The sequence below is a fragment of the Marivita sp. genome (assembly GCF_020055635.1).
Lineage (GTDB): Bacteria > Pseudomonadota > Alphaproteobacteria > Rhodobacterales > Rhodobacteraceae > Marivita.
In genome coordinates this window covers 54,706-164,755 of the sequence record NZ_JAIPUT010000002.1, presented here as the reverse complement: position 1 = coordinate 164,755, position 110,050 = coordinate 54,706, and the positions used below count along the sequence as shown (strand labels likewise).

Sequence of the window (110,050 nt, the reverse complement as noted above, 5' to 3'; positions counted from 1 at the left end):
TGATCGACGATGCGGCGCTGGTCGATGCTCTCGACAGCGGTCAGGTCGCGCATGCCACGCTCGACGTGTTCCGCACCGAACCCTTGCCGCAGGATCATCCCTTCTGGGCACATCCCAAGGTCACCGTGACACCCCATATCGCGTCCGAAACCCGCGCGCCCAGCGCGGCGCGCGTGATCGTCGAAAACATCCGGCGCGGAGAATCGGGCGAGCCGTTCTTGTACCTTGTGGATCGCGACGCAGGCTACTAAGTCGGCCTCAGACAATCCGGAGCTGCTTTCATGACATTTGACCGTTCGGTAAAAATCGCCCCGTCGATCCTCTCGGCCGACTTCGCCAATTTCGGCGCCGAGATCGAGGCCGTCGAGGCGCAGGGCGCGGACTGGATTCACGTCGATGTCATGGACGGGCATTTCGTGCCCAACATCACCTTCGGCCCGGCCACCTGTGCCGCGATCCGTCCGCACATCAAGACCGTGATGGACGTGCATCTCATGGTCGCGCCGGTCGATCCCTATATCCAGGCCTTCGCCGATGCGGGCGCCGACATCATCACCGCCCATGTCGAGGCCGGCCCTCATATCCACCGCACGTTGCAAGCCATCCGCGCAAGCGGCGCCAAGGCCGGTCTGGCGCTCAACCCCGGCACCCCCGCCGAGGCCGCCGCACCGCTTCTCGACATGGTGGACCTGATCTGCGTGATGACCGTGAACCCCGGCTTCGGCGGGCAGAAATTCATCCACTCCTGCGTCCAGAAGGTCACCGAACTGCGCGAGATGATCGGTGATCGCGAGGTCCATATCGAGATCGACGGCGGTGTCGATCCGTCAACCGCGCCGCTGGTCGTGGCTGCTGGCGCCGATGTGCTGGTGGCGGGCTCTGCCGTGTTCAAGGGCGGGTCGGTTCAAAACCCCGCGCCTTACGGCGACAACATCCGCGCGATCCGCACCGCCGCCGGATAACGCAGTTTCCGCACAAGACGCCCTCGCAGCGGTGGCTTTCGATAACCCGTGTTTGAAATCACAGATCGTGATGTCATGAACACCCCATGACATCCGACTGGCGGCAAAAGACTATGCGGATGACGACGACCGCAAGGGCCTGCTCGATCTTCTGAGCGCCATGAAGTCCTAGTCATCTGCCAGCTAGCCCGGGGTGCCGACCTCGAACATGTTGATCCATTGCGCCACAAGCGCCGGCCGGTCAGCCCCGTCGACCTGCACCACGACATCCCATGTCACGTCAAGCCGCCCCGGCTTTTCGACCACGTCGGCAACGCTGAACCGGCCGCGGATTCGCTGCCCTGCCCGCACCGGGCTGACAAAGCGGATGCGGTCGAACCCATAGTTCACCCCCTGCAGGAGACCCGGAATTTCGGGTTGTACGTCGTAGGCCATGGCCGACAGCATCGACAGCGTGAGGAATCCATGCGCCATCGTCCCGCCCTGCGGCGCCATGCGGTCTTCGTCCAGGTGGATGAACTGCCAATCCTCGGTCACGTCGGCAAAACCGGTGATCCGGTCCTGCCCGATCTCATACCAGCGCGACAGGCTGGTCGGCATGTTTCGCAAACCCTCAGCGGACATCCGGCAGCACGTAATCCGCGAATTTTCGGCGCAGGGTCAGCTTTGACACCTTCCCGGTCGCGGTCAGCGGCAGGGCGTCGATGAACACCAGGTCATCCGGCAATTGCCACTTGGCGAAATGCTCGGACATCAGGTCATGAAACTCCTGCAACGTCGGTTCGCAGCCCTCTTTCGGGACAACCACAAGAACCGGCCGTTCGTCCCATTTCGGATGCGCAATCGCGATCACCGCGCAATTGGCCACGTCGGGATGGGACATGGCGATGTTTTCAAGATCAATCGAACTGATCCATTCACCACCCGACTTGATCAGGTCCTTCGACCGGTCCTGAATGCTCAGATAGCCGTTCGGGGAAATGCTCGCCACATCACCGGTCCCGAACCAGCATTCGGAATCCATTGCCGCCTTGGTCGCCGCCTCATCGTTGAAATACCCCGAGATCACGGCATTGCCCCGCACGTAAAGCTCTCCGACGGCCTTGCCATCCTGCGGCAAGCGCTGACCCGCCTCGTCGACGATCTTGAGATCGACGCCGAAAATCCGCCGGCCCTGAAGGGATTTGCGCGCCACGCGATCCTCGAACGTCACATCGCTGTCCGAATTGGGGATCTGACCGGTCGTGCCCACCGGGCTCATCTCGGTCATGCCCCAGGCGTGGCAAACATCGACACCCTGCGTCTCGAAAAACGCGATCATGCTGCGCGGCGCGGCAGAGCCACCGATCACCACCTGATCCAGTGCCGATGGCGGCTTGCCCCGCGCCTCGATCTCGGCCCGCAGGCCCAGCCAGACGGTCGGCACACCCCAGCTTGCCGTGACGTTTTCGCTTTCCATCAGGTCATACAGCGACGGCCCATCCAGCTTGCCCCCCGGCATGATCAGCGACGCGCCGACGATGGGCGCGGCATAGGGCATGCCCCAGGAATTGACGTGGAACATCGGCACCACCGGCAAGAGCCGCGCGCCTTCGTGCAGGGATCGCGGCAGCGTCACCGCGATGAACAGCGCATGCAGCACGGTGGACCGATGCGAATAAAGCGACCCCTTGGGGTTGCCCGTCGTGCCGGACGTATAACACAGCCCCGCCGCGGTCTCTTCGGGCAGATCGGGCCAGTCGTACTCGGTCGGATGCGGCGCGATCAGGTCTTCATAGCATTCAAGGTCCAATGCCGACTCGGGGCTATGTGCGGCATCGGTCATCACCACCAGCCTCAGATTGGCCGGCAAATGATCCTTCAACGCCTCAAGGATCGGCACAAAGGTCAGATCGACAAACAGCACCCGGTCTTCGGCATGATTGAGGATGAACAGCATCTGTTCAGCCGACAGGCGCGGGTTGATCGTGTGGCACACCGCCCCCATGCCGGAAATCGCGTAATACAATTCGAAATGCCGATACCCGTTCCACGCCAGCGTCGCGACCCGGTCTCCCGGCTCGATGCCCAAAGCCGCAAGCCCATGCGCCAGTTGCGCCGTGCGTTCGAAGGTCCGGGCATAGTCTTGCCGATGCAAATCGCCCTCTGTCCGCACAGAGACGATTTCCTCGTTGCTGTGGATCTCGGCGGCATAGCGAAGCAGGTCTATCACCGCCAACGGGCGGTTCATCATCAATCCTTGCATCGGGCCCTCCCTTGCCTTCTGCCTGTGCGTTCCGGATACACTGGTCATCCGACCAATTTGGCGCAACCCCAAACCGTGAGGAAGAGAATTCATGTCCGACACGATGTCCCGCATCACCCTGGCCCGTCGCCCCGAGGGCGCGCCGGTACCGGAAGACTTCAAGCTGGCAAAAGACCCGCTTCCCACCCCAGCCGAAGGCGAGGTTCTGGTCGAGGTGACACACCTGTCGCTTGATCCCTACATGCGCGGCCGCATGGATGACGCCAAGAGCTATGCGCCCCCGGTCGACCTGGGGGCCACCATGACCGGTCAGGGCGTGGGACGTGTCCTGCAAAGCAACGCAGATGGCTTCGAGGCCGGGGACACCGTGACCGGCATGACGGGCTGGGCCAGCCACGCCTGCCTGCCCGGCTCCGACCTGCGCAAGCTTGACCCGTCGCTTCCGCCCTCGACGGCACTGGGTGTTCTGGGCATGCCCGGTCTGACGGGCTGGGTCGGCCTGCACAGCTTCGGCAAACCCAAGGCGGGTGAAACGCTGGTCGTGGCGGCCGCCACCGGACCGGTCGGATCCATGGTCGGCCAATTGGCCAAGCAGCGTGGCCTGCGCACCATCGCCATCGCGGGCGGGGCCGAGAAATGCCGCCTTGCAACCGAAACCTTCGGCTTTGACGCCGCCATCGACCACCGTGCCCATGACGACGCCACATCCCTGCGCGCCGCGATTGCCGAGGCTGCGCCCGACGGGGTCGACATCTACTGGGAAAATGTCGGCGGCAAGGTGCTTGAGGCGGTGATGCCGCTGATGAATGTCCATGGCCGCATCCCGGTCTGCGGCATGATCGGGTGGTATGGCGGATCGAACATCGCCGAGACCAACCAGCTGCCCGCCATGTGGCGCAACATCCTGGTCAAGCGGCTCGAGGTGTCGGGCTTCATCATCTTCGACCACTGGGATCAATACCCGGCCTTCCTCAAGGATGTCGCGCCCAAGGTCGCGGCCCAAGAGATCGTCCATCTGGAAGACGTGGCCGAAGGTCTGGAAAACGCTCCAGATGCGTTTATCGCGATGCTCGAGGGCGGCAACACCGGCAAGCAAATCGTCAAACTCTAGAAATCGGCTTCAACCTCGAGCGCCAGCCGCGCCGCGGGCGTGGCCCTCAGATCATCGACCTGCAAAGGTCCGGTGGGTTTCGACAGACGGTTGCGGACAACCCAGTGCAACCGCGTCGAAGCCCGCGTGATCGCCACGTAAGCCAGCCGTTTCCAAAGCGGCTGGCCCGCCTCGCTCCGCCCCATGCGGGCCGCCACTTCAAGGTCGGGCGCGAACACCTGAACCGTGTCCCATTGCGACCCTTGCGCCTTGTGGATCGTCACGGCGGCCCCGTGCAGGAATGTCGCGCCCATGCGCGCGGCAAAGGGGATGAACGGCTCTTCCTCTCCCGGTTTCTCGATCTTCACGATGGATGCCGCCGACACTTGCGGGTCTTCCGCCCCCATGACGTGCAGGCGCGAAAAGCCCGGCTTGCGCCCCGGCCCGAGATAGATCACCTGCGCCCCCTTGATCAGGCCACGCGCCTCCAGATCCAGCCGTTTCTTGCGATGCTTCAACGGCAATTCCAGCCCGTCACAGATCAGCGGCTCGCCCTCCAGAAGCGAATCCTCGGGCGCGTCATGGACGGACCGGAACGCATTGATCAGCCGGATGCGCGTTGCGTTGGTCCAGACCAGAACCGGCGACCGCGCCATCAGGTCGACCTCGACGCGCTGGCCCCAGATCACGCGGTCATCGGTGCGGGAAATCTCTTCGACCATCTGCTCGAATCCCCGGAAATCCAGCTGCGGATCAGCCAGCGCATGCGCCAGGTCAAGGATCGGATTGTCCGCGTCCTGCCGGTGGATGCGGTTCAGGTTGAGCACCTGTTCGGGCTCCAGCGTCTCGAACACCATCTTGCCGGACTGGTTCACAGGCGCCAACTGCGCCGGGTCGCCGAACAGCAGCAAGTTCGGGAATAGCTCGCGCAGATCCGCGACCTGTCGCTCATCCAGCATCGACGCCTCATCGACAAAGCCGATATCCAGCGGGTCTTCGCGGCGCTTCCAGCCGGTGATGAAATCCGATCCGCGAAGCCCGGCGGCCGCCAGGGCGGCAGGAACCGACTTGTGCGCCTCGAAGGACAGCTGCGCCCGCGCCAGGGCTTCTTCCGTCAGGCCCTCGACCTCGGGCTTGTCATCGTTGCCCATCAGCCATTCGGCGATCCGTTCGTATTCCGGATCGTAGACCGGCGTGTAGATGATGCGGTGAATGGTGGTTGCCGGCACGCCCCGCATCCGCAACACGCTTGCCGCCTTGTTGGTCGGTGCCAGCACGGCCAGCGTCCGCCGATCCTTGCGCCGCCGGCCCTCGTAATCGCCCGAAACGATCTCGACCCCGGCAGCCTGCAATGCCTTGCACAGTTCGGCCAACAGCAGCGTCTTGCCCGACCCGGCCTTGCCGGTGATCGCCATGATGTCGGCCTTGCCGTCCCGCGGCGGCAACACGAGGCCGTTCTCCAGATCGACACCCGCCGCGCGCAGCATCTCGGCCACCCGGTCATGCGCGGCAGCCTGGTCTTCGGAATATGTCAAAGCGGGCAAGGTCATGCCCGGACATTACAGAAGCCCGGAGTCGGGCACCAGCATCAGGCAGCACTTATGAAGGGTTGTGGCACATCGGTTCCGAACGCCGCGTCGAACCAGGATCGCGACGCGGCCAAAGGTACACCGGCCACGCGAGACACCTGTTTCTGCGCCGCCTCGGAAAACTCCCAGAGGCCGACGCTGATCGCCTGCCGACCCTCGCCCTGCGATCCCAGCACCTCGGGTGCGGCGCCGATCCGGGTGTAGATCCGCACCATCCGCGCGTCGAACACGCCAACGAAATGCCGGATACCAAAGCCCTGCATGATCTCCCCGCCCGCCAGCATGAGCGCCGCGGCCGTGCCCGCCTCGGTGTTGCGCGACAGGCAGAAGCGCGTGCATTCCCAGATCAACGGGCTTTGGAACGGCACGCCGTGGGTCAGGTTAACGAAATGATCATTCACCATGGTGCGACCGGTCGTCGGCAGAAACCGCATCGATCCGCCATGGACACCGCTCGCCGTCTCCCAGATCACGTAAAGCGGATTCAGATCGTCATAATCGTCGCGTTCCTGCCCTTCGGCGTCGACGCTCACGTCCCAGCCAAGCCGCGTCCGGAACTGATCCGCCCGATCCTCGAACATGGTCCGCGCAAGATGCGGAAATTTCGCCAGTTGATCACCATAGACGTACCGAATCATGAGCATGCCCTCCGTTGCTGGCGGACAGGCTGAGGTTCAAAGGTGAATCGTTTCTTTCCAGAGCGTGCGGACGCTGTTTCACGGCAGATTGTCGCGCATATGGAAACAGCAATTGCGCCGTGCTCACACCACGATCTGCCCGCGCGCGATCGCCCGCGCCACGGCATGGGTGGTGTTCATCGCCCCCAGTTTGAACCGCGCGCTTTCGATATAGACCCGCAAGGTATGTTCCGAGATCGACAGCGTTTCCGCCACTTGCGCACGGCTGTATCCCACCGCCAGAAGCGTCATCGTCTCGACCTCGCGCGGTGACAGCGGTTGTGTCGGCTCCGGCGTCCGGCCCGGCTCGAGCTTGAGCGCGGTCTGGTTGAAGTAATGCGCCAGCAGGATGAGATCACGGCGATGAATCTCGGTAAAACTTTCCCATTCCGCGTCGTCGCAACTGTGACTGACGGTGAAAAGCGCGAATTGGCCGTTGGGGCCGCGAATGGGGATCGAATAGCCCTGATTGCCGACCCCATGTGCGACCGCATCGTTCAGGAACGCGCGCGCGGCCTTGCCTGACCAATCCAGCCGCTTCCAGTCGACCGGGTGAAACCGCTGGTAGCAGCCAAGCACAACCGGATCGATGCGAAGATAGCCTTTCTCCAGGTATCTCTGAACCCAGGCCGGGTCATAGGTTCCGCATCCGTACTGTGTGCCATTGCTCGACACCCAGTGATACACCATGTCATCGACCGCGTAGTGATCCCGCAGCCATTCGATGACGCTTTGCAGTTCCTCAAGATGTTCGGCGCACTCCAACTGCCCGATCACATCGTCCAATTGAAGCACTTTCTCCAAGAATCCCACGGCCTATCCCCTTGCCGTGCGACACAAGCTCAGCCCGCGCCACCAACTGCGTATCATCCAATTTGGCAGCCAGCGCATCGAGATCGTTCGCTAGCGCAAACGACTTGAGGTCGGTCAACACGTCTATGATCCAATCATGTCCCATTTCAGCGTCACCTCCAGATAGTTAACGAAACGTTAATACAACCATAACATGCGCGAGATTCGAAAGAAATTCCCTGATTCCAACTCCCCAGATATAGCGAGGCGCCGGAATCTACGGCATTGAATTGGCTGCACCGATTCCTTGAACATGCAAAACCCGCGAACCGGAGTGGCCCGCGGGTCTGTCTTAGCAACAAGACGTAATCAGTTCGTTACGATCTGGCCGCCAGCGCATCCTCAAAAGTGCGCAGCCCGGTTTTCGGCGATTGCACCAGAACCGCCATGTTTCCCGGCTTGTGTTCGTTGCGCAGCATCTTGGTATGCGCCTGCGGAATTTCCTCCCACGGGAACACTTCCGACATGCACGGATCAAGCCGGCGTTCGACCATCAGCTGGTTCGCCGAAGCGGCCTGCTTGAGATGCGCAAAATGCGAGCCCTGAAGGCGCTTCTGGTGCATCCACATGTAGCGCACGTCGAAGGTACAGTTGAACCCGGTTGTGCCCGCACAGATCACCACCATGCCGCCCTTCTTGCAGACCAGCGTCGACACCGGGAACGTCGACTCGCCGGGATGTTCGAACACCATGTCGACGTTCTTGCCTTTGCCGGTGATGTCCCAGATCGCCTTGCCGAACTTGCGCGCCTCGGTGAACCATTCCTTGTATTCAGGCGTGTTCACCGTGGGCAACTGACCCCAACACTTGAAATCCTTGCGGTTGATGACGCCCTTGGCGCCCATCGACATGACGAAATCGCGCTTGTCCTCGTCCGAAATGACACCGATCGCATTGGCACCCGCCGTATTGGCCAGCTGGATGGCATACGACCCCAGACCGCCAGACGCGCCCCAGACCAGCACGTTCTGACCCGGCTTCAGCTCGTGCGGTGCATGACCAAACAGCATCCGGTAAGCGGTGGCCAGCGTCAGCGTGTAACACGCGCTTTCTTCCCAGGTCAGGTGCTTGGGCCGCGGCATCAACTGCTGGGCCTGCACGCGCGTGAACTGCGAAAACGCGCCATCCGGTGTCTCGTAGCCCCAGATCCGCTGGGTCGGAGACATCATCGGATCGCCGCCGTTGCATTCCTCATCGTCACCATCATCCTGGTTGCAGTGGATGACAACCTCGTCGCCGACCTTCCAGCGCTTTACCTTGTCCCCGACCTTCCAGACGATGCCCGACGCATCGGACCCGGCAATATGGTAATCGGCCTTGTGGCCATCGAACGGGCTGATCGGCTGTCCAAGACCGGCCCAGACGCCATTATAGTTCACACCCGCCGCCATCACGAGAACCAGCACCTCGTGACTGTCGATATCCCATGTATCGACGACTTCGACCTCGAAAGACTGTTCCGGTTCGCCGTGACGTTCGCGACGAATGGCCCATGAATACATCTGCTTGGGCACATAGCCGAGAGGGGGCATTTCGCCGATTTCGTACAAGTCTTTTTCAGGCGCATCATACGCGGCGATGCCGGTGTGCTGATCCAGTGCCATCGGGGCCTCCTAAGCGTCATCTCTGGTTCGTGCCGCAATGCAGAATCGCGGCTTCTAGGGTTGAAATATGGGCGCGCTTGAAATTATGCAACAAGATTCAGGTATTTTTTGTAACTTTATGACCGAGCGATTGCAGAAAATCCTTTCGCACCCGCGGAATCCCCTACAGCAGATGGCGGATCGAATTGGCATAGAACCGGGCAAGCCCGGCCTTGTGGGCAGGGATGGTCAGCATGTCCCGATCCGTTTCGACGATCCCGCGCTCCTGCAAGTTCCGCAGCCCGAATTCCACGGCGTAATCGCGGTTGTTGCGCGGCAGATGCAACCTGCCGCTTTCGAGCGCCTTCAACGATTTCGCGAATGCCACTTCGAGAGTGTCTCGGGTCATCGGTCCGTCGCGCAACAACAGCGCCGCCACCAGAGGCACCGGCAGAACCGGAACCGCATCCGCGATGCGGGTCATGATGAGCCGGGACAACGCCTCGGGCTTGTGCGGCGCGCTCCCGATGTCACTCAGAAGCAGCGGCTCGCCAAAACTGACCGCCGCATAGCCGAAGCGGTGAAAGCGGCCTGTCACGCGCAACCAGACCTGCCGCAGGATGGCGCGGAACACGACGCTGATCCGGGCGCCGAACCGACGCGTCCCGGTGTCATGCGCCCGACACAGGATCGTATCCTCAAGCACGCGGTCATAATTCAGCGCCACGGGCACGAACACCACGTCCCGCTCGGCCGAGGCCGCGCCTTCGAGGATGTATTTCAGGATGCCGACCTTCGGCAGAGAAAGCCCCCCGTCAAGGCTCAGCCCGCCTTCCGGAAAGACCGCTTGCGTGACCCCGGCCGCCGTCGCCTGTTGCACGTATTTGCCCAGAACCTTGCGATACAGGTCATTCCGCGACTTGCGGCGGATGAAATAGGCGCCCATCGCCCGGATCAGACGTGACAGCGGCCAGACATGCGCCCATTCCCCGACCGCGTAAGACAGCGCCGACCGGTCCGCCGCGAGGTAGGTGACCAGCACATAATCCATGTTCGACCGGTGGTTCATCACGAACACCACGGTCGCCTCGGGATCGACATCGGCCAGCCCTGTGTCGTGATGCACCATCCGCACCCGGTAAAGAGATGTGCTCAACAGCTTTGCCGCGCGGATCGCAAACCCGAAATAGGCCCAGGCCGAAAAGGACGGGACGATCTCTTTTGCATAGCGACGCGCGCGTTCAAAGGCCACGTCCTCGCGCACGCCCTCGGCCTTTGCATGCTCGACGATCGCCTGCGTCACCTCGGGATCATAGACAAGCCGCTGGATCATGTCCTGTCGGCGCAAGAGCTTGAACGGCTGGATCGGTCGCTCCAGGCGTTTGTTCAACCGCCTGACCGCGCGCTCCATCCGGCGACGAAAGAACCAGCGAACCGAAGGAAACAGGAAATGGGATGCAAAGGTCACTGCCGCAAAGGTCAGGATCAGGACAAAGGCCCATAAAGGTAATGTCACCTGCGAGGTCATTCCTGCACTCTCGCAACGAAGCTGCGCTTGGTAAACAACTTATGGCGCGCAACAACGCGACAGACACATGAAAATCACGACACCGGTCGCCCTCTGTAACCTTCTGTGCGGCATCGCTTTGCCTATTCCAATGCCACGGGCATGGGATATGCTGTTACGCAGAAAAAATCGGGACGCCGCAGTGCGGCGAATTGACAGCGACACAAAATTTCACGTATGCATCGCGAAACGCAACAAGATTACCGGGCGAATCTCGCCGTTGACGGAGCCGACATGACCGACGCACAGACACCGACCCGTGACAAACCCTGGCTCATCCGCACCTATGCGGGCCACTCCACCGCGCAGGCCTCGAACGCGCTCTACCGGTCGAACCTGTCCAAGGGCCAGACCGGCCTGTCGGTCGCCTTCGACCTGCCCACGCAGACCGGCTATGATAGCGATCATGTCCTGGCGCGCGGCGAGGTCGGCAAGGTGGGCGTTCCGGTCAGCCATCTGGGCGACATGCGGACCTTGTTCGATCAGATCCCGCTCGATCAGATGAACACCTCCATGACGATCAACGCGACCGCGCCGTGGCTGCTGGCGCTTTATGTCGCCGTGGCCGAGGAACAGGGCGCGGACGTGTCACAACTTCAAGGCACCGTGCAGAACGATCTGATCAAGGAATACCTGTCGCGCGGCACCTATATCTGCCCGCCGAAACCGTCGCTCAAGATGATCGGGGACGTGGCGGAATATTGCTACACGCATATTCCCAAGTGGAACCCGATGAACGTCTGTTCCTACCATCTGCAAGAGGCGGGCGCGACGCCCGAACAGGAACTCTCATTCGCGCTGGCCACCGCCGTCGCCGTTCTGGATGAACTCAAACCCCGTGTTCCCGACGCAGACTTCCCGGCGCTCTGCGGTCGGATCAGTTTCTTCGTCAACGCCGGCATCCGGTTCGTCACCGAGATGTGCAAGATGCGCGCCTTTGTTGATCTGTGGGATGAAATCCTCGAAACCCGATACGGCGTCACCGATCCCAAATTCCGCCGTTTCCGCTATGGCGTGCAGGTCAATTCCCTTGGCCTGACCGAACAGCAGCCGGAAAACAACGTCTACCGCATCCTGATCGAGATGCTGGCCGTCACGCTGTCGAAAAAAGCCCGCGCCCGCGCCGTGCAGCTTCCTGCCTGGAACGAAGCGCTCGGCCTGCCCCGCCCGTGGGATCAGCAATGGTCGATGCGGATGCAACAGATCCTCGCCTATGAAACCGACCTTCTGGAATTCGATGACCTCTTCGAGGGCAACCCCGCCGTCGATGCCAAGGTCGAACAACTCAAGCAAGGTGCCCGCGCCGAACTTGCGAACCTCGATTCAATGGGCGGCGCCATCGGTGCCATCGACTACATGAAGGGCCGTCTGGTTGATTCAAACGCCGACCGCCTGAACAGGATCGAACGCAACGAAACCATCGTCGTCGGCGTGAACAAATGGATCGAAGGCGAACCCTCCCCGCTCCAGAGCGAAGACGGCGGCATCATGACGGTCGATCCTGCGGTCGAGCAGGAGCAGATCGACCGCCTGAACGCGTGGCGCGCAGAGCGTGACAACGACGCGGCACAAAAAGCCTTGGACGACCTGCGTACGGCGGCCAAAGACGGCGCAAACATCATGCCCGCCTCGATCGCCTGCGCCAAGGCCGGCGTCACCACCGGTGAATGGGCCGGCGAAATGCGCGCCGTCTACGGCGAATACCGTGGCCCGACCGGCGTGTCGAAATCCGTGTCCAACAAGACCGAAGGGCTGGACGACATCCGCGAAGCGGTCAACGCCGTCAGCGACAAGCTCGGCCGCCGACTCAAGTTCCTTGTCGGCAAGCCCGGCCTTGACGGTCATTCCAACGGCGCAGAACAGATCGCCTTCCGCGCCCGCGATTGCGGCATGGAGATCGACTACGAAGGCATCCGCCTCACCCCGGATCAGATCGTCGCTGCGGCGCAGGAGAACGAGGTTCATGTCGTCGGCCTGTCGATCCTGTCGGGCAGCCATATTCCCCTGGTCGAAGACATGATGACCAGGATGCGTGATGCCGGGCTTGGTCATATCCCGGTCATCGTCGGCGGAATCATTCCCGACGAAGATGCAAAGCGCCTGCGCTCGATGGGCGTGGCGAAAGTCTACACGCCCAAGGATTTCGAATTGAATACGATCATGATGGATATCGTCACCCTTGCCGATCCAAAGGCAGTGGCAGCCGAATAACCGGCCGACCGTCTTTCAGACCCTGACCGCAGCGGGTATGGTGCAAGCCATACCCGTTTTTTATCAGGAGATTGCATGAAACAGGTTTTGGCCGCCGCACTTTTCGCCATGCTGCCCGGCGCAGTCCTTGCGGAAACCCAGCTTGACCGCCTCGAAAGCGTGTCCGAACGCATGATGTCCGCGACTCTCGACGCGATGGTCAGGATGGTCGAAAAGGAAGGCGGAAACCCCGACCCGTTGCGCGCGGCGCTTCCCGATATGGACTGGGACGCAGAATACCGAGAGGCGGGCGCATGTATGCTCGAACGCTTCGTCGACGCTTCGAGCAAATCCGCTGTCGACCAGATGCTGGACGATATGGAAGTCTTTATTCCGAAAATGGCGGAAATGGACATCGACGACATGGATCAAAATGCGAATTTCCTACCTGACGGCGTTTCCGAAGCCTATTCGATGTCCGTGAATGAAGATTGCGGCACCACGGCACTCCTGCTGAAACGCTTGGAAGAATCGGGTTTCATGGCCGCCATGATGCAATCAATGGCGCAGAACTGACGCGAATAAGCGTCAATTCGATCTCGATTTGTAAACCACTTTGGTGAATTGACTTCGCTTTCAATAAGAGTATTGCAGAGCCACCCCTCAAAAAGCATCTGGAGAGATTCATGAGCGTCGACCTGAACAACATGTCCAAAGAAGAGCTGAAAAAGCTGATCAGGGAAGCGGAAAAAGCGCTGAAAACCATAGAAACGCGGCGCCTTACGCAGGCCAAGAAAGCAGCCGAATCCGCCGCGAAAGAGTATGGTTTCTCGCTCGACGAACTGCTTGGAAGCGCGCCCGCAAAGGGCAAGAAAGGCTCCAAGGGCGTTGCCCAATACCAGAATCCGGAAAGCCCGGACCAGACTTGGACCGGAAAAGGCCGCAAGCCGAACTGGGTGATCGAGGCATTGGCTTCGGGAAAGACCATGGAAGACCTGAAGATCTGACATGACCATCCATATCGGAGCCCAACCCGGCGAGATTGCCGAAACTGTTCTGCTTCCCGGCGATCCCTATCGCGCGAAATGGGCGGCGGAAACGTTTCTGAAAGACGTGGCATGTGTGAACCAGGTCCGCGGAATGCTTGGTTTCACCGGAACGTGGAACGGCAATCGAGTGACCATTCAAGGCTCCGGAATGGGCATGCCGTCACTGTCGATCTATGCCAATGAACTGATCCGGGAGTACGGCGCGAAAACGCTGATCCGGATCGGCTCATGCGGCGGAATGCAACCGCATGTGGGAATCCGCGATCTGATCCTCGCAATGACGGCCAGCAGCCTGTCGACCCCCTCCAGCGGTATCTTCAGGGAATTGAATTTCGCACCCTGCGCCGATTGGGGACTGCTTCGCGCAGCCGCAATCGCTGCCGAGGCGAAAGCGACAAAGTTCCATGTTGGCGGCATATATTCGTCCGATGTTTTCTACGATGAACGCCCGGATTTGAACGAACAGATGACACGCCACGGGATACTCGGGGTCGAAATGGAGGCAGCGGAACTTTACAATCTCGCCGCACGCCACTCCGTTCGCGCCCTGGCAATACTGACAGTGTCGGATCACCTCGCGACCGGTGAAGCGCTGCCACCCGAAGACCGGGAACGCAGCTTTGGCGATATGGTCGAGATCGCCCTGACGGCGGCGTTTCCCTGAGCTCCGGACGAAATGAAAACAAGGCAGACCTGTTCTGCCTTTTTTCCGCACCGACCTGACCGATTGTCGATCGGACTTTTCCCAATTGTGCGTCGGCCGCCCAAAGATTTCCGCATTTGCGCCACATTTCTCTGCGACGCCTGTCGTATGCCACATTGGGTAATCGACATATATGTCCTGCTGACAAGCCGCGTGCCAATTCCACGCATGCTTTTCCTGTTCAGCGTCATCACCCTCTCGCTGTTCACGATAACGGCCCATCACCAAGAAACGCTGGCGCAGTTCGGGCTGGTTCTGCCGGTCATGTGCGCGCTCTTCGGCCACGTGGCGGTCATCGCGGTCAAGCTGCCCGAGTCGCTTCATACCTACGAACGCATCGGAATCGCGAATGCCGGGGGCAAACTGGTCCTGATCTGCCTGGCCGCCTATGCCGGGGTGATGGCCCTGCCCTCTCTGGCGGCGGCACAGGCCGCCCTGAGCCTTGGCATCGGCATCTACCTGGCGATGTTCGCCGTGGTCTTCTACATGTTCGGCGATGGCGACAAGATCGGCTGGTTCGCCCGCGACTGGGACGACGGGAAACAGAATGCCGCGAACTGGAATATCACCCGGCTTGTCGCGCTGATCCTGCTGAACGAGATCACCGCAAGATACGGCACACCGTTCGACTGGATCATTGCCATCACACTCGGCCCCATAGCCCTGCATTACCTGATGTACTGGACAATCCTCGCCACACATCCCCACGACAAGGCCACGCCGTCGGACTAAGCGCCGTGGCTGCGATCATAGCCATTGACACGCGGGGCGACCCACCCCTCCAGCGCACCCGCCGCGGGCTGCAACACCTCCACCCGCAACGGATAGCAGGCCGCCAGATCACTGGTATGCTCTGCCGAACAATCCCCACCCGGACAGGCCGACAGGGCTCCCAACAGGTCGATCTCGGCAAAGAAGGTCAGATGGTCTCCAGGCCGCACCGGGCTGGCCTTCATGAAATACTGCCCCGTGTCGCGCGTGAACCCGGTGCACATGAACACGTTGAGCACATCATGCACATGGCGCTCCGCCTCGGTCAGCGACAGGCCGGTGGCCGCCGCCAAGGCCCGCGTCAGGTTCGAATGACAGCAATGATGGTACTGCACCCCCGACAGCAGGTTGCCCGTATAGGGATCGCAGCGCGTGCCGATCACGTCATGCACAGACCCGCCGAACGCGTCGATCCCGTACCAGCCCAAACTGTCCTCGACGATGGTCGCCATCGGACGCAGCGTCGGGAAAGAAGACCAGAGGCGTTCTCCGGTTGTCACATGCGTCCCATGCAGCGCGCGGGTCTTGCCCGAGTAGAACCGCTCGGACAGATCATGCGCGTTCCACAGGTTCAGGTCTCCGACCTGCGGCCCCTCGGTGCTGACGATCCGAAAGAACGCCCCCGCAGGCACCCGAAACGTACAGGCCTCACGCGGTTCCGCGATGGCCACGTCCACCATGTCGGCCCCTGCCAGAGCCTTTGCATAAAGAGCAAGATCGGGCACCGGCAGGCTGTCATTCGGATAGCAGATGACCGGGGCAACCGCGCGGCGGGCCTCGGCATCGTCAGGGGCTTTGGTCATGGCAATCTCCGTTTTCCGCAAACGGGCAGGAGTACCGCGCGAAACGCCGGCGCGGGTCGGACAGTTCGGCCCGACCCGCAGCGCTCACATGTGGATTGCACCATCGCCGCAGGCGAGCGCCGCCTCGCGCACCGCCTCGGAATAGGTCGGGTGCGCATGGCAGGTCAGCGCCAGATCCTCCGCCGACGCGCCGAATTCCATCGCGACACAAATCTCGTGGATGAGATCGCCCGCCATCGGCCCGATGATATGCGCACCCAGGATGCGGTCGGAGTCCTTGTCGGCAAGGATCTTGACGAACCCGTCTGCGGCGAAATTCGCCTTGGCACGCCCATTGCCCATGAAGCTGAACTTGCCGACCTTGTAATTGCGGCCCGCTTCCTTGAGCTGTTCTTCGGTCTGGCCGACATTGGCGACCTCCGGGTGCGTGTAGATCACGCCCGGGATGACGCCGTAATTCACATGGCCATGCTTGCCGGCAATGACCTCGGCGCAGGCCATGCCCTCGTCCTCGGCCTTGTGCGCCAGCATCGGCCCATCGATGCAATCGCCGATGGCGTAGATGCCTTTGACATTGGTCTGCCAATGCGCGTCGGTCTTGATCTGGCCGCGCTGCGACATCTCGATGCCCAGCGCATCGAGGCCCAGACCATCGGTGTAGGGGCGACGCCCGGTCGAGACCAGCACCACATCCGCGTCCATCACGTGTTCGCTGTCATCCTTGCGCAGCTTGTAGGTGACCTTCGCCTTGGTCTTGGTGGCGTCGACCTTTTGCACGGCGGCCCCCATGGTAAAGCCAAGGCCCTGCTTTTGAAGCAGCTTCTGGAACGCTTTCTGCACCTCGCCATCCATGCCGGGTGTGATCGCATCGAGGAATTCGATCACCTGCACCTCGGTGCCCAGGCGGCTGTAGACCGACCCAAGCTCGAGCCCGATCACGCCCGCGCCGATCACGATCATCTTTTTCGGAATCTTCGACAACTCGAGCGCGCCGGTCGATGTCACGACCACCTTCTCGTCGATCTCGACCCCGGGCAGGCTGCTGGCCTCGGAGCCCGAGGCCACGATGATGTTCCTGGCCTCGTGCACGTCGTCGCCGACCTTGACGCGGCCCGCCTCGGGGATCGACCCCCAGCCCTTGATCCAGTCGATCTTGTTCTTCTTGAACAGGAACTCGATGCCCTTGGTGTTCTGGCCGATCACGTCATCCTTGTAGGCCAGCATCTGGTTCCAGTCGACCGAGGGGCTCTTGCCCTTGAGGCCCATCTTGGCAAAATTGTGCTCGGCCTCGTGCAACTGGTGGCTGGCATGCAGAAGCGCTTTCGATGGGATACAACCGACGTTCAGACAGGTCCCGCCCAATGTCTCGCGGCCTTCGACACAGGCGGTCTTGAGGCCAAGCTGCGCGCAGCGGATCGCGGCCACGTAGCCGCCGGGGCCGGAACCGATGACGATGACGTCGTATTGTGCCATTTCGTGTTTTCCTTTGCATTGCCGGGGTCCCTGGGGGCTCTGCCCCCGCGCCTTCGGCGCTCCCCCGGGATATTTTCGAACCAGAGAAGTTACATCAGGGCAGTGAGTAGCAGGTAGAGCGTGGCCAGGAAACCGACCGCCCAGATCAGCGACCGCCAGGGCACCCAGCCGAACACGTAGGCCGGAATGTAGAGGATGCGAGCCAGCAGATAGACCCCGCAGGCCAGAGCCGTCTTGTCGGTGTTCTGGCCGGAATAGGTGATCACCATCACCGCGATGCCAAAGAGGATCAGCCCTTCGAAATGGTTGTCCATGGCGCGTTTGAGGCGTCCTGCGGTGCCGGTGAGTTCGATCGCCTCGTCGCGGGGTTTCAGCGCGGCCTTCGTTCCGGCCTGCTTTTGACCGGCAACGGAATAAAGCGCCAGTTGGATCACCTGGAGCAACGCGGCAAGGGTAAGGGCGGTGAGTTCGGGGGTCATGTCCACTCCGGCAAGGTGCGTGAGATCACGCACCCTACATGTCCGTAGGGTGCGTGCCGGCACGCACCGTCCTTACAAATCCATCAACAACCGACGCGGATCCTCGAGCGCTTCCTTGACGCGGACGAGGAAGGTCACGGCACCTTTGCCGTCGACGATGCGGTGGTCGTAGCTGAGCGCGAGATACATCATCGGGCGGATCTTGATCTCGCCATTGATGACCATCGGGCGGTCCTGGATCTTGTGCATGCCCAGGATGCCCGATTGCGGCGGGTTCAGGATCGGCGAGGACATCAGCGAGCCGTAGACGCCGCCGTTCGAGATGGTGAAGGTGCCGCCCTGCATTTCCGCCATCGACAGCTTGCCATCGCGGGCGCGGCGGCCTTTCTCGGCAATCGCCTTTTCAATCTCGGCAAAGCTCATCTGGTCGGCATCGCGGATGACCGGAACAACCAGACCCTGCGGCGTGCCGGCGGCAACGCCCATGTGGACGAAGTTCTTGTAGACGATGTCGGTGCCGTCGATCTCGGCATTGACCTCTGGCACCTCTTTCAGCGCATGGCAGCAGGCCTTGGTGAAGAAGGACATGAAGCCAAGGCGCACGCCGTGCTTCTTTTCGAACAGGTCCTTGTATTCCGACCGCAGCGCCATCGTTTCGGTCATGTCCACCTCGTTATAGGTGGTCAGGATCGCGGCGGTGTTCTGCGCGTCCTTGAGACGGCGGGCGATGGTCTGGCGCAGGCGGGTCATCTTGACCCGTTCTTCACGCGCGGCGTCATCGGCGCTGACCGGCGCACGCGGCGCAGAGGCAGGTGCGGATGTCTGGGCGGCGGGCGCGCTGGAGGCGGCAGCAACCGCCTTGGCCACGTCTTCCTTCATGACGCGCCCGTCGCGGCCCGACCCCTGGACCTGATCGCGGCTCACACCGGCTTCGGCCATCGCCTTTTTCGCCGAGGGCGCGTCTTCGACATCGCCGCCGCTGGTCGAGGACGGCTGCGCCGCCGGGGCGGGTGCGGTTTCCTGCGCCGTGGCCGAGGCCGCAGCGCCTGCCCCGGCGCCGATCACGCCAAGCTTGCCGCCGGCTTCCACGGTGCTGCCTTCGTCGGCCAGGATTTCGGTCAGCGTACCGGCACTGGGCGCGGGCACCTCGACGGACACCTTGTCGGTTTCCAGCTCGCACAGCATCTCGTCCTGGGCGACCGTGTCTCCGACCTTCTTGAACCAGGTCGACACGGTGGCTTCGGATACCGATTCCCCAAGGGTCGGCACCATCACGTCGATCGTGGAACCGCTGTCATCCGATGCCGGGGCCGGGGCCGGCTTGGCCTCTTCCGACGGGCGTTTTTCCGGCACGGTCGCGCCGGCATCGCCGGCTTCGGCGATATTCGCCAAAAGCGCATCGACGCCGACGGTATCGCCTTCGTTGGCCACGATATCCGCCAGCTTGCCGGACGCGGGCGCCGGTACTTCCACCGTCACCTTGTCGGTTTCCAGCTCGCACAGCATCTCGTCCACGGCCACGCTGTCGCCCGGCTTCTTGAACCATGTGGCAACCGTGGCCTCTGTCACGGACTCGCCCAGGGTGGGCACTCGCACTTCGGTGGTCATTCTTCAGTTCCCTTCGATCGTCAGCGCATCGTTCACGAGCGCGGCTTGCTGTGCTTTGTGTTGGCTGGCCAGACCCGTCGCGGGCGAGGCCGATGTGGCGCGGCCCACGTAGCGCGGGCGCGGGTACTTTGCGTTGATCCGCCCCAGAACCCATTCGAGGTTCGGTTCCATGAACGTCCAACCACCCTGGTTCTTGGGCTCTTCCTGGCACCAGATCATCTCGGCATTCGGGAAACGTTCCAGTTCCTTCACGGCCGAAATCGCCGGGAACGGATAGAACTGTTCGAACCGCAGGATGTAGATGTCGTCGATCCCGCGCGCATCGCGTTCTTCCAGCAGGTCGTAATAGACCTTGCCGGAACACATGACCACGCGCTTGATCTTGTCGTCGCCGACAAGCTGGGTGTCGGAAAGTCCGTATTGCGCATCATCCCACAGCACCCGGTGGAAGCTTGAGCCGGTTGTGAACTCCTCGGCCTTCGACACTGCCAGCTTGTGCCGCAGCAGCGATTTCGGCGTCATCAGGATGAGCGGCTTGCGGAACGACCGGTGCAGCTGGCGACGCAGGATGTGGAAATAGTTGGCCGGTGTGGTGCAATTGGCGACGATCCAGTTGTCCTGACCGCATTGCTGCAGGAACCGTTCAAGCCGGGCGGAGGAATGTTCCGGCCCCTGCCCTTCGAACCCGTGCGGCAACAGGCAGACAAGACCCGACATGCGCAGCCACTTGCTTTCGCCCGAGCTGATGAACTGGTCGAACATGATCTGAGCGCCGTTTGCGAAGTCGCCGAACTGCGCCTCCCAGAGCGTCAGCGCGTTCGGTTCGGCCAGGGAGTAGCCATATTCGAACCCGAGCACCGCGTATTCCGACAAGGCGGAATCGATCACTTCGAACCGGGCCTGCCCGTCGCGGATATGGTTGAGCGGATAATAGCGTTCCTCGGTGTCCTGGTTGATCAGGCCCGAATGACGCTGGCTGAACGTACCGCGGGTGGAATCCTGTCCGGCAAGGCGCACCGGATAGCCTTCAGTCAGAAGCGATCCGAACGCGATGGCCTCGGCGGTCGCCCAGTCGTACCCGGCGCCACTGTCGAACATCTCCTTGCGGCTGTCCAGAAGCCGCCCGATGGTCTTGTGCAGCGGAAAGCCGTCCGGCATCCGGGTGAGCGCCTCGCCCACCTGCTTCAGGGTCTCGGGTTTGATCGCGGTCTGGCCGCGTTGGTAATCGTCCTTGTCCTGACGGTCGAGATGGCTCCAGCGCCCGTCAAGCCAATCGGCCTTGTTGGGCTTGTAGGTCTTGCCGCTCTCGAACTCCTCGTTGAGATGCGACTGGAAGGCCGCCTTCATGTCCTCGATCTCGCCCTCGGGAATCAGCCCATCCTTGACCAGCCGTTCGGTATAGATCGACAGGGTCGTCTTCTGCTGCTTGATCTTCTTGTACATCAACGGGTTGGTGAACATCGGTTCATCCCCCTCGTTGTGACCGAAGCGGCGATAGCAGAACATGTCGATGACCACGTCCTTGCCGAACTTCTGGCGGAACTCGGTCGCAACCTTGGCGGCATGGACCACCGCTTCGGGATCGTCGCCGTTGACGTGAAAGATCGGCGCTTCGACCACCAGCGCGTTGTCCGTCGGGTAGGGCGACGAGCGCGAGAAATGCGGCGCGGTCGTAAAGCCGATCTGGTTGTTCACGACGATATGGATCGTGCCGCCGGTGCGATGACCGCGCAGACCCGACAGGGCGAAACATTCCGCCACGACGCCCTGACCGGCGAAGGCCGCGTCGCCATGCAGCAGGATCGGCATGACCTGGCGGCGTTCGCTGTCGCCCATCTGGTCCTGCTTGGCGCGGACCTTGCCCAGAACCACCGGGTTCACCGCCTCGAGATGCGACGGGTTGGCAGTCAGCGACAGGTGCACGGTGTTGTTGTCGAATTCGCGGTCCGAACTGGCGCCAAGGTGATACTTCACGTCGCCCGATCCATCGACATCCTCGGGCTTGAAGCTGCCGCCCTGGAATTCGTTGAAGATCGCGCGGTACGGCTTCTGCATCACGTTGGCCAGAACCGAAAGACGACCCCGGTGCGGCATCCCGATGACAACCTCTTTCACACCCAGGTTGCCACCGCGCTTGATGATCTGCTCCATCGCGGGGATCAGGCTTTCGCCGCCATCAAGACCGAACCGCTTGGTGCCCATGTACTTGACATGCAGGAACTTCTCGAAGCCCTCGGCCTCGACCATCTTGTTCAGGATCGCCTTGCGGCCTTCGCGGGTGAACGCGACTTCCTTGCCGTAGCCTTCGATCCGTTCCTTGAGCCAGGCCGACTGTTCGGGATCGGAAATGTGCATGTACTGCAGCGCGAAGGTGCCGCAATAGGTGCGCTTCACGATGTCGAGGATCTCGCGCATCGACGCGATCTGAAGGCCCAGGACGTTGTCGATGAAAACCGGGCGATCCATGTCGGCTTCGGTGAACCCATAGGATTTCGGATCAAGCTCGGGATGCGGCGTTTCCTCGCGCATGCCCAGCGGATCCAGATCGGCGGCAAGGTGGCCGCGGATGCGGTAGGCGCGGATGATCATCAGGGCGCGGATGCTGTCGAGCACGGCGCGCTGGATGGCGTCGTCGGTGACCTCGACGCCTTTTTCCTGCGCCTTGGCCTTGATCTTGTCGCCTGCGGCCTTGGCCTCGACGGGGGCCACGGGCCATTGCCCGTCCAGCGCGGCGGTCAGGTCGTCATTTGGCAGGGGCGGCCAGTCGGCGCGCGCCCAGCTCGGGCCGGTGGCCTCTTTCTTGACGCTGATGTCGTCGTCGCCAAGTTGCCGGAAAAACGCCTGCCACGCCTCGTCGACCGCGTTGGGGTCATTGGCATAGCGTGCGTACATCTGTTCGAGATACGCGGCGTTGTGCCCCTGCATGAAGCTCGAGGCGTGAAAAAGGTCGTTGGGGCTCTGGTCGGTCATGACGTCACCTCATTGGGGTTGGGACCGTATCTGTTGGGGCCGGGTTGGGACGGGGCGGTGAGCCAGATGAGCATCACGCAAACAACCGCCAGCATGACCACACTGGCGGACATGAAATAGATGGAATCGTCAAGCAGGTCGTCGCGGACCGCCATCGCGGAGGCGGCCGATGCGATCCAGATCAGAAGCCAGGCGGGCGTGACCAGAAGGGGCAGCACCAGCCACCAGGCAGAACGCCCGGCATCGTGCAACCGGCGCGCCGCTGCCGCGAAACCGGGCATGCCGGACAGCAGCAGGAACGCGCCCGCGACGAGGGGTGCGATCACGAAGCTCAGAATCTGGCCCACGAAAAGAAAGCCCGCAAAAACCCAATACTCCGGCCGCGAGGTGCGACCGGAGAACCGGGCATAGTTGCGATAGCCCGCCTTGATGTGGGCAACCGCGTCCATTACTTGCCGATCGCTTCAAGCACCGCTTCGCCAAGCTGTGCCGGGCTTTCGGCGACGACGATGCCCGCGGACTTCATCGCTTCGATCTTGTCGTCGGCACCGCCCTTGCCACCGGCGACGATGGCACCGGCATGGCCCATGCGACGGCCCGGAGGCGCTGTGCGGCCCGCGATGAAACCGGCGGTGGGCTTCCAGCGACCGCGCTTCTTTTCATCTGCCAGGAACTGCGCCGCTTCTTCCTCGGCCGATCCACCGATCTCGCCGATCATGATGATGCTCTCGGTCTCGTCATCGGCAAGGAACCATTCCAGCACGTCGATATGCTCGGTGCCCTTGATCGGGTCACCACCGATGCCGACGCAGGTGGACTGGCCGAGGCCCACATCCGTGGTCTGCTTGACCGCCTCGTAGGTGAGCGTGCCCGAACGGGACACGACGCCGACGGTGCCACGCTTGTGGATGTGCCCGGGCATGATGCCGATCTTGCAGGCGTCCGGCGTGATGACACCGGGACAGTTCGGACCAATCAGGATCGAATTCGAGGTCTCGAGCGCGCGCTTGACCTTCATCATGTCCATCACCGGGATGCCTTCGGTGATGCAGCAGATCACGTCCATCTCCGCATCGATCGCCTCGAGGATCGAATCCGCGGCAAAGGGCGGCGGCACATAGATCACCGAGGCGTTGGCGCCGGTCACATGCTTGGCCTCGTGGACCGAGTTGAAGACCGGCAGGTCGAGATGCGTCATCCCGCCCTTGCCCGGCGTCACGCCGCCGACCATCTTGGTGCCATAGGCGATGGCCTGTTCGGTGTGAAACGTTCCCTGCGAGCCGGTGAGGCCCTGGCAGATGACTTTGGTGTTTTCGTCGATAAGTACGGCCATCTGCTTAGCCCTTCACTGCTTTTACGATTTTCTGGGCGCCGTCCTTGAGGTCGTCGGCGGCGATCACGTCGAGGCCGGAGTTCTGGATGATCTCCTTGCCCTTCTCGACATTTGTGCCTTCCAGACGCACCACCAGCGGCACCTTGAGTCCGACCTCCTTGACCGCGGCGATCACGCCTTCCGCGATCACGTCGCAGCGCATGATGCCGCCGAAGATGTTGACCAGAATGCCTTTGACCTGCGGGTCCGAGGTGATGATCTTGAACGCCTCGGTGACCTTTTCCTTGGTCGCACCGCCGCCCACGTCGAGGAAGTTGGCAGGCTCGGCGCCATAGAGCTTGATGATGTCCATCGTCGCCATGGCAAGGCCCGCACCGTTCACCATGCAGCCGATCTCACCGTCCAGGGCGATGTAGTTGAGGTCGTACTTGGACGCCTCGAGCTCCTTGGAATCTTCCTCGGTGGTGTCGCGCAGCTCGGCGATATCCGCATGGCGATACATGGCGTTGCCGTCAAAGCTCATCTTGGCGTCGAGGCATTTCAGATCGCCTGCGTCGGTGACGATCAGCGGGTTGATCTCGAGCATCTCCATGTCGTTCTCGACGAACATCTTGTAAAGTGTGCCCATCAGCGCAACGCATTGCTTCACCTGCTTGCCTTCGAGGCCGAGGTTGAAGGCGATGCGACGACCGTGAAACGGCTGGTAGCCGGTGGCCGGATCGACAGAGAAGCTCAGGATCTTGTCGGGCGTGTTCTCGGCGACTTCCTCGATGTCCATGCCGCCTTCGGTGGAGGCCACGAAAGACACGCGGGATGTCTGACGGTCCACGAGAAGGGCAAGGTACATCTCGGTCTCGATGCCCGATCCGTCCTCGATATAGATGCGGTTGACCTGCTTGCCCGCCTCGCCTGTCTGCTTGGTCACCAGAGTGCGGCCCAGCATCTTCTTGGCTTCTTCAGCCGCTTCCTCGACCGACTTGGCAAGGCGGACACCGCCGGCCTCACCGGCCGACTCTTCCTTGAACTTGCCCTTGCCGCGACCACCCGCGTGGATCTGCGCCTTGACCACCCAGAGCGGGCCGTCCATTTCGCCTGCCTTGGTCTTGGCCTCTTCAGCCTTGAGAACCACGCGGCCGTCCGACACCGGGGCGCCGTAGCTGCGTAGCAGAGCTTTCGCCTGATACTCGTGGATGTTCATCGGTCAACTGTCCCGTCTATTGCTGCGATTTTGGCCGATATAAGAGGCAGGTGTACGAATACTTAATGGTTTTTTTGCCGCACCGGGCCTTTCGGGCGGAAAAAGCGACATTTGTGATCACACTCAAAAATCGTGTGATCACAAACTATCGCACTTGAGAGGGAATCATCGCTTCGGGCTGCGCTGCACCGGCTTTGCAACGAAGACCGTTCCTTGGGTGATGCCGCTTTTTAACGCACCATGCAGCAGGGCGATGGATGCGACCATCCTCGGTCACCCCAGCGTTTTGGGAACGAATCCTGCGTCGGTGCGTTTGCAGTTCAAGCTGAAACCTTATCAAATTTTCGAGAACACGGAGTGTGACTATGGCGTCTGATGACACCTCATCCGACAAGAAGATTTTAGGCCTTGGCCTTGTGGCCGCAATCGGGATTCTGCTCGCTGTCTATTTCGGCGTCTCGCAATCCCGCATGGAACAATCCCTGAACCGCGAGATCACCGAGGCCCAGGCCCTTCTGACAGAGCAGAGCGAACTGTCCGGAACCGCCGAAGAGCTTCGCACCGAGATCGGCGGGCTGGAGCCGGAAGTGGAGGAACTCACCGGGCAGCGCGACGAACTCCAGAGCCAGGTCGATACGCTTGAAACCGAAGTCTCGGACGCGCAATCGCGCCGCGATACGCTCCAGACCGAGGTCTCGGATGCCGAAACGCGGTTGTCGAACCTGCGCGACGAGGCCGCGCCCCTTCAGGAGACGATCGAAACCTTCGAGACCCGCGCAGCCGAGCTTGAAGAGCAGATCTCCACGCGCACGGCAGAGCTTCAGGAGGTGTCGACCCGTCTGGACGAGGCCCGCCAGAACGAAGCGCAATTGCGCGAGACCCTTTCCGAACTGAACGAGGAAAGCGCCACAGTCGCCGACCGCCTCGCCCAGTCACAGGACGAGATGCAGTCGCTGACCGACCGTCAAACCGAAGTCGAACAGTCACTCACGGACATGGAAAGCCGGGCTGCCGAACTGGAAAGCCAGCGCGAAGAAATGCAGTCCAACGTCGAACGTCTGTCGACCCAGAGCCAGTCGCTCCGCGAGGACGTGCAGAACGCACGCGAACAGCGCGAGGAAATCCAGTCGATCCTCACCAATCTGACCCAGCAGGTCGAAACCCGCAGCGCCCGCCTGCGCGAGATCGAACAGGGCATCCTGGCCGAAGTCAGTTCCGATTCCGAAAGCGGCGACGCAGGCTCGGGTGAGGCTGAGTCCGCAGCGTCCGGCAGCGAAGCCACTGGCAGCGAAGGCCAGCAGCAAGACCAGACACAGGACGGCGGCAGCAATGCGGAAACGCAAGGTGCGCAAGGCAGCCAGACGACAGGAACCGCCGCTGGAACATCCGGGCAGGAGACCTCCGGCCAAGGCGATGCCGGTTCGCAAGCCGCGCCCACGAACCAGTCCGGAACGGATCAGGGCTCCGGCCCTGCAGAAGACTCGGGCCAGACGCAGGACAACCAGTCGTCAGATGACGCCGGGGCATCGACCCCGTCACAGACTGACGGTCAGACCGGCGCCAGCGGATCGACCCGGCAAGACGGCTCGACCAGCGCCCAATCGGGAACCACGTCTCAGACCGGCTCTGCCGCGACGGAGAATGGCACGCAGACCGGCCAGTCCGGGTCCGATAGCGCAGACCAGAGCGACCCATCCGCGACCGGTGAAACCGGATCCGAAGGGGACACGACCCAGTCGGATGGCAGCGGCACGGAGACTGGCGCGGAGAATGGCGGAACCGACAATAATGCCACCACGGGCGCTGACACGAATGACGGCGCGGCCAGTTCCGACCAGAATGGTGCAGCTTCGGGTGGCTCCGACCAGAGTGGCGCAGCCTCGGACGGCTCCGACCAGAGTGGCGAAGCCTCGGATGGCTCCGACCAGAATGGCGCAGCCTCGGACGGCTCCGACCAGAGTGGTGCAGCCTCGGATGGCTCCGACCAGAGTGGTGCAGCCTCGGATGGCTCCGACCAGAGTGGTGCAGCCTCGGATGGCTCAAACCAGAATGGCGAAGCCTCGGATGGCTCTCAATCGCAGAGCGGGTCAGGCACGCAGCAAGGCGATGAAAACGACACCGACAGCGACTCCGAACAGGACACAGACACGTCCGAAGACGAGTTGCTGAACGAAGACGAAACCTGATTCCGCCCCACTCACGAAAAAAGCGCCCCAAGGATCATCTTGGGGCGCTTTTTGCGTTTCGTCACGACACGCGCGGTTATGCGAGGCTTTCGTCGATGCCCTTGCACGCGTCGACAAGGCCCTTCACGGCGTTCACCGAATTGTCGAACATCACCTGCTCGTCTTTCGACAGCTTGATGTCCACGACCTTCTCGATGCCACCGGCGCCGATGATCGTGGGCACGCCGACATAGAAACCATCAAGGCCGAATTCACCGTCGCAATAGGCCGCGCAGGGCAGCAGGCGCCGCTGATCCTTGAGGTAGGACTCGGCCATTTCGATGGCCGATGTCGCGGGCGCGTAGAAGGCAGACCCTGTCTTGAGCAGGCCGACGATTTCGGCGCCGCCGTCACGGGTGCGCTGCACGATCGCGTCGAGCTTGTCCTGCGTGGTCCAGCCCATCTTGACCAGGTCCGGCAGCGGGATACCGGCAACCGTGGAATAGCGCGTCAGCGGCACCATCGTGTCGCCATGGCCGCCAAGTACGAAGGCAGTGACGTCCTTCATCGAGACGTCGAATTCGAGCGACAGGAAGTGGCGGAAGCGGGCGCTGTCCAGAACACCGGCCATCCCGCAGACCTTGTTGGTCGGCAGGCCCGAGAATTTCTGAAGCGCCCAGACCATCGCATCCAGCGGGTTGGTGATGCAGATCACGAACGCGTCCGGTGCGTTGGCGGCGATGCCTTCGCCCACCGATTTCATGACCTTGAGGTTGATGCCCAGCAGGTCGTCGCGGCTCATGCCCGGCTTGCGCGGCACACCGGCGGTGACGATGCAGACATCCGCACCGGCGATGTCGGCGTAATCCTGCGTGCCCTTCAGCTTGGCGTCGAACCCTTCGGACGGGCCGGATTCGGCAATGTCGAGAGCCTTGCCCTCGGGGGTGCCTTCGGCGATGTCGAAAAGCACGACATCGCCCAGTTCTTTGAGTGCCACGAGGTGGGCAAGGGTGCCACCGATCTGTCCCGCGCCGATCAGGGCAATCTTGGGTCTGGCCATGGAATTTGTCTCCGGTCCGTTTTGAATTTGCGCTGTGCTAGTCCGACTGAGGTGGTTTCGCAAGTGCGGCGAGGACGCACGTCGCGGCTGGCGGAATGGGGCGGGGCCGGATATGTCAATGATATCCCGTAGGAAAGTGGGTCTGGAATGGACGTTCTGAGCTGGACAGTTTTTGCGATTGGCGTGCCTGCGGTGCTGTTTGCGGGGGTGTCCAAGGGCGGGTTCGGGTCGGGCGCGGCCTTTGCCAGCGCGTCGATTCTGGCACTGGTGGTCGAACCTGCGATTGCGTTGGGGATCATGTTGCCGCTCTTGATGCTGATCGACGTGGCCAGCCTGCCGGCCTATTGGAAAAAGTGGAGCTGGCCGGAAACCCGTCTTCTGCTTTTGGGCGGCGTGCCGGGCACGTTTATGGGCGCGCTGTTCTTCGGCTGGGCGAATGACGACGTGATCCGCCTGCTGATCGGTGGGATCTCTGTCGCCTTCGTGGTCTGGCAACTGGTTCAGGCCGCCGGTTGGGTCCAGATCGGAGAGCGTCCGATGTCCCCCACCGCGGGCGTGTCGGCGGGCGTCGCGCTGGGGTTCACCAGTTTCGTCAGCCACGCGGGCGGGCCGGTGGCGGCGGTGTATCTGCTGGGTCGGAAGCTGAGCAAGACCGCGTTTCAGGCGACGACCGTGATCGTGTTCTGGGCGATGAACGTGCTCAAGGCCGGGATTTATGCCGCGATGGGGTTTTTCACGCTCGAGACCCTCAGCCTCAACCTCGCGCTGGCGCCCTTTGCGGTTCTGGGGACCTATCTGGGCGTTCGGGCGCATCATATCGTGCCCGAACGGGTGTTCTTCGGCCTGACCTACGTGTTGCTCATGGTCACGGGATCAAAGCTGATCTGGGATGCGCTGACCTAGGCGTCCTCGGCCGGGATCGGCAGGGTTTCGGCCAGCAGCTCGAACGCCTGGCCGCTGGCGACGAGGCAGGTCAGGCCGCCCGCATTGGTGATTGTGATCGTCCATGTGCCCGAGTCGGTGGAGGCGAAGACCTCGACCATGGTGTTGTTCTGCGCAAGGCCGATGGATTGTCGGGTTTCGCCATAGGCGCTGGCCAACCGTTCGATCACCAGATCGCGCGCCGCACAGTTCTGTTGCGCCTGTGTCAGTGTCGAGGACGCGATCAATGCGCCTGTTGCGAGAACCGTCATGGTCCAGAAATTCTGTTTCATCGGCTTGCCCCTGTTCAGCTGTGATGGGCAGAGCGTCGGGCGCAGCGGTTGTGATCTGGTTAACGCGGCGTTCGGAATGCGGGTGCAGCAGATTTTTCTGCACTGCGGCAGATCGGGCCTTGCAGTTTTTGCAAAAGAATGTAGCTCTCTGACGCAACAATATTACGCACGACACCTCAGGAGACCGCCATGGACATGCGCAGCCGCCCCTATCGCTCGGTTCTTTACATCCCCGGTTCAAAGGACCGGGCGCTGGAAAAGGCGCGCGGCTTGCCTGTTGATGCGATCATCTTCGATCTGGAAGACGCGGTCGCGGTGGAGGAAAAGCCCGCCGCGCGGGAAACCCTCAAGGCCGCTCTGGCTGCCGGAGGCTATGGTCCGCGGGTGCGGATCGTGCGGATCAACGGGCTGGACACCGACTGGGGCCGGGCCGATGCAGAGGCGGTGGCGCAGATGGATTGCGACGCGGTGCTGTTGCCCAAGGTCGAATCTGCCGCCCAGCTTGATGCGCTGGCCGAGATCACACGCGACCTGCCGATCTGGGCGATGATGGAAACCCCGCGCGGGATGCTGAACGCGGCCGAGATCGCGGCGCATCCCAAGATGGCGGGCATGGTGATGGGCACCAATGATCTGGCCAAGGAATTGCAGACCCGGTTCCGTGCGGACCGCCTGCCGCTGCTCACGTCGCTGTCGATCTGCCTGCTGGCGGCCAAGGCGGAAGGGCTGGTGATCGTGGACGGCGTCTACAACGCGTTCAAGGATGACGAGGGGCTGAGGGCCGAATGCACGCAGGGCCGCGACATGGGCTTTGACGGCAAGACGCTGATCCATCCGGCGCAGGTGGATATCGCCAATACCGCATTTGCGCCCGCCCCAGAGGAGATTGACCTCGCCCGCCGCCAGATCGCTGCCTTTGAAGAGGCCGAAGCGGGCGGACAGGGCGTTGCCGTGGTCGATGGAAAGATCGTCGAAAACCTTCACGTTGCCACGGCCCGTGAAATACTGGCAAAAGCAGAGGCAATCGAAACCATCCAAGCGGGGTAAGCCAGATGGCTCTTCTAATCGTCGGACTGCTGATCTGGGTCGGGGCCCATATCTTCAAACGTGTCGCGCCAGAGCAGCGCGCCGCGATGGGCGACACCGGCAAGCTGATTGTCACCGTAGCGCTGGTGATCAGCCTTGGCCTGATGATCTGGGGCTATCGCGGGGCCGAATTCATTCCCGTCTGGTATCCGCCCAGCTTCATGGTGCATATCAACAACCTGCTGATGCTGATCGCGCTTTTCGTCTTTGGCATGAGTGCCACGACCGGTCGTCTGCGCGGCAAGATGCGGCATCCGCAACTGACCGCGGTCAAGATCTGGGCGGTGGCACATTTGTTGGTCAACGGCGATCTGGCGTCGATCATCCTGTTCGGCGGGTTGCTGGCCTGGGCGGTGCTGGAGGTGATCATCATCAACCGCGCCGAGCCTGTGTGGGACCGTCCGCAGCCGGGTGAGGCGAAGAAGGATGTTCTTCTCGTGGTGATCACATTGGTCTCCTTCGTCGTGATCTCCGCCATCCACGCGTGGCTCGGCGTCTGGCCGTTTCCGGGATAAGCCATGAAAATCTATCGCTTTCTGACCGAAGACGACACATCCGCCTTTTGCCACAAGGTATCGCTCGCCCTGAGCAAGGGGTGGGAGCTTCACGGTGATCCGACCTATGCCTTCGATCAGGCCAACGGCGTGATGCGCTGCGGTCAGGCCGTCACGAAGGAAATCGACACCCCCTACAGCCCGGAGATGAAACTTGGCGAACAGTGACACACTCGAACGAACCACGACCGGAACCAAGGGTGCGGCGATGACCAAAACCAGTGCTGGCAGATTTTTCGAAGACTATGCGATCGGGCAGGTGATCCGCCACGCGGTGCCGCGCACGGTCAAGATGGGAGAGCGCGCGCTCTATCATGCGCTCTACCCGGCACGGCACGCGTTGTATTCGTCGGATCAGTTCGCGCAGGACTGCGGCCTGCCGTTCAGCCCCCTGGATGACATGATCGCGTTTCACGTGATCTTCGGCAAGACGGTTCCGGACGTGTCTCTGAACGCGGTCGCCAACCTGGGCTATGCCGAGGGGCGCTGGGTGACGCCGGTCTGGCCGGGCGACACGTTGCGGTCGGAATCCGAGGTGATCGGACTCAAGCAGAACTCCAACGGCAAGACAGGTGTCGTCTGGGTGCGGACGCGCGGGCTGAACCAACATGACGAGCTGGTGATGGAATATGTCCGCTGGGTGATGGTGCGCAAACGCGATGCCGATGCGGCCGCGCCCGAGACCGTCGTGCCCGACCTCAAGCCGGTGCTGTCGGTCGAGGATCTGGCAATCCCGCGGGGCCTCGATTTCACCGGGTACGATTTCGAACTGGCGGGCGAACCGCATCGTTGGGGCGATTACGAGATCGGCGAAAAGATCGACCACGTGGACGGCGTGACCATCGAGGAAGCCGAGCACATGATGGCGACGCGCCTCTGGCAGAACACCGCCAAGGTGCATTTCGACGCCACCTTCCGCCCCGACGGCCAGCGGCTGATCTATGGCGGGCATGTCATCAGCATGGCGCGGGCGCTGTCCTTCAACGGGCTGGCCAATGCGCAGATGATCGTCGGGCTGAACGCGGGCGCCCATGCCAACCCCTGTTTCAGCGGCACCACCCTGCGCGCCTGGTCCGAGGTGCTGGACAAGGCCGAAACCTCCGCCCCCGGTGTCGGCGCGGTGCGCTTGCGGCTGGTGGCGACCTCGGCGGGCGGGTCGTTCGACCTCAAGGACGAGACCGGAAAGTACCTGCCGCATGTGCTTCTGGATCTGGATTACTGGGCCCTCATGCCACTGTAATCCCGCCCTCGCTTTTTTCGGGTTTGGAAAGCAGATCGTTGTCTGTAATCTGGCCCGATCGAAGAGGAGACTGCACCATGATGATAAGCCTTGGCCTCTATTCCATCGCGGCTTTGGGCATGTTTCTGGTCGCCTTGAAATACGGCATGTCGGCGGCCCCCTTGGACTATCACAAGGCCATCATCACGCAGGACGGCGCGGTGACGAACGGCACGCAACGGGTGGTCGAGGTCCTCTATCGCGTCTGGGCGAGCAGTCTGGCAGCGCTCGGGATCTGCCTTCTGGCGCTGATCTGGGGACCGGCCGCCAGTGGCGCGGCCTGGCCGCATGTCGTCATCCTGCTGGCGACGCTCGTGGTGGGCGTTCCAAGCCTGATCTTCCCGCGCCGCGTCGAGCAGAACACAAACGTCAGGACACCGTGGCGGCTGTCGCTGGCGCTTCTTGTGGCAGTGACCCTGGGCTTTCTCGCCTGGATCCTCCGCATCTGAGGCAGCTCTTGTGTCACGCTCGCGGGCGGTAGCGATAACAGTAAACATTTATGAAATCGCGGATTTCTCCAGAATGCGGGCATGTGATCACAGTTTTTGCACGTGTGATCACAAATTTCGGATTTTCTGCCGTGTTGCGCCAAAAAACCGCGCCTTTGGGGGATCGACCGGCGTGACACAGCTTTCAAAAGCAATAAAAAGACTGACAGGAAGCGGAAAGGACTCAGACCATGGCTGACGTCAACCGGGGCAATCGGCCCCTTTCACCCCATTTGCAAGTTTATCGCCCCCAGCTGACCTCGATCTCGTCGATCCTCACGCGGATCACTGGAAACGCCATGATCGTGGCGGCCTTGATGATCGTCTGGTGGCTTCTGGCCGCCTCGACCGGGCCGGAGTATTTCGCTGTCGCCGATGGCTTCGTGACAAGCTGGTTCGGCGATATCGTCATGTTCCTGTCGCTCTGGGCGCTGTGGTATCACACGCTGGCCGGTGTTCGGCACCTGATCTGGGACAACGCCAAGATGCTTGAGATCGACAGGGCCGAGATGCTTGGCTGGATCGCGATCATCGGCTCCGCTGTCCTGACCGTCTTTACTGTCGTCGTTCTCTGGTGAGGTGCGCAACATGCCATATCTGACTGACCGCAAGCGCGCCATCGGCACGGGCGCCGCAAAATCCGGAACTGCGCATTTCTGGGCGATGAAGAAATCGTCCGTCGCGCTGCTGATCCTGATCCCGTTCTTCGTCTTCACCTTCGGCGGCATCCTCGGGTCATCCTTCGAAGAGGTGCAGGCCTATTTCGCACGCCCCTTCCCCGCGATCATCGCCGTGTTGACCCTGATTGTCGGCTTCAAACACTTCAATGACGGTTTCCAGGTGATGGTCGAAGACTACGTCCACGGTATCTGGGAAAAAATCCTCATCCTTGGCATGACCTGCATCAGCTACGGCGCCGCCGCCGTCGGCGTGTTTGCAATCGCCAAGATGGCCTTTTGAGACATCGGAGCTAAACAGACTATGGCTGCATACGAATACGAGACGCATGAATATGACGTCGTGGTCGTCGGCGCGGGTGGCGCAGGGTTGCGCGCCACGCTTGGCATGGCCGAACAGGGCTTGCGCACGGCCTGCGTGACCAAGGTGTTCCCGACCCGGTCGCACACCGTGGCCGCACAGGGCGGCATCGCGGCGTCGCTGTCGAACATGGGCCCCGACCATTGGCAGTGGCACATGTACGACACCGTCAAGGGCTCGGACTGGCTGGGCGACACGGACGCGATGGAATACCTCGCCCGCGAAGCGCCCAAGGCGGTGTACGAGCTTGAGCATTACGGCGTGCCGTTCTCGCGCACCGAGGAAGGCAAGATCTACCAGCGTCCGTTCGGCGGCCACACCACCGAATTCGGTGAAGGCCCGCCCGTGCAGCGCACCTGTGCCGCCGCCGACCGCACCGGCCACGCGATCCTGCACACGCTTTATGGTCAGTCGCTCAAGAACAATGCCGAGTTCTACATCGAATATTTCGCCATCGATCTGATCATGTCCGACGATGGCGCCTGCACCGGGGTCATCTGCTGGAAGCTCGACGATGGCACGATGCATGTCTTCAACGCCAAGATGGTGGTGCTGGCCACGGGTGGCTATGGCCGCGCCTATTTCAGCGCGACCAGTGCGCATACCTGCACCGGCGACGGCGGCGGCATGGTGGCCCGCGCGGGTCTGCCGCTTCAGGATATGGAGTTCGTGCAGTTCCACCCGACCGGCATCTACGGCTCGGGCTGCCTGATCACCGAAGGCGCGCGTGGCGAAGGTGGATATCTCACCAACTCCGAAGGCGAACGCTTCATGGAGCGCTATGCGCCCAACTACAAGGATCTGGCCCCCCGCGATTACGTGTCCCGGTCGATGACCATGGAGATCCGCGAAGGCCGTGGAGTGGGCGACGAAGGGGATCACATCCACCTGAACCTGTCGCACCTGCCGAAAGAAGCCTTGGCCGAACGCCTGCCGGGCATTTCGGAAAGCGCCAAGATTTTCGCCGGTGTCGATGTCACCAAGGAACCGATCCCGGTTCTGCCGACCGTGCATTACAACATGGGTGGTATCCCGACGAACTATTGGGGCGAGGTGCTGAACCCGACGGACAAAGACCCGAACGCGGTTGTTCCCGGCCTGATGGCCGTGGGCGAAGCCGGCTGTGCGTCGGTGCATGGCGCGAACCGTCTGGGGTCGAACTCGCTCATCGACCTCGTGGTCTTCGGCCGTGCCGCCGCGATCCGCGCGGGCAAGGTTGTCGATCCCGAAAGCGCGGTGCCGGAAACCAACACGGCGTCGGTGGACAAGGCATTCGACCGCTTCGACGGGCTGCGCAACGCCAAGGGCACCATCCCGACCGCCGAACTGCGGCTCGAGATGCAGAAGACGATGCAGGCCGACGCCGCCGTGTTCCGCACCTCCAAGACGATGAAGGAAGGTCTGGACAAGATGATCGCGATTGCGGGCAAGATGGATGACCTGTCGGTCACCGACCGCAGCCTGGTCTGGAACAGCGACCTGATGGAAACGCTCGAGCTGACCAACCTGATGCCCAACGCGCTGGCGACCATCGCCGGGGCCGAGGCGCGCAAGGAAAGCCGTGGCGCCCACGCACACGAGGATTTCACCACCCGCGACGACGACAAGTGGCGCGTCCACACCATCGCGCGGGTCGACGGAAACAAGACCGATCTGACCTACCGCCCGGTGGTGACGGATCCGCTGACGACGGAAGACCAGGGCGGCATATCGGTCGAGAAGATCAAGCCGAAGGAACGGACGTTCTGATGCGCCTGGCGCTTGCAGCGTGCCTGGTCATCGCGGGGTGTACGGTCCAGCAACAGGACCAGATCGCCCGCGACGCCGCGCGCTCGGCGATCACGCCGGTGCTGGTCGAACGGTTCCCCGGCGTGCCGCTCGAACCGGCGCTGAACTGCGTGATCGACACCGCGAGCGCCGTGCAGATCCGCGCGCTCGCGCTCGACAGCGTGGCCGGCCCGACCGAAAGCACGGTGCAGATCGTGACGGACATCGTCTCGCAACCCGAGACACTGACTTGCCTGGCGGCCGAGGGCCTGCCAGCATTGCTTCGCTAAGGAGAGAGACATGGTTCAACTGACGCTCCCCAAGAATTCGACCATCCGCACGGGCAAGACCTGGCCCAAGCCCGAGGGCGCCACCAATGTCCGGAAATTCAGCATCTATCGCTGGAGCCCGGATGATGGCGAAAACCCGCGGGTGGACACGTATTTCGTCGACATGGACAAATGCGGCCCGATGGTTCTGGACGCGCTCATCAAGATCAAGAACGAGATCGACCCGACCCTGACCTTCCGCCGGTCCTGCCGCGAAGGCATCTGCGGGTCCTGCGCGATGAATGTCGACGGCATCAACACGCTGGCCTGCATCTACGGTCTGGACGAGATCCAGGGCGACGTGAAGATCTACCCGCTGCCGCACATGCCGGTGGTCAAGGACCTGATCCCGGACCTGACGCATTTCTACGCCCAGCACGCGTCGATCATGCCGTGGCTGGAAACCAAGACGAACCGTCCGGCGAAGGAATGGAAACAATCCATCGAGGACCGCAAGAAACTGGACGGTCTGTACGAATGCGTGATGTGCGCATCCTGCTCGGCCGCCTGCCCGTCCTACTGGTGGAACGGCGACCGGTTCCTGGGACCGGCCGCGCTCTTGCATGCCTATCGCTGGATCATCGACAGCCGCGACGAGGCCACCGGCCAGCGGCTGGATGATCTGGAAGATCCGTTCAAGCTTTATCGCTGCCACACGATCATGAACTGCGCCAAGACCTGCCCCAAGGGCCTGAACCCGGCCAAGGCGATTGCCGAGATCAAGAAGATGATGGTCGAACGGCACGTGTAGGCCGAAGAGCGTCCCGGGTGCCAAGGAATTTGTCGCCCGGCAAGACGCCGATCATCGACAAGGCGCGCAGAGATGCGCGCCTTTTTCATTCGGGTTTCCGCCCGGGCGGTTGCGAAATGCCAATCTTGAACATTACATCCCTGCCATGCCCATCTTCCTCATCCTCCTCCTGATCGGCGTGCTGGCCTATCTCTACTGGCAGCACAAGACGACGACGCTCACCCGCGAATGCCGCTGGCGGCGCGTGGCGCCGGGGGCGTGGCGTTGTGCGTTCTGCGGGGCCGAAATGGCGTCGGAGAAAAGCCCGACGGTCTGTCTGAAGCAGGAAACCGATCGTTCCGGAAAAAATTGAAACGCGCGCAAGATTATCTATTGCACCGACTCACTTTCGACTCCATATGCGCGATTAGTGACGCCAACGCACGCGCCTCTGTCGAGGTGGGCAAGCTCAGCGCAAGCGATGCACCCACGCGGTTACGTAGCGACGGTAACGTCTCTGAAAGAACTGAGCGGTCTGTGCCGGGAAACCGGAATGGCCGGGTCTATTGGAGATGACCAATGAACGCATACGTGACCGGGCTTGCCGCCCGCGAAGACGCATCTGTATCCCGTGCAGAGGCATATATCCTCAACACCCGTTTCGAGCGTCCGACGCTTGTCATCGACACGCAGGCCGTGGCGCGTCAATACGCGGCCCTGGCCCAGGGGCTGGGTCGTGCCCGCATCCACTATGCCGTCAAGGCGAACCCGGCGGCGGAAATCCTTCAAACGCTGGTCGCGATGGGCAGCAATTTCGATGCCGCCTCGCGGGTCGAGATCGAGATGTGCCTGGCCGCCGGTGCAGACGTGTCGCGCATTTCCTTCGGCAACACCATCAAGCGGGCCTCGGACATTGCCTGGGCGCATGACAAGGGCATCACCCATTTCGCCGCCGATTCCGAGGAAGAGCTGCACAAGCTGGCCCGGCACGCACCGGGCGCGCAGGTCTATATCCGCCTGATCGTCGGATCGCTTCAGGCCGACTGGCCGCTGTCGCGCAAGTTCGGCTGCGCTCTGGAAAAGACGCCCGCGCTCTTCGAACTGGCGATCGAACTTGGCCTGAAGCCGGTTGGCCTGTCCTTCCATGTCGGATCGCAGACCCGCGAAGCCGGCATGTGGGGTGAGACGCTCGACCAGGTGGCCGAGGTGTGGCACGGGTTGAAGGCGCAAGGGTTCGACCTGACGCTGCTCAACATCGGGGGTGGTTTCCCGGCCTTCTACGGTCAGGAACTGGACGCGCCGCAGAACTACGCGGGTGCGGTCATGCGCCAGATCCACGACCGGTTCGGCGACATCCCCGAGATCATGGCAGAGCCGGGCCGCGGTCTGGTGGCCGAGTGCGGTGCCATCGCCGCCGAAGTGCTGCTTGTGTCGCGCAAGTCGGACAGCGACCTGCACCGCTGGGTGTACCTGGATATCGGCAAGTTCTCGGGTCTCGCGGAAACCATGGACGAGGCGATCCGCTACCAGTTCCTCACCGACCGCGATCACGAGCCGACCGGCGCGTGCATCCTCGCCGGGCCGTCCTGCGATAGCGCGGATGTGCTGTATGAAAAGCAGCCGGTGCAATTGCCGCTGGGCCTGCAATCGGGCGACCGTATCGTGATCCGCAACTGCGGGGCCTATACCTCGACCTATGCGTCGGTCGGGTTCAACGGTTTCCCGCCGCTGGACGTGATCGCGATCTGAAGGTCGCTGCCCGCCGCAATCGGGGAGGTGCGCGGCGGGACTCGTGGGTCGGGCATGTTTGTCCGGCCTGCGCCTCTGGCAATTCATGCAAGAGACCGCACGTCCGTGTGCCCACCGGACGGTGTCCGGCGGTGCGGGAAGCCCGGTCCGGGCATCCTGTCTGGTCGGTGATCGAAGCGGCGCCGCCCCTTGGGCTGACATCTCTTCCCGTATGCGGGGTGGTGTCCCCCGGACCTGTACCCCCTGCGGGGCCTTGTGAAACCGGTTTCTCAGGGTCGGTGGCGAACCACCTTGGAAAGAGAAACGTCATGGGTCGCGGTGTGGGAGTGACCCTCTCCGCTCGTTGCGCAACGTGAAGGCACCCTGCGCACCAGCGGTTAAGGTTTCCGAAACCGACCGTCCGCAGGTCTACCAGAGTTTCGGGATCGCCCGCGCCTCGTAGCCCGTGTCATATTCCGGTCCCCCCAGCGCACCATCCGTCATGTCGGCCAGGATCTCGCCCACGGTGGGCAGACCTTCGGGCGCCGGATCGCCATCCCACAGCCCCGACCGCATCAGCGCCTTGGCGCATTGGGTATAGACCTCGGCCACCTCGGTCACGACCACGGTCGCGGGCAGCATGGACTTTTTCCGGAACGTCGCCCGCAGATCTGCATCGTCGGTGATCCAGGCCCGGCCATTCACCCGCACCGTGGTCTTTGAGCCGGGAATCATGAACAGGAAGGCGATGCGCGGATCGTCGATCAGGTCGCGCAGCCCGTCGAGACGATTGTTGCCCTGCCAGTCCGGCAGCAGGATCGTGCGCGGATCGGCCACGCGGACCACCGGGTCGATGTCGCCGCGCGGCGTGCCATGTGTGCCGTTCGGCCCCGCCGTCGAGATCACGCAGAACCGCGCCGCCTCGATCCAGCGGCGATAGCTGGACGTCAGGTGATCGGCCACCTTGCTGAGTGACGCGGGCACTGGCTCGCCATAGAGCGCTTCGAGATCGTCAATCGTTTCAATGCGGCGCATGAAAGCCGGCCTCCTCGTTCAGGCGATTGGATGCGGATTCGATCCGGGATTCGAGCAGCGGCAGGAACTCGTTGCGCGGCAGCCCGGGCGCGATCGGTTCAAGAAACTCCACCACCGCCGTGCCCTGCTTGCGGTAGATGCCGCGCTTGGGCCAGAACAGGCCGACATTGGTGGCCACCGGCACGCAGGGCTGGCCCAGCTGTTCGTAAAGCACCGCCGTGCCGATCTTGTAAGGCGCCTTGACGCCCGGCGCGATGCGGGTGCCCTGCGGATAGATGATGAGCTGGCCGGGTGTGGCCTCGCCGCGCCGGACCGCCTCGATCATCTGCTTGATCGCCGCGCCGCGCTTGCCCCGGTCCACCGGGATACAGCCGATGCGCAGCCCGTACTGGCCGACCACGGGCGAATACATCAGGATGCGTTTCATGATGAACTTGCCCGCGGGCAGCGCCGAGAACACCAGGAAGACATCGAGGAAGCTCTGATGCTTGGCGGCGACGACACATTCGTAATCCGGCGCCGTGCCCCGGATCTCGGTCTTGAGGCCGATCATCCACGGCGCCGCCCAGCGCACGAAATGGCACACGCTCTGGCACCCGGCCCGCGCGCCCCTGCGCGACACCAGCGCCCAGGGAAACAGGGCCAGCCCGACGACCGCGATCGACAGGTAGACCGCGACGATGAAGATCAGCGAGCGCAGCCACTGGATTGCATATGCCATCAGGCCAACTCCTCGAGAACCCGCCGCGCCGCGAAACGGGTGGCGATGAATGCGACAAGACCGGACAGGGGCGGGATGAGGATCACCCAGACCCAGCCCCAGCCCTGGATGCTCAGATCGGTCAGGAACCCGGCGCTGTCGCCGCGCGACGGGATCAGGACAAGCGCGACGATCCCGACAAGGGTGCCGAACGCCGCGCCGGTCAGCGACCGCAGCGCGAAACGCCGGACAAAGGCGCGGGCGATATAGGTGTCCTTGGCCCCGACCAGCCGCAGCACCGCGATCACCTGCGCATTCGCGGCCAGCGCGGCATTGGCGGCCAGCGTGACCATCGCGGCGCTCGCGGTGGCGATGAGCAGGATCGATGCCCATCCCAGGATCCTGAGCCGCGACGCCGCCTCGATCAGCGGACGCCGCCAGCGGGCGTGATCGTCAAGAACCGCCGCCGGGGCCTCGGCCGCCAAGCGCAGACGCAGACCCGCCGCGTCATAGCCCTCGTCGGTTTCGGTGATGTCGATCAGTTGCGGCAAGGGCAGGTCCTCGATCGGGATATCCGCACCGAACCAGGGCGTCAGCAGCGCGCGCTGCTCGTCGATGGTCAGGGCGCGCGCGTCCACGATGCCGGGCGTTGTGCGCAGGACTCGCAGCGCGGCTTCGGTCTGGGTGACCCCTTCGCCCGCCGGGGCCGAGATGCGCAGCGTCGAGGATTGCGCCAGCTCGTCGCCCCAGCGCTCGGCCACCCGCCCTGCGGCCAGCGACAAGGCCAGCGCGAACACCGCGAGGAACGCCATCGCGAAGGAACTGAACACCGTGAGCCGCGCGGTAAACCCGGTGGGGGGCACCACGCGGTCGGCCTTTTCGTCGAATTGCAGCATCTTGGCTGCGGCGCGCAGGTCAAGGCTCACAGGTCTGCCCCCGCCATTTGCAGCCGCCGGTTCGAAATTCGCAGAACGCGGGTCGGCACCTGGGCCTTGGCCGCGCGGATGAGGCCAAGGTCATGCGTTGCGACAAGGATGGTCTTGCCCATGCGGTTCAACTCGACCAGCAGTGTCAGCAGGCGCTGCGACATCTCCCAATCGATGTTGCCGGTGGGCTCGTCGGCCAGGATCACATCCGGCGACATGATCACCGCGCGGGCCAGGGCGGCGCGCTGGCGTTCCCCGCCCGACAGTTCCGGCGGCAGGGCATCGCCACGCGCGGTCAGGCCGACCCAGGCCAGAAGCTCTTTCAGGTTGGCTTCCGCCCCCGCGCCGCTGGTGTCCTGCCCCGACACCGACAGCGGCAGGGCGATGTTTTCCGTCACCGGAAGGTGATCGAGAAACTGGCAATCCTGATGCACCACACCGATCTTGCGACGCAGGATCGCCACATCGTCGCGGCCCAGCCCCCGGACATCGCGCTCGAACAGGCGCACATGGCCGGCTGTCGCCTGAAGCGCGCCGTAGCAGAGTTTCAGAAACGTCGTCTTGCCCGATCCCGAGGGACCGGTGAGAAAATGGAACGATCCCGGCGCCACGCTCAGGGTCATGTCCGTCAGCAATTCACCGCCGCCGTAACTGTAGGCCACGTTTTCCAACTCGATCACGGCGGTCTTGTCCCTGCCCCTGTTACCCGCGTTGTTGTGCCTGAGCATCGTGCCGGTTTCAATCCGGCGCAGGCGTAACTATGGGCATTTACAAGCGGAAAGGCGCGCCTATGCTTGCTTTTGAACGGTAAGCAACGAGGTCGGCCGCACAAGCAGGGCCGATCAGGTAGGGGCAACAGGCAAGATGCGGCTGACATGTCCGAGCTGTGGGGCACAATACGAGGTCCCCGATGACGTCATCCCCGAGGATGGTCGGGACGTCCAGTGTTCCAATTGCGGCAACACCTGGTTCCAGGACCATGACGCCAGCACCACCCCCGAAGCCCTGGCCGCCGAGGCCGCGGCCCCGAAAGACGCCGTCTGGCATCCCGAGGTCGAAAGCGACATCGAGGATCAGCCGTCGATCAACCAGGGGGCTGCTCCGGGCGGCAGACCGCGCTCTGCCCCGCCCAAGCGGCGCGAGCTCGATCCCTCGGTCGCGGACATCCTGCGCGAGGAAGCCGAGCTGGAGACCCGCGCGCGCGAATCCGTCGCCGGAACGCTGGAAGAACAGCCCGACCTTGGCTTGCAGGAACCCGAGGACGAGGCCGCCCGACGCGCCCGCCAGGCACAGGAGCGGATGCGCAAGCTGCGCGGGCAAGACCCGCAGGCCGCATCAGCGGCCGCCGCCGCGTCTGCGGTTACGGACCGTCCGCAGTCGCGGGGCGAGATGCTGCCCGACGTGGAAGAGATCAACCAGACCCTGCGCGCGACAAGCGCCCGTCAGGAAGTCCGCACCGTCCAGGCCGATCTCGACGATGACGACGACGAAAGAGGCGGTTTTGGCCGTGGCTTTACCCTGACCCTGATGATCTTTGCGATCGCCATCGCGCTTTACATATTCGCGCCTCAACTGGCCGAGACCCTGCCGCAGCTCGCCGCCCCGCTCGAAACCTACGTGGCGCTGGTGGACCAGCTTCGCGGCTGGCTGGACGGGCAGATCGGCGCGCTGATGGGCCTGATCGGCGGCGCTCCGGCAGAGGTGCCGGTCACGGAGGGGTCCTGACCCCCCTGCACTTCCTGCTTGGCTGTGGTATGTAACGCTTGATCGACCCTCACGTCAGGGCGGATGTGGACCTACGCGCAGGTCCGGTCTGGCCCTAACGTGCGTGGCATGATCTGATCAAGATGCCCGTGCCGGAGCGCGTCGCGTGTCAGGCCATTCATGATTCTCAAACGGAGGTGACGACCATGGACGGTACATTGTCCCAAAACGATCTTAGCCATGTGGTCGAAGCCGACCGCGCCCATGTGTGGCACCACCTGATCCAGCACAAGCCGTTCGAGACCAATGATCCCAGGATCATCGTCGAAGGCAAGGGCATGCGGGTCTGGGACCAGAAGGGCAAGGAGCATCTGGATGCCGTGTCCGGCGGTGTCTGGACGGTGAATGTCGGCTACGGTCGCGAAAGCATCGCCAAGGCGGTCTATGACCAGTTGCTGAAACTGAACTATTTCGCAGGCTCTGCCGGGTCGATCCCCGGTGCGCTGTTTTCGGAAAAGCTGATTTCCAAGATGCCGGGCATGAGCCGCGTCTATTATACCAACTCGGGGTCCGAGGCGAACGAGAAGGCGTTCAAGATGGTCCGCCAGATCGCCCACAAGCGCTATGGCGGCACCAAGCACAAGATCCTCTACCGCGACCGCGATTACCACGGCACCACCATCGCCAACCTGTCGGCGGGCGGTCAGGACGAACGCAACGCCCAGTACGGGCCGTTCACACCCGGTTTCGTGCGTGTGCCGCATTGCCTTGAATACCGCGCCGCCGATCAGGGTGCCCCATCCGAGAATTACGGCGAATGGGCCGCCGATCAGATCGAACAGGTGATCCTGCGCGAAGGCCCGGACACCGTGGGCGCGCTGTGCCTCGAGCCGGTGACCGCGGGCGGAGGCGTGATCGCCCCGCCGCAGGGATACTGGGAGCGCGTGCAGGAGATCTGCCGCAAGTACGATATCCTGCTGCATATCGACGAGGTGGTCTGCGGCGTCGGGCGCACCGGCACATGGTTCGGCTACCAGCATTACGGCGTGCAGCCGGACATGGTGACGATGGCCAAGGGCGTGGCCTCGGGCTATGCCGCGATTGCCTGCATGGTGACGACGGAAGAGGTGTTTTCCATGTTCAAGGACGATGCCGACGATCCGATGAACTATTTCCGCGACATCTCGACCTTCGGCGGCTGCACCGCCGGCCCCGCGGCGGCGCTCGAGAACATGCGGATCATCGAAGACGAAGACCTGCTCGAAAACACCACCGCGATGGGGCATTACATGCTGGATCAGCTTCATGCACTTGCCGACAGGCATGCCGTGATCGGCGATGTGCGCGGCAAGGGGCTCTTCCTGGGCGCCGAACTGGTCGAGGACCGCGAGACCCGCAAGCCGATGGCGGAAAAGCGGGTGCAGAAGGTGGTGGCCGACTGCATGGGCCAAGGCATCATCATCGGCGCGACCAACCGGTCCGTGCCGGGCTACAACAACACGCTCTGCTTCAGCCCCGCGCTGATCGCCACCAAGGACGACATCGACCAGATCATCGCGTCGGTCGACGAGGCACTGGGCCGCGAATTTGCGTGAGTGACCCCCTGATCACGGGCCAGCGCGACAACGCGCTGGGCCAACCCGTCGGGCTGCCGGTCACGTTGGACATCCCGCGTCCGCCGCCCCCCGACACAGAGATCGAGGGGCGCTATTGCCGGCTGGCCCCGCTTGCCCGGAACCATGCGGATGACCTTTTCGAGGCGTTCGCGGCGGATGTGGACGGGCGCGGCTGGACCTATCTGTCGGTCGGGCCGTTCACCGATCGCGACATCTACCGCGACTGGGTTGACCAGGCAGCGCGGTCGACCGATCCGAAGCACCATGCGATCCTCGTCGATGGCACGGCGGTGGGCCATGCCGGCCTGATGCGCGTCGACCCCATGGCCGCAACCCTCGAGGTGGGCTGGGTCAACCTGTCGCCTGCGCTGCAACGCACCCGGGCGGCGACCGAATTTCAGTTTCTGCTGATGGCGCGTGCCTTCGATGAGCTGGGCTATCGCCGCTACGAATGGAAATGCGACGCGCTGAACGCGCCGTCGCGACGCGCCGCCGCGCGGCTGGGCTTCACCTATGAGGGAACGTTCCGGCAGGCCACGCATTACAAGGGTCGCAACCGTGACACGGCGTGGTTCTCGATCCTCGACAGCGAATGGCCCGGTCTGAAGGCCCGGTTCAGGCGCTGGCTCGATCCGGCGAATTTCGATGCCGCCGGGCAACAGCGCACCGCGCTGACCGAGATCTGAGCGGCGCGGGTCGAACTGATCGACCTTTGGTCGAATTGTCGTAAAATTGCCCCGGCTTACATGCGCCGGATGCATTCGAGGTGCATCCTGCCATTACCGCGTTACACTTGTGTCGCCAGTTCAAAGAGGTACCCGCATGACGATCCTGACCCAACGCTGCACCCCGTTCGACGGACAGAAACCCGGCACATCCGGCCTGCGCAAGAAAACCCGCATCTTCATGCAGCCAGGCTACGTCGAATGTTTCGTGCAGTCGATCTTCAACGCCATCGGCGGGGCCGAAGGCAAGACGCTGGTGATCGGCGGCGACGGGCGCTACTTCAACGCCGAGGCGATCCAGACCATCCTGCGCATGGCGGCCGCCAATGGCGCGGCCCTGGCAATTGTCGGCCAGGGGGGGCTTCTGTCCACCCCTGCCGCGTCGAACCTGATCCGGCAGCGCGGCGCGGATGGCGGGCTGATCCTGTCGGCCAGCCACAATCCCGGCGGCATCGACGCGGATTTCGGCCTGAAGTTCAACAGCGCCAATGGTGGGCCGGCCCCCGAGACCATCACCAACGCCATTTTCGAGCAGACCAAGACGATCGACAGCTACAAGACGCTGGACGCGCCCGATATCGACCTTGACCGGATCGGTCAGACCACGCTGGGCGACATGCGTGTCGCGGTGGTGGACCCGGTCACGGATTACGCCGCGCTGATGGAAGAGCTGTTCAATTTCGACGCCCTGCGCGCTTTGTTTGCCAGCGGTTTCACCATGAAGTTCGATGCGATGCATGCGGTGACGGGCCCCTATGCCACCGCGATCCTCGAAGACACGCTTGGCGCGCCTGCGGGCACGGTCCTGAACGGAGTGCCCTCGGTAGATTTCGGCAAGGGCCATCCCGATCCGAACCCGATCTGGGCCAAGCCGCTGGTCGACCTGGTGATGTCCGACGACGCGCCGGATTTCGCGGCCGCCTCGGATGGCGACGGCGACCGCAACATGATCCTTGGGCGCGGTATCTACGTCACACCGTCGGACTCGCTTGCGGTGTTGGCCGCCAACGCACATCTCGCGCCGGGCTACGCGCGCGGCATCGCGGGGGTTGCGCGCTCCATGCCGACAAGCGCCGCCTGCGACCGGGTGGCCGAGGCGCTGGCGGTGGAATGTTTCGAGACCCCGACGGGCTGGAAGTTCTTCGGCAACCTGCTGGACGCGGGGCGCGTGACGCTTTGCGGCGAGGAAAGCGCCGGCACCGGAAGCGACCACGTGCGCGAAAAGGACGGGCTCTGGGCGGTGCTCTTGTGGCTCAACATCCTTGCGGTGCGCAAGATGTCGGTGAGGGACATCCTTCAGGACCATTGGCGGACCTACGGACGCAACTATTACTCGCGCCATGATTACGAGGCGGTGGATGCTGCGGCGGCCAATGACCTGATGGCGGACCTGACCGCGAAACTGGACGACCTGGCCGGGCAGAGCTTTGGGGGTTGCACCGTGATCGGGTCGGATTCGTTCTCCTATCACGATCCGGTCGATGGATCGGTGAGCCACAACCAGGGGCTTCGGATCAATTTCGAAGGTGGCGGCAGGGCGGTGTTGCGGTTGTCGGGCACCGGCACCGAGGGCGCGACGCTGCGGGTGTACCTGGAGCGGTACGAGGCGCCGGGAGGCGATCTGAACATCGAGACCCAGGAGGCGCTGCGGGAGATTGCGCAGGCCACCGCGGCCATCAGCGGATTGGCCGAGCGGACCGGACGCACAGAGCCGGACGTGATGACCTGAGCGGGCAAGCCATTTCGAAATGGCTTGGTCCAAGCGCGTTCGAACGCGCTTGAGGCGCGGTTTGCAAACCGCGTGACCAAGGACTTTCGAAAGTCCTTGGCGCCTACCCGTGGCGGACGCGCAGCCGGGACGCGCGGCGGGTCAACACCTGCCGGCGGATGAAGGCCACGATAAACAGCGCGGTGAGGATCAGGATGATCGTCGGCGCGGGCGCGCTGTCGAGGAAGAAGCTCAGATAGGTGCCCAGCAGCATAGCGCCGATATTGATCGCCACCGACAGCCAGAGCATCGTCCTGAATTGCCGCACCAGCAGGAAGGCAATCGCCCCCGGCGCGATCAGGAGCCCGATGGCGAGGATCAGCCCGGCCGCCGACAGCGTCGCCACGATGGTCAGCGACAGCGCCGTGAGCAGCCCGTAATGCAGCGCGTTCACCCACAGCCCCGAGGCCTGCGCCTGCGCCGGATCGAAGCTGTGCAGCAGCCAGTCCCGCCACTTCAGCACCAGAACGCCCGCGACCAGCGCCGAAATGATCCCGGCGGTCCACAGGTCCTGCGCCCCGACGCCCAGCATGTTGCCGAAGAGGATGTGATCCAGATGCGCGTTCGTCTCGACCGAGACATAGAGAACGATCCCCAGCCCGAACATGCCCGAGAACACCACACCCATCACCGTGTCTTCCTTGACCCGGCTGTTGCTCGACAGATAGCCGGTTGCCACCGCACAGGTCATGCCCGCCGCAAACGCGCCGATGATCAGCGGGATGCCGAGAATATAGGCCAGCACGATCCCCGGCAGAACCGCATGGCTGACCGCGTCGCCCATCAAGGCCCAGCCCTTGAGCACGAGAAAGCAGGACAGCAGCGCGGTCGGCACCGCCACCATCATCGAGATCAGGAAGGCGTTTTGCATGAATGCAAAGCGGAAGGGCAGAAGCAGGGTTTCGACGTCCATCATGCGCCGCCTTTTGCAGGGTCAGCGGCGACAAGGCTGTCGGTCGGCCCGTCGCGCAGCGCGGAATCGGCCTTGCGCCGCGCGGCAAGCAGGCCGTGGCGCGGGGCGAAGATGAAGGCCATGAGGAAGATCAGCGTCTGCAGGCAGACGATAATGCCGCCCGTCGCGCCGTCGAGGAAAAAGCTGACATAGGCGCCGATTGCGCTGGTCAGCGCGCCGATGATCACCGAGGTCACGATCAGGCGCGGGAAGCGGTCGCAGAGCAGGTAGGCGGTGGCCCCCGGGGTCACCACCATCGCAATGACGAGGAATGCGCCCACGGTCTGCATCGCCGCCACGACGCTGGCGGAAAGCAGCACGAAGAACACCGCCTTGAGCAGCTGCGGGCGCAACCCGATGGTGCGGGCGTGGTTTTCGTCGAAGAAGGTGACCATCAGGTCCTTCCACCTGGCCACCAGAATGACCAGCGACACCACCCCGATGATCGCCAGTTGCAGCGTGTCCTCGGGGGTGATGGCAAGGATGTTGCCCATGGTGATGGTCTGGACCGACACCGACATCGGATTGATCGACACCATGAACAGGCCCAGCCCGAAGAAGGATGTGAAGATCAGCCCGATGATCACGTCGGGCTTCAACCCGGAGCGTTCCGACAGGAACAGCATCGACCCCGCCGCCAGCCCGCCCGCGATGAACGCGCCCAGCGCGAAGGGCAAGCCGAGGATATAGGCCCCCGCGACCCCCGGCACGACCGAATGGGCCAGCGCGTCGCCGATCAGCGACCAGCCCTTGAGCATCAGGTAGGCCGACAGGAACGCGCAGACGCTGCCGACCAGGGCCGAGACCCACATGGCGTTGACCATGTAGGAATATCCGAACGGTTCCAGCAGGACGGCGATCATGGGGTCGGATCCGTCCTCTGGGTCTTTTCGCCGTACTGGACGAAGGGACGTTCGTCATCGGTGAAGATCGTCACCTCGCGGGCGTCCTCGTCGTCATGCAGCATGTCGCCGCCCAGCGTGAAGTGACGCAGCACGCCGCCGAACGCCTTTTCGAGGTTTTCGCGGGTGAAGGTGGTTTCTGTCGGCCCGTGACTGAGCACGGTGCCTTTCACCAGCACGGTGCGGTCGCAGAATTCGGGCACCGAGCCAAGGTTGTGGGTCGAGACCAGCATCACCCGGCCTTCATCGCGCAGGTCGCGCAAAAGGGCGACGATCTGGTCCTCGGTCTTGACATCGACTCCGGTGAAGGGTTCGTCCAGCAGGATCACCTGCCCATCCTGCGCCAGGGCGCGGGCGAGGAACACGCGTTTGCGCTGACCGCCGGACAGCTCGCCGATCTGGCGGTGGCGGAACTCGGTCATGTTGACCCGCTCGAGCGCCTGATCGACCGCGGCATGGTCGGCGGCTTTCGGACGGCGCAGAAAACCCATCTTGCCGTAGCGGCCCATCATCACCACGTCCTCGACCAGCACCGGAAAGGCCCAGTCCACCTCTTCGGATTGCGGCACATAGGCCACGAGGTTGCGCGCCAGCGCCTCTTTCACGCTCAGGCCGAGGATGCGGATCTCGCCGGTGGCGGCGGGCACGAATCCCATGATCGCCTTGAAGATCGTCGATTTCCCGGCGCCGTTGATGCCGACAAGCGCCGTGACCGTGCCGCGCGGGATCTCGAAGCTCGCGTTCCACAGCGCGGTGTGCCCGTTGCGGTAGGTGACCGTCACGTCCTGTGCGGACAGGCCCGCGCCCACGGCATCCGGGCGCGGCGCGGTCTTGGTCTGGCTTTGCTCGTCGAGCATGCTGGTTCCTTGTTGTTCCGCACCGTTTCGACCCGGCACGGGTTTGCCCGGAGCAGGATCGCCACGGGCCTCTTTCAGGTCGTCCCCTGCTCAGTTCGTGGCGGAGGTCAGACCCTCGGTGACGCGTCGGGTCGTGACCGCCAGAAGGTCCAGATAGGTGGGCACCGGGCCGTCTGAAGCGCTCAGCGAATCGACATAGAGCACCCCGCCATAGGCGGCCCCGGTTTCGCGCGCGACCTGTTCCGCCGGGGCCGTGTTCACCGTGCTTTCGCAGAACACCACCGGGACGTCATGCGCGCGCACGCCGTCGATGACCGACCGCACCTGTTGCGGCGTGCCGACCTGATCGGCGTTCATCGGCCAGAGATACAGTTCTTGCAGGCCCAGGTCGCGGGCAAGGTAGCTGAACGCGCCTTCGCAGGTCACCAGCCAACGCTGGTCTTGGGGAATCGTTGCAATCGCGTCCCGCAACGGTTCGATCGTGGCGCGCAGTTCATCCTTGTAGCGCGCCGCGTTCCGGGCGTAGGTCGCGGCATTCTCCGGGTCGTGCTCGGACAGGGCCGCGGCGATGTTGTCGATATAGGTCAGCGCGTTGTCGAGCCCCATCCAGGCATGCGGGTTCGGCATCCCTTCGTAGCTGCCCGAGGAGATCGAGATCGGATCGATGCCGTCGCTCAGCGTGGCGGAGGGCACATCGCCGAGATTCGCAACGAATTGTTCGAACCAGAGCTCGAGGTTGAGCCCGTTCCAAAGGATCAAATCCGCGTCGACCGCGCGCACGATATCCTGCGGCGTCGGTTCATAGCCGTGAATTTCGGCGCCGGGCTTGGTGATCGACACCACCTCGGCGGCATCGCCCGCCACGTTCGCGGCCATGTCCGCGAGAACCGTGAAGGTCGTGACCACCTTCATCCGCTCGTCGGCGGTGGCGCCGCTGACCCCGATCAGGGCACAGGCCACAGAAACCAGGGCCAGATGTCGTCTCGTCATGTGTCGTTCCTCCGCGTCGACTATGTTTGCTGAAAACTGAAAATGCAACTCACTCTCAAGAAGGTAGCAGCCGGGATTGCCGGCGCAAGGCCCGAGGCGCAAAAAGGCGTGCCGTCCGTGCGGCGCAGTGCCTCGCCGCCTGTGCGTCTGGTCGGGGTCGGATCGGGGGCCAGCCCCCGAACCCCCGGAGTTTAGCCGGCAAGATGAAGAGCCAGGGTTGTCTTCGGGCCGGTGCAGCGGCGTTCGGGCTCTGCGCGGCCCGGGGTGTGGCGGACCGGCGCGCCTCAGCCGAGGATGCCGCCCTTGCGCAGGGTCTCGATCTCTTCGGGGGTGTAGCCGGCCTCGGCCAGCACCGTGGCGGTCTGGGCACCGAGATCGGGGGTGGCATGGCGCACCTGCAGCGGGGTTTCGGAAAACTTGATCGGGAAACCCGTCATCCTGACCGAGCCATGCCCGGGATGCGGCACGTCGAGCACCATGTCCTGCGCCGCGACCTGCGGGTCGGACAGCGCCTCGGTCAGGCCTTGCACCCGGCCGCAGGGCACACCCGCGCGGTTCAGCCGGTCGATCCAGTGGGCCTGCGTCTGCCCGGACAGCGCCGCATCGACCAGGAGGTTCAGCGCGGCCCGGTTCTCGACCCGGCAAGCATTGTCGGAAAAACGCGGATCGTCCAGAAGATGCGCGAGGCCGATCTCTTTCAGGAAGCGGCCGACGAACACATCGGTCGAGGGCGCCACCGCGATGTCGCCATCGCTGGCGCGGAAGAGACCATAGGGCGCGACGATGGGATGGTCGTTGCCTGTCTTGACCGGATCGCGGCCTGTCGCCAGCGCGCCGGAGGACAGGTAGGCCATCATCGACAGGATCGACATCATCATCGACGCCTCGACCCGCTGGGCCGGGCCGCCGGCCTCGCGGCCGCGCAATGCCGCAACCGCACCCAGCGCCGCATAGAGCCCCGCGATCAGGTCGGTCAGCGGCGGCGCGGTGCGCAGCGGGCCGGTGTCCGGCGTGCCGTTCGTGGCCATGTAGCCCGACATCGCCTGGGCGATGAAATCGAAGGCGGGACGGTCGGCGTAAGGCCCGGTGGTGCCATAGCCGTTCACGCTGACCACGATGAGGTCGGGGTTGATGTCGGCCAGCCGCGCTTCGGTCAGGCCCATCTCGTCCAGCACGCCGGGGCGGTAGTTTTCGGTCAGGATATCGGCCTGCGCAAGCAACCGTTCCAGCACCGCCAGTCCTTCGGGGGTCCGCAGGTCGAGCGCGACCGAGCGCTTGTTGCGATTGAAGCTTGCGAAGTACCATGACAGGCCATCCTGGACATGGCCTTGCGCGCGCACCGGGTCGCCGCGACCGGGGCTTTCCACCTTGATCACGTCGGCGCCCAGATCGCCCAGGATCATGGAGCAGAACGGGCCTGACAGGATGCGCGTCAGGTCGATGACCCGCACGCCGTCGAGGGGTAGCGCGCTCATCCTGCGGCCGTCGCCGTGAGGCCGGGATCGAAGCGCCGGAGCCGGGGTCCGGACTTGATCACCTGGCCCGGCAGGTCGCGCCCGATCACGTCCTGCGTGAGCCTGGCCGCGGCGATCATCGCGTCGAGATCGACGCCGGTGTCATAGCCGCTTTCGTTCAGCAGGTAGACCAGATCCTCGGTGCAGATGTTGCCGGTCGCTCCCGCGGCGAAGGGGCAGCCGCCGAGACCGCCGACCGAGGCATCGTAATGGGTCACGCCTTCGGCCAGCCCGGTCATCACGCAGGCCAGCCCGACGCCGCGCGTGTTGTGGAAATGCAACCCGATCTTCAGGCCCGGCGCTTCGGCCCGGATCGCCTGCACCGCGGCGCGCACGGTGGCGGGGGTGGCCATGCCGGTGGTGTCGCCGAGACCCACCGAGGCCGCGCCAAGCTCTTGATACCGCTTGGCGATCCTGGCCACCTGCTCGGGCGGCACGATGCCTTCGAACGGGCAGCCGAAAGCAGTGGCGATGCCGCCCTCGATGGCGACACCGGCGCGGTCCAGAAGGGCGAACACCTCTTCGAAATCGCTCAGAGATGCGGCGATGGAGCGGTTCACGTTCTTCAGATTATGGGTCTCGGAGGACGAGACAACCGTGTGCACCGCATCGACACCGGCACCGGCCGCGCGTTCGGCGCCGCGCAGGTTGGGGATCAGGGCGGTGATCACCGCGCCTTCGGGCCTGTCGATGCCGGCCAGCACCGCTTCGGCATCGGCCAGTTGCGGCACCGCCCTGGGGCTGACGAAGGAGGTGACCTGCATCTGGCGCAGCCCGGCCGCGAAGAGCGCGTTGATGATCGCGATCTTGCTGTCGGTCGGGATGAAGGCCGATTCGATCTGGAAACCGTCACGCGGTCCGACCTCGCAGATCGAGATGCGGGCCCCCTCGGGAACAGCTGTCATCGGGGTCGCGGTGGTGGCCATGGCCTGTCGTCCTTTCGGTTGCGGTGTCCTGGTCGCATATTGCCCGGTCGCAATTCGCGGGGGCAAGGGGGTGCCCGCGAGACATCTCTTTGTGTGAACCAAACATCACTTTTTTTGACAGCTGATCGGGGCAGATCTCGAAACTCCTTGAAAAACCACGCAAGATCGCATCCTTTTCCCGTCAGGTTCAATTTGGGAGGAGAAGACCGATGATTTTTCGCATGATGACGACCGCCAAGATCGGGGCCGCGATGGCCACGGCGATGACGCTCACGGCGCTGCCCGCCAGCGCAACGGAGTGCATCGCGCCCTCGAACCCCGGCGGCGGCTGGGACTTCACCTGCCGCACGATCGGCCGCATCCTGACCGAGCTCGATCTCGTGGATGGCAACGTGCAGGTCACCAACATGCCGGGGGGCGTCGGCGCCGTGACCTTTGCGATGGTCGCGTCCGAGCGGCCCGACGACGCCGAACTGATCGTGGCGACATCGACCGTGGGCATCACCCAGATCGCGCAGGGTCGCTACCCCGCGCCGCTCGACTCGATGCGCTATCTTGCCATGCTGGGGGCCGATGTGGGCGTGATCGCCGTCGATGACGACAGCCCGATCCAGAGCCTCGAAGAGCTGAACGCCGCGATGCTCGAGGACGCCAGTGCCATCGTCACGGCCGGATCGTCCGGTGCGGGCGGCTGGGACCACATCCGCCTGCTGATGGTCGCGGACGCCGCCGGTGTCGACGACCTGGGCGCGATCCGCTGGGTGCAGTTCGATGGCGGCACCGACGCGGTCACCCAGATGATGGGCGGCCAGATCGACGTGGTGTCGACCGACCTGGGCGAGATCGCGGGCTTTGTCGAATCCGGCGACATCCGCGTCCTGGCGGCGCTGAGCGATGACCCGATCCCGGCCTTTCCGGACATCCCGACGGCGATCAGCCAGGGCATCGACGTGACCGGCTACAACTGGCGCGGCCTCTATACCGGGGGCGACGTCACCGACGCGGAATACGCAGCCTGGGTCGAGAAGCTGGAAACGCTCTACAACTCCGAGGCGTGGCAGACGGCAGCAACCCAGTCCGGCCTCGTGCCGATCTGGCGCGGTGGCGAGGCCTTCGAGGCGTTCGTCCGCGAACAGGCGGACGTGATGGAAGAGATCTCGCGAGATATCGGCGTCATCGAATGAGCGTAAGGATCATGGGCGTCGTGATCTTCGTGATCGCGGCGCTCTATACGCGGCAGGCGGGCACCTATGCCATCACCTTCGGGGATGTGCTGGGGCCGACGGTGTTTCCGATCATCGTGGGCATCCCCATGATGCTCCTCTCCGCGTCGCTTGTCGTGTTCCCGACGGGGCAGGTCGATTGGCCTGCTCCGCAACGGATGTGGCGGCAGCTTGCCGCGCTCGCCGTGCTGGTGGGCTACACGCTGACACTCGAGCCGCTGGGCTTTCCGCTTGCCACCTTCGCGTTGATCGCGCTGATCGGCATCATCCTGGGTGGCGCGCCCTGGCGGGCCGTTCTGCTGGGAGCGATCATGGCGCCCGCGCTCTGGGCGCTTTTCGACCAGCTGCTGGGACTGCCGCTTGATTTTCTGGGAGAGCTCTTCGTCGCCGACTGACCGGCGCTGAGCGCAAGAGGACGTATCATGGAAACCCTGTCGCTCCTGGGCCAAGGCTTTGTGATCGCATTGTCGCCACTCAATATCGGTCTGCTGCTGATGGGCTGCTTTGTCGGAACCTTGCTGGGCGCGCTGCCCGGCCTTGGGCCGGTGAACGGTGTCGCGGTGCTGATCCCGCTGACCTTTGCCTTCGGCTTCGACCCGACATCGTCGATGATCCTGCTCTGTGCGGTCTATTTCGGCTGCATGTATGGCGGGCGGATCAGTTCGATCCTGCTCAACATTCCCGGTGACGAACCGGCGATCATGACCACGCTCGACGGCTATCCGATGGCGGTGCAGGGGCAGGCCGCGAACGCGCTGGCAATCTCGGGTGTCGCCTCTTTCATCGGGGCCACCATCGCGGTGATCGGCCTGTCGCTCTTTGCGCCCATCCTGGCGCGCGCGGCGATCCATTTCGGCCCGGCGGATTATTTCGCGCTCTACATCCTCGCCTTCGCCACGATCGGCGGCATCGCGGGGGTCGACCCGCGCAAGACGCTGCTGTCGGCGATGATCGGCCTGGTGCTCGCCACCGTGGGTCTCGACCCGATCTCGGGCGTTCCGCGCTACACTTTCGACAGCTTCCACCTTTATGACGGGGTCGAGCCGATCGTCGCCCTTGTGGGCCTGTTCGCGATTTCGGAAATCCTGATGCTTCTGGAAAAGACGCTCAAGGACCGGCCCAAGGCGATCCCGGTGGGAAGCTGGCTGCCGCAATGGGGCGCGATCTGGCGCACCCGCTGGGCGATGCTGCGCGGATCGGGCGTGGGCTTTGTCGCGGGCGTGCTGCCCGGCGCGGGGGCCTCTCTGGGGTCGTTCATGGCCTATGTCGCGGAAAAGCAGACGTCGAACAAGAAAGGCACCTTCGGCAAGGGCGACCCGCGCGGCGTGGCGGCCCCCGAGGCCGGCAACAACGCGGCCTCCGGCGGGGCGCTGATCCCGATGCTGTCGCTCGGTGTTCCGGGCTCGGGCACCACGGCAGTGCTGCTGGCGATGCTGGTGTCACTGAACGTGCAGCCGGGACCGCTCCTGTTCGAACGCCAGCCTGATCTTGTCTGGGGCCTCGTCGCGTCGCTCTACATGGCGAATATCACGCTTCTGATCCTGAACCTTCCGATGATCGGCATCTTCACCCGGCTGATGATGACGCCGACATGGGCGCTCATGCCCATCGTCGCCGCGGTCACCTTCGTCGGCGTCTACAGCATCTCGAACTCGGTCTTCGACCTCGAGATGATGGTCTTCTTCGGGGTCCTCGGCTACCTGCTGCGCAAGCTCGACGTGAGCCTTGTGCCGCTCGTGCTCGGGCTGCTGCTTGGCGGCGACATGGAGCGCAACCTGCGCCGGGCCATGTCGATCTCGGATGGCGACTGGTCGATCCTGATCGCCAGCCCGATCTCGATCGGACTCTATATCTTAACGGCAGGCTTTCTTGCGCTGTCGGTCTGGCTTGCCGTGCGCGACCATCGGCAATCCCAGGCGGACCGCCTGACCGAAGGGTGAGCACGGGCTACGACCTGACCTCGCTCGCGCTGTTCCGGGCCGTGGCGGAGACCGGCAGCATCGCCCATGCCGCGATACGGCACGGGTTGGTGTCCTCTGCAGTCAGCAAGCGCATTGCCGATCTGGAGGCCCATGTCGGTGCGCCGCTTCTGCGCCGGCATCGGCGCGGGGTCGAGTTGACCCCGGCGGGCACCGACCTGCTGCGCCATGCCGAGGCCCTGCAGGACGCGGTGGCGCGCATGGCCGCCCACATGGCCACACATGCGTCGGGCATGCAGGGCGCGATCCGCATGGCGGCCAACAGCAGCGCGATCTCGCAATTCCTTCCCGAGGACCTTGCCGAATTTGTCGCGGCGCGTCCCGATCTGCACATCCGGCTGGCCGAGATGACCAGCCCGGAGGTGACCGAGGCGGTCCGCACCGGAACGGCCGATCTTGGTGTCTTCAGCGGCCTGACCGAGTCGGCCGACCTGATCACCCTGCCCTACCGGCGCGACACGCTTGTCGTCGTCACTCCGGCGGATCACCGGCTTGCCACGCGGCGCAAGCTGAGGCTTGCCGAGATCGCCGCCGAACCCTTTGTCGCACTTCAGGCCGGCAGCTCGATCCAGTCCTTCCTCGACCGGCAGGCCGAGGCGCTTGGCACCCGGATCCACACGCAGGTCGCGGTGCAGAGCTTTGACGGTGTCCGGCGCATGGTGCAGGCGCGGCTTGGCATCGCGGTGCTGCCCTTCGGCGTGATCGAGCCCTATCTCGACGCGACGCGGCTGGCCATGGTCCCGCTGGACGAGGCCTGGGCCACGCGCGACCTGCTGATCGCGATCCGCGACCGTGCGGCCCTGTCTCCGCAGGCCCGCGCACTCATCACCACCCTGACCGGACAGCCGGTCTGACCCGACAAAGGAGAAGCAAGGATGGGAACTTTCGACGACGACCTGTTCGACAAGGGACTCGAGCGCCGCAAGGCGACGCTGGGCGACGCCTATGTGCAACAGAGCCTCGATGCGGCGGACGACCTGACGCGGCCCTTCCAGGAGGCGATGACCGCCTGGTGCTGGGGCTTCGGCTGGGGCGATGACGCGATCGACCCGAAGACGCGCAGCATGATGAACCTCGCCATGCTGGGCGCATTGGGCAAGATGCATGAATGGGAACTGCACTGTCGCGGCGCGATCAACAACGGTGTCAGCCTTGGGGAAATCCGCGCGATCTGTCACGTTGTGGCGATCTATTGCGGAGTCCCGCAAGCCCATGAATGCCTGCGCAGCGCCCGCAAGGTCCTTGAAGAGCACGAGATGCTATAAGCTGGCGTCCCGACAGTCCGGGCCGGGCACGAAGCACCGCTTTGCACCGACACGGCAGGCCCGGACGACGACGCCGGGACAGCAATCGATTTGACGAACCTTCCCAAGGGCTTCGCCATCCGCGGCGCGCCTATGGTTGGGATATTCCCTGGAGGATCAGTGGTGAGCCGTGCAGGATTCGAACCTGCGACCCACTGATTAAAAGTCAGTTGCTCTACCAACTGAGCTAACGGCCCACTGGCGCGCTGTCTAGAAAGAGGGTGGATTGCGGTCAACCCCCAAAACGGCACAATCCGCAACGAACTTCCAGAATGCCGCAGGCGCTTTGTTGCGGCCCACTGGAAAGATGCATCGGAGGGGCGTATATGCGCGGCCATGATGACCGCCCTGGATGACTTTCCCTTCATGAAGATGCACGGGCTCGGCAATGATTTTGTCGTGCTGGATGGCCGTGCGCGGTCGGTGCGCATGACGGCGGCGCTGGCGCAGGCCATCGGGGATCGGCACCGGGGGGTCGGATTCGACCAGCTTGCCCTCATCGAGCCGGGCGACGGCGAGGCCGATGCGCGGCTGGTTTTCTACAACGCGGATGGGACGACCGCCGGGGCCTGCGGCAATGCAACCCGCTGCATCGCGCGGTACCTGATGGACGGGTCCGGCGCGGCGGAGGTGGTGTTGACCACCGAGCGCGGGCGCTTGCTGGCACGGGATTCGGGCGGCGGGCTGACATCGGTCAACATGGGCCAGCCGCAGGTACGCTGGGACGAAGTGCCTTTGGCGCGCGAGATGGATACGCTGGAGTTGCCCATCGAGGGCGCGCCGACCGCGACCGGCATGGGCAATCCGCATTGCACCTTCTTTGTCGAGGACGCCGAATCAGTGGAGCTTGAAGCACGCGGCGCCGAGATCGAGCGTCATCCGCTCTATCCGCAGCGGACCAATGTGCAGTTTGCCAGTGTCATTGGCGAGAACCATCTGCGGATGCGGGTCTGGGAACGCGGTGTCGGTGTGACGCTGGCCTCCGGGTCGTCGTCCTGTGCCACGGCTGTTGCGGCGGCCCGGCGTGGTTTGACCGGGCGGCGCGTGAGCATCGACCTTGACGGCGGGCGGATCGAGATCGACTGGCGCGACGATGGCGTTTGGATGACCGGGCCGACGGCGCATGTGTTCTCGGGCAATTTCACGGCGGACTGGCTGGAGCAGGTCACATGAGCGCGCCGAAGTTCACCACGCTCGGCTGCAGGCTCAATGCCTACGAGACCGAGGCGATGAAGGACCTTGCCGCGCAGGCGGGGCTTGAGAATGCGGTGATCGTCAACACATGCGCGGTGACCGCCGAAGCGGTGCGCAAGGCGCGGCAGGAGATCCGCAAGCTGCGGCGGGAAAACCCGGATGCCAGGCTGATCGTGACCGGATGTGCCGCGCAGACCGAACCGGAGACCTTTGCCCGGATGGAAGAGGTCGACGCGGTGATCGGCAATACCGAAAAGATGACGCCGGACACGTGGGCTGGGCTGGCTGCCGATTTCATCGGGCAGACCGAGGCGGTGCAGGTCAATGACATCATGTCGGTGACGGAAACCGCGCAGCACCTGATCGACGGGTTCGGCACGCGATCCCGCGCTTACGTGCAGGTTCAGAACGGCTGCGATCACCGCTGTACCTTCTGCATCATCCCCTACGGTCGCGGCAATTCGCGGTCGGTGCCTGCGGGCGTGATCGTCGATCAGATCAAGCGGCTGGTGGACAAGGGCTTCAACGAGGTGGTGCTGACCGGCGTGGACCTGACAAGCTGGGGCGCGGACCTGCCCGCGCAGCCGAAGCTGGGCGATCTGGTCATGCGCATCCTCAAGCTGGTGCCCGACCTGCCGCGCCTGCGGATCAGTTCCATCGACAGCATCGAAGTGGACGAGAACCTGATGCAGGCCATCGCGACCGAGCCGCGCCTGATGCCGCATCTGCACCTGAGCCTGCAGCATGGCGACGACCTGATCCTCAAGCGGATGAAGCGGCGGCACCTGCGCGACGATGCGATCCGCTTTGCCGAAGAGGCGCGCGCGCTGCGGCCTGACATGACGTTCGGGGCCGATATCATCGCCGGGTTCCCGACCGAGACCGAGGCGCATTTCGAGAATTCTCTGAAGCTGGTCGAAGAGTGCAAGCTGACATGGCTGCACGTCTTTCCCTATTCGCCGCGCGAAGGCACGCCCGCTGCGCGGATGCCGCCGGTGGACGGCCGAGCGATCAAGGACCGCGCGGCAAGGTTGCGCGCCGCCGGAGAGGCCGCCGTGCGCCGTCACCTGCACGACCAGCAGGGCCGCGCGCATCGTATCCTGATGGAATCTCCCGGTATGGGCCGGACCGAGCAATTCACCGAAGTCCGCTTTGCCAAGGAGCAGCCGGTCGGCCGGATCGTCAGCGCGACGATCACCGGGCAGGACGGGCAGCACCTCGTTGCGTAGCGGCGACAGGTCGCCTCGGGCGAGGCACTCGACCCGCCGATCCGTGGAGCGTGCGTTGCGCCTCCCGGCAAATTGGGCCAAAACCGCGAAATGACCGATCAGTCCCGCGCCCTGCTTGTCCATCTTCTGACCGCCACGGGGGCCGTCTTTGCCATGCTTGCGCTGCTGGCAGCGGCCCAGGAAGACTGGTCGATCATGTTCCTGTGGCTTGTCGTGGCCTTTGCCGTGGACGGGATCGACGGCCCGTTGGCGCGCAAATACGACGTGAAGGTGAACGCACCAAGGTTCGACGGTGTGCTGCTCGACCTGATCATCGACTACCTGACCTATGTGTTCATCCCGGCCTTTGCGCTGTTCCAGTCGGGGCTTTTGCCCGGCTGGATGGGGTGGTTCGCGATCATCGTGATCACATTCGCCTCGGCCTTGTATTTCGCCGACAGCCGGATGAAGACGTCGGACAATTCGTTCCACGGCTTTCCCGGCTGCTGGAACATGCTTGTGCTGGTGCTGTTCGCGATCGAGCCAAATTTCTGGGTCTCGCTGACGCTGGTCGCGCTTTTGTCGGTGGCGATGTTCCTGCCGCTCAAGTTCATTCACCCGGTGCGGACCGAACGCTGGCGCGGCGTGTCGCTGCCGATCGCGCTGGCCTGGACGTTTTTCGCGGGCTGGGCGGCCTGGGTGGATTTCCATCCCGAAAGCTGGGCGCATTGGGGTCTGATCGCCACCTCTGTCTACCTGATCCTCGTCGGGATCGTTCAACAGATTGTACCGACACGCAGCGCGTGATTGCCTTTGCGTGAAAAGCCGATCATGGCTGGGCCATGTTCGTGCCCAAGGCCCAGAATCCGCTTCTTGCCGCGCTGCTGACGCTGCTGGCTTCGGCCTTTGTGGCGGGAACCACCTTGCTCGCCAAAATGCTGGGAACCGACGCGCTTGGACCGGCGCTCAATCCGCTGCAGATCAGCCAGGGACGCTTTGTCTTTGCGTTTCTGGCCTTTGCCGTGGCGGCATTGGCGATGCGGTTGAGGTTTACCCAGGTGGCCTGGCCCACGCATACGCTGCGGGTGGCGTTCGGCTGGGGCGGCGTCACGTTGATGTTTGCCGCCGCGGCCTTCATCCCTCTGTCGGACGCCACCGCGATCAGCTTCCTGAACCCGGTGATCGGATTGCTGCTGGCGATCCCGCTGCTGGGCGAACGGGTCGGGCCGGTGCGGCTTTCGGCGGCGGCGATTGCGCTCTGCGGCGCGATGATCCTGCTGCGCCCGACACCGGCGGCGTTTCAGCCCGCAGCGCTTCTGGCGGTCGGGGCGGCGCTGGCGCTTGGCTGCGAGGTGATCGTGATGAAGCGCCTGACAGGGCGCGAAGGGCCGCTGCAGATCCTGCTGGTCAACAACGTGATCGGGGTCGGCATCGCCTCTGCCGCGGCGGTCTGGGTATGGATCGCACCGACCCCCGAGCAATGGCTGGCGCTGGCCGGGATCGGGCTGTTGATGGCCTCGGCGCAGACCTGTTTCATCAACGCGCTGGCCCGCGCCGATGCAAGCTTTGTCGGGCCGTTCTTCTATGCCACGCTGGTCTTTGCGGCGCTTTACGATTTCGTCGTGTTCGGCGTTCGGCCCGATGCAATCTCGGTCATCGGGACGTTGATCATCCTTGGCGGCGCGGGTCTCCTGATGTGGCGCGAGGGCCGGATCAGGCCTTCAGCCGGTAGCCCCGTCGGAAAAATGACCACGCCACGAGATTGATCGCCACCGTGCTGAGAAGGGCGATCACCGCGCCCAGAAGCGGGCTGCTGTCGGACACGCCGATCATGCCCCAGCGCACCCCGTCGATCAGGTAGAAGATCGGGTTGGCATGGGTGATGTCGTTGAGCAGCGGCGGCAGCGCCTCGACCGAGTAGAACGTGCCCGACAGGAAGGCGAGCGGCGTGACGATGAAATTGGTGATCGCGGCCATCTGGTCGAACTTTTCGGCATAGATGCCCGCGACCATGCCGATCCCCGACAAGAGCGCCGCCCCGATGATGACGAAATAGAGCGCCGCGAGCGGGTGCTGCGGCACGATGCCCAGAAACACCCAGAGCGCCACGGCGATCGCGACAGCCACCAGCAGCCCGCGCGCCACGCCCCCGGCGAGGTACCCCAGCACCAGTTCACCGGCCGAGAGCGGCGGCATCAGCGTATCGACGATATTGCCCTGCACCTTCGCGACCACGATCGAGGACGAAGTGTTGGCAAAGGCGTTCTGGATCACCGTCATCATCAGGATGCCCGGTGCAATGAACGTGGTGAAGCCCACGCCCATCACGTCGCCGCGGCGCGGGCCGATGGCGATGGTGAAGATCAGCAGGAACAGACCGGCGGTGACCAGCGGGGCCAGCAGCGTCTGGGTCCAGACATTCATGAAGCGAAGGATCTCGCGCTGGCCCAGCGTATAGAGCCCCAGCCAGTTCACCCGTCCGAAACGGCGTTCATGTGCGATCATCTGCCCTGTCTGCTGCATTGCTGCCCTCTTGCCTGTCGGCGCGGGTTGTAACTCGTCCGCGCATGATTAGAATAAGGAGCGACTTAGAGATTTCGGGCGGCCAACGCAAACGGCCGCTCTTTTTGATGGAGGGCGAGAGATGTCCTGGACCGATGAACGTGTAGAGCTGTTGAAGAAGATGTGGGGCGAAGGCCAGTCGGCCAGCCAGATCGCCAAGGAACTGGGCGGGGTGACCCGCAATGCCGTGATCGGAAAGGTGCACCGCCTGGGGCTGTCGAACCGTGCCGGCGCGGCCGGCACCGCCAAGCCGGAGCCGAAGCCGGCGGCCAAGCCCGAAGTGGTCAAGCCCAAGGCGGCACCGAAGCCCGCCCCGTCGAAACCGGCAAAACCCGAGGTCATTATGGAAACGAAATCCGCGACGCCACCGCCCAATCCGCGCAAGCAGATCATTCCGGCGGGTCAGCCTCTGCCGCCGCAGCCTTCGGCCAATGAAATCAGTCCAGAGGCGCTCGCAAAGGTGAATGCTGTGGAGAAGAAGGCCAAGAAACTGACATTGATGGAACTGACCGAACGGACCTGCAAATGGCCTGTCGGCGATCCGGCAACGCCGGATTTCTGGTTCTGCGGCCTGCCCGTCCAGCAGGGCAAACCCTATTGCGAGGCCCATGTCGGCGTCGCGTTCCAGCCGATGAGCTCGCGGCGCGACCGCCGGCGCTGAGCGCCCGGAGCTTTTGCGAACCTGTGGACGGTCAGGCCGCCCGCAGGTTCACTGCCCCATTGCAACGCTGCGCGTCCACGCGCCGGTCCGGTCACCAGACCTCCGGCAGGTTCAAGGCGGCAGCACAGGCGGGGGCAGGATGTTGATCTGGGCTTTCGCAGTCGGGTGCAACGCATTATATGCCGCTCATGTCACAGAACCCCCCGTCCCTGCGCCCCGATCTGGCCCCTGCGGCCCGGATCGCCGATGCGCCCCGCTCCGGTCAGCCGACGATCGGCATGGTATCGCTTGGATGCCCCAAGGCGCTGGTGGACAGCGAACGCATCCTGACGCGGTTGCGCGCCGAAGGCTACGGGATCAGCCCGGATTATTCCGGCGCGGATGCGGTGATCGTGAACACCTGCGGGTTTCTCGATTCCGCCAAGGCCGAAAGCCTTGATGCCATCGGCGAGGCGCTGTCCGAGAATGGCCGGGTGATCGTGACAGGCTGCCTGGGGGCGGAGCCGGACTACATCACAGGCGCGCATCCCCGCGTGCTGGCGGTCACGGGCCCGCATCAATACGAGCAGGTGTTGGACGCGGTGCATGCCGCCGTGCCGCCGTCGCCCGATCCGTTTGTCGACCTGCTGCCCGCCTCGGGTGTGAGCCTGACGCCGCGGCATTACAGCTATCTGAAGATTTCCGAGGGCTGCAATCACAAGTGCAAGTTCTGCATCATCCCCGACATGCGCGGGCTGCTGACCTCGCGTCCGGCCAAGGCGGTGCTGCGCGAGGCGGAAAAGCTGGTGGAAAGCGGCGTGCGGGAATTGCTGGTGATCAGCCAGGACACGTCCGCCTATGGTACCGACTGGAAGGACCGGGACGAGAAATTCCCGATCCTGTCCCTTGCGCGCGATCTGGGCAGCCTGGGCGCGTGGGTGCGGATGCATTACGTCTATCCCTACCCGCATGTGCGCGAGTTGGTGCCGCTTATGGCGGAAGGGCTGGTGTTGCCCTACCTGGACATCCCGTTCCAGCACGCCCATCCCGAGACATTGAAGCGCATGGCCCGCCCTGCCGCGGCGGCGCGGACGCTGGACGAGATCGCGGCGTGGCGCGACGTGTGTCCGGACATCACCCTGCGCTCGACCTTCATCGTGGGCTATCCCGGTGAGACCGAGGCCGAGTTCCAGACACTTCTGGACTGGATGGACGAGGCACAGCTGGATCGGGTCGGCTGTTTCCAGTACGAAAACGTCGCCGGGGCCCGTTCGAACGCGCTGCCCGATCATGTTCCGGAAGAGGTCAAGCAAGAGCGCTGGGACCGGTTCATGGAAAAGGCGCAGGCGATTTCCGAGGCCAGGCTGGCGGCGAAGGTCGGACAGCGGATGGATGTCATCATCGACGAGATCGACGAGGACGGCGTCGCCACCTGCCGCACCAAGGCCGATGCGCCGGAGATCGACGGGAATCTCTTCATCGACGACCGGACCGATGGGCTGTCGGTTGGCGAGATCGTGTCGGTCGAGGTGGACGAGGCGGGCGAATACGATCTTTGGGGGCAGCTTTAGACATCGGATCAGGCTGCGCCCGATCCGACCGGTTGGGGGCTCTGCCCCCAAACCCCCGGGATATTTGCGAACCGGAGAAGATCGGGACCGCGCCAGGGTGCCCGCCACGCCTTGCCACGCTCCGAGCGCGCGTTACCTGTTGTCCATGACCGACACACCCGAGACCCGCGTGCTTTACAACGAGGACTGCCCCGTCTGTTCGTTCGAGATCAACCACTATGCCGCCTATGCCAGGCACAACGGCCTGGCGATCCAGTTCGACGATCTGAACGGACCGGCAAGGGCTGCCTGGGGGATTGACGAAGACAGCGCGGCGCGCCGGCTTTATGTGCTGCGCGACGGGCAGCTTTACGACGGGATACCCGCCTTTCTGGAGCTGTGGCGCGAGATGCCGCGATACCGGTGGCTGGCCGGGGTGGTTGGACTTCCGGGGGTCCGGCATGTCGCGTCGCTCGGCTATGACCATGTGCTGGCCCCGGTGATCTATCGCTGGCACCTGCGGCGCAAGGCGCGCGCGGTCAGCCGATCAGAATAACGACCCACGCGACCCCGGCGGCGATCCCGGCCACCGCGACCCCGGCGCTGCCAGCGTCCTTGGCGCGCTTTGCCAGGGGGTGATCGTCGGTCGAGATATAGTCGACGGCGTCTTCTATGGCGGTATTCAGCAGTTCGGCCGCCAGCACCAGAAGCCCGAGGGCGAGGATCAGGGCACGTTCCGCCGCTGTCAGGGGAAGCGCGAAAGCCAGCAGTGCGGAGCCGAGATTGACCCAGACCCAGCTTCGAAAGCTGTATTCGCTGCGCCATGTCGCCAGGACACCGGACCACGACCAGATGCAGCGCGCCTTGAGGCGTGTGAGAAAGACCATCGCCATGCCCCTAAACGTTGTCGAGGTAATGGCGCACGCAGTCCTGAACATGGCGAAAGCGGTCGCCGCCCAGATGCTTGCCGCCGTACCAGCGCGTGACGACGATCACGTGATCGGTCAGACCTTCGCGTTCGAGCATCTGCAGGATGATCTGCCCGGCCCCGCCTTCGCCGTCATCGTTCTTGAGCGGGGTGCCATCGGAAAACACGACACCCCAGGTGTTGTGCGTGGCCTTGGCGTATTTCTTGCCGCGTTTGAGGGCCTTCAGAAAGGCGTCCACCGCGTCGCGGCTACCTGCCGGCCCGCCGCTGACCGCATATCGGGATCCGCGGTCGGAGATGATGCCTTCAAACTGTTTCATCTTCCAGGTGCAGTTTCATGTCCACCAGCACCTGCTGGAGCGCGAGGGTCTCGCGCAGGAGGCGACGCGCCTCGTTGGCGGTGATCACGCCATCTTCGATGGATTGGTGATATTCGCCCATCAGCATGGCGAAACGTTGACTGAGGGCGACCACGTCGGAGTTGAATCCGCCGTTCTTCGAGGCGTTGCCGCGCCGCTCGTCGAAGGACAGGGTGATGCCGCCGAGCTCTGCGAGTGCCGAGGTGACATGGGGATAGCCCGAGACCTGCTCGAGGGCCGCGACCGCGTCGATCGGCATGAAGCGATCGGCATGTTCGTCATGGTCGGCATAGTATCGTCCCAGCGTGGCCTTTGACTTGCCGGTCAGCGTGCAGGCCTTTTCTATTCCCACATCCTTGACCAGCAATTCGGTGTGTTTCTTCAAGTACGGACCAAACATTGGCATCACTCATTCCCTCAACAAATCCCGAAAAAACGGGACCATCTGCGTCTCTTTCCCCTGACTTGCATCGTAATGCAATGGCACAAGGGTTCCAGACCACAATTCGTCGGTCAAAGGCATTTCGGGCGCATCCCGGGCTTGCCGGTCCTGGCACTCTTGCGCGTGTTGTCCGGTTGCGGCACATGGCGGGTCATGGCGAAGCTCTATTTCCATTACTCGACGATGAACGCGGGCAAATCGACCCTGCTCTTGCAGGCTGCGCACAACTACGAGGAACGCGGCATGTCGGTCTTCCGGATGACGGCCGCGCTGGATGATCGCGCGGGGCAGGGCCGGATCGGGTCGCGCATCGGATTTGCCCGCGAGGCAGAGATGTTCTTGCCGTCGGACGATCTGTTCGCGCGGATTTCAGGGATCCTGGCAGAGACCGATCTGGCCTGCATCTTCATCGACGAGGCGCAGTTTCTGACCCCGGAGCAGGTCTGGCAGCTGGCGCGGGTGGCGGACGACCTGTCTGTGCCGGTGATGGCCTATGGGTTGAGGGTCGACTTTCAGGGTCAGCTGTTTCCCGGATCGGCAACGCTTCTGGCGCTTGCGGATACGCTGCGCGAAGTGCGCACCATCTGTCACTGCGGGCGCAAGGCGACCATGGTGGTGCGCAAGGACGATCGGGGCCGTGTCATGACAGAAGGTGCGCAGGTCCAGATCGGCGGCAACGAGACCTATGTCAGCCTGTGTCGCAGGCATTGGCGGCAGGAAACCGGTTCGGCGTAACCTCAGCGGTTCCAGAGTTTTTTATTCAGGTTCCTTGGAACGGAGACCGGCGGCCTTGGTTGACCCGGCAGATGAAACGCAACCAAGGAGATTGCAATGACCAAGCTATTTGCCAGTGCACTCGCCCTCACGATCGGCGCCACGGGCGCATGGGCTGAAAACCACACCAATGGCGACATGGCCGACGATTCCAGCGCCATGCAGGACACAGACGGCCAGATGATGGACGACACAGGCACCCAGACCGCCGGAACCGGCATTATGGGTGATGGCGCCAACCTGATTCGCAGCCGCGACATCACCGGTGGCAATATCTACACCACAAGCGCGGCCAACGACGAAGGCTGGAACGCAGACAACATGTACGATCAGGTCGGCACAGACTGGAACGATATCGGCGAGATCGAAGACATCGTGCTCAACCAGTCGGGTGACATGGTCGGCATCGTTGCCGAAGTCGGCGGCTTTCTCGATATCGCGGACAAGCATGTGATGATCGAGGTCGATGACGTGAACCTTGTGGCCGTGGATGATCGAACCTACGCCTATGTGACACGCATGACCGAAGAAGAGCTGGAGCAGCTGGAAGACGTTGACGAAGGCTTCTGGAACTGAGCCAGCCTGCCGTGACACGGCCTTTGGCCGTGCAAGAGATGAAACGGCTCCCGAAAACAGTTCGGGAGCCGTTTTTTGTGACCTTTTTTGTGACCGGGCCGCCGTCATGAAGCATCGGCGGCGGACGGGCAGATGCCCGCCAGTTCTCGTTATGCGGCTTCCGGCGCGTCCTTGGCGCCCGTCATGAAGGCCACCGCATCGGACATGGTGTAGTCCTTGGGGTCGATCACGCACAGGCGCTTGCCCAGCCGGTGCACATGGATACGGTCGGCAACCTCGAACACGTGGGGCATGTTGTGGCTGATCAGGATGATCGGAATGCCCCGCGACTTCACGTCCTGAATGAGTTCCAGCACCTTGCGGCTTTCCTTGACCCCCAGGGCGGCGGTCGGTTCGTCAAGAATGATGACCTTCGATCCGAAGGCCGCGGCACGGGCCACGGCGACGCCCTGACGCTGACCACCGGACAGGGTTTCCACCGCCTGGTTGATGTTCTGGATCGTCATCAGCCCCAGTTCGGACAGCTTGTCGCGGGCCATCTTTTCCATTGCGGCGCGGTCCAGTTGGCGCAGCCACTTGCCGCGCCATCCGGATTTGCGGATCTCGCGGCCCATGAACATGTTGTCGGCGATCGACAGCGCCGGCGACATGGCAAGGGTCTGGTACACGGTTTCGATTCCCGCCGCCCGGGCTTCGATCGGGGTCGTGAAGCGCACCTCCTTGCCTTCAAGCGTCACGGTGCCCTCATCCGGGATGACCGCGCCGGACACCGCCTTGATGAGCGAGCTCTTGCCCGCCCCGTTGTCGCCGATCACGGCGAGGATCTCGCCGGGCATCAGGTCGAAATCGCAACGGTCCAGCGCGGTCACACGTCCATAGCGCTTGACCAGTCCGCGTCCTTTCAAGATCGGTTCCATCAGGCTGCCACCTTTCTGATCCACTGGTCCACGGCCACGGCGGCGATGATCAGCACACCGATCAAAAGGAACGTCCATTGCGCATCCGCGCCGGCCAGACGCAGGCCAAGGGTGAAGACACCGACGATCAACGCACCGAAGAAGGTGCCGAGGATCGACCCGCGCCCGCCAAAGAGCGAGATGCCTCCGATCACGACCGCCGTGATGCTTTCGATGTTCAGGAGTTGCCCCGATGTCGGCGACACCGACCCGATGCGCCCGATCAGGGCCCAGCCCGCGAAGGCGCAGATCAGACCCGCCAGCGCATAGACTGAAATCAGCGTGCTTTTGACGTTCACACCGGCCAGTTCCGCCGCTTCGGGATCATCCCCCACGGCATAGACGTGGCGGCCCCAGGCGGTGTGCCTCAGCACGAAAGCCAGAACCGCCACCAGCAGCACCATGAAGACGACCCCCATCGTGAACACAGCGCCACCGACCTCGAACTTGGCGCCCATCAGTTGCAACAGCGGCGCCTGTTCCGCGATTTCCTGCGAGCGGATGGTCTCGTTCTGGGAATAGAGGAAGTTCGCCGCCAGCACGATCTGCCACATGCCCAGCGTCACGATGAAGGGCGGCAGTTTCATCTGCGCGACCAGCCAGCCGTTGACCGCACCGATCCCGGTGCCGACCGCAAGCCCGCAGAGGACGGCGATGCCCGGCGGCAATCCGTAGCGAAACGCGAACTGCCCCATCACCACCGAGGAGATCACCGCAATCGCCCCGACGCTCAGGTCGATGCCCTTGGTCAGGATCACGAGAGACTGCGCAGCGGCGACGATGCCGACGATCTGGACCTGTTGCAGGATCAGCGTCAGCGCGAAGGGGGAAAAGAACCGCGATCCGAGGGCAAGGCCGAAGACGATGATGGCCGCGACCAGGACGATCAGGGGCACCAGCGCGGGGGTGGTGTGCAGGACGTGGTGAAAGCGGTCGATCAGGCTTTTGTCGCGCCCGGCGAAAGAGGCGATCTCGGCATTCGCCTTGCCGACAACCGTTTCGTAATTGTCTGATGGTGGCATGAGAGTCCTCCCTCACGAAGAAGCTGGCCGTTCTTGCGACAAGGGCGGGTCGATCCCCGCCCTTGTCACGATTGTTCAGTCAAGGCCGAGTCGGATCAACCCCAGCAGAGCTTCGTGCCTTCTTCGGTGTCGATGGACTCGATCCCGTCAACCGGCTGGTCCGTCACCAGAGCCACGCCGGTGTCGAAGAAATCCTTGCCGTCGGTCGCGGACGGCTTTGTGCCATCCGCGGCCCATGCGGCGATCGCTTCGATCCCCTTGGAGGCCATCAGCAGCGGGTATTGCTGAGAGGTCGCGCCGATCACGCCGTCCTTGACGTTCTGCACACCCGGGCAGCCACCGTCGACCGATACGATCAGCACGTCGTTTTCCCGACCGATGGCACGGAGCGCCTCATAGGCCCCGGCGGCGGCAGGTTCGTTGATGGTGTGCACCACGTTGATGGTCGGGTCCTGCGCAAGCAGGTTCTCCATCGCCCGGCGGCCACCCTCTTCGTTGCCCTGGGTCACGTCGCTGCCGACGATGCGCGGGTCTGTTTCGTCGCCGATCACGTTGGGATCGCCCAGGTCGATGCCGAAGCCCTGAAGGAAGCCCTGGTTGCGCAGCACGTCGACGGTCGGCTGGCTGACGGCAAGATCAAGCGTGCCGATGCGGGCATTTGCCGCCTCGTCGCCCAGCGCGGCGCGGGCCCACTGACCAATCAGTTCACCGGCAAGGAAGTTGTCGGTGGCGAATGTCATGTCTGCCGCGTCGATCGGATCAAGCGGTGTATCGAGCGCGATCACGAGGATGCCCGCATCGCGTGCCTGCTGGACGGCCGGAACGATGGACGAGGTGTCGGATGCGGTGAGCAGGATGCCCTTGGCACCGTTGGCGATGCAGGTTTCGATGGCCGCGACCTGTGTTTCGTGGTCGCCGTCGATCTTGCCGGCATAGCTGTTGAGCGTCATGCCCAGTTCTTCGGCCTTGGCAGTCGCGCCTTCGCGCATCTTGACGAAGAACGGGTTGGTGTCGGTTTTCGTGATCAGGCATGCGCTGACGCCGTGACCCGCGGCAAAGGCCGCACCGGACATGGACGCAAATGCAATCGCCGAGCTCAGCAGTAGTTTTTTCATGGTTTCCTCCCAGGAACACGTGCTTTCAGTCTTTCGGGCTGATGACAGCCCGCCCCCCTGCCTGCGGTTTTGCTACAGGTTGCAGGTAAAAAGGTCAGATATCCGGGTGCCTGTCAATAAATAAATAAACTTTATTTATTAAATATTCTCAGCCATCTTAAACTTGGATTCTTTCTGGATTAAGTTTGTCTTCATGGACGGTGGCAAAATCAGAGACGCGAGTGGCGGCGTAAATCAAAGCGGTGTGCGCAACTACAACGAACGCCTGCTGCTTTCGATGTTGCAGCGTCGCGGCGGCATGGCCGGGATCGAACTTGCCCGCCTGACCGGGCTGTCTCCGCAAACCGTGTCGGTGATCTTCCGCAAGCTTGAACAGGACGGGTTCCTGCGGCGCGGCGACCCGGTGCGCGGCAAGGTCGGCAAGCCGTCGATCCCGATGGAGCTGTCGCCGGACGGGGTGCTGTCGCTGGGACTCAAGATCGGACGCCGCAGCGCCGACCTGCTGCTGCTCGACTTCACCGGCAACGTCCGCGCACAGGTGTCGACCACCTATCCCTATCCCCTGCCCGATGACGTGTTCGCCTTTCTCGAAGGCGGGATGGAAACGCTGCTCGAAGACCTGCCGCCCGAAGCGCATGCCCGGCTTTGCGGCATCGGCATCGCCGCCCCGTTCGAGCTGTGGAAATGGAACGACCTTTTCGGCGCGCCGTCGCAGCGGTTCAAGTCGTGGAAAGACATCGATTTCGCGGAACAGGTGGCCCGGTTCACCGAGCTTCCGGTGTTTGCCATGAACGACGCCACCGCGGCCTGCCGGGCCGAACATCTTTATGGCGGCGCGCCGCGGTTCCGGGATTACGCCTACATCTTCATCGGGTCCTTCGTCGGCGGCGGCGTCGTCGTCAATGACACGGTGTTCGAGGGCAACCAGGGCAATGCCGGCGCGCTTGGGTCGCTGCGCAGCACCGGCCCGCTGGGCGAGAGCCAGCAACTGATCGACGTCGCGTCGATCCACCTGCTGGAAGGCCGACTTGTGCAGGCAGGCATCGACCCGCGTGTCCTTTGGCAGCAGCCGCAGGATTGGAGCGACCTGGCCCGCCATGTCGAGCCGTGGATCGGCGAGACCGCGCAGGAACTGGCCAAGGCGGCGCTGTCGGTCTGTGCCGTGATCGATTTCGAGGCCGTGCTGATCGACGGGGCCTTTCCCGCGACGGTGCGCGGCGAACTTGTCGAACGGGTCAGGCGCTATCTTGTCAACCAGGACACACGCGGGCTCATACCGCCGCAGATCCAGCCGGGACATATCGGCGGCAACGCCCGGGCAATCGGCGCGGCAAGCGGTCCGATCTTCACGCAGTTCCTGCTCAACAGGAACGCAGGGCTGGCGGTCGGTTGAGTCGGGTACGCTGATCCCGGTCTTTCCGGCCAGCCCCTATGCGCGTTCCACCAGCACCGAGCCCACGGAATAGCCCGCACCGAACGAGCAGATCACGCCGCGATCCCCCGGGTTCAGGTCGTCGGAATGTTTCGCAAAGGCGATGATCGACCCGGCAGAGGACGTGTTGGCGTAGTCCTGAAGGATATTCGGCTGTTCGCCCGCCTCGGGGGTGCGGCCAAGGATTTTCTTCCCGATGAAGTCGTTCATCGTCTTGTTCGCCTGATGCAGCCAGAGGCGCCGCAGGGTGTCGGCGGACCAGCCCGCGTCGGACAGGTGGCCGAGGACATGCGCGGACACCATCGGCAGGACTTCCTTGAACACCTTGCGGCCGTTCTGCATGAACTGCATGTCGCGACGGTCTTCCATCTGGTCATGGGTGCGGCGCAGGAAGCCGTTGTTGTTGCGGATGTTGTTCGAGAACTCGGTCGCGCAGCGGGTGCCGTGAATGGTGAAATGCGCCCCTTGGGCATCGGCCTCGGGTTCGATCACCACCGCCGTCGCCACATCCCCGAAGATGAAGTGGCAATCGCGGTCGCGCCATTCCAGATGCGCCGAACAGATCTCGGGATTCACCACGATGGCGCATCTGACCGACCCCGAGCGCACCATGTCGGCCGCCGCCTGGATGCCGAAGGTGGCCGAGGAGCAGGCCACGTTCATGTCAAAGGCAAAGCCCCCCGCCCCGATCAGGTTCTGGATTTCCACGGCAATCGCCGGATAGGCGCGTTCATGGTTCGACGCCGCACAGATCACCAGATCGACCTGCGACGCATCGCGCCCAGCCTGCGCCAGCGCCTTGGCGATCGCGTCCACGGCCATCTCGGCCATGAGCGACGGGCTTTCATCCGCCCGTGCGGGCAGGCGCGGAAACATGCGGTCGGGGTCGAGCACCCCGTCCTTGTCCATCACGTAGCGTTGCTCGATCCCCGAGGCCGAGAGGATGAAGTCGGCGCTTGAATGGGGCACCGGTTCGATCCGACCGGCGGCAATCGCATCGGCGTTTTCCGCGTTCACCCGGTCTGCATAGGCATTGAACGCGACGACGAGTTCGTCGTTGGTGATGACGTGCCGGGGCGTGAAGATGCCGCTTCCGGTGATGGCGGGCTGGATCATGGAATAGGTCCTCGGATGTGTGGCCCACCAGACGGCAGCTTGATCGGCCGGTCAAGTTTGACGCTGCGCGATTTGGGAACCTGTGGGGAATTCGGTGCGTTGCAAAAATAAAGGAGGCAGATATGGACCGCTTATCGATTATTCTTTCGCTGCTCAGCGGTGCGCTGATCAGCGGGTTTCTTGTAACAACCGCCTTTTCCATGGGCTACTACAATTGGTGGGTCATCGGTGGCGCGGTTGCCGTCGGCATGTTGATGGCGTGGCCAAGCGCCTATTACGTTTCGCGGCTGATCAAGAACCAGGATCCGCATTGGTCGCCCGACCGTGAGCGGATGGAATACGGGACGATCCCCCGCCGCAACGCCAAGGAAGTCTAGACGGCATTGGGGAGCGCTCTGCCTTCGGAGAACGCAATCGCGTTGTCGACGGCCATCATTCCCATCGCAGTCCTGACTTCCAATGCGGCCGTGCCGAGATGCGGCAGAAGCGTGACGTTTTCCATGTTTCGCAAGGCGTCCGGCACGTCGGGTTCGAATTCGTAGACATCGAGGCCCGCGCCCGCGATGTGCCCGGCTTCGAGCGCGGCGATCAGATCGTCCTCTTTCACCACATCGCCGCGCGCGATGTTCACCAGATGCGCGTGGGGTTTCAATGCGTGCAGGATTTCCGCGTCAATCAGATGACGCGTCTCGGGGCCTCCGGGCACGGCGATGACCAGAAAATCCACTTGGGCTGCCAGCTCGGTCAGAGACGCGATCTGCTCGGCCGGAAAATCGAGCTCTTTCGGAGACCGGTTGTAGAACCTGATCTTCATTCCGAAGCCGAAATGCGCCCGTTGCGCGATGGCCTTGCCGATCCGGCCCATGCCGACCACGCCCAGCGTCTTGCCGGACATGTGCAGGCCCAGAAGCTGGGTTGGATGCCAGCCCGTCCAGGTGCCGGCCCTTACCATGCGTTCGCCCTCCCCGGCGCGGCGGCAGGTCATCAGCATCAGCATCAGCGCGATATCCGCAGTCGCTTCGGTCACAGCGCCGGGCGTGTTGGTCACCTTGATTCCGGCCGCCTTGGCCGCCTGCGCGTCGATGTGATTGTAGCCGACGCCGAAATTCGCCAGCAGCCCGGCGCGCGGCTCCGGCACCGCGTCGAAGATATCGGCGCTGTAGATATCGCCCAGCGTCGGCAGCACGACATCGTAATCGGTCAGGCTCTGGATCAGGTCATCGCAGCTCAGCGGGGCGGTATCGTCCCGCACGGTGACATCGAAAATCCCTTGGGCCTTGGCAATGACCGGATCGGGAAGGTTGCGGGTGATCAGCAGTTTCAGCACAGGCGCGCTCCGTTCGGGGTGTCGATGTCAGGCACGGCCAGCACGATGGCGTCTTCTGCGTCGTGAAAGCCGAGAACCAGAGCTTCGGACATGAAGGGCCCGATCTGGCGCGGCGGGAAATTCACCACGCCCATGACCTGCTTGCCGACAAGTGTTTCGGGGTCGTAATGCGCGGTGATCTGCGCCGAGGATTTCTTGACGCCGATCTCGTCACCGTAATCGACCCAGAGCTTGATCGCGGGTTTGCGAGCCTCGGGAAACGGCTCGGCGCGGGTGATCGTGCCGACGCGGATATCCACCTTCATGAAGTCATCGAACGTGATCTCAGCCATTTGCAAGCTCCCTGGACCGCGTTGTGGCCGCGTCGATCGTCCTGGCGATCAGCGGCGGCAGGCCAGCGTCCTCGTCCATCAGCACGTCGAGACCCGCCTGTGTCGTGCCATTCGGGCTGGTCACGTTGACCCGCAACTGGCTCGGGGTCTCGTCTGCCTGCATCGCCAGCGCCCCGGCACCCGCAACGGTGGCCTTGGCCAAGGTCATGGCAAGGTCAGGCGCCAATCCCTGCGCCTCGCCGGCGCGGGCCAGGCATTCGATCATGTGGAACACATAGGCCGGGCCGGACCCGCTCAGGCCGGTGACGGCATCCATCTGGTCCTCGGTCTCGAGCCGCACGGTCTGGCCGATGGCCGACAGGAGCGTTTCGGCCATCTGCACCTGCTCTTCGGACACATGGCCGTTCCCGATGATCGCGGTGATCCCCTGCTTGACGGCGGCGGGCGTGTTGGGAATGGACCGGATCACCGGCGTGGCATCGCCGAGCATCTTTTCGTAACTGGCGATGGTGATGCCTGCGGCGACCGACAGGAAGGTCGTATCGCCGTTGCCCAGAGGTTTCAGCGTCGGCAGCGCGTCGCGCATCATCTGCGGTTTGACAGCGACCAGAACGATGGCCGGACTGTCCGGCAGGTCTTGGTTAAGGTGCACACCCTGCGCCTGCACCCAGTCGGAGGGCTTCGGATCGGCCACCCAGACCGAACTGGCGGGCAACCCTCCGGCCAGCCAGCCCTCGAGCATGGCCGACCCCATCTTGCCACAGCCCAGAAGAACCAGGCCGCGTCTTGCGATTTCGGAATTCTGCATGATGCCCCCTTTCGCAGTGCGATCGGGGGCCAGTGTTACGCGCGCCCGTAAGCCTCTGCAATGGCGACCTCGAGAGCATGTTTCGCGGTCCGGTTCCCCCAGGCGACAAGCTGGAACGCCGGGTAATAGCGTTCGGCGCTCATCACGGCGCAGTTGATCATCGTGTCGATCTGTTCGGCACTGGCGACATTGCCGCCCGCAAGCACCAGACCATAGCGATAGACCATCAGCTTGGCCTCTTCCCAATAGGTAAAGGCCCCGGCCCAGCACTGGTCATTGACCGCGTTCAGGCTTTCGTAAAGGGCAGGCAGCCTGTCTTGCGGGGGCTCCATGTCGAAGGTGCAGATCAGCCGCAGGGTCTCGTCATAGGGTGACCAGGCCAGCGTTATGGAATACGTACGCCACTGGCCTTCCACCGCCATCGCGATCTGGTCTTCCGCAATCCGGTCGAAATCCCAATCGTGATGGTTGGCTATATGCTCGACGATGTCGATCGGATGGATGTCGTCTTCAAGATACTGCTCGGACAGGGCCATGATGCCGCCTCCTGTTGCCTGTGCGGAAAGGCAGGGGCCACCCAACCTTTCGATGCCTGCTCTAGGGGCTGCGTCGTTCCGCTCGTCCCCTACAACATATGCTGCATGCGCACGCTGCTTGCGGCAAGCAATATTTGGGGGATAAGCCCAATAAGTTGTGGAGAAGTCCACTCAATGTGGTGAGCGCGAATAGTGCCACTATCCATTGTGAAAATCACGCCAAATCGTGCCGACGCTGCAGCGCCGCGTCCCTGTGCGGCGCGGACGCCGCAGTTCCGCATCGAACGACGCTCTGGCGCGGCCTGACGCTCTGCCGGTTTCCTGAGCACCGATGCCACACCGCGCCAGGTCCCGTGTTTCTCCGGTTCCAAAATATCCCGGGGGAGGCGCCCACAGGCGACGGGGGCAGCGCCCCCCTTTTTCGTCAACGAAAAAGGGACGATGCGTCTTCGCATCGTCCCCCGGTCGGATTGGCGCAGCCAATTCGAAAACAGCCGCTCAGTTCAGCGAGGACATGAAGTCGTTCACCTCGGTCAGCGAGATGTATTTCTGCTCTTCGATGCCGTTTTCCGAGAAGGTCCAGGTGACGGCAGGTGCCGACACGTCGCCGTTCTTGTCGAACTGCACATTGCCGGTCGCACCCTGGTAGGACACCGTGCCGCCGCCATCGAGCACCTCCTTCGCCTTGGCGAAGCCTTCGGCATCCGCCGTCACCGGCGTTCCATCCGGGTCGGTGATGGCCCCCACCTTGGCCGCGATGTCCGCGCCCGTGGCGCCTTCGCCGGCGGCATGCATCGCCAGGAGCGCGATCATCGTCGCGTCATAGCTGTTGGCCAGGCCCGGACCGTTGGGCGGGCCATCGAATTGCGCGGTGTAAGCCGCGACAAAGGCGTCTGCGGACTCGGTGCGCGGGGACGCGGTGTCGGTACCGGTGAAATTCCCGAGGTATTGCAGGCCGACATTGTCGCGGAATTCATCGGATCGCAGCGCGTTCGCGGCGATCATGTTCTGCGCGCCCCCAAGCGAGATCCATTCGCGCACGACCTGCGTGCCCTCTTTCGGGTAGAGCGCCATGTAGATCGCGTCCGGGTTGCCCTTGAGCGCCTCGGTCACTTCGGCCCGGTAGGACGCCTGCCCGTCATTGATGGCGATGGACGCCGTCACGTCGATGCCCAGGGACGCGAGGTCGTCGGCCACCAGGCCGCCGATGTCCTGCCCCCAATCGTCATTCTTGTAGAACACGGCGACCGATCCGTAGCCCTTTTCCTGCGCAACCATCGCGCCGACCGCGGCCTGGACACCGGATGTCGCGAAGGTGCGGTAGAACAGGCCGTCGGTCTTGCCGTCTTCGGACAACACCGTGAACGCGGTCGAGGAGGAGCAGCAGGACATCTGCATCACGCCCGCAGGCACCGTGACCGATGTCAGGATCGGCATGGACACACCCGAGGATACCGCGCCCAGAAGCAGTTGCACCCCGTCAAGATCGACCAGCGCCTTGGCCGCGTCGACGCCGACCTTGGGATCGACCTGCGTATCGCGCAGCACCATCTCGATCTGGCAGCCGGCAACGCCGCCGGTTTCATTGGCGATGTCCACCACATATTGCGCGGTGGCGGCGATGGGTTTGCCCCAATCGACCGACGTGGGCAGCACCGCCCCGATCTTTGTGGTGCATTCCTGCGCCGCCGCGTCGGTGGCGAGGCTGGCAAAGCCCGCAGCAAGCCCCAGTGCTAGGGCCGATGTCTTAAATCCGTTCATGTTCGTAACTCCCTGTTGTTCATTTTCTGGACGGTTCTCATTTGTCTTTGGCCGATTGCGACACGACCAGCTTTTCCGGAAACAGCCCTTGCGGGCGCCACATCAGCATTCCCACGATGACAAGGCCGATCAGCACGAACTGGATCGACCCGGTATAAAGCTGCACGTCCATCGGCGCAAAGCGCGACAGCGCCCAGCCGCTGGCCGTCCATGCGGCCCAGATCAGGAATGTCCCCATCACCGCGCCCTTGTTGTTGCCCGCGCCGCCGACGATCAGCATCGCCCAGATCTGGAATGTCAGGATCGGCAGCACGTCCTGTGGGCTGATGAAGGCATAAAACGTGGCGTAGAGTCCACCGGCAAGGCCCATGATGACCGAACCGGCGACAAAGGCGGTCAGACGGATGCGGGACGGAGACTTGCCAAGCGACCGCGCCGCGGTCTCGTCTTCGCGGATGGCCCGAAGCAGACGGCCGAAAGGCGACGCGATCAGGCGTTCGAGAAACAGGTAGATGCCGATCAGCACGACCAGCACGAAGGCCAGAAAGGCAAGGTTGTAGCTGAACCCGTTGCCCAGCGCGTCGCGCAGGGGGCGTTCGAACCCCCGGATGCCCTGCGCGCCACCCAGCCAGTCGGAATTGCGCATCACGGTCTCGAAGGCAACCGCGACGCCGAAGGTGGCGATCGCCAGGTAGTCGTGTCTGAGCCGGAGCGTCAGCAGCCCGACGACCCACGCGACGATCCCGGAAATGACCATGCCGCCCAGAAGCGCGATCAGGTATGGCAGTTCGAACCCGCCCATCTGACCCGCCTGCGGTGTGCCGCCAAGGATCAGCGTGCCGTAAGCCCCCGCCCCGAAGAACGCGACAACGCCGCCATTGAACAGGCCCGTGTTGCCCCATTGCAGGTTCAGCCCGAGCACCGCGATCGACAGGATCGACGCGACCGTGGCGAAGAACACGAGGTAGGAAATCACACCGATCATGTGCGCTCTTCCCCGAAGAGGCCATGCGGGCGCACGATCAGCACTGCGAGGATGATCAGGAAGGGCACCGCCGGGCTGTAACCCGAGGGCAGGATCACCAGCGCGAGGTTGGAGGCAAGGCCGACGATGAACCCGCCCAGCACGGCTCCGTAGATGCTGCCGATGCCGCCGACGATGGTGGCGGCAAAGATCGGCAGGACAAGATCGCGCCCCAGCACCGGGTTGATCTGGTTTGTCAGGCCGTAGAACACCCCCGCCGCCGCCGCCAGCCCGCCGCCGATCAGCCAGATGAGCACGATCATGCGGCTCAGGTTGATGCCCGACACCTGAGCGAGGCTGGGGTTTTCGGCCACCGCGCGCAGCGCATAGCCGAAGGTCGTGCGCGACAGGATGACATGCAGGATGACCATGATCAGCAGCGCCGCCACCAGTGTGAAGACCTGATCCGGCTTGATCAGCAGGAACGGATCGCGACTGACCACGATGGCGAAGACGATGTCCTGACTGTAAAGCTTGGGGCTCAGCCCGAAGATCAGACCAAGGATATTTCGGATGATCATGGCGACGCCGAAGGAGGCGAAGACCATCGACAGCTCGCCTCCCTTGGCGCGGACGCGCTTGAACACCAGCCTGTCGATCAGCACCGCCGACACCCCGGTCAGCGCCATCGAGATCAGGATCGCGATGGACAGCGACCATGTCAGCGACAAGGGCGGGATCGCCTCGGCCAGCGCCGGGTGGATCGCGCCGAACAGACCGTCGAACACCAGCGCGGCATAGGCCCCGATGGACAGGAGTTCGGCATGCGAGAAATTGGCGAAACGCAGCATGTGCATCGCCATCGTCAGGCCAATCGCCCCCAGCGACAGGATCGACCCGACCAGCACTCCGTCGACAAGGTTCTGGATCATGCCGGTGCCACCCGTTTGCCACCAAGATAGATCTGGCCCACCACCGGATCGTTCAGCAGATCCTGCGCCGCGCCGTCGACCTGGTTGCGGCCATCGGCAAGGATGTAGCACTGATCCGCCAGTCGCAGCGCCTGTTTGACGTTCTGTTCCACCAGCAGGATCGTGACGCCATTCTCGGTCAGCGCGCGCGTGTATTCCAGGACCTCTTGCGCGGCCTTGGGCGACAGACCGGCCGACGGTTCGTCCATCAGGATCACCGACGGATTGATCGCGAGCGCCATGGCGACGGCGAGGAACTGCCGTTGCCCGCCGGACAAGGCGCCTGCCTTTTCGGCCTGCTTGTCGGCAAGGGCGGGGAATTGCGCGAAAAGGGCGTCGCGTCGCGCCGCCGCTTCTTTCCCGGCATTGCGCAAGACAAGGTCGAGATTCTGCCGGATCGTCAGCGACCGGAAGATATTGTCGGATTGCGGCACATAGGCCACGCCCAGCGCGCCCATCCGGTCGGGTCGGGGATTGGTGATCTTCTGCCCGTGCAGCGAGACCGTCCCCGAGGACACCGGCACCAGCCCGGCAATGGCCTTGATCAGCGTGGATTTGCCCGCCCCGTTCGGGCCGATGATCACCGTGACCCTGGCGGTCTCGGCGGTCAGGGACACGCTCTTGAGGATCGGCAGGTCAGGCACGTACCCGGCGACGATATCCTTTGCCACCAGCGCCGTCATTCGACCTGCGCGCCCAGATAAGCGTCCAGCAGCACCGTGTTGCTTTGCGCGTCTTCGGCAGTGCCTTCGAACACCTTGCGGCCTTCGGCCAGCGCGATCACAGGGTCGCAATGCTGCATGACGAAATCCATGTCATGTTCGATGATGACAAAGGTCTTGCCGTCGCGGTTCAGCTCTTCGATCTTTTCGATCAGGGTCTTGGTCAGGGTCGGGTTCACCCCTGCCGCTGGTTCGTCGAGCAGGATCAGTTTCGGATCCCCCATCAGGATACGGGCCAGTTCCAGCAGCTTCATCTGACCGCCAGAGATCTGGCCTGCCGCTTGATCGGCCAGCGGGGCCAAGGTGACGAACTCCAGAACCTCCATCGCACGCTTGCGAATGGTCGCCTCCTGGTCGCGCATCTTGGCCGCCTCGAGGAACGGCCCCCAGAGCCGCTCTCCCAGCTGCGCCATCGGGGCGAGCATGACGTTTTCCAGCACGCTCATCCTGGCGAAGGGGCGCGGGATCTGGAAGGTGCGGCCAAGCCCGAGGCCGAAGAGCGCATCGGGGGCAAAGCCTGTCACGTCCTGTCCGTCCAGATGCACGGTGCCGCTGGTCGGTTTGAGCATGCCGGTCAAGACGTTGAAGAGCGTCGTCTTGCCCGCGCCGTTCGGGCCGATCAACCCGGTGATCGCGCCTGTCCGGATGTCGATCGACACATCATTGACCGCGCGGAATTCGCCGAAATCCTTGCTGATGTTGCGAATGCGCAGGAGGGGATCAGCCATGCTGGCCATGCACCGCGTCATCGGGATTGGTGTTGAGGTTGTATTTCATGATCCGACCGTGACGGCTGCTCCGGTCGCCTTCGAGCCCGTAGACATCGCCCTTCGGTCCGTCGGCGTCGTCCAGCACGGCGTTGATGATGGCATAATCATCCGGGGCCAGCGACACGTCGAAGGTCTGGAGCGTCTGCGGCAGGTGTCGCGCATAACGCGCGCCGACGATGCTGGCCGCGACCTGTGGTTGGTCCAGCACCCAGCGCGTGGCGACGGCGGACAGCGAAACCTGGTATTTGTCGCCAACCGCTTTCAGCGCGCGAAGCAAGGACTGAAACCGCTCCCACGGCCCGAATTCGTCGATGATCAGTCGGTATTTGACCAGACTTCGATTGTCGAACTGAAAGCCCGGATCGGGCGCATCCAGCCATTTTTCGGTGATGAAGCCGCCGGCAAGGGTGCCGTAGCAGATCAGCTGCACGTCGTTCTGAGCCGCCCACTCGGCCAGACCGTTTGCCGGGCGCCGATCGAGCACGGAGTATTGCACCTGCGCCGAGGCGATGTCGAAGCCCGCATCGACGAAACGCTGCATCGGCTGACGGTCCCAGTTGGTGGTGCCGAGGTTCCGGATCTTGCCCTCGACCCTGAGGTCCTTGAGCACGCCAAGGGAGTCCACCGCGTTGCCCAGCGAAAGGTCCCACCAGAAGAACTGCACGAGATCGAGCTGGTCGATTTTCAGACGCTGCAAGGATCGGTCGACAATGGCCGTCACCTCGTCGGGGCGCAGATCGGCAAGGCGGGTCAGGTCGGGCACCAGCTTGGTATGCACGCAGACACGATCCGCCACCGATGCGCCGCGCCGGGCTCGCAGGTCGGCGATGAAGTCCCCGATCATCTCTTCGACGCCGGTGTAGATATCGGCACAATCGAAGGTGAAGATCCCGGCATCGACAAAGGACTCCATGTCGCGGATCGCCTGCGCGCGGTCCACCGGGCCGTGATCGCCCGCCAGTTGCCAGCCGCCGCGAATGACGCGGGAAATGGTGTGGCCGGGGCGCAGGTCGGTGGTTTCAACGCTCATGTCTCGTCTTTCCAGTAGGGTGTGCCGCGCTGGTCCGGCAGCCCGGTGGTTTCTGCGTGTGTGAAGGAGCGCTTGGTCGTGCGCGTCACGCGGAAGCGCCCTCCGCAATTGGGGTCGGGGCAGGCAATCTCGGCATCGGTGGACATCCAGTCATTGTCATGCGTGGGGCGCTGTTTCGCGGGCAAAAGAGGCAGCAGGGCCGCCAGCGCGTACATCGACACCTTTTGCTGGGCGTCGAACACCAGCAGTTCGCCCTCGACCCGAAAACGTTCGCCCTCGACATGGCGGCAGACCGATGTGCGGTCTCCCACGACGGTTTCGACCTGCAGATCGTAGAGCCAGAATTCATCCGCGTTCTGCGCCGCGCTCATCGTTCCCCCGACACGCAATTTCGCGCGTTTACCCCTGTTGTTGCCCATATGGTTGCGAGGTTCTTTCGGGCTTGTCAAACGGGTTCGGTGCGGCGAGTCATGGGGCAACAGCCGAAAGGACCGCTTTGTGACCCAGCCCGACACCCTTGCCCTGAGTGACCGCCTGACGATCCGCCGCGCGCTTGTGGGGCTCTGGCAGGTGGCGGATATCGAGAAGGATGGCGATGTCATCGACCCGCAGGTCGGGGCGGATCATCTGGCGCCCTATGCCGAGGCCGGGTTCGACACGTTCGACATGGCGGATCACTACGGCACGGCGGAATTGATCACCGGGACCCTGCTCGCGCGGGGAACCAAGGCGACCGTCTGCACCAAGTGGTGCCCGAACCCCGGCCCGATGACCGCGGATGTCGTGCGCGCCGGGGTGCAGGATCGGCTGGATCGGTTGGGCGTGGAGCGGGTCGACCTGCTCCAGTTCCACTGGTGGAGTTTCGAGCATCCGGCATGGCTGGATGCGCTGCACGAGATGACCAAGCTGCGCGAGGACGGTCTGATCGGCGAGATCGGCCTGACCAATTTCGACGCGGCGCATCTGCATCTGGCGCTGGCGGACGGCATCCCGATCGTGAGCAACCAGGTGCCCTGTTCGCTTCTGGATCGCCGCGCGACCGGGCCGTTATCCGAGGTCTGCGCGCAATGGGGCGTGAAGCTCTTGTGTTACGGCACGTTGCAGGGCGGGTTCCTGTCCGAGCGCTGGCTGAACCAGCCGGAACCGACCGGGATCAGCGACTGGAGCAAGATGAAGTACAAGCGCTTCATCGACACGGCGGGAGGCTGGGACGCCTATCAGACCGTATTGCAGGCGGCAGCGGATGTGGCGGTCAAGCATGGTGTTTCGGTGGCCAATGTCGCAACGCGCTGGGTACTGGAGAACGACGCGGTGGCGGGCGTCATCATCGGCGCGCGGCTGGGTGAGGCGCGGCATACGGATGACAATCTCAAGCTTTTCCGGTTTGCGCTGGACGAAGAGGACCACGCCCGCCTGAGCGCTGCCTTCGCCGTGACCACCCCCCTGCCCGGCGATTGCGGGGATGAATACCGAAAGCCGCCCTTCCTGACCGCGAGTGGCGACTTGAGCCATCACCTCGACACGATGCCCTTGGCCGTCACGGTCGAGGACGTGCCCGGACGCCCCGGCGAGCAACGCGTGTCGTCGGGCAGCGAATGGGAGGATATCGCGGGCTATTGCCGTGCGCATCGGGTCGGCGACCGCATCATGGTGTCCGGCACCACGGCGACAGCGGGTTTGAACCGCGCGGTGGCGCCAAGGGATGCGGGTGCGCAGACGACCTTCATCCTTGACAAGGTGGCCGCCGCACTGACGGCGCTTGGCGCGTCGATGGAGGATGTGGTGCGCACGCGCGTCTATCTGAGCGACGCCGAGGATGTCATGGCAGTGTCAAAGGCGCATGGGCGCGTCTTTGCCGAGATTAAGCCAGCCAACACGCTGTTCCAGATCGGTCAGCTGATCGGCGACTACAAGGTCGAGATCGAGGCCGAAGCGATCCTCCGGCCCTGATCGGGGGGCGTTACTTCTGAAACGCTTCGAGCGCGTCAAGACGTGCCTTGAGCGTTTCGTTCTCTTCGCGCGCCTTCATGGCCATGGCGCGCACCGCGTCGAATTCTTCGCGGGTGACGAAATCGCGGTCCGCCAACCAGCGGTCCATCATGGATTTCATCGCGGTTTCGGCCTCGTCCCTCGCGCCCTGCGCCACGCCCATGGCGTTGGTCATCAGCTGCGAGATGTCTTCGAATACCTTGTTGCGGGTCTGCATGTTTGCCTCCGGTCTGTGCTTGGGAACTATATGGGCCTCGGATGGGCGCGGCACAAGGTTGACTTCGCCGCGGAGCGGTGAACAGGGTGCGCGCATGTCGACCGGCCTGCCCTTTCCGAATGTCTCGCCCGAGCTGTTTTCGATCTCGCTTTTCGGGATCGAGTTCGCGTTGCGCTGGTATGCGCTGGCCTATATCGCGGGCATCCTGATCGGGTGGCGGATCGCCGTGACGGCGGTCAAGCGCGCCAATCTGTGGCCCGCCGACACCCCGCCGATGCGTCCCGAACAGGTCGAAGAGCTGCTGACCTGGGTGATCCTCGGGATCATCCTGGGCGGTCGGCTTGGGTTCGTGCTGTTCTACCAGCCTGCATATTACCTCGCGAACCCCGGCGAGATCCTGGCGATCTGGCAAGGCGGAATGTCCTTTCATGGCGGCCTGATCGGGGTGATCCTCGCCGCGCTTGTCTATTGCCTGCGCGCCGGAGCCCCGCTGCGCCCCACCGCCGACATGATGGCGCTGGCGACGCCGCCGGGGTTGTTGCTGGGCCGGCTGGCCAATTTCATCAATGCAGAGCTTTGGGGCCGTCCGACCGACCTTCCCTGGGGCGTGCAGTTTCCCGGGCCGGCCGCGCAATCCTGCGGACAGGCCGTGGGCGACATCTGTGCGCGCCACCCGTCGCAGCTTTATGAGGCGTTGCTCGAAGGGCTCTTGCTTGGCGCGGTTCTGCTCTGGCTGGCGTTCCGGCGGGATGCGCTCAAGACACCGGGCAAGATCGTCGGGCTGTTCATCGGTGGCTATGGTGCCGCCCGGTTCCTGGTCGAGTTCTTCCGCCAGCCGGATGCCCAGTTCGTGTCCGAAGGCAACCCGCTCGGTCTGGCGTGGCATGTGGGCGGGTATGGGCTGACCATGGGACAGCTGCTCTCGATCCCGATGATCCTCATCGGCCTCTACCTCTGGAGCACCGCAAGACGCGCATGACCGCCCTCGCCGACATATTGCGCAAGCAGATCAGGACGACCGGGCCGCTGACGGTGTCGCAGTACATGTCGGCCTGCCTGCTGCATCCCGAGCACGGGTATTATACCACGCAGGACGCGTTCGGCGTCGATGGCGATTTCACGACGGCGCCCGAGATCAGCCAGATCTTCGGCGAAGTGATCGGGCTGTGCGTGGCGCAGGCCTGGCTGGATCAAGGAGCGCCGGATGCGTTTGCGCTGGTCGAGCTTGGGCCGGGGCGCGGCACGCTGATCGCCGATGTCCTGCGGGCGACGCTTCAGGTGCCCGGGTTTCATGCCGCCGCGCGTCTGCACCTGGTCGAGGCGTCCAGGCGAATGCGCGCCCTGCAAGCCGCAGCCCTGCCGGCCCATGCGCCCGCCTGGCATGACACCGTCGAGACCTTGCCCGAGGACGTGCCTGTCTTCGTCATCGCAAACGAGTTTTTCGACGCGCTGCCGATACGGCAGTTCCAGCGCGATGCAAAAGGCTGGCGCGAGGTGTTGATCGGACTGTCGGAGACAGGGCAGTTGCAGCGCGGTCTGAGCGATGCCGCCCCGATCGACGCCCTGGAGCACCGACTTGACGATACACAGCCCGGCGCCCTGATCGAGACCTGCGCCCATGGCACCGCCGTGGTCGATGCCGTGGCGCGCCGGATTGCACAGCAGGGCGGGATGGCCCTGATCATCGACTACGGCGGCTGGCGGTCGAATGGCGATACGTTTCAGGCCGTCCGTGCGCACCGGTCCGTCGATCCGTTTTCTGATCCGGGCCGCGCAGACCTGACGGCGCATGTCGATTTCGAAGCGCTGGCCCGGGCCGCAATGATCGCAGGCTGCGAGGCAAGCCAGTTGACGGATCAAGGCGTTTTCCTCGAACGGCTTGGCATCACGCCGCGCGCGCAAACTCTTGCCCGAGGCTTGAGGGGATCCGCTCTCGAGGCGCATGTGGGTGCACATCGGCGGTTGACCCACCCGGATGAAATGGGTTCCTTGTTCAAGGTGCTGGGCCTGTTTCCCGGCACCGAGTCGCCGCCGCCCGGACTGGACCCATGACGCTTGAAATCATCACGTCGGACAGCCTTGGCCCCCTGCGTCACGGGTTTTTCACCCGACGGGGCGGCGCCTCCTCCGGTGTTTTTTCCGGTCTGAATTGCGGAACCGGATCGTCGGATCAATGCGAAATCGTTTCAATCAACCGCGCGCGCGTGGCCGAGGCGATGCAGGTCCCGGCAGATCACCTGGTCACCGTGCATCAGACCCATTCCGCCGATGTGGAAACGGTCGATGGCCCGCTTGGAACGGCGAAACCCAAGGCCGACGCGGTTGTGACGAACACACCGGGGGTCGCGCTGGGGATACTGACCGCCGATTGCCAGCCCGTGCTTTTCGCCGATCCCGAGGCCGGTGTGATCGGGGCGGCGCATGCCGGATGGCGCGGCGCGCTCGATGGCGTGCTCGAGGCGACAATCGACGCAATGGTCGCGCTTGGCGCGGAGCACGAGACCATCACCGCAGTGATCGGGCCGAGCATCAGCCAGCGTGCCTACGAGGTCGGCCCGGAGTTTCTTGACACGTTCCTGGCCGAAGATCCGCAATATGCCAGGTTCTTCGTCAACGGGGCGGAGGACAAGTTCCATTTCGATCTGCCGGGATTCGGATTGCACAGGATGCGCAACGCCGGGATCGCCGCCGAATGGACACGGCATTGCACCTATTCCGACGCCGAGCGTTTCTATTCCTATCGTCGGTCCACCCATGCGCGCGAGGCCGACTACGGGAGGCTGATTTCGGTGATCCGTCTCTGAAGCATCGCTTGCTACCGCCGGGCGTGGCCGCCCAAATCAATCACAGGAATACACCGGGATTGTCCACGTTTGGTCACAAACGCGCCCAATTGCGCGGGCTAAGTGGGGTCAACAAGAACAGACACCCATCGGAGCAGTCCCATGTCGCGCACCTCGAAATTCATCGCTTCTGTCGTCGCCACCTCGAAAGACGACCTCCCGGTTCTTCCGTTCCAGCGCGGTGCAGCCCGCAAGGCAATGTTCGATCGGCTCAAGACCGACGCCGCCAACCAGCCGATGCGCAAGCAGGCCTGATCGCCGGGCACGGGCAATCCGAATGTCACGTTGACACCCGAATTGTGACGCCGAGGGTCGCCAACGCACAACAATCCGACAGTGTTTTCAGAATTGGCCGCGATGTCGCGGCCAATTTTCGTTGTTTTTTGACGAATCAAGGCGTTTCGATCCATCTTCTGCCCAACGAAATCGCACCGTCCTTCTGGTGTTGTTGGTGGGGGCCAACGCGGATGTGACCTAAGGGTTGAATGGATCACATGGCTCACATCTCGACCGAACGTGAAGCAAAGTCGGATTTCAATGCCTATGCGGTTTCCGCAGACCAGATTGCCACGTTCGGCGGTGAGCCTCGGCGCGACGTTCCTCTCACGCGCACTGTTGAAACCGCCGCGCTTCTCGCCGATCTGTCCATTTCCGAATCCACGTTCACCTTACCCGCCACGCCGACCTTCGAGGCCTGCGCTTCGGCCTTCGCGCGTGGCACTCTCATTTCGACGGTCATGGGCCCGATCGCCGTCGAAGACCTGATTCCCGGAGATCTGATCGAAACGCATCGCGGTCCCGAACCCGTCGTCTGGATCGGCAGCACAAACTACCTGCCGAACTTCCGGGGCGACACAACCTCTCTCACGCATTTGCTCCGCTTGCCGGGATTCGGCATGAATCAAAGTGACCTCCTGCTTGGTCCTGCCGCCCGGCTTGTGGTGCGACAGGATCGGTTCACGGACCTCCTCAATTGTGATGCGGTCCTGGCACCGGCCTCCGATTATGTCGATGGCGACCGGGTTCTGAAGGTCAGGCCGCAAGGGCCGGTGCAGCTTTTCCATTTCGCATTGCGTCGCCACGGCATTGTCCGCGCCAACGGGCACGAAGTGGAAAGCTACCATCCCGGCCGCGTGTCAGCTGCGGAAATCGGATCATCCGTGCGCGGCATGATGCAGTCGATGTTCACACATCTCGACGAGCTTGAAGCCTTTGGCGATCTTGCTTTCCCGCGTACCACGCGCACGGTCATCGAAACGCTGCGCGTCGCCTAGCGGGATCGCCTTTCAGCCGGCTTCGCCCAGCCGCGTTTCCAGAACGTCGAAAGGCACACCCGGTTCGTCTTTCGCGCCCCGAATCACCAGCGATGTCTTGACGCTGCCCACATTGGCCGAGGTCAGCAATTCGCCCGTCAGAAAGCTTTGGAAGCTGCTGAGATCAGGTGCCACGCATTTGAGAATGAAATCCACCTCGCCGTTGAGCATGTGGCATTCCCGAACCAGCGGCCATCCCCGACACAGATCCTCGAAGGCACGAAGATCGCCCTCGGCCTGGCTTTGCAAGCCGACCATCGCAAAGACCTGCACTTCGAAGCCCAATTCCCGGGGATCGACCTCGGCATGATAGCCACGAATGAAGCCCTGTTCCTCGAGCGTGCGCACACGACGCAGGCATGGCGGGGCCGAAATGCCCACGCGTCGGGCCAGTTCGACATTGGTCATGCGCCCGTCTGCCTGTAGCTCTGCCAGTATTTTGCGATCAATTGGATCCAACCGATGTGACGGCATCCCAAGCACCCCTGCTTTTTTCGGCATTATTATACGAGGGCACAGATGTGCGCAATATTGTTTCAACATGGCGCAACAATCTTAAAGCGCGGCGAAAGATTGGATTTGAACGCGCAGTGGTTTGCGTAGGCCGGATCAGGCGCATATATCAGATTTCCAGAATAGACAGAAACCTGCTGCGACGCGAGGCTGCCCCATGTCCGACACACGCCACACCAAAGTCCTGATCATCGGCTCAGGCCCGGCCGGGTACACCGCCGGGGTTTATGCAAGCCGCGCCATGCTCGAACCGATCCTCGTGCAGGGCATCGAACCGGGCGGGCAGCTTACCACGACAACCGAAGTGGAGAACTGGCCCGGCGACACAGAGGTTCAGGGCCCCGATCTGATGGTGCGGATGGAGGCGCATGCGCGCGCCATGGGCACCGAGATCATCGGCGACATCATCACGTCGCTCGATGTATCCAAGCGGCCCTTCACGGCCCGGTCGGACAGCGGCACGGTCTACACGGCTGATTCCGTCATCCTGGCCACCGGAGCGCGCGCGAAATGGCTGGGCCTGCCGTCGGAAGAGGCGTTCAAGGGGTTCGGCGTGTCGGCCTGTGCCACCTGCGACGGGTTTTTCTACCGCGGGCAGGAGATCGTTGTCATCGGCGGCGGCAACACGGCTGTCGAAGAGGCACTGTTTCTGACCAACTTTGCCTCCAAGGTCACGCTGGTCCACCGACGCGACGAGCTGCGCGCCGAAAAGATCCTTCAGGATCGGCTGTTCAAGAACCCGAAGATCGAAACGCTCTGGCATCATCAGCTGGATGAGGTGTTCGGCACCGACATGCCCAAGGGCGTCGAAGGTGTGCGCGTCAAGCATGTCGACACCGGCGAGATCACGGAAATTCCTTGCAAGGGGGTTTTCATCGCCATCGGCCACGCCCCGGCGAACGAATTGGTCAAGGATACGCTCGAAACGCATATGGGCGGGTATGTCGTGACCAAACCCGACAGCACCGAAACCTCGATCCCGGGCGTGTTCGCGGCGGGCGACCTGACGGACCACAAGTACCGTCAGGCCGTGACATCGGCGGGCATGGGATGCATGGCGGCGCTTGAAGCCGAGCGCTTCCTGGCCGAAGTCGGCGACGATTCCGGCAAGGACGTGTCGGAACCGCTTGGATACGGCGCCGAAGTTCCTGCTGCGGGCTGAACAAAAAAGGCCGGGCATTGCTGCCCGGCCTGATCCGCAACAGCCTGAAGCTGATGCTTAGTTCACTTCACCGGTGGGACGCGGGGTTGCCGCTGTCTCGGCAGGCAAGATCGGATAGACGACCTCGGGCATTTCACCGGTCAGAGACCCGAGGAACGCCGTGATCGCGGTGATGTCCTCATCGCCGAGGTCTGCGCCAAGCTGGGATTCGGCCATGATGGCCACAGCGGTTTCAAGATCCCAGACCACGCCCGAATGGAAATAGGGGGCTGTCACGGCGATATTGCGCAGCGGCGCAGCGCGGAAGACATATTCATCATCCACGGTCTCGGTGACGGCAAACCGGCCCTTGTCTCCGGCGGGCAGCACATCCGCCCCCGGCTTTTCCACGAGGCCGAAAGGATAGTACCCTTCCCCGCCAAGGTTGATCCCGCCGTGGCAGCTTGCACAGCCGGCATCGATGAAAAGTTCCAGCCCGGCCAATTCGACATCCGACAGCGCCGCGTCATTGCCGTTCAGCCAAGCGTCGAACGGCGCAGGCGTGATCAGGGTTGCCTCATATGCCTCGATCGCCTTGGCGAAATTGTCGAACGTGACCGGGTCCTCTTCCTCGGGGAAGGAATCCTGGAACCACTCCACATATTGCGGCATGGAGTTCAGGGTCGCGATGACATTGTCGGGCGTGTTCGCCATCTCGACGCCAGCCTGAACCGGGCCCTTGGCCTGCGCGGCAAGATCGGGCGCGCGCCCGTCCCAGAATTGCGCATCGTTGAACACGGAGTTCAGAACCGTCGGCGAATTGCGCGGGCCTTTTTGCCAACCATGTCCGATGGATGTCGGCATGTTGTCGTCACCGCCGGTGGCCAGGTTGTGGCACGAGTTGCACGAGAAGACACCCGACGCCGACATGCGCGGATCGAAGAACAGCGCCTTGCCGAGATCGATCTTTTCCGGCGTGATCGGATTGTTGTTGACCGCTGGTGTTGTCGATGGGAGCGGCGAAAACAGATCAAGCGCGATTTCTCGCAGTTCGCTTGATGCTGACGCTCCATTTGCAATTGCGATTGCAGAGACCGCCAGAACGGCAGAATGACGTAGGGATGGCATGATATGTCCTTATGATTGGGCCAGTATTTCGCGCGCATCCGGTTTCTGGCATGTGTGGAAAAAGGCGTCTTTGATTGACGTCAAATCCGCTGGAAAAAGAGCGCAGAAATCTTTGTTCGGGTGCAAATCCAAGCAGGCCGCACCCGGCCCGGTCAAAACTGACGCATATTGCGCACATATCCTCCAATTTCAGGTATATGCCGGCTCCCCACTGGACTCATATCCACCGCCGGGCGTAATCACCGCGCAAATGTGAACAGTGAGCGAACCTATGTACCCAAAGAACCTTGCCCCAATTCCGGAACTTTTCGTTTCTTATGACAGCGCCCAGAAGCTGAAGAACGAGGCGGCTGACCTTGTCAGCCATGATCTGACGCTGCGCCAGATCTGTGATCTCGAGCTTTTGATGAATGGCGGCTTCAGCCCGCTCAAGGGCTTTCTCAGCGAAGAGGACTACAACGGCGTGGTCGAGAACATGCGGTTGTCCGACGGCGCGCTCTGGCCGATGCCGATCACGCTGGATGTCTCCGAAGCCTTTGCCGAGAGCATTGACATCGGGCAGGACATCGCACTGCGTGATCAGGAGGGTGTCATCCTTGGAACGATGACCGTGACCGACCGCTGGACGCCCGACAAGGCGCGCGAGGCGGAGATGGTGTTCGGCGCTGATGACGATGCACACCCGGCGGTGAATTACCTGCACAACGCGGCGGGAAAGGTCTATCTGGGGGGCCCGGTGACGGGCATCCAGCAGCCGGTGCATTACGATTTCCGTGCCCGCCGCGATACGCCGAACGAATTGCGGGCGTTGTTCCGCAAGCTGGGCTGGCGCAAGGTGGTGGCGTTCCAGACCCGCAACCCGCTGCACCGCGCGCACCAGGAACTGACGTTCCGCGCGGCCAAAGAGGCACAGGCCAACCTGCTGATCCATCCGATTGTCGGCATGACGAAACCGGGGGACGTCGATCATTTCACCCGCGTGCGCTGCTACGAGGCGGTGCTGGACAAATACCCGCAATCCACCACGACAATGAGCCTGCTGAACCTTGCCATGCGCATGGCCGGTCCGCGCGAGGCGGTCTGGCACGGGCTCATTCGCAGGAACCACGGCTGCACGCATTTCATTGTCGGTCGCGATCACGCAGGCCCCGGCAAGAATTCCAAGGGCGAGGATTTCTACGGGCCGTATGACGCGCAGGATCTGTTCCGCGCACACCAGGAAGAAATCGGCATCGAGATGGTCGATTTCAAACACATGGTCTTCGTGCAGGAACGCGCCCAGTACGAACCGATGGACGAGATCGCCGACAAGGATGACGTGACCATCCTCAACATTTCGGGCACGGAATTGCGCCGCCGTCTGGCCGAGGGGCTGGATATCCCGGAATGGTTCAGCTTTCCCGAAGTCGTGCAGGAATTGCGCAAGACGCGTCCGCCACGGTCTCAACAGGGCTTTACCGTCTTCTTCACCGGCTTTTCGGGGTCCGGCAAATCGACCATTGCCAACGCGCTTATGGTCAAGCTGATGGAAATGGGCGGACGTCCGGTCACGCTTCTGGATGGCGACATCGTTCGCAAGAACCTGTCTTCCGAACTGGGGTTCAGCAAGGAACACCGCGACCTCAACATACGCCGCATCGGCTATGTCGCGTCCGAGATCACCAAGAACGGCGGCATCGCCATCTGCGCGCCGATCGCGCCTTACTCGGCCACCCGCCGCGCGGTCCGCGAAGAGATCGAACAGTTCGGCGCGTTCATCGAAGTGCATGTCGCGACCAGCATCGAGGAATGCGAACGCCGCGATCGCAAGGGGCTCTACAAGCTTGCGCGTGAGGGAAAGATCAAGGAGTTCACGGGGATTTCAGACCCCTATGACGTGCCTCAGGACCCGGAATTGCGGGTCGAGACAGAGAATGTCGATGTCGACAATTGCGCGCATCAGGTCATTCTGAAGCTCGAAAGCCTTGGCCTGATCGCGGGTCACTAAGATCAAAGGCCGGGTCAACGCCCGGCCTTTTACATTCCGCGTCTGCCTTGCCCGCGATCAGGGTCCGGCCGGTGTCAGTGAACCGTCACCGGCGCGAGATCGTTCTGCCGCGCCAGCATGAACGCCAGATTGCGGTCCTTGACCAGCGCGAGGCGCTCCCCGTCGGCGCGGTGTACGGCATATATGGTTTCTTGATCTCCGACCTCGTCCCGCACTTCCGAGGGAAGCTCGGCGACGGCAACCGGGCGCACGTATACAAGGTTGGACTGGTCTGCATCTTTGAAATCGAATGGCGTATTCATGGTCTACCCCTTCTTGATCTGGATTGTTTGAACCACGGTTTCGGGACGCTGAAGTGTCAGATCGACATGCAGCAATCCGTTCTCCATGATCGCCTCTCCGACTTCGACACCGTCAGCGAGCACGAAGCTGCGCTGAAACTGCCGTGCGGCGATCCCGCGATGCAGGAACACGCGGTCGGCACTGTCATCCTGCTGCCGACCTCGGATCACGAGTTGTCTGTCCTCAACGGTTATGCTGAGGTCTTGTTCCCGAAAACCCGCCACCGCCAACGTGATCCGATACGATCCGTCCGAGGTTTGTTCGATGTTGAAGGGCGGATATCCGTCGTTGCCGGACTTCGCGGTGCGTTCCAACAGACGTTCGAGTTGCTCGAACCCGAGCAGATGGGGATAGGATCCCAGGGTCAGTTTTGTCATCGACACGTCCTTTTGCGTAAAGCGACAGTGTGGCGCAGTCCCGTTATGGCGACCGCTCAGGAGGAAATATGGGGTTGCTCCGGTGAAGACGCAAGGGCTTTGCGGAATCGCAGAATGGCGCTATCTTCAGACTCCCACACCAATTTCAGGGACCGAAAAGCCTCATGAATGCTCCAACTGATCTGTCCATGAAAACAGACGACGTCCTGCGGGTCGAACTCGAGGTGTTTCGCCGCGAGCATCGCGATCTGGACGAGGCCATTCGTGCGATGCAGTCCACCGGGACGGCCGATCAACTGACCCTGCAACGCCTGAAGAAGAAAAAACTGGTTCTCAAGGACCGGATCGCGCAGATCGAAGACCGTCTGTTGCCGGATATCATCGCCTGACGCCAGGCCGAGTTGCCCCTTGGTGCGAACTGGCTATAGTGCGCGCTCCGAACACCTGAAGGGGCGCAATCGCCATGTCAGAACCGATCAAAGTGGGCATCATCATGGGCAGCCAGTCCGACTGGCCGACGATGAAGGAAGCCTCCGACATGCTTGATGCGCTGGATGTCCCCTACGAGGCCAAGATTGTCTCGGCGCACCGCACGCCGGATCGGCTTTGGGACTATGGCAAGACCGCCGTGGACCGGGGATTGCAGGTCATCATCGCGGGCGCGGGCGGCGCGGCGCACCTGCCGGGCATGATGGCATCCAAGACCCGTGTGCCCGTGATCGGCGTGCCGGTCCAGACCCGTGCGCTTTCGGGCGTCGACAGCCTCTATTCCATCTTGCAGATGCCGCGCGGCTTTCCGGTGGCGACGATGGCGATCGGAGCCGCCGGTGCGGCCAATGCAGGGCTGATGGCCGCGGGAATCCTGGCGTTGCAGGACGCCGAGCTTGCGGCCCGGCTCGACCAATGGCGCGCCGACCTGTCCGCCTCGATCCCCGACGCCCCTTCTGACGACGGATAATCGCATGTCGCATTTTCTTCCTATTGGTTCGACCATCGGCATCATCGGCGGTGGACAGCTTGGCCGGATGCTCTCGGTCGCCGCAAGTCGGCTGGGCTTTCGCTCTCACATCTTCGAACCGGGAGCCGAGCCGCCGGCGGGACAGGTCGCACACAAGGTGACCACGGCGGCCTATGACGACGACGACGCGCTGCGCGCCTTCGGAGCGTCGGTCGATATCATCACCTACGAATTCGAGAACATCCCGACAGCCGCGCTGGACCTGTTGCAGGACCTCGCGCCGATCCATCCGGGGCGCGAAGCCTTGCGGGTGAGCCAGGATCGACTGACAGAAAAGACCTTCCTTCAGGAGCTCGGACTCAAGACAGCGCCCTTCGCGGACGTTCCCGATGCCGCCAGCCTCGAGGCGGCATTGGCCCAGATCGGGACGCCAGCGATCCTCAAGACGCGGCGGTTCGGTTATGACGGCAAGGGACAGGCACGGATCATGTCGCCCGAGCACGCCGCGCAGGCCCTGGCCGACATGAAGGGCGCCCCTGCGATCCTTGAAGGCTTCGTCGATTTCTCGCACGAGGTTTCGGTGATCGCCGCGCGCAGCCTCGACGGTGCGGTTTCGGCGTTCGACCCCGGCGAAAACGTACACAGCGACGGCATCCTGCGCAGCACCACCGTTCCCGCCCGTCTGACGCAGGGCCAACGCACCGACGCGGTTCTGCTGGCCGCAAAGATCGCCAACGCGCTGAACTATGTCGGGGTAATGGGGGTCGAGTTGTTCGTGACATCAGACGGGCTCGTCGTGAACGAGATCGCGCCGCGTGTTCACAACTCGGGACATTGGACGCAGAACGGCTGCACCGTCGATCAGTTCGAACAGCATATCCGGGCGATCACCGGCTGGCCTCTGGGCGACGGGCAGCGTCACGCCGATGTGGTGATGGAAAACCTGATCGGGGACGACATGGACCGGGTGGCGGACCTGGCCGGGACGCCGGATTGCGCGCTGCACCTCTATGGCAAGGCTGAAACCAAACCCGGCCGCAAGATGGGCCATGTGAACCACATCAAGCGCGCCTGAAGTCAGGAAACGAAACGGCCCGCCACCGGCCCGGTGAGATGGGCCACCGTGCCGCCCGCGATCGTCGCCACAACGCGCCGGGTCTGCGGGTCGAGCACGATCAGATCAGCGCGCAGTCCCGGGGCAAGCTCTCCACGGTCGCTCAGCCCGAGCATCCGCGCCGGGCCGAGTGAGATCAGCCGCCAGGCCGTCGCGAGGTCGCAGAGGCCAAGCTCTTCCAGCCGAAAGGCCGCCCGCAGCGGCGAGGGATAGTGATAGTCCGACGCAAGCGCATCGCAGAGCCCCGCCCGCACAAGATCCGCCGCCGCGATATTGCCCGCATGGCTGGCTCCGCGCACCACATTCGGCGCACCCAGAACAATATAGGCACCATCGTCCCGCGCAGCCCGAGCCGCCGCCAGCGTTTCAGGAAATTCGCTGACTGTCGCGCCGCGGGCAGCCCAGATCGCGCGGTCCGGCGCGGAGTGGTCGTCGTGGCTGCCCATCACCACATGCCGCGCGGCGAGCCGCCTGCAAAGCCCATCCAGGGCAGCAGGGACCTCGTGGGACCCTGCGTGCAGGGCCTGCATCAGCGCAAGGTGGCTTTCCGGGCTCCGACCGCTTTTCAAGGCCTGGCCGGTCAGACGCGGGGGCTTGCGCCCCTCAGCCAGACGTTGATGCGGCAGGTGGTCGTTGAAGACCACGTAGTCTATGCCGAACCGGTCAATCGCCGCCTCGGCGCGTTCGAATGCGTCAAGCAGATGCGTCTCGAGCCGCAGTTGCAGGCGCAGATCGACCGGAACCGAGCTCCGCACGGAACACACGCTCTCGAAGACATGCTCTGCAAACTCGGGCCCCCGCATGCCGCCTTCCCAAGAGAAGAACTGCGCCAGCACGGCTGTCGTGATGCCATTCACGGCCAGTTCAGACGCGGTGGCGACGACGCCGTATTCCGCCTCGCGCAGCGCCCCACGCCGGGGGGCCATGTGGCGTTCGAAGCCGTCTCCATGGGCGTCCACGATCCCCGGAAGTACCCAGTATCCGTTCAGATCGACACTCCGCGCGACGCTAGCATCCCGGATTGTGCCGTCAGCGATCGTCAGTGTGCCGGTCTCCCAGCCGTGCGGTGTCAGGACCTTCGCGCCTTGCAGCGAACACTCAAGGCTCATTCGTCGGCTCCGGGCAGATGCCGAAAATGCAGACCAGTTCCTGGGAATTGATGGTCCGGGTCCAGTCCAGTTCGGGGTCGAAGCGCCCGGTGCGCAGGAACAGCTCCACCTCGGCGATCACGGATGGGGCCTGCATGATGAACGTATGCGTGACCGGCATTGTCAGATGCCCGCGCATGCCGTCCACCTTGGTCGAGGCCACCGACACCTTGCCATCGTCTTCCCCCGGAATGAGGCTCGAGAAGAACGGGTTCAGGGACCGCGTGCCCGCGATGACCCCAAGCTCGAAATCCACTGGCGGCAGGGATCTCGGAAGGTCTTCCGGCCCGGTGCCAAGCTGTTGGCCTGCCGGCCCGTTGAGCCATTCGAAGAGTTCCAGCCCACCCAGCTGATCGACCAGTTCGCTGCCCTGGTTCGGCGGAGCCAGCATGACAACGCGCCCCAGGTTGGCCGGTCTGTTCTCCTGCAGCCAGAACCGCAAGAGGATACCCCCCATCGAGTGCGTGACGAAGTGGATGCGCTTTTCGCCACAGCGGGCCACAGCATCGGGCAGGATCTCGTCCACCAAGGTCTGCACACGTGCAGAGGTCGACGGGTAACCCGGCGCCTCGACCTGGTAGCCCTTGGCCTCGAGCACCGATTGCATCAGGACGAAAGACGTTTCGGTGCGCGCCAGACCATGCAGCAGGACCACGCACTCCGCGCGGGCAGGTGCGGCGGCGAACAGACCAACCGATGTGGCAAGGGACAGGAGCAAGGCGCGTATCATGCCGGTCAGATACGCCTTGCAACGGGGTTTAGAAAGGGTCTACCGCCGCGACGTTACGGCCAGAAGCACGCCGCCCAGCACCAGCGCCGCCGCGATGACAAGCCGCAATCCGACCGTTTCGGACAGCAGGACGGACCCGGCTGCGATCGCGATCACCGGAACGGTGAGTTGCGCCACGGAAGCGGTCGATCCGCGGAGTTGCGGCAAGACCGAATACCAGAGCGCATATCCCAACCCGGATGTGACCGCGCCGGAGAGCACCGCCATGCCGACACCGAAGGCGGTCGGCGGTGCCGCATATGTCTCGGCAGACAGCAAGAGCGCGCCATACCCGAACAGCGCAATCACCGACGCGAGGATGAAATTTCCCCCCGTGTCGGCCAAGGGCGATCCGGCGCGCCGTCCGTTCAGGGAGTATACGCCCCAGCCGACCCCGGCCGCCGCCATGAGGACGGCATGCCAGACGCTGGGTGCGAGACCCTGCCCCGGCCAGAGCAGCCAGCAAAGACCGGCAAACGCCAGGGCCGCGCCTGCCCAACGCTGCGCGCCGGGGCGTTCTCCGCCGATCCAGCTTCCGGCGAACATCGTGATCTGCACCATGCCGAACAGGATCAACGCACCGAGACCGGCATCAAGCACCTGATAGGCCAGGGAAAAACCGAAGATATAAACCAGCAAGGACATCGTTCCGATGCCCCGTCCGGCACCGCGCAGGGACAATGAGCGCCGTTGCCAGATCATCAACAGGCCAAGCATTGAAGCACCGGAAACAAGCCGGAGCACGCCAAAGCCGATCGGGTCCATATCCCCGTCGGCAAGCGCCACCCGGTTCAGGATGGAATTCGCGGCGAAGGCGATCATGGTCAACGATGTTAGAAGGAAAAGGCGCATGGCCTTGCGTATCGCGCGACGCGCTGGACCGCCATACACGAATGGTCTCATGCGCGGCCCGGTGTGCCTTTGCGACAAAGCTCGGCCGACAAAAGACAAAGGCGCCCGAAGGCGCCTTTGCTTGAACATACAGTGCAGCGTGTGCTGACCGGTGCCCCGAAAGGCCCCGAGCAGATTACATCATGCCGCCCATGCCGCCCATGTCGGGCATGCCGCCGCCTGCGCCTGCGCCTTCTTTCTGCGGCTTGTCGGCCACCATCGCTTCGGTGGTGATCAACAGACCTGCGATCGAGGAAGCGTCTTCAAGTGCAGTGCGCACAACCTTGGCCGGGTCGATCACGCCGAACTTGAACATGTCGCCATATTCGTCGGTCTGCGCGTTGTAACCGAACTTCAGGTCATCGCTTTCGCGGATCTTGCCGGCCACGACGGACCCGTCGACGCCTGCGTTTTCAGCGATCTGGCGCAGCGGTGATTCCAGAGCCTTGCGCACGATGGCGATACCGGCGTTCTGATCGCTGTTGGCGCCAGTGAGACCTTCCAGCTTCTTGCCGGCCTGAACGAGGGCAACACCCCCACCGACAACGATACCTTCCTGCACGGCCGCACGGGTCGCATTCAGGGCGTCGTCGACGCGGTCCTTGCGCTCTTTCACTTCGGTTTCGGTCATACCGCCAACGCGGATGACAGCAACGCCGCCTGCGAGTTTCGCAACACGCTCTTGCAGCTTTTCACGGTCGTAGTCGGATGTGGTCTCTTCGATCTGGTTGCGGATCTGGGCCACGCGCGCTTCGATCTCGGACTTTTCGCCCGCGCCGTCAACGATGGTGGTCTCGTCCTTGGTGATCTGGATTTTCTTGGCAGAGCCAAGCATGTCCATCGTCACGTTCTCGAGCTTCATGCCGAGATCTTCGGAGATCACCTGGCCGCCGGTCAGGATCGCGATGTCCTGAAGCATCGCCTTGCGACGATCGCCAAAGCCCGGTGCCTTCACGGCTGCGATCTTGAGACCGCCGCGCAGCTTGTTGACCACGAGGGTTGCCAGCGCTTCGCCTTCGACGTCTTCCGCGATGATCAGCAGCGGCTTCTGCGACTGGATCACCTGCTCGAGCAGCGGAACCATCGGCTGAAGCGAGGACAGCTTCTTCTCGTGCAGCAGAACGATGCAATCGTCCAGCTCGGCGAGCATCTTGTCCGCGTTGGTCACGAAATAGGGGCTGAGGTAGCCACGGTCGAACTGCATGCCTTCGACGACATCGGTCTCGGTCTCGAGGCCCTTGTTTTCTTCGACGGTGATGACACCCTCGTTGCCGACCTTCTGCATCGCGTCTGCAATCTGACGACCGATTTCGGCTTCGCCGTTGGCGGAAATCGTGCCGACCTGTGCGACTTCGTCGCTGTCTTCGACGGGACGGGACGCTGCCCGGATCGCTTCGACAACCTTGGAGGTCGCCAGATCGATGCCGCGCTTGAGGTCCATCGGGTTCATGCCCGCTGCGACCGACTTCATGCCTTCTTTCACGATGGCCTGCGCCAGCACGGTTGCGGTTGTCGTACCGTCACCGGCTTCGTCATTGGTGCGGGAAGCGACTTCCTTCACCATCTGCGCGCCCATGTTCTCGAACTTGTCTTCCAGTTCGATCTCTTTGGCGACAGACACACCGTCTTTGGTGATCCGCGGCGAACCGAAGGATTTGTCGAGAACGACGTTGCGGCCTTTCGGGCCGAGTGTCACCTTCACCGCGTCGGCGAGGATGTTGACACCCTTCAGCATGCGGCTGCGGGCATCTGTATTGAATTTTACGTCTTTTGCAGACATCTCAGAGTCTCCACTAATTAGTCAGAGTTGCGTTTGCGATCACGACGGGCGTTCAGGCAGCTTTCGCTTCTGCATCGTCCGAAATGATGCCGAGGATGTCCGACTCCTTCATGATGAGGAGTTCTTCGCCATTGACCGTCACCTCGGTGCCCGACCATTTGCCAAACAGGACCTTGTCGCCTTCGGCAACGGCCATCTCGATCAGCTCGCCACTATCCTTGCGTGCGCCATCGCCACACGCAACAACCACGCCTTCTGCAGGCTTTTCTTTGGCGCTATCAGGAATGATCAGGCCACCAGCAGTTTTTTCGTCGCTCTCAACGCGACGGACCAGCACGCGGTCATGAAGCGGTTTGAATGCCATCTTCGAGTCTCCTTGCTCAAAGTTTCCACTAAAAAGCCCCTCGCTCCCCGAAGGACTGTTGTCACTCACGTTTGTCGAGTGCTAACGCGGCATAGCTAGGCACACGGACACAATGAGTCAACACGCTTGTGACGGAAATTTTCGTGGCGATGGGCTTGAATTATCGCGCTCAGGAACCGGGAGACCGTTCGGCCCATCCTGCAAAGATTTTTTCCAGCGCGACGACCACGTAATAGAGCAGGATGCCCATCAGCGCGAGCGCGATGAGAACGGCGAACATCAGCGGATAGTCCGAATTCGTCTTGCCCGAATCAAACAATGCGCCCAAGCCTCGGCCATGCGGCGACACGATCTCCATCAGGTTGGTCCCGATGAACGCGAGGGTCACGGCCACTTTCAACGCACCGAAGAATTCGGGCAGCGTCTTGGGCAGCGCGATCTTCCAGAAGATCGTCGTCTGCGACGCCCCCAGTGACCGAAGGATGTCGCGGTATTCCGGCTCCAGGGTACTGAGCCCGATCGACACCGAAACCGCGATCGGGAAGAACGAGATCATGAAGGCAATGAGGATCGTATTGAAATTGTGGTCGCCCACGAAGAGCAGGGCAACGATCGGCACGACCGTCGCCTTGGGGATGGCGTTGAAGCCGACCAGCAAGGGATACAGCGCATCCCGCATGAGCTTCGAGAACCCCATGACCATGCCAAGCAGCACCCCGAAAGCGATGGCAAGCAGCAACCCGACCACGGTGCGCCAGAGCGTCTGCCAGCCCATGATGATGAACAGCTCCCAATATTGCGCATAGGCTGGAGGCAGGTCCGAGGGCGAGGCCATCACGTAGTCAGGCCAGTCATTGGCCTGCACGAGCAGTTCCCACAGCAGACCGAAAAGCAGGATGGCTGCGATCGGGACAAATATCTGACGTGCGTTCATTCGGCGGCCTCGTCGGCAGAACTGCGCCCCTGGGCGATCTGGATCTGCCGCCGGAGGATATTCAGCGCCTCGGCGGATTCAGGCGTGTAGAGATGCTCGATATCCCGGTCGCCGGTCAGGTGGACGTCCATGACGTATTGCGTGCGGGCGGGCCTGCCGGACAGGACGACAACCTGATCGGCCAGAAAGATCGACTCGCGCAGATCATGCGTGATGAGGATGCCCGTGAACGGCTCCTCCGCCTTGACCTTGTGCATGGTCTGCCAAAGGTCTTCGCGGGTGAAGGCATCCAGAGCGCCGAACGGTTCGTCCAGGATCAGCACCTCGGGCTTGTGGACAATCGACCTGCAAAGCGAGGCGCGCTGGCGCATGCCGCCGGAAAGCTCGCTCGGGCGCTTGTCCTCGAAGCCTTCGAGTCCGACCAGCGACAGCAGCCTGCGCGCGCGCTCTTCCTGTTCGCGCTTCGACAATTTGGTCGGCACGATCTCGAGAGGCAGCATGACGTTTTGCAGGATCGTTCGCCATTCGAGAAGGACGGGATTCTGGAACGCCATCCCGACCGTCGATTTCGGTCCCTTGACCAGCTCTCCATGCAGCCAGACTTCGCCCTCGTCCGGCTTCATCAGCCCGGCGACAAGCCGCGTGAGCGTGGATTTCCCGCAGCCGGACGGGCCGACAACGGCGGCAAAGCCGCCCTCCGGCACCTGGAGTTCAAGGCCGTCAAGCACCGGCAAAGGGCCGTCCTTGGTCCGGTAGGCGTGTCGAACACCCTTGATTTCAATAAGATTTTCAGACACGCGCGCCGCCTTGTTCAGGTGGCTGACCGAAATTGTCCGGTCAGCCAGTTCGCATCATTTCAACATCCGCTCGGATGCGTCCGGTAGATAGGCGTCGGTGAAATACAGGCTGGCATCGGGTTCGTTCTGGAACTCGTAGGTCTGCGCGAGCTGCTCCAACGCTTTCGCCATACGCTCGGAATCGATGCCGCCAAGGCCGTTTTCCATCACGTAATCGGTGGCGACATTCGCATCGATGGCCAATTCCAGCCGCCGTTGCTCTAGCTCGGCATCGGCCGCGGGGTTGCGTTCGACAAGGCTTTCGATGGCGGCGGCAGGATCGGCAATTGCGTCTTTCCAGCCTGCAGCGACCGCTGCCAGGAACCCCTTGACCAACTCGGGGTTATCCGCGGCAAAGTTGGTGTTCGCGATGATCGCGTTACCGTAAAGCGCCACGCCGTGGTCGGCCATCAGGATTGTCGAGATGTCGTCTTCCGGAACGCCAAGGCGCACGAGGTTCAGATATGAGGAGAACGAGAAGCCGGTTACGGCTGCCACGTTGCCCTCTGCCAGCATCGGTTCGCGGGTCGGAAAGCCGACCGGCTCGACCGTGATGGCGTCGACATCCAGATCGTTGGCGATGGCGAAGGCCGGAAATTGAGCCCAGGCCCCATCCGGGGGCGGCGCACCGAGCACCCTGCCTTCCAGATCCTTGGGGGTTTCCACGCCAAGCGACTTGCGGCCGATGATGGCGAAAGGCGGCTTGTCATAGACCATCATCACGGCGGTCACGGGCGCGCCGGGGTTCTGGTCAAGAAACTTGATCAGCGAGTTGATATCGGCAAACCCCACCGGGAACGCCCCGGTCGCGACCTTGGGGATCGCGTCGAGCGACCCCTGCCCTGCCGAAATTTCGACCGAAAGGTTGGCGTCGGCGAAATGACCCTTGTCGATCGCCACGAAATACGGAGCCGCAGGCCCTTCGAACTTCCAGTCCAGCGCGAATGGAAAATCGGCCTGAGCAAGCGCGGCGCCCGCCATGCTCAGAGTTGCGGCGACGGCCGCGAGTGTATGTTTCAGCATCAGGAAACTCCCCAGGATTATCAGCGGCAAACTGTGGCATTGGTGCGCGAAACAAAATCCCGGGCAAGATCCGGACCGACACGCACATCGCGTTTAGCGACTTTATTGCTCAATTCTTGGCCGTTCGCCAGCTTTTTGGGCAATGCCCGTCTTCGCCTGCCCGTGAAAACCGCGCCCACCCGACCAGGAGCGTCGTTGAACAGCGACCGCGACTTGCAGTGCTGCATGCAGTGAATCGAGAGCGTGAGAACATCCTGTCGCGCGCATTTCGTTTCGCATGACCGTTACGGCCAATGGGTTAGCCGAGGCTGTCTCCCCAATCGGCAAGGCCCTTGCGCCCTTCCGGCGTAAGCGCATAGATCCCGGTTGCGACCTTTTCGAACCAGCCGTAATGGTTGTCCCGCATCAGTGTCGTGGCGTTGCTGACGCCGGTTGCCCTGGCGACGATAGCCCCTTTTTCGGCCCCGGTTTCCGCAAGGTAGGTCGCACAGCGCACCGCATCCTGGCGGTAGGCCGTGACGATTCCGTGGCGGGTGGCCCCGCCATCATTCGGGTCCCCCGCAAGCCGGTCGAATTCGCGCAGCAGCCGGGTGCGCTTGCCGGTGTTCCTGCGCGGCGTGTAGGGACCGGGATCGCATTGCGCCTCAACGGCTCCATCCGCGCGCACGGTCAGGAACCCGAGACCAAGGCGTCGGCACATCACCGTGTTTTCCCGCAGCGCACGCCGGGCTTGACGTCCCTTGGGTTTCAGGACCGCGATATAGACAAGATCGGTCATCCGAAGGCGCGCCACGGCCTGATGATACAGGGTCAGGTTCAGCCGCAGTTTCAGCTCGACGATGACAGGTTCGTCCTCGCCCCGCACCGCGACCAGATCGGCGGCGCCGACCTCTCCCTTGACGGTATAGCCCTGCCGTTCGAGATAGGCTTTCACATGCGGATAAAGTTCGGCTTCGCGTTGCATGGGACATGAATGCGCGACTGCCTTGCTGCTGGCAAGCACAGCCCCTAGCTTTGAGGGTGTTCAGTGGAAAGGTTGCCGCAATGCTCATCCGTGCCGTCTCGTTTGTCTTCTGCCTGTTGTTCTCGACCCCCGTCATGGCCGCCTGCGCGGGCGACGATCTGCGGGAAACCCTTGGCCCCGAAGAACGGGATCGGCTGGAAAGCGCGCTGGATGGGGTGCCCTATGCCGACGGAAATCACTGGAAAGCGACACGCGGCGACAGCACGCTTCACCTGATCGGCACGATGCACCTGTCGGATCCGCGCCTCGACGGCCCGGTTGCGCGGCTTCGCGACACGATCGAAAGTGCCGATCTCCTGCTGCTCGAGATGACGAACGAGGACGAAGCCGCGTTGCAGTCGCGCCTGGCACGGGACCCCAGCCTTCTGTTGATGCCGGATGCCACCTTGCCCGAACTGCTGTCGGAGGACGAATGGGCACAGATGTCCGAGGCCCTGACCGCGAGGGGGATGCCGCCTTTCATGGCCGCCCGGTTCCAGCCCTGGTATGTTTCGGTCCTTCTGGCCGTCCCGCCCTGCGCCTCGGTGCAAGAGCTGTCGGAAGGCGGCATGGATGCGCGGATCGAAGACATCGCGACCTCTGCCGGCGTGCCGCGCGCAGCGCTGGAGGACGTGGAGACCATCTTTGCCGCCTTCGCCGGTCAGCCGCGCGAAATGCAACTGGACATGATGCTGTCGGCCCTGGTCGATCCCGCGATCAGCGAGGATCTCTTTGCCACGCTGCTGGCCAGCTATTTCGACGAAACCCCTGCCGAAGGCTGGGCGGTCTCTTCCATCCTGGCCGAACGCTACAGCCCGATCGAACCGGCCGCGGCGGCGGAAATCTTTGCCATCATGGAGCAGGCGTTGCTGATCGACCGCAACACCGCGTGGATTCCGGTTTTGACGGAGGCGGCAGAGAACCACGACGTGGTGGTCGCGGCCTTTGGCGCCGCCCACCTGCCAGGCGAGGGCGGCGTGCTCGATCTTCTTCAAGCCGAAGGGTTTACCCTCGAACGGTTACCCTTCTGAGGTCAGCCGGCCCCTGACCTGGCTGTCATCCTTCAGCAACAGCGCCAGTGCCGAAATCGTCAGAACCACCCCGACAAGGATCAGCCCGGGCGGCAACGGACGGCCCAGCGCCATTTCCCACAGGATCACCCAGCTTGGCGTGAGATAGGTGTAGGCCATGACCTTGGCCGACGGGATGCGCAGGCTGGCATATTGCAAGAGCAGAAAGGTCGTCGCGCTGGCAAAGACCGAAGTATAGGCGATCGTGATCCAGACAATCGGCGGCAGGCTGGCCCAATCCGTCGCCACAATGGCTGGCCCGCCGATCAGTACGAGGATGATCGCGCCCGCCACCAAGGTGCAGAGGGTGAAGACCGCGGGTCGCTCGCCCCGGTTCAGGGTCGGCACCAGTGGCGTGTAGAGCGCATGGGTGACACAGCCGACAAAGAAGATCGCTTCACCCCGTCCGATGTTGAACGCCAGCAAGGCCTGAAGATCGGCCCGGAAGATCACCCACAGCGCCCCTGTGCCGCCGATGCTCAGGGCCAGCGCCATGCGGGCGGTCAGAACCTGGCGCAGCAAGAGCCAGCCGAACCCGGCCGTGATCAGCGGCGTGAGTGTGAACACCGCCGACATCGAGACCGGCTCGCCCGTTTTCAGCCCTTCGAACATCAGGACGAAGTAGGTGGTGAAGAAGATCGCGAGCACGAAATAGCGCCACGGCGCGCGCAGGGCCGACCGCTGGAGCCCGCCCGTGGCAAAGACCAGCGCGCCCAGAAGGATGGCCGCCACGACGAACCGAACCGCGTTCAGCGCCTGCGGCGCGATATGCGGCGCCGCCATCGATCCGAGCGAGAACGATCCCGCAACAAGGGCAGAAAAGAACAGCATCGCCAGATGCCCGCGCTGCGCATCCGTCATGTCACGTGGCCATCGCTTCCTTGGCTTTCACCGCAGCCTTGAGATGGCTCAGAAGCGCCTGCACCTTTGCGGTTCTGTGCAGATCGACATGGGTCACCAGCCAAAGCTGCGCCGACCATTCGTCTTTCGGCGGCATGACCTCGACAAGGCCCGGGTCCGAAGAGCCATAGGTCACCGGCATGAACCCGATGCCCGCACCGCTGCGCACCGCGGAGATCATGCTCGAGGTATCGGTCGCGCGGAACACGACGCGGTCATAGGGCACCCGGGCCCGCAGCCACTGCTGGAACGGTGCGCGCCCGTCCGGGTTGTCGCTGCCGACGAAATCATGATCGGCAAGGTCCGACTCGTCTTCGGGCAGACCGCGCCTGTCGACATAGCTCTTGGCGGCATAGAGACCGATCATCAGTTTCGTCAGAGGCTGCACCACGTTGTCGGGCTCGTCCGGCGCATTTCCCGCGCGGATCGCCACATGGGCCTCGCCATATTCAAGTCGGAACACCCGCGCGTCGGTCAGGTAGCGAAGGATGACCGCGGGGTATTCGGCCATGAAATCGGTCAGGACCGGAACAAGGAAATCCGAAAGCTCGGTGATCGACGTGATCATCAATTCGCCACTCACGTCCGATCCGCGCCCCTTGATCCGTCCGACCAGTTGCTGCAACTGATCCTCGGTCGCCTGGGCGACACGCGCCAGATCCTCGCCGGATTCCGTTGGGGTATAGCCGCGCGCATGGCGCTGGAAAAGTTTGACCCCGAGCCGGGTCTCGAGGGCATCGATATGCCGGATCACGGTGGCGTGGTGCACTCCCAGCACCTCGGCCGCCCCGCTGACCGTACCCTGTCGCGCAACCTGGTAGGCGGTGCGCACTTCGTCCCAATGTTCCATGTTCGGGCCTTTGTGCAAATGCTCACATGTGTTGCGCATTTCTTCCCATATCGTGCGGAAATACAAGCCCTATATCGAAGTCACAACGCAAACACTTCTGTGATCGGACTGACCCATGACCCATACTGTTCTACGCATCGACGCCTCCGCCCGCCGCGATGGTTCCGAAAGCCGCGCCCTGACGCAGCGCATCATCGACCGGCTTGCCCCGCAAGGCATCATCCACCGCGACTTGGCCGTCGCGATCCCGACCATCGACGCCGAATGGCTGGCTGCCAACTGGACCCCACAGGATCAGCGGACCGAGGCACAGCGCGACACGCTCGCGCTGTCGGACAGCCTGATCGCGGAACTCACTGCGGCTGATACCCTGGTCATCGGCACTCCGATATACAATTTCGGCATTCCGGCCACGCTCAAGGCCTGGATCGACCAGATCGCCCGCGCCGGAATCACCTTCCGCTATACCGAGACCGGGCCCGAGGGCCTGCTGACCGGCAAGCGCGCCATCGTCGCCATTGCCTCTGGCGGAACCCAGGTCGGATCCGAGATCGACTTTGCCAGCGGCTACCTGCGGCATATCCTTGGCTTCATCGGCATCACCGATGTCCACTTCGTTGCCGCCGACCAGTTGATGATCGACGCCGAGGCATCGCACGCCAAGGCGGACGCAGCGCTTCAGGCCCTCGCCGCCTGACCCGAACGGCGCGCGGCTTGACTCTGCGCGCCGATTTGGCCTAAACGCCATTCAACTCCGGAAAGCCCGACTTTCCGGTCCCTTGGACTCGGTCCGGGATCGCCCCCCACCAGCGTGTTACGCCCGTGGGGGCGTTTGACGTTTGTGGAATGCGCCGCTGGCCCTTACATCAGGACCAAACCAGCGGCAAAGGAGGCGAGAGCCCATGTTTGAAAATCTGTCCGACCGCCTTGGCAGCGTCTTCGATCGGCTGACCAAACAGGGTGCTCTGTCCGAGGATGACGTCAAGACGGCGTTGCGCGAAGTGCGCGTTGCCCTGCTCGAGGCCGACGTGTCCCTGCCGGTCGCCCGCGACTTCATCAAGGCGGTGCAGGAAAAGGCCACGGGTCAGGCCGTCACCAAGTCGATCACGCCCGGCCAGCAGGTCGTCAAGATTGTTCATGACGAACTCAAGCACGTCCTGACCGGCGACGAAGACCCCGGCAAGCTCAAGATCGACAACGCGCCCGCACCGATCCTGATGGTCGGCCTGCAGGGCGGCGGCAAGACCACCACCACCGCCAAGATCGCCAAGCGCCTGAAAGAGCGCGAGGGCAAGAAGGTGCTGATGGCGTCGCTCGACGTGAACCGCCCCGCCGCGATGGAACAGCTCCAGATCCTCGGCGCGCAGATCGGCGTCGACACGTTGCCCATCGTCAAGGGCGAGAACCCGGTCGCCATCGCCAAGCGCGCCAAGACGCAGGCGAGCCTTGGTGGCTACGATGTCTACATGCTCGACACCGCGGGCCGTCTGTCCATCGACGAAGAACTGATGGCGCAGGTCGAAGCGGTGCGCGATGTCGCCAATCCGCGCGAAACGCTGCTGGTGGTCGATGGCCTGACCGGTCAGGACGCCGTGCACACGGCCGAAAACTTCGACGAACGCATCGGCATCACCGGCGTTGTCCTGACCCGGATGGACGGTGACGGGCGCGGCGGTGCGGCGCTGTCGATGCGCGCCGTGACCGGCAAGCCGATCCGCTTTGTCGGCCTGGGCGAAAAGATGGACGCTCTCGAAACCTTCGAGC

At 63.2% G+C, this 110,050-nt stretch carries 118 protein-coding genes and 1 tRNA gene (2 of these 119 running past the window's edge); 56 read left to right on the top strand and 63 right to left on the bottom strand.

Going from position 1 to position 110,050, the window contains the following annotated elements; all coding sequences use genetic code 11:
* Together LCF60_RS02055 and rpe are read left to right on the top strand one after the other, a co-directional pair.
* Positions 1-251: the 3' portion of a glyoxylate/hydroxypyruvate reductase A gene (locus tag LCF60_RS02055; protein WP_292289344.1), read on the top strand. The gene continues 685 nt to the left of window position 1, outside the view; the window shows 251 of its 936 coding nt (coding positions 686-936); its start codon lies beyond the left edge, outside the window; its stop codon occupies positions 249-251.
* Positions 252-281: 30 nt separating this feature from the next.
* Entirely contained in the window at positions 282-962 is a 681-nt protein-coding gene (gene rpe / locus LCF60_RS02050; protein WP_292289343.1) for a ribulose-phosphate 3-epimerase, read from the top strand.
* A gap of 183 nt (positions 963-1,145) precedes the next feature.
* On the opposite strand, the gene LCF60_RS02045 is transcribed toward rpe, so the two are convergent.
* Together LCF60_RS02045 and LCF60_RS02040 are read right to left on the bottom strand one after the other, a co-directional pair.
* On the bottom strand, positions 1,146-1,586 hold the full coding sequence (locus tag LCF60_RS02045) for a MaoC family dehydratase (RefSeq protein ID WP_292289342.1): 441 nt from the start codon (positions 1,584-1,586) through the stop codon (positions 1,146-1,148).
* The gene (locus LCF60_RS02040) at positions 1,576-3,207 is read right to left on the bottom strand and encodes a long-chain fatty acid--CoA ligase (protein ID WP_292289341.1); all 1,632 of its coding nucleotides are present in this window, start codon (positions 3,205-3,207) and stop codon (positions 1,576-1,578) included. The genes LCF60_RS02045 and LCF60_RS02040 overlap by 11 nt, the downstream gene beginning before the upstream one ends.
* A gap of 91 nt (positions 3,208-3,298) precedes the next feature.
* Here LCF60_RS02040 and LCF60_RS02035 point away from each other — a divergent pair, with 91 nt between their 5' ends.
* Entirely contained in the window at positions 3,299-4,318 is a 1,020-nt protein-coding gene (locus LCF60_RS02035) for an NADP-dependent oxidoreductase (RefSeq protein ID WP_292289340.1), read from the top strand.
* On the opposite strand, the gene LCF60_RS02030 is transcribed toward LCF60_RS02035, so the two are convergent.
* The 5 genes from LCF60_RS02030 to LCF60_RS02010 all read right to left on the bottom strand — a co-directional run bounded on the left by LCF60_RS02030 (position 4,315) and on the right by LCF60_RS02010 (position 10,526).
* A complete protein-coding gene (locus LCF60_RS02030) occupies positions 4,315-5,847 on the bottom strand; it encodes an AAA family ATPase (protein WP_292289339.1) in 1,533 nt (510 codons plus the stop codon). The genes LCF60_RS02035 and LCF60_RS02030 overlap by 4 nt on opposite strands.
* A 38-nt stretch (positions 5,848-5,885) precedes the next feature.
* On the bottom strand, positions 5,886-6,524 hold the full coding sequence (locus LCF60_RS02025; RefSeq protein ID WP_292289391.1) for an acyl-homoserine-lactone synthase: 639 nt from the start codon (positions 6,522-6,524) through the stop codon (positions 5,886-5,888).
* 123 nt (positions 6,525-6,647) lie between these two features.
* On the bottom strand, positions 6,648-7,367 hold the full coding sequence (locus LCF60_RS02020; protein WP_292289390.1) for a LuxR family transcriptional regulator: 720 nt from the start codon (positions 7,365-7,367) through the stop codon (positions 6,648-6,650).
* 365 nt (positions 7,368-7,732) lie between these two features.
* Positions 7,733-9,019, bottom strand: a complete 1,287-nt coding sequence (gene ccrA, locus LCF60_RS02015; RefSeq protein WP_292289338.1) for a crotonyl-CoA carboxylase/reductase — start codon at positions 9,017-9,019, stop codon at positions 7,733-7,735.
* 163 nt (positions 9,020-9,182) lie between these two features.
* A complete protein-coding gene (locus LCF60_RS02010; RefSeq protein ID WP_292289337.1) occupies positions 9,183-10,526 on the bottom strand; it encodes a 1-acyl-sn-glycerol-3-phosphate acyltransferase in 1,344 nt (447 codons plus the stop codon).
* A 273-nt stretch (positions 10,527-10,799) separates the two neighbouring features.
* Between LCF60_RS02010 and LCF60_RS02005 the strand changes: the two genes are divergently transcribed.
* The 5 genes from LCF60_RS02005 to LCF60_RS01985 all read left to right on the top strand — a co-directional run bounded on the left by LCF60_RS02005 (position 10,800) and on the right by LCF60_RS01985 (position 15,239).
* Positions 10,800-12,776 carry a protein meaA gene (locus LCF60_RS02005; RefSeq protein WP_292289336.1) on the top strand — a complete coding sequence of 659 codons (1,977 nt, stop codon included), beginning with the start codon at positions 10,800-10,802 and terminating at the stop codon, positions 12,774-12,776.
* A 75-nt stretch (positions 12,777-12,851) separates the two neighbouring features.
* On the top strand, positions 12,852-13,331 hold the full coding sequence (locus LCF60_RS02000) for a hypothetical protein (protein ID WP_292289335.1): 480 nt from the start codon (positions 12,852-12,854) through the stop codon (positions 13,329-13,331).
* Positions 13,332-13,441: 110 nt separating this feature from the next.
* Complete coding sequence (locus LCF60_RS01995; RefSeq protein ID WP_292289334.1) at positions 13,442-13,762, top strand: H-NS histone family protein; 321 nt, start codon at positions 13,442-13,444, stop codon at positions 13,760-13,762.
* 1 nt (position 13,763) lies between these two features.
* The gene (gene deoD, locus LCF60_RS01990) at positions 13,764-14,468 is read left to right on the top strand and encodes a purine-nucleoside phosphorylase (RefSeq protein ID WP_292289333.1); all 705 of its coding nucleotides are present in this window, start codon (positions 13,764-13,766) and stop codon (positions 14,466-14,468) included.
* Positions 14,469-14,660: 192 nt separating this feature from the next.
* A complete protein-coding gene (locus tag LCF60_RS01985) occupies positions 14,661-15,239 on the top strand; it encodes a hypothetical protein (protein ID WP_292289332.1) in 579 nt (192 codons plus the stop codon).
* Here LCF60_RS01985 and LCF60_RS01980 read toward each other — a convergent pair.
* The 8 genes from LCF60_RS01980 to sucC form a co-directional block, all read right to left on the bottom strand.
* The gene (locus LCF60_RS01980) at positions 15,236-16,081 is read right to left on the bottom strand and encodes a DUF1989 domain-containing protein (RefSeq protein ID WP_292289331.1); all 846 of its coding nucleotides are present in this window, start codon (positions 16,079-16,081) and stop codon (positions 15,236-15,238) included. The two genes, LCF60_RS01985 and LCF60_RS01980, sit on opposite strands and share 4 nt — an antisense overlap.
* Positions 16,082-16,165: 84 nt before the next feature.
* Positions 16,166-17,554 carry a dihydrolipoyl dehydrogenase gene (lpdA, locus tag LCF60_RS01975; RefSeq protein WP_292289330.1) on the bottom strand — a complete coding sequence of 463 codons (1,389 nt, stop codon included), beginning with the start codon at positions 17,552-17,554 and terminating at the stop codon, positions 16,166-16,168.
* A gap of 89 nt (positions 17,555-17,643) precedes the next feature.
* Positions 17,644-18,033 (bottom strand): MAPEG family protein, encoded by a 390-nt coding sequence (locus LCF60_RS01970; protein ID WP_292289389.1) that lies wholly within the window; start codon positions 18,031-18,033, stop codon positions 17,644-17,646.
* A 72-nt stretch (positions 18,034-18,105) separates the two neighbouring features.
* Complete coding sequence (gene odhB, locus LCF60_RS01965) at positions 18,106-19,641, bottom strand: 2-oxoglutarate dehydrogenase complex dihydrolipoyllysine-residue succinyltransferase (RefSeq protein WP_292289329.1); 1,536 nt, start codon at positions 19,639-19,641, stop codon at positions 18,106-18,108.
* Between the two features lie 3 nt (positions 19,642-19,644).
* Positions 19,645-22,611: a 2-oxoglutarate dehydrogenase E1 component gene (locus LCF60_RS01960; protein WP_292289328.1), complete on the bottom strand. Its 2,967-nt coding sequence runs from the start codon at positions 22,609-22,611 to the stop codon at positions 19,645-19,647.
* Complete coding sequence (locus LCF60_RS01955; protein WP_292289327.1) at positions 22,608-23,060, bottom strand: DUF805 domain-containing protein; 453 nt, start codon at positions 23,058-23,060, stop codon at positions 22,608-22,610. Before LCF60_RS01955 ends, LCF60_RS01960 begins: the two co-directional genes overlap by 4 nt.
* Positions 23,060-23,944, bottom strand: a complete 885-nt coding sequence (gene sucD, locus LCF60_RS01950; RefSeq protein ID WP_292289326.1) for a succinate--CoA ligase subunit alpha — start codon at positions 23,942-23,944, stop codon at positions 23,060-23,062. Before sucD ends, LCF60_RS01955 begins: the two co-directional genes overlap by 1 nt.
* Positions 23,945-23,948: 4 nt before the next feature.
* A complete protein-coding gene (gene sucC / locus LCF60_RS01945) occupies positions 23,949-25,142 on the bottom strand; it encodes an ADP-forming succinate--CoA ligase subunit beta (protein WP_292289325.1) in 1,194 nt (397 codons plus the stop codon).
* A 365-nt stretch (positions 25,143-25,507) separates the two neighbouring features.
* On the opposite strand from sucC, the gene LCF60_RS01940 reads away from it, so the two are divergent.
* Positions 25,508-27,328 carry a hypothetical protein gene (locus LCF60_RS01940; RefSeq protein WP_292289324.1) on the top strand — a complete coding sequence of 607 codons (1,821 nt, stop codon included), beginning with the start codon at positions 25,508-25,510 and terminating at the stop codon, positions 27,326-27,328.
* 76 nt (positions 27,329-27,404) lie between these two features.
* On the opposite strand, the gene mdh is transcribed toward LCF60_RS01940, so the two are convergent.
* The gene (mdh, locus tag LCF60_RS01935; protein WP_292289323.1) at positions 27,405-28,367 is read right to left on the bottom strand and encodes a malate dehydrogenase; all 963 of its coding nucleotides are present in this window, start codon (positions 28,365-28,367) and stop codon (positions 27,405-27,407) included.
* Between the two features lie 147 nt (positions 28,368-28,514).
* Between mdh and LCF60_RS01930 the strand changes: the two genes are divergently transcribed.
* Complete coding sequence (locus tag LCF60_RS01930) at positions 28,515-29,270, top strand: sulfite exporter TauE/SafE family protein (RefSeq protein ID WP_292289322.1); 756 nt, start codon at positions 28,515-28,517, stop codon at positions 29,268-29,270.
* Here LCF60_RS01930 and LCF60_RS01925 read toward each other — a convergent pair.
* On the bottom strand, positions 29,267-29,581 hold the full coding sequence (locus tag LCF60_RS01925) for a hypothetical protein (protein ID WP_292289321.1): 315 nt from the start codon (positions 29,579-29,581) through the stop codon (positions 29,267-29,269). The genes LCF60_RS01930 and LCF60_RS01925 overlap by 4 nt on opposite strands.
* A 189-nt stretch (positions 29,582-29,770) precedes the next feature.
* Between LCF60_RS01925 and LCF60_RS01920 the strand changes: the two genes are divergently transcribed.
* The 12 genes from LCF60_RS01920 to LCF60_RS01865 all read left to right on the top strand — a co-directional run bounded on the left by LCF60_RS01920 (position 29,771) and on the right by LCF60_RS01865 (position 38,601).
* Entirely contained in the window at positions 29,771-30,628 is an 858-nt protein-coding gene (locus LCF60_RS01920) for a CoA ester lyase (RefSeq protein WP_292289320.1), read from the top strand.
* A 5-nt stretch (positions 30,629-30,633) separates the two neighbouring features.
* Positions 30,634-31,182, top strand: coding sequence for an NnrU family protein (locus tag LCF60_RS01915; protein ID WP_292289319.1), 549 nt, complete (start codon positions 30,634-30,636; stop codon positions 31,180-31,182).
* Between the two features lie 3 nt (positions 31,183-31,185).
* Positions 31,186-31,389 (top strand): DUF1737 domain-containing protein, encoded by a 204-nt coding sequence (locus tag LCF60_RS01910; protein WP_292289318.1) that lies wholly within the window; start codon positions 31,186-31,188, stop codon positions 31,387-31,389.
* A 40-nt stretch (positions 31,390-31,429) separates the two neighbouring features.
* Positions 31,430-32,461 carry a MaoC family dehydratase gene (locus LCF60_RS01905; RefSeq protein ID WP_292289388.1) on the top strand — a complete coding sequence of 344 codons (1,032 nt, stop codon included), beginning with the start codon at positions 31,430-31,432 and terminating at the stop codon, positions 32,459-32,461.
* Between the two features lie 77 nt (positions 32,462-32,538).
* Positions 32,539-32,949 (top strand): hypothetical protein, encoded by a 411-nt coding sequence (locus LCF60_RS01900; RefSeq protein WP_292289317.1) that lies wholly within the window; start codon positions 32,539-32,541, stop codon positions 32,947-32,949.
* A gap of 230 nt (positions 32,950-33,179) precedes the next feature.
* Positions 33,180-33,566: a succinate dehydrogenase, cytochrome b556 subunit gene (sdhC, locus tag LCF60_RS01895; RefSeq protein WP_292289316.1), complete on the top strand. Its 387-nt coding sequence runs from the start codon at positions 33,180-33,182 to the stop codon at positions 33,564-33,566.
* Positions 33,567-33,576: 10 nt separating this feature from the next.
* Entirely contained in the window at positions 33,577-33,948 is a 372-nt protein-coding gene (gene sdhD / locus LCF60_RS01890; protein WP_292289315.1) for a succinate dehydrogenase, hydrophobic membrane anchor protein, read from the top strand.
* A gap of 21 nt (positions 33,949-33,969) precedes the next feature.
* The gene (gene sdhA, locus LCF60_RS01885) at positions 33,970-35,775 is read left to right on the top strand and encodes a succinate dehydrogenase flavoprotein subunit (RefSeq protein WP_292289314.1); all 1,806 of its coding nucleotides are present in this window, start codon (positions 33,970-33,972) and stop codon (positions 35,773-35,775) included.
* Complete coding sequence (locus tag LCF60_RS01880) at positions 35,775-36,083, top strand: hypothetical protein (protein ID WP_292289313.1); 309 nt, start codon at positions 35,775-35,777, stop codon at positions 36,081-36,083. The genes sdhA and LCF60_RS01880 overlap by 1 nt, the downstream gene beginning before the upstream one ends.
* A gap of 10 nt (positions 36,084-36,093) precedes the next feature.
* A complete protein-coding gene (locus LCF60_RS01875; RefSeq protein ID WP_292289312.1) occupies positions 36,094-36,873 on the top strand; it encodes a succinate dehydrogenase iron-sulfur subunit in 780 nt (259 codons plus the stop codon).
* A gap of 145 nt (positions 36,874-37,018) precedes the next feature.
* On the top strand, positions 37,019-37,225 hold the full coding sequence (locus tag LCF60_RS01870; RefSeq protein WP_292289311.1) for a hypothetical protein: 207 nt from the start codon (positions 37,019-37,021) through the stop codon (positions 37,223-37,225).
* Positions 37,226-37,431: 206 nt separating this feature from the next.
* Positions 37,432-38,601 (top strand): type III PLP-dependent enzyme, encoded by a 1,170-nt coding sequence (locus LCF60_RS01865; RefSeq protein ID WP_292289310.1) that lies wholly within the window; start codon positions 37,432-37,434, stop codon positions 38,599-38,601.
* A 408-nt stretch (positions 38,602-39,009) separates the two neighbouring features.
* Here the strand turns inward: LCF60_RS01865 and LCF60_RS01860 are convergent, their stop codons facing one another.
* From LCF60_RS01860 to LCF60_RS01845, 4 genes are read right to left on the bottom strand one after another with little or no spacing between them, the layout of a single operon-like run.
* Complete coding sequence (locus tag LCF60_RS01860; RefSeq protein WP_292289309.1) at positions 39,010-39,615, bottom strand: MSMEG_1061 family FMN-dependent PPOX-type flavoprotein; 606 nt, start codon at positions 39,613-39,615, stop codon at positions 39,010-39,012.
* A complete protein-coding gene (locus LCF60_RS01855) occupies positions 39,602-40,336 on the bottom strand; it encodes a lysophospholipid acyltransferase family protein (RefSeq protein ID WP_292289308.1) in 735 nt (244 codons plus the stop codon). The genes LCF60_RS01860 and LCF60_RS01855 overlap by 14 nt, the downstream gene beginning before the upstream one ends.
* Positions 40,336-41,211 carry an FtsX-like permease family protein gene (locus LCF60_RS01850; RefSeq protein WP_292289387.1) on the bottom strand — a complete coding sequence of 292 codons (876 nt, stop codon included), beginning with the start codon at positions 41,209-41,211 and terminating at the stop codon, positions 40,336-40,338. Before LCF60_RS01850 ends, LCF60_RS01855 begins: the two co-directional genes overlap by 1 nt.
* A gap of 26 nt (positions 41,212-41,237) precedes the next feature.
* Positions 41,238-41,921, bottom strand: a complete 684-nt coding sequence (locus LCF60_RS01845; RefSeq protein ID WP_292289386.1) for an ATP-binding cassette domain-containing protein — start codon at positions 41,919-41,921, stop codon at positions 41,238-41,240.
* 184 nt (positions 41,922-42,105) lie between these two features.
* Between LCF60_RS01845 and LCF60_RS01840 the strand changes: the two genes are divergently transcribed.
* The 4 genes from LCF60_RS01840 (at position 42,106) to LCF60_RS01825 (ending at position 47,015) form a co-directional block, all read left to right on the top strand.
* Complete coding sequence (locus LCF60_RS01840) at positions 42,106-42,966, top strand: zinc-ribbon domain-containing protein (protein ID WP_292289307.1); 861 nt, start codon at positions 42,106-42,108, stop codon at positions 42,964-42,966.
* Between the two features lie 185 nt (positions 42,967-43,151).
* Positions 43,152-44,540: an aminotransferase class III-fold pyridoxal phosphate-dependent enzyme gene (locus LCF60_RS01835; RefSeq protein ID WP_292289306.1), complete on the top strand. Its 1,389-nt coding sequence runs from the start codon at positions 43,152-43,154 to the stop codon at positions 44,538-44,540.
* Positions 44,537-45,247: a GNAT family protein gene (locus LCF60_RS01830; protein ID WP_292289305.1), complete on the top strand. Its 711-nt coding sequence runs from the start codon at positions 44,537-44,539 to the stop codon at positions 45,245-45,247. The genes LCF60_RS01835 and LCF60_RS01830 overlap by 4 nt, the downstream gene beginning before the upstream one ends.
* Positions 45,248-45,383: 136 nt before the next feature.
* Complete coding sequence (locus tag LCF60_RS01825; protein WP_292289304.1) at positions 45,384-47,015, top strand: alpha-D-glucose phosphate-specific phosphoglucomutase; 1,632 nt, start codon at positions 45,384-45,386, stop codon at positions 47,013-47,015.
* Positions 47,016-47,118: 103 nt separating this feature from the next.
* On the opposite strand, the gene LCF60_RS01820 is transcribed toward LCF60_RS01825, so the two are convergent.
* From LCF60_RS01820 to LCF60_RS01795, 6 genes are all read right to left on the bottom strand, one after another.
* Entirely contained in the window at positions 47,119-47,967 is an 849-nt protein-coding gene (locus tag LCF60_RS01820; protein WP_292289385.1) for a metal ABC transporter permease, read from the bottom strand.
* The gene (locus tag LCF60_RS01815) at positions 47,967-48,869 is read right to left on the bottom strand and encodes a metal ABC transporter permease (protein WP_292289303.1); all 903 of its coding nucleotides are present in this window, start codon (positions 48,867-48,869) and stop codon (positions 47,967-47,969) included. Before LCF60_RS01815 ends, LCF60_RS01820 begins: the two co-directional genes overlap by 1 nt.
* Positions 48,866-49,765 carry a manganese/iron ABC transporter ATP-binding protein gene (locus LCF60_RS01810; protein ID WP_292289302.1) on the bottom strand — a complete coding sequence of 300 codons (900 nt, stop codon included), beginning with the start codon at positions 49,763-49,765 and terminating at the stop codon, positions 48,866-48,868. Before LCF60_RS01810 ends, LCF60_RS01815 begins: the two co-directional genes overlap by 4 nt.
* Before the next feature lie 90 nt (positions 49,766-49,855).
* Positions 49,856-50,677, bottom strand: a complete 822-nt coding sequence (locus tag LCF60_RS01805; RefSeq protein WP_292289384.1) for a metal ABC transporter substrate-binding protein — start codon at positions 50,675-50,677, stop codon at positions 49,856-49,858.
* A gap of 362 nt (positions 50,678-51,039) precedes the next feature.
* Positions 51,040-52,230, bottom strand: coding sequence for a CoA transferase (locus LCF60_RS01800; protein WP_292289301.1), 1,191 nt, complete (start codon positions 52,228-52,230; stop codon positions 51,040-51,042).
* Positions 52,227-53,195, bottom strand: coding sequence for a hydroxymethylglutaryl-CoA lyase (locus LCF60_RS01795; RefSeq protein ID WP_292289300.1), 969 nt, complete (start codon positions 53,193-53,195; stop codon positions 52,227-52,229). The genes LCF60_RS01800 and LCF60_RS01795 overlap by 4 nt, the downstream gene beginning before the upstream one ends.
* A 209-nt stretch (positions 53,196-53,404) precedes the next feature.
* Between LCF60_RS01795 and LCF60_RS01790 the strand changes: the two genes are divergently transcribed.
* From LCF60_RS01790 to LCF60_RS01770, 5 genes are read left to right on the top strand one after another with little or no spacing between them, the layout of a single operon-like run.
* Entirely contained in the window at positions 53,405-54,379 is a 975-nt protein-coding gene (locus tag LCF60_RS01790) for a tripartite tricarboxylate transporter substrate-binding protein (protein ID WP_292289299.1), read from the top strand.
* Entirely contained in the window at positions 54,376-54,813 is a 438-nt protein-coding gene (locus LCF60_RS01785) for a tripartite tricarboxylate transporter TctB family protein (protein WP_292289298.1), read from the top strand. Before LCF60_RS01790 ends, LCF60_RS01785 begins: the two co-directional genes overlap by 4 nt.
* Before the next feature lie 27 nt (positions 54,814-54,840).
* Entirely contained in the window at positions 54,841-56,358 is a 1,518-nt protein-coding gene (locus tag LCF60_RS01780) for a tripartite tricarboxylate transporter permease (protein WP_292289297.1), read from the top strand.
* On the top strand, positions 56,355-57,251 hold the full coding sequence (locus tag LCF60_RS01775) for a LysR family transcriptional regulator (protein WP_292289296.1): 897 nt from the start codon (positions 56,355-56,357) through the stop codon (positions 57,249-57,251). Before LCF60_RS01780 ends, LCF60_RS01775 begins: the two co-directional genes overlap by 4 nt.
* 21 nt (positions 57,252-57,272) lie before the next feature.
* On the top strand, positions 57,273-57,662 hold the full coding sequence (locus LCF60_RS01770; protein WP_292289295.1) for a carboxymuconolactone decarboxylase family protein: 390 nt from the start codon (positions 57,273-57,275) through the stop codon (positions 57,660-57,662).
* A gap of 160 nt (positions 57,663-57,822) precedes the next feature.
* Here LCF60_RS01770 and LCF60_RS01765 read toward each other — a convergent pair.
* A tRNA-Lys gene (locus LCF60_RS01765) sits at positions 57,823-57,898 on the bottom strand.
* Between the two features lie 139 nt (positions 57,899-58,037).
* Between LCF60_RS01765 and dapF the strand changes: the two genes are divergently transcribed.
* The 4 genes from dapF (at position 58,038) to LCF60_RS01745 (ending at position 61,869) form a co-directional block, all read left to right on the top strand.
* Positions 58,038-58,874, top strand: coding sequence for a diaminopimelate epimerase (dapF, locus tag LCF60_RS01760; protein ID WP_292289294.1), 837 nt, complete (start codon positions 58,038-58,040; stop codon positions 58,872-58,874).
* Positions 58,871-60,124, top strand: a complete 1,254-nt coding sequence (gene mtaB, locus LCF60_RS01755) for a tRNA (N(6)-L-threonylcarbamoyladenosine(37)-C(2))-methylthiotransferase MtaB (protein ID WP_292289293.1) — start codon at positions 58,871-58,873, stop codon at positions 60,122-60,124. The genes dapF and mtaB overlap by 4 nt, the downstream gene beginning before the upstream one ends.
* Before the next feature lie 90 nt (positions 60,125-60,214).
* A complete protein-coding gene (locus tag LCF60_RS01750; RefSeq protein ID WP_292289292.1) occupies positions 60,215-60,910 on the top strand; it encodes a CDP-alcohol phosphatidyltransferase family protein in 696 nt (231 codons plus the stop codon).
* A gap of 35 nt (positions 60,911-60,945) precedes the next feature.
* Complete coding sequence (locus tag LCF60_RS01745; protein WP_292289291.1) at positions 60,946-61,869, top strand: DMT family transporter; 924 nt, start codon at positions 60,946-60,948, stop codon at positions 61,867-61,869.
* On the opposite strand, the gene LCF60_RS01740 is transcribed toward LCF60_RS01745, so the two are convergent.
* Positions 61,817-62,626, bottom strand: a complete 810-nt coding sequence (locus LCF60_RS01740; RefSeq protein ID WP_292289290.1) for an ABC transporter permease — start codon at positions 62,624-62,626, stop codon at positions 61,817-61,819. The two genes, LCF60_RS01745 and LCF60_RS01740, sit on opposite strands and share 53 nt — an antisense overlap.
* A 121-nt stretch (positions 62,627-62,747) precedes the next feature.
* On the opposite strand from LCF60_RS01740, the gene LCF60_RS01735 reads away from it, so the two are divergent.
* The 3 genes from LCF60_RS01735 (at position 62,748) to LCF60_RS01725 (ending at position 65,411) form a co-directional block, all read left to right on the top strand.
* Positions 62,748-63,326, top strand: coding sequence for a GcrA family cell cycle regulator (locus LCF60_RS01735; protein WP_292289289.1), 579 nt, complete (start codon positions 62,748-62,750; stop codon positions 63,324-63,326).
* A 179-nt stretch (positions 63,327-63,505) separates the two neighbouring features.
* Entirely contained in the window at positions 63,506-64,876 is a 1,371-nt protein-coding gene (gene rimO / locus LCF60_RS01730) for a 30S ribosomal protein S12 methylthiotransferase RimO (RefSeq protein ID WP_292289288.1), read from the top strand.
* 145 nt (positions 64,877-65,021) lie between these two features.
* Positions 65,022-65,411 (top strand): DUF393 domain-containing protein, encoded by a 390-nt coding sequence (locus LCF60_RS01725; protein WP_292289287.1) that lies wholly within the window; start codon positions 65,022-65,024, stop codon positions 65,409-65,411.
* Here the strand turns inward: LCF60_RS01725 and LCF60_RS01720 are convergent.
* From LCF60_RS01720 to LCF60_RS01710, 3 genes are read right to left on the bottom strand one after another with little or no spacing between them, the layout of a single operon-like run.
* Positions 65,395-65,748, bottom strand: a complete 354-nt coding sequence (locus LCF60_RS01720; protein ID WP_292289286.1) for a diacylglycerol kinase — start codon at positions 65,746-65,748, stop codon at positions 65,395-65,397. The genes LCF60_RS01725 and LCF60_RS01720 overlap by 17 nt on opposite strands.
* A gap of 4 nt (positions 65,749-65,752) precedes the next feature.
* Positions 65,753-66,103, bottom strand: a complete 351-nt coding sequence (locus LCF60_RS01715) for a YigZ family protein (RefSeq protein WP_292289285.1) — start codon at positions 66,101-66,103, stop codon at positions 65,753-65,755.
* The gene (locus LCF60_RS01710; protein ID WP_292289284.1) at positions 66,090-66,548 is read right to left on the bottom strand and encodes a hypothetical protein; all 459 of its coding nucleotides are present in this window, start codon (positions 66,546-66,548) and stop codon (positions 66,090-66,092) included. The genes LCF60_RS01715 and LCF60_RS01710 overlap by 14 nt, the downstream gene beginning before the upstream one ends.
* Positions 66,549-66,737: 189 nt before the next feature.
* On the opposite strand from LCF60_RS01710, the gene LCF60_RS01705 reads away from it, so the two are divergent.
* Together LCF60_RS01705 and LCF60_RS01700 are read left to right on the top strand one after the other, a co-directional pair.
* Complete coding sequence (locus LCF60_RS01705; RefSeq protein ID WP_292289283.1) at positions 66,738-67,319, top strand: thymidine kinase; 582 nt, start codon at positions 66,738-66,740, stop codon at positions 67,317-67,319.
* Positions 67,320-67,415: 96 nt separating this feature from the next.
* A complete protein-coding gene (locus tag LCF60_RS01700; RefSeq protein ID WP_292289282.1) occupies positions 67,416-67,934 on the top strand; it encodes a PRC-barrel domain-containing protein in 519 nt (172 codons plus the stop codon).
* A gap of 149 nt (positions 67,935-68,083) precedes the next feature.
* Here the strand turns inward: LCF60_RS01700 and LCF60_RS01695 are convergent, their stop codons facing one another.
* The 3 genes from LCF60_RS01695 to LCF60_RS01685 all read right to left on the bottom strand — a co-directional run bounded on the left by LCF60_RS01695 (position 68,084) and on the right by LCF60_RS01685 (position 71,027).
* Positions 68,084-68,851: an ATP-binding cassette domain-containing protein gene (locus tag LCF60_RS01695; protein WP_292289281.1), complete on the bottom strand. Its 768-nt coding sequence runs from the start codon at positions 68,849-68,851 to the stop codon at positions 68,084-68,086.
* Positions 68,851-69,912: an ABC transporter permease gene (locus LCF60_RS01690; RefSeq protein WP_292289280.1), complete on the bottom strand. Its 1,062-nt coding sequence runs from the start codon at positions 69,910-69,912 to the stop codon at positions 68,851-68,853. The genes LCF60_RS01695 and LCF60_RS01690 overlap by 1 nt, the downstream gene beginning before the upstream one ends.
* 95 nt (positions 69,913-70,007) lie before the next feature.
* Entirely contained in the window at positions 70,008-71,027 is a 1,020-nt protein-coding gene (locus LCF60_RS01685; RefSeq protein ID WP_292289279.1) for a sugar ABC transporter substrate-binding protein, read from the bottom strand.
* Positions 71,028-71,220: 193 nt separating this feature from the next.
* Here LCF60_RS01685 and LCF60_RS01680 point away from each other — a divergent pair, with 193 nt between their 5' ends.
* On the top strand, positions 71,221-72,420 hold the full coding sequence (locus LCF60_RS01680) for an ROK family transcriptional regulator (RefSeq protein WP_292289278.1): 1,200 nt from the start codon (positions 71,221-71,223) through the stop codon (positions 72,418-72,420).
* 36 nt (positions 72,421-72,456) lie between these two features.
* Here the strand turns inward: LCF60_RS01680 and LCF60_RS01675 are convergent, their stop codons facing one another.
* Positions 72,457-73,575: a beta-ketoacyl-ACP synthase III gene (locus tag LCF60_RS01675; protein WP_292289277.1), complete on the bottom strand. Its 1,119-nt coding sequence runs from the start codon at positions 73,573-73,575 to the stop codon at positions 72,457-72,459.
* Between the two features lie 122 nt (positions 73,576-73,697).
* Here LCF60_RS01675 and LCF60_RS01670 point away from each other — a divergent pair, with 122 nt between their 5' ends.
* Entirely contained in the window at positions 73,698-73,952 is a 255-nt protein-coding gene (locus LCF60_RS01670; protein ID WP_292289276.1) for a hypothetical protein, read from the top strand.
* Here the strand turns inward: LCF60_RS01670 and LCF60_RS01665 are convergent.
* The 11 genes from LCF60_RS01665 to LCF60_RS01615 form a co-directional block, all read right to left on the bottom strand.
* Entirely contained in the window at positions 73,949-74,899 is a 951-nt protein-coding gene (locus tag LCF60_RS01665; RefSeq protein ID WP_292289383.1) for a D-glycerate dehydrogenase, read from the bottom strand. The two genes, LCF60_RS01670 and LCF60_RS01665, sit on opposite strands and share 4 nt — an antisense overlap.
* Entirely contained in the window at positions 74,896-75,234 is a 339-nt protein-coding gene (locus LCF60_RS01660) for a tRNA-binding protein (RefSeq protein ID WP_292289275.1), read from the bottom strand. Before LCF60_RS01660 ends, LCF60_RS01665 begins: the two co-directional genes overlap by 4 nt.
* The gene (gene proC / locus LCF60_RS01655) at positions 75,227-76,042 is read right to left on the bottom strand and encodes a pyrroline-5-carboxylate reductase (RefSeq protein WP_292289274.1); all 816 of its coding nucleotides are present in this window, start codon (positions 76,040-76,042) and stop codon (positions 75,227-75,229) included. Before proC ends, LCF60_RS01660 begins: the two co-directional genes overlap by 8 nt.
* A 35-nt stretch (positions 76,043-76,077) precedes the next feature.
* Positions 76,078-76,578 (bottom strand): YbjN domain-containing protein, encoded by a 501-nt coding sequence (locus LCF60_RS01650; protein ID WP_292289273.1) that lies wholly within the window; start codon positions 76,576-76,578, stop codon positions 76,078-76,080.
* A gap of 498 nt (positions 76,579-77,076) precedes the next feature.
* Entirely contained in the window at positions 77,077-78,339 is a 1,263-nt protein-coding gene (locus tag LCF60_RS01645) for an ABC transporter substrate-binding protein (protein ID WP_292289272.1), read from the bottom strand.
* Between the two features lie 37 nt (positions 78,340-78,376).
* Entirely contained in the window at positions 78,377-79,324 is a 948-nt protein-coding gene (locus LCF60_RS01640) for a branched-chain amino acid ABC transporter permease (RefSeq protein WP_292289271.1), read from the bottom strand.
* Complete coding sequence (locus LCF60_RS01635; RefSeq protein WP_292289270.1) at positions 79,321-80,235, bottom strand: branched-chain amino acid ABC transporter permease; 915 nt, start codon at positions 80,233-80,235, stop codon at positions 79,321-79,323. Before LCF60_RS01635 ends, LCF60_RS01640 begins: the two co-directional genes overlap by 4 nt.
* Positions 80,232-80,945, bottom strand: a complete 714-nt coding sequence (locus LCF60_RS01630; RefSeq protein WP_292289269.1) for an ABC transporter ATP-binding protein — start codon at positions 80,943-80,945, stop codon at positions 80,232-80,234. The genes LCF60_RS01635 and LCF60_RS01630 overlap by 4 nt, the downstream gene beginning before the upstream one ends.
* 8 nt (positions 80,946-80,953) lie before the next feature.
* Complete coding sequence (locus LCF60_RS01625) at positions 80,954-81,724, bottom strand: ABC transporter ATP-binding protein (protein WP_292289268.1); 771 nt, start codon at positions 81,722-81,724, stop codon at positions 80,954-80,956.
* Positions 81,717-82,796, bottom strand: a complete 1,080-nt coding sequence (locus LCF60_RS01620; protein ID WP_292289267.1) for an aldo/keto reductase — start codon at positions 82,794-82,796, stop codon at positions 81,717-81,719. The genes LCF60_RS01625 and LCF60_RS01620 overlap by 8 nt, the downstream gene beginning before the upstream one ends.
* Positions 82,793-83,215 (bottom strand): TIGR04076 family protein, encoded by a 423-nt coding sequence (locus LCF60_RS01615; RefSeq protein WP_292289266.1) that lies wholly within the window; start codon positions 83,213-83,215, stop codon positions 82,793-82,795. Before LCF60_RS01615 ends, LCF60_RS01620 begins: the two co-directional genes overlap by 4 nt.
* Before the next feature lie 79 nt (positions 83,216-83,294).
* On the opposite strand from LCF60_RS01615, the gene LCF60_RS01610 reads away from it, so the two are divergent.
* The gene (locus tag LCF60_RS01610; protein ID WP_292289265.1) at positions 83,295-84,746 is read left to right on the top strand and encodes an aldo/keto reductase; all 1,452 of its coding nucleotides are present in this window, start codon (positions 83,295-83,297) and stop codon (positions 84,744-84,746) included.
* A 10-nt stretch (positions 84,747-84,756) separates the two neighbouring features.
* Here the strand turns inward: LCF60_RS01610 and LCF60_RS01605 are convergent, their stop codons facing one another.
* The gene (locus LCF60_RS01605; RefSeq protein WP_292289264.1) at positions 84,757-85,002 is read right to left on the bottom strand and encodes an accessory factor UbiK family protein; all 246 of its coding nucleotides are present in this window, start codon (positions 85,000-85,002) and stop codon (positions 84,757-84,759) included.
* Positions 85,003-85,096: 94 nt separating this feature from the next.
* Here LCF60_RS01605 and lgt point away from each other — a divergent pair, with 94 nt between their 5' ends.
* The 5 genes from lgt (at position 85,097) to LCF60_RS01580 (ending at position 89,119) form a co-directional block, all read left to right on the top strand.
* A complete protein-coding gene (gene lgt, locus LCF60_RS01600) occupies positions 85,097-85,981 on the top strand; it encodes a prolipoprotein diacylglyceryl transferase (protein WP_292289263.1) in 885 nt (294 codons plus the stop codon).
* Positions 85,978-87,054 (top strand): SAM-dependent methyltransferase, encoded by a 1,077-nt coding sequence (locus tag LCF60_RS01595; RefSeq protein WP_292289262.1) that lies wholly within the window; start codon positions 85,978-85,980, stop codon positions 87,052-87,054. The genes lgt and LCF60_RS01595 overlap by 4 nt, the downstream gene beginning before the upstream one ends.
* Positions 87,051-87,806: a peptidoglycan editing factor PgeF gene (pgeF, locus tag LCF60_RS01590; RefSeq protein ID WP_292289261.1), complete on the top strand. Its 756-nt coding sequence runs from the start codon at positions 87,051-87,053 to the stop codon at positions 87,804-87,806. The genes LCF60_RS01595 and pgeF overlap by 4 nt, the downstream gene beginning before the upstream one ends.
* 141 nt (positions 87,807-87,947) lie before the next feature.
* Complete coding sequence (locus tag LCF60_RS01585) at positions 87,948-88,100, top strand: hypothetical protein (protein WP_292289260.1); 153 nt, start codon at positions 87,948-87,950, stop codon at positions 88,098-88,100.
* A 239-nt stretch (positions 88,101-88,339) separates the two neighbouring features.
* A complete protein-coding gene (locus LCF60_RS01580) occupies positions 88,340-89,119 on the top strand; it encodes a Hint domain-containing protein (RefSeq protein WP_292289259.1) in 780 nt (259 codons plus the stop codon).
* A gap of 12 nt (positions 89,120-89,131) precedes the next feature.
* On the opposite strand, the gene LCF60_RS01575 is transcribed toward LCF60_RS01580, so the two are convergent.
* Complete coding sequence (locus LCF60_RS01575; protein WP_292289258.1) at positions 89,132-89,632, bottom strand: Lrp/AsnC family transcriptional regulator; 501 nt, start codon at positions 89,630-89,632, stop codon at positions 89,132-89,134.
* Positions 89,633-89,828: 196 nt separating this feature from the next.
* On the opposite strand from LCF60_RS01575, the gene trxB reads away from it, so the two are divergent.
* The gene (gene trxB / locus LCF60_RS01570) at positions 89,829-90,833 is read left to right on the top strand and encodes a thioredoxin-disulfide reductase (protein ID WP_292289257.1); all 1,005 of its coding nucleotides are present in this window, start codon (positions 89,829-89,831) and stop codon (positions 90,831-90,833) included.
* A 57-nt stretch (positions 90,834-90,890) separates the two neighbouring features.
* Here the strand turns inward: trxB and LCF60_RS01565 are convergent, their stop codons facing one another.
* Positions 90,891-91,940 carry a cytochrome-c peroxidase gene (locus LCF60_RS01565; protein ID WP_292289256.1) on the bottom strand — a complete coding sequence of 350 codons (1,050 nt, stop codon included), beginning with the start codon at positions 91,938-91,940 and terminating at the stop codon, positions 90,891-90,893.
* 271 nt (positions 91,941-92,211) lie between these two features.
* Here LCF60_RS01565 and LCF60_RS01560 point away from each other — a divergent pair, with 271 nt between their 5' ends.
* Positions 92,212-93,927 (top strand): bifunctional sulfate adenylyltransferase/adenylylsulfate kinase, encoded by a 1,716-nt coding sequence (locus LCF60_RS01560; protein ID WP_292289255.1) that lies wholly within the window; start codon positions 92,212-92,214, stop codon positions 93,925-93,927.
* Between the two features lie 74 nt (positions 93,928-94,001).
* On the opposite strand, the gene LCF60_RS01555 is transcribed toward LCF60_RS01560, so the two are convergent.
* Both LCF60_RS01555 and LCF60_RS01550 read right to left on the bottom strand, forming a co-directional pair.
* Positions 94,002-94,229 carry a DUF1150 family protein gene (locus LCF60_RS01555; RefSeq protein ID WP_292289254.1) on the bottom strand — a complete coding sequence of 76 codons (228 nt, stop codon included), beginning with the start codon at positions 94,227-94,229 and terminating at the stop codon, positions 94,002-94,004.
* Between the two features lie 3 nt (positions 94,230-94,232).
* Positions 94,233-94,646 (bottom strand): Hsp20 family protein, encoded by a 414-nt coding sequence (locus LCF60_RS01550; RefSeq protein WP_292289253.1) that lies wholly within the window; start codon positions 94,644-94,646, stop codon positions 94,233-94,235.
* A gap of 164 nt (positions 94,647-94,810) precedes the next feature.
* Between LCF60_RS01550 and LCF60_RS01545 the strand changes: the two genes are divergently transcribed.
* From LCF60_RS01545 to LCF60_RS01535, 3 genes are all read left to right on the top strand, one after another.
* Positions 94,811-95,035 carry a DUF465 domain-containing protein gene (locus LCF60_RS01545; protein WP_292289252.1) on the top strand — a complete coding sequence of 75 codons (225 nt, stop codon included), beginning with the start codon at positions 94,811-94,813 and terminating at the stop codon, positions 95,033-95,035.
* A gap of 74 nt (positions 95,036-95,109) precedes the next feature.
* Positions 95,110-95,604 (top strand): 5-(carboxyamino)imidazole ribonucleotide mutase, encoded by a 495-nt coding sequence (gene purE / locus LCF60_RS01540; protein ID WP_292289251.1) that lies wholly within the window; start codon positions 95,110-95,112, stop codon positions 95,602-95,604.
* 4 nt (positions 95,605-95,608) lie between these two features.
* Entirely contained in the window at positions 95,609-96,679 is a 1,071-nt protein-coding gene (locus LCF60_RS01535) for a 5-(carboxyamino)imidazole ribonucleotide synthase (protein WP_292289250.1), read from the top strand.
* Between the two features lie 2 nt (positions 96,680-96,681).
* Here the strand turns inward: LCF60_RS01535 and LCF60_RS01530 are convergent, their stop codons facing one another.
* From LCF60_RS01530 to LCF60_RS01490, 9 genes are all read right to left on the bottom strand, one after another.
* Positions 96,682-97,827: an alpha-D-ribose 1-methylphosphonate 5-triphosphate diphosphatase gene (locus LCF60_RS01530; protein WP_292289249.1), complete on the bottom strand. Its 1,146-nt coding sequence runs from the start codon at positions 97,825-97,827 to the stop codon at positions 96,682-96,684.
* Positions 97,817-98,596, bottom strand: coding sequence for an alpha/beta fold hydrolase (locus tag LCF60_RS01525; protein WP_292289248.1), 780 nt, complete (start codon positions 98,594-98,596; stop codon positions 97,817-97,819). The genes LCF60_RS01530 and LCF60_RS01525 overlap by 11 nt, the downstream gene beginning before the upstream one ends.
* Before the next feature lie 39 nt (positions 98,597-98,635).
* Positions 98,636-99,487, bottom strand: a complete 852-nt coding sequence (locus tag LCF60_RS01520; RefSeq protein WP_292289382.1) for a DMT family transporter — start codon at positions 99,485-99,487, stop codon at positions 98,636-98,638.
* Positions 99,488-99,662: 175 nt separating this feature from the next.
* The gene (gene groL / locus LCF60_RS01515) at positions 99,663-101,306 is read right to left on the bottom strand and encodes a chaperonin GroEL (RefSeq protein WP_292289247.1); all 1,644 of its coding nucleotides are present in this window, start codon (positions 101,304-101,306) and stop codon (positions 99,663-99,665) included.
* A gap of 52 nt (positions 101,307-101,358) precedes the next feature.
* A complete protein-coding gene (locus LCF60_RS01510; protein WP_292289246.1) occupies positions 101,359-101,670 on the bottom strand; it encodes a co-chaperone GroES in 312 nt (103 codons plus the stop codon).
* Positions 101,671-101,839: 169 nt separating this feature from the next.
* Positions 101,840-102,604 carry an ABC transporter permease subunit gene (locus LCF60_RS01505; protein WP_292289245.1) on the bottom strand — a complete coding sequence of 255 codons (765 nt, stop codon included), beginning with the start codon at positions 102,602-102,604 and terminating at the stop codon, positions 101,840-101,842.
* Complete coding sequence (locus LCF60_RS01500; protein WP_292289244.1) at positions 102,601-103,401, bottom strand: ABC transporter ATP-binding protein; 801 nt, start codon at positions 103,399-103,401, stop codon at positions 102,601-102,603. Before LCF60_RS01500 ends, LCF60_RS01505 begins: the two co-directional genes overlap by 4 nt.
* 54 nt (positions 103,402-103,455) lie before the next feature.
* The gene (locus LCF60_RS01495; RefSeq protein ID WP_292289381.1) at positions 103,456-104,421 is read right to left on the bottom strand and encodes an ABC transporter substrate-binding protein; all 966 of its coding nucleotides are present in this window, start codon (positions 104,419-104,421) and stop codon (positions 103,456-103,458) included.
* A 340-nt stretch (positions 104,422-104,761) separates the two neighbouring features.
* Positions 104,762-105,427 carry a DUF2161 family putative PD-(D/E)XK-type phosphodiesterase gene (locus LCF60_RS01490; RefSeq protein WP_292289243.1) on the bottom strand — a complete coding sequence of 222 codons (666 nt, stop codon included), beginning with the start codon at positions 105,425-105,427 and terminating at the stop codon, positions 104,762-104,764.
* A gap of 80 nt (positions 105,428-105,507) precedes the next feature.
* Here LCF60_RS01490 and LCF60_RS01485 point away from each other — a divergent pair, with 80 nt between their 5' ends.
* On the top strand, positions 105,508-106,497 hold the full coding sequence (locus tag LCF60_RS01485; RefSeq protein WP_292289242.1) for a TraB/GumN family protein: 990 nt from the start codon (positions 105,508-105,510) through the stop codon (positions 106,495-106,497).
* On the opposite strand, the gene LCF60_RS01480 is transcribed toward LCF60_RS01485, so the two are convergent.
* Positions 106,486-107,397 carry a DMT family transporter gene (locus LCF60_RS01480; protein ID WP_292289241.1) on the bottom strand — a complete coding sequence of 304 codons (912 nt, stop codon included), beginning with the start codon at positions 107,395-107,397 and terminating at the stop codon, positions 106,486-106,488. The two genes, LCF60_RS01485 and LCF60_RS01480, sit on opposite strands and share 12 nt — an antisense overlap.
* Before the next feature lies 1 nt (position 107,398).
* On the bottom strand, positions 107,399-108,286 hold the full coding sequence (locus LCF60_RS01475) for a LysR family transcriptional regulator (RefSeq protein WP_292289240.1): 888 nt from the start codon (positions 108,284-108,286) through the stop codon (positions 107,399-107,401).
* 115 nt (positions 108,287-108,401) lie between these two features.
* Here LCF60_RS01475 and LCF60_RS01470 point away from each other — a divergent pair, with 115 nt between their 5' ends.
* Complete coding sequence (locus LCF60_RS01470) at positions 108,402-108,983, top strand: NAD(P)H-dependent oxidoreductase (RefSeq protein ID WP_292289239.1); 582 nt, start codon at positions 108,402-108,404, stop codon at positions 108,981-108,983.
* Positions 108,984-109,188: 205 nt separating this feature from the next.
* Positions 109,189-110,050, top strand: the 5' portion of a protein-coding gene (gene ffh / locus LCF60_RS01465; RefSeq protein ID WP_292289238.1) for a signal recognition particle protein. It continues 644 nt past the right edge of the window; only the first 862 of its 1,506 coding nucleotides appear in the window; it begins with the start codon at positions 109,189-109,191; the stop codon falls past the right edge of the window.

What these genes read in the sequence shown, in the direction of transcription:
- LCF60_RS01505 (WP_292289245.1), bottom strand. Translation starts at nt 102,604, where the DNA reads ATGAACGCACGTCAGATATTTGTCCCGATCGCAGCCATCCTGCTTTTC.
- groL (WP_292289247.1), bottom strand. Translation starts at nt 101,306, where the DNA reads ATGTCTGCAAAAGACGTAAAATTCAATACAGATGCCCGCAGCCGCATG.
- LCF60_RS01880 (WP_292289313.1), top strand. Translation starts at nt 35,775, where the DNA reads ATGCGCCTGGCGCTTGCAGCGTGCCTGGTCATCGCGGGGTGTACGGTC.
- LCF60_RS01620 (WP_292289267.1), bottom strand. Translation starts at nt 82,796, where the DNA reads ATGAGCGTTGAAACCACCGACCTGCGCCCCGGCCACACCATTTCCCGC.
- LCF60_RS01675 (WP_292289277.1), bottom strand. Translation starts at nt 73,575, where the DNA reads ATGATCCAGCCCGCCATCACCGGAAGCGGCATCTTCACGCCCCGGCAC.
- LCF60_RS01970 (WP_292289389.1), bottom strand. Translation starts at nt 18,033, where the DNA reads ATGACCCCCGAACTCACCGCCCTTACCCTTGCCGCGTTGCTCCAGGTG.
- LCF60_RS01615 (WP_292289266.1), bottom strand. Translation starts at nt 83,215, where the DNA reads ATGGGCAACAACAGGGGTAAACGCGCGAAATTGCGTGTCGGGGGAACG.
- LCF60_RS01585 (WP_292289260.1), top strand. Translation starts at nt 87,948, where the DNA reads ATGTCGCGCACCTCGAAATTCATCGCTTCTGTCGTCGCCACCTCGAAA.
- LCF60_RS01525 (WP_292289248.1), bottom strand. Translation starts at nt 98,596, where the DNA reads ATGATACGCGCCTTGCTCCTGTCCCTTGCCACATCGGTTGGTCTGTTC.
- LCF60_RS01490 (WP_292289243.1), bottom strand. Translation starts at nt 105,427, where the DNA reads ATGCAACGCGAAGCCGAACTTTATCCGCATGTGAAAGCCTATCTCGAA.
- LCF60_RS01795 (WP_292289300.1), bottom strand. Translation starts at nt 53,195, where the DNA reads ATGGCCACCACCGCGACCCCGATGACAGCTGTTCCCGAGGGGGCCCGC.
- LCF60_RS01545 (WP_292289252.1), top strand. Translation starts at nt 94,811, where the DNA reads ATGAATGCTCCAACTGATCTGTCCATGAAAACAGACGACGTCCTGCGG.
- LCF60_RS01640 (WP_292289271.1), bottom strand. Translation starts at nt 79,324, where the DNA reads ATGATCGGTGTGATTTCCTACCTCGTGTTCTTCGCCACGGTCGCGTCG.
- LCF60_RS01900 (WP_292289317.1), top strand. Translation starts at nt 32,539, where the DNA reads ATGATGATAAGCCTTGGCCTCTATTCCATCGCGGCTTTGGGCATGTTT.
- ccrA (WP_292289338.1), bottom strand. Translation starts at nt 9,019, where the DNA reads ATGGCACTGGATCAGCACACCGGCATCGCCGCGTATGATGCGCCTGAA.
- LCF60_RS01785 (WP_292289298.1), top strand. Translation starts at nt 54,376, where the DNA reads ATGAGCGTAAGGATCATGGGCGTCGTGATCTTCGTGATCGCGGCGCTC.
- mdh (WP_292289323.1), bottom strand. Translation starts at nt 28,367, where the DNA reads ATGGCCAGACCCAAGATTGCCCTGATCGGCGCGGGACAGATCGGTGGC.
- LCF60_RS01710 (WP_292289284.1), bottom strand. Translation starts at nt 66,548, where the DNA reads ATGCCAATGTTTGGTCCGTACTTGAAGAAACACACCGAATTGCTGGTC.
- LCF60_RS01925 (WP_292289321.1), bottom strand. Translation starts at nt 29,581, where the DNA reads ATGAAACAGAATTTCTGGACCATGACGGTTCTCGCAACAGGCGCATTG.
- LCF60_RS01480 (WP_292289241.1), bottom strand. Translation starts at nt 107,397, where the DNA reads ATGACGGATGCGCAGCGCGGGCATCTGGCGATGCTGTTCTTTTCTGCC.
- LCF60_RS01510 (WP_292289246.1), bottom strand. Translation starts at nt 101,670, where the DNA reads ATGGCATTCAAACCGCTTCATGACCGCGTGCTGGTCCGTCGCGTTGAG.
- LCF60_RS01820 (WP_292289385.1), bottom strand. Translation starts at nt 47,967, where the DNA reads ATGGACGTCGAAACCCTGCTTCTGCCCTTCCGCTTTGCATTCATGCAA.
- LCF60_RS02025 (WP_292289391.1), bottom strand. Translation starts at nt 6,524, where the DNA reads ATGATTCGGTACGTCTATGGTGATCAACTGGCGAAATTTCCGCATCTT.
- LCF60_RS01625 (WP_292289268.1), bottom strand. Translation starts at nt 81,724, where the DNA reads ATGGCTGATCCCCTCCTGCGCATTCGCAACATCAGCAAGGATTTCGGC.
- LCF60_RS02035 (WP_292289340.1), top strand. Translation starts at nt 3,299, where the DNA reads ATGTCCGACACGATGTCCCGCATCACCCTGGCCCGTCGCCCCGAGGGC.
- LCF60_RS01840 (WP_292289307.1), top strand. Translation starts at nt 42,106, where the DNA reads ATGCGGCTGACATGTCCGAGCTGTGGGGCACAATACGAGGTCCCCGAT.
- LCF60_RS01685 (WP_292289279.1), bottom strand. Translation starts at nt 71,027, where the DNA reads ATGAAAAAACTACTGCTGAGCTCGGCGATTGCATTTGCGTCCATGTCC.
- LCF60_RS01470 (WP_292289239.1), top strand. Translation starts at nt 108,402, where the DNA reads ATGACCCATACTGTTCTACGCATCGACGCCTCCGCCCGCCGCGATGGT.
- LCF60_RS01495 (WP_292289381.1), bottom strand. Translation starts at nt 104,421, where the DNA reads ATGGCGGGCGCCGCGCTTGCTCAGGCCGATTTTCCATTCGCGCTGGAC.
- LCF60_RS02005 (WP_292289336.1), top strand. Translation starts at nt 10,800, where the DNA reads ATGACCGACGCACAGACACCGACCCGTGACAAACCCTGGCTCATCCGC.
- LCF60_RS01645 (WP_292289272.1), bottom strand. Translation starts at nt 78,339, where the DNA reads ATGAACGGATTTAAGACATCGGCCCTAGCACTGGGGCTTGCTGCGGGC.
- LCF60_RS01555 (WP_292289254.1), bottom strand. Translation starts at nt 94,229, where the DNA reads ATGAATACGCCATTCGATTTCAAAGATGCAGACCAGTCCAACCTTGTA.
- LCF60_RS01530 (WP_292289249.1), bottom strand. Translation starts at nt 97,827, where the DNA reads ATGAGCCTTGAGTGTTCGCTGCAAGGCGCGAAGGTCCTGACACCGCAC.
- dapF (WP_292289294.1), top strand. Translation starts at nt 58,038, where the DNA reads ATGATGACCGCCCTGGATGACTTTCCCTTCATGAAGATGCACGGGCTC.
- LCF60_RS01815 (WP_292289303.1), bottom strand. Translation starts at nt 48,869, where the DNA reads ATGATCGCCGTCCTGCTGGAACCGTTCGGATATTCCTACATGGTCAAC.
- LCF60_RS01635 (WP_292289270.1), bottom strand. Translation starts at nt 80,235, where the DNA reads ATGATCCAGAACCTTGTCGACGGAGTGCTGGTCGGGTCGATCCTGTCG.
- LCF60_RS01485 (WP_292289242.1), top strand. Translation starts at nt 105,508, where the DNA reads ATGCTCATCCGTGCCGTCTCGTTTGTCTTCTGCCTGTTGTTCTCGACC.
- LCF60_RS01695 (WP_292289281.1), bottom strand. Translation starts at nt 68,851, where the DNA reads ATGGAACCGATCTTGAAAGGACGCGGACTGGTCAAGCGCTATGGACGT.
- proC (WP_292289274.1), bottom strand. Translation starts at nt 76,042, where the DNA reads ATGCAGAATTCCGAAATCGCAAGACGCGGCCTGGTTCTTCTGGGCTGT.
- LCF60_RS01750 (WP_292289292.1), top strand. Translation starts at nt 60,215, where the DNA reads ATGACCGATCAGTCCCGCGCCCTGCTTGTCCATCTTCTGACCGCCACG.
- LCF60_RS01770 (WP_292289295.1), top strand. Translation starts at nt 57,273, where the DNA reads ATGGGAACTTTCGACGACGACCTGTTCGACAAGGGACTCGAGCGCCGC.
- LCF60_RS01805 (WP_292289384.1), bottom strand. Translation starts at nt 50,677, where the DNA reads ATGAAGGTGGTCACGACCTTCACGGTTCTCGCGGACATGGCCGCGAAC.
- rimO (WP_292289288.1), top strand. Translation starts at nt 63,506, where the DNA reads ATGCCGCTCATGTCACAGAACCCCCCGTCCCTGCGCCCCGATCTGGCC.
- LCF60_RS01550 (WP_292289253.1), bottom strand. Translation starts at nt 94,646, where the DNA reads ATGACAAAACTGACCCTGGGATCCTATCCCCATCTGCTCGGGTTCGAG.
- LCF60_RS01920 (WP_292289320.1), top strand. Translation starts at nt 29,771, where the DNA reads ATGGACATGCGCAGCCGCCCCTATCGCTCGGTTCTTTACATCCCCGGT.
- pgeF (WP_292289261.1), top strand. Translation starts at nt 87,051, where the DNA reads ATGACGCTTGAAATCATCACGTCGGACAGCCTTGGCCCCCTGCGTCAC.
- LCF60_RS01980 (WP_292289331.1), bottom strand. Translation starts at nt 16,081, where the DNA reads ATGACCAAAGCCCCTGACGATGCCGAGGCCCGCCGCGCGGTTGCCCCG.
- LCF60_RS01790 (WP_292289299.1), top strand. Translation starts at nt 53,405, where the DNA reads ATGATTTTTCGCATGATGACGACCGCCAAGATCGGGGCCGCGATGGCC.
- LCF60_RS01690 (WP_292289280.1), bottom strand. Translation starts at nt 69,912, where the DNA reads ATGCCACCATCAGACAATTACGAAACGGTTGTCGGCAAGGCGAATGCC.
- LCF60_RS01595 (WP_292289262.1), top strand. Translation starts at nt 85,978, where the DNA reads ATGACCGCCCTCGCCGACATATTGCGCAAGCAGATCAGGACGACCGGG.
- lpdA (WP_292289330.1), bottom strand. Translation starts at nt 17,554, where the DNA reads ATGGCACAATACGACGTCATCGTCATCGGTTCCGGCCCCGGCGGCTAC.
- LCF60_RS01915 (WP_292289319.1), top strand. Translation starts at nt 30,634, where the DNA reads ATGGCTCTTCTAATCGTCGGACTGCTGATCTGGGTCGGGGCCCATATC.
- LCF60_RS01535 (WP_292289250.1), top strand. Translation starts at nt 95,609, where the DNA reads ATGTCGCATTTTCTTCCTATTGGTTCGACCATCGGCATCATCGGCGGT.
- LCF60_RS01700 (WP_292289282.1), top strand. Translation starts at nt 67,416, where the DNA reads ATGACCAAGCTATTTGCCAGTGCACTCGCCCTCACGATCGGCGCCACG.
- LCF60_RS01995 (WP_292289334.1), top strand. Translation starts at nt 13,442, where the DNA reads ATGAGCGTCGACCTGAACAACATGTCCAAAGAAGAGCTGAAAAAGCTG.
- sdhA (WP_292289314.1), top strand. Translation starts at nt 33,970, where the DNA reads ATGGCTGCATACGAATACGAGACGCATGAATATGACGTCGTGGTCGTC.
- LCF60_RS02030 (WP_292289339.1), bottom strand. Translation starts at nt 5,847, where the DNA reads ATGACCTTGCCCGCTTTGACATATTCCGAAGACCAGGCTGCCGCGCAT.
- LCF60_RS01960 (WP_292289328.1), bottom strand. Translation starts at nt 22,611, where the DNA reads ATGACCGACCAGAGCCCCAACGACCTTTTTCACGCCTCGAGCTTCATG.
- LCF60_RS01705 (WP_292289283.1), top strand. Translation starts at nt 66,738, where the DNA reads ATGGCGAAGCTCTATTTCCATTACTCGACGATGAACGCGGGCAAATCG.
- LCF60_RS01780 (WP_292289297.1), top strand. Translation starts at nt 54,841, where the DNA reads ATGGAAACCCTGTCGCTCCTGGGCCAAGGCTTTGTGATCGCATTGTCG.
- purE (WP_292289251.1), top strand. Translation starts at nt 95,110, where the DNA reads ATGTCAGAACCGATCAAAGTGGGCATCATCATGGGCAGCCAGTCCGAC.
- rpe (WP_292289343.1), top strand. Translation starts at nt 282, where the DNA reads ATGACATTTGACCGTTCGGTAAAAATCGCCCCGTCGATCCTCTCGGCC.
- LCF60_RS01670 (WP_292289276.1), top strand. Translation starts at nt 73,698, where the DNA reads ATGGACCGCTTATCGATTATTCTTTCGCTGCTCAGCGGTGCGCTGATC.
- LCF60_RS01860 (WP_292289309.1), bottom strand. Translation starts at nt 39,615, where the DNA reads ATGCGCCGCATTGAAACGATTGACGATCTCGAAGCGCTCTATGGCGAG.
- LCF60_RS01580 (WP_292289259.1), top strand. Translation starts at nt 88,340, where the DNA reads ATGGCTCACATCTCGACCGAACGTGAAGCAAAGTCGGATTTCAATGCC.
- LCF60_RS01850 (WP_292289387.1), bottom strand. Translation starts at nt 41,211, where the DNA reads ATGCTGCAATTCGACGAAAAGGCCGACCGCGTGGTGCCCCCCACCGGG.
- LCF60_RS01810 (WP_292289302.1), bottom strand. Translation starts at nt 49,765, where the DNA reads ATGCTCGACGAGCAAAGCCAGACCAAGACCGCGCCGCGCCCGGATGCC.
- LCF60_RS01575 (WP_292289258.1), bottom strand. Translation starts at nt 89,632, where the DNA reads ATGCCGTCACATCGGTTGGATCCAATTGATCGCAAAATACTGGCAGAG.
- LCF60_RS01740 (WP_292289290.1), bottom strand. Translation starts at nt 62,626, where the DNA reads ATGCAGCAGACAGGGCAGATGATCGCACATGAACGCCGTTTCGGACGG.
- LCF60_RS01565 (WP_292289256.1), bottom strand. Translation starts at nt 91,940, where the DNA reads ATGCCATCCCTACGTCATTCTGCCGTTCTGGCGGTCTCTGCAATCGCA.
- odhB (WP_292289329.1), bottom strand. Translation starts at nt 19,641, where the DNA reads ATGACCACCGAAGTGCGAGTGCCCACCCTGGGCGAGTCCGTGACAGAG.
- LCF60_RS01720 (WP_292289286.1), bottom strand. Translation starts at nt 65,748, where the DNA reads ATGGCGATGGTCTTTCTCACACGCCTCAAGGCGCGCTGCATCTGGTCG.
- sucC (WP_292289325.1), bottom strand. Translation starts at nt 25,142, where the DNA reads ATGAACATCCACGAGTATCAGGCGAAAGCTCTGCTACGCAGCTACGGC.
- sdhC (WP_292289316.1), top strand. Translation starts at nt 33,180, where the DNA reads ATGGCTGACGTCAACCGGGGCAATCGGCCCCTTTCACCCCATTTGCAA.
- LCF60_RS01660 (WP_292289275.1), bottom strand. Translation starts at nt 75,234, where the DNA reads ATGGCTGAGATCACGTTCGATGACTTCATGAAGGTGGATATCCGCGTC.
- LCF60_RS01910 (WP_292289318.1), top strand. Translation starts at nt 31,186, where the DNA reads ATGAAAATCTATCGCTTTCTGACCGAAGACGACACATCCGCCTTTTGC.
- LCF60_RS01955 (WP_292289327.1), bottom strand. Translation starts at nt 23,060, where the DNA reads ATGGACGCGGTTGCCCACATCAAGGCGGGCTATCGCAACTATGCCCGG.
- LCF60_RS01680 (WP_292289278.1), top strand. Translation starts at nt 71,221, where the DNA reads ATGGACGGTGGCAAAATCAGAGACGCGAGTGGCGGCGTAAATCAAAGC.
- LCF60_RS01800 (WP_292289301.1), bottom strand. Translation starts at nt 52,230, where the DNA reads ATGAGCGCGCTACCCCTCGACGGCGTGCGGGTCATCGACCTGACGCGC.
- sdhD (WP_292289315.1), top strand. Translation starts at nt 33,577, where the DNA reads ATGCCATATCTGACTGACCGCAAGCGCGCCATCGGCACGGGCGCCGCA.
- mtaB (WP_292289293.1), top strand. Translation starts at nt 58,871, where the DNA reads ATGAGCGCGCCGAAGTTCACCACGCTCGGCTGCAGGCTCAATGCCTAC.
- LCF60_RS01560 (WP_292289255.1), top strand. Translation starts at nt 92,212, where the DNA reads ATGTACCCAAAGAACCTTGCCCCAATTCCGGAACTTTTCGTTTCTTAT.
- LCF60_RS01835 (WP_292289306.1), top strand. Translation starts at nt 43,152, where the DNA reads ATGGACGGTACATTGTCCCAAAACGATCTTAGCCATGTGGTCGAAGCC.
- LCF60_RS02010 (WP_292289337.1), bottom strand. Translation starts at nt 10,526, where the DNA reads ATGACCTCGCAGGTGACATTACCTTTATGGGCCTTTGTCCTGATCCTG.
- LCF60_RS01605 (WP_292289264.1), bottom strand. Translation starts at nt 85,002, where the DNA reads ATGCAGACCCGCAACAAGGTATTCGAAGACATCTCGCAGCTGATGACC.
- deoD (WP_292289333.1), top strand. Translation starts at nt 13,764, where the DNA reads ATGACCATCCATATCGGAGCCCAACCCGGCGAGATTGCCGAAACTGTT.
- LCF60_RS01650 (WP_292289273.1), bottom strand. Translation starts at nt 76,578, where the DNA reads ATGGCCCTGTCCGAGCAGTATCTTGAAGACGACATCCATCCGATCGAC.
- LCF60_RS02000 (WP_292289335.1), top strand. Translation starts at nt 12,852, where the DNA reads ATGAAACAGGTTTTGGCCGCCGCACTTTTCGCCATGCTGCCCGGCGCA.
- LCF60_RS01520 (WP_292289382.1), bottom strand. Translation starts at nt 99,487, where the DNA reads ATGCGCCTTTTCCTTCTAACATCGTTGACCATGATCGCCTTCGCCGCG.
- LCF60_RS01855 (WP_292289308.1), bottom strand. Translation starts at nt 40,336, where the DNA reads ATGGCATATGCAATCCAGTGGCTGCGCTCGCTGATCTTCATCGTCGCG.
- sucD (WP_292289326.1), bottom strand. Translation starts at nt 23,944, where the DNA reads ATGGCCGTACTTATCGACGAAAACACCAAAGTCATCTGCCAGGGCCTC.
- LCF60_RS01475 (WP_292289240.1), bottom strand. Translation starts at nt 108,286, where the DNA reads ATGGAACATTGGGACGAAGTGCGCACCGCCTACCAGGTTGCGCGACAG.
- lgt (WP_292289263.1), top strand. Translation starts at nt 85,097, where the DNA reads ATGTCGACCGGCCTGCCCTTTCCGAATGTCTCGCCCGAGCTGTTTTCG.
- LCF60_RS01745 (WP_292289291.1), top strand. Translation starts at nt 60,946, where the DNA reads ATGTTCGTGCCCAAGGCCCAGAATCCGCTTCTTGCCGCGCTGCTGACG.
- LCF60_RS01715 (WP_292289285.1), bottom strand. Translation starts at nt 66,103, where the DNA reads ATGAAACAGTTTGAAGGCATCATCTCCGACCGCGGATCCCGATATGCG.
- LCF60_RS01825 (WP_292289304.1), top strand. Translation starts at nt 45,384, where the DNA reads ATGACGATCCTGACCCAACGCTGCACCCCGTTCGACGGACAGAAACCC.
- trxB (WP_292289257.1), top strand. Translation starts at nt 89,829, where the DNA reads ATGTCCGACACACGCCACACCAAAGTCCTGATCATCGGCTCAGGCCCG.
- LCF60_RS02045 (WP_292289342.1), bottom strand. Translation starts at nt 1,586, where the DNA reads ATGTCCGCTGAGGGTTTGCGAAACATGCCGACCAGCCTGTCGCGCTGG.
- LCF60_RS01905 (WP_292289388.1), top strand. Translation starts at nt 31,430, where the DNA reads ATGACCAAAACCAGTGCTGGCAGATTTTTCGAAGACTATGCGATCGGG.
- LCF60_RS01870 (WP_292289311.1), top strand. Translation starts at nt 37,019, where the DNA reads ATGCCCATCTTCCTCATCCTCCTCCTGATCGGCGTGCTGGCCTATCTC.
- LCF60_RS01930 (WP_292289322.1), top strand. Translation starts at nt 28,515, where the DNA reads ATGGACGTTCTGAGCTGGACAGTTTTTGCGATTGGCGTGCCTGCGGTG.
- LCF60_RS01735 (WP_292289289.1), top strand. Translation starts at nt 62,748, where the DNA reads ATGTCCTGGACCGATGAACGTGTAGAGCTGTTGAAGAAGATGTGGGGC.
- LCF60_RS02040 (WP_292289341.1), bottom strand. Translation starts at nt 3,207, where the DNA reads ATGCAAGGATTGATGATGAACCGCCCGTTGGCGGTGATAGACCTGCTT.
- LCF60_RS01865 (WP_292289310.1), top strand. Translation starts at nt 37,432, where the DNA reads ATGAACGCATACGTGACCGGGCTTGCCGCCCGCGAAGACGCATCTGTA.
- LCF60_RS01725 (WP_292289287.1), top strand. Translation starts at nt 65,022, where the DNA reads ATGACCGACACACCCGAGACCCGCGTGCTTTACAACGAGGACTGCCCC.
- LCF60_RS01875 (WP_292289312.1), top strand. Translation starts at nt 36,094, where the DNA reads ATGGTTCAACTGACGCTCCCCAAGAATTCGACCATCCGCACGGGCAAG.
- LCF60_RS01940 (WP_292289324.1), top strand. Translation starts at nt 25,508, where the DNA reads ATGGCGTCTGATGACACCTCATCCGACAAGAAGATTTTAGGCCTTGGC.